This window comes from Caryophanon latum (assembly GCF_001700325.1).
In the GTDB taxonomy this organism is placed as follows: Bacteria; Bacillota; Bacilli; order Bacillales_A; family Planococcaceae; genus Caryophanon; species Caryophanon latum.
In genome coordinates, this window is sequence record NZ_MATO01000037.1 from 1 (window position 1) to 115,343 (window position 115,343).

Genomic DNA, 115,343 nt, shown 5'->3' on the forward strand with positions numbered 1-115,343 from the left:
ATTTTCAAGTCCCCGAAAAGTTTTCTAACAGGAATGCTCCTTTCGCCACTATATAGCGCTCGCAAACAAATAAGTGGACATGAGCGACTATTTTTTTAATGTTTAGCGTTTATTTTGTATACTAAAGAAAAGGGGGAATATAAATGGGCAGTTCGTTTTCATTATTAATTGTTAGCTGGATTATTATTATGGTGGTGCTCATGGCGATTGGTGGCTTTTTCATGTTCCGTAAATTTTTAAAGCAGCTGCCAAAGCAAGACGGTTTATCCGAACTCGATTGGCAAAATTATTACTTAGAACAAACGATTCATTTATGGAGCGACGAGCAAAAAGAGCTGCTAAATGAATTAACTGCACCGGTTCCGGAATTGTTTCGCAGCGTTGCGAAGGAAAAAATCGGCGGTACCATTGGCAAGCTAGCACTTGAGCAGCGTGCAACTGCGCTTGATGAAGAGTTAATTATTCGCGGCTACATTATCGCCTCACCAAAGCGCGATCATAAGTTTTTACGTAAAAAGCTGCAGGAGCTACATATCGATATTTCACCGTACGAACATTTAATGTTAGACGAAAAAATAAAGCATGCGCCCGAATGAGCACATGCTTTATTTTTTCGACCATTTACTGAATCGTTGCCTTTATTTTTTTAAATTTTATAAACATCGCAATGCGCCAGCACGCAATCATCGAGAAGGCCAACAAGAAAAACATGCCCGCTAGCTCCCCGAAGTCAATTGAGTTTTGCATGACGAGCTTCGCAATAACGCGAACGACGAGCAGCCCAACTAAAATGAATAAAAATGCCTTTGATTTTTTTAAATAAATGCCGTCTTCTCGCACTTCAAATTGCGTTTTCCAAATAAGTAGTAGCGACGCACATGCACCGAGCACAAACACTTCTAAAATTTGCATCGGTGCGACCCGAAATGGCTCATATATAAACATAAGTGCCCCTGTCGACATCGCAACAGGTGGAATAATAATGCGCTTTTCATTAATCGGTCGTCGATGTGCACGCATGCGCATCATCATGACGCTAACTCCCATAAAAATAGCGACGATCGTTGAAACAATCGCTATATAATGTGAAGGGATTTCCTCAAGCATTCATTCCCCTCCTTCTTAACCTATAATGTTAATACGTTATCAATTACTTCTTTTAAATGTACTGGATCAAACGGCTTTGTCACGAAATCTTTCGCACCGTATGCAAGTGCTTGCTTAATAAGCTTTTGCTGCCCCAGTGCGGTAATCATGACAATTTTTGCATCTGGATTGCGCTCCATAATCGTTTTTACGGCATCAATGCCATTCATAATTGGCATCGTGACGTCCATCGTTACGACGTCTGGCTCGCACTCCTCAAATTTCGCAATCGCCTCTTGACCGTTTGCTGCCTGCGCAACGACACGATAGCCCCATTGCTCCATCATATTACTAATTGTTACACGCATAAACATCGCATCATCTACTACTAAAACTGTTGCCATGTCCACCATCCTCTCTTCTCAAAAACTAAAAGCCCGTAAAGCCACCAAAAATTGGGGAAATAAAACGAATGAATAACGTCATCCCATCAAAAAATAATAAAACACCGAGTGCAATCATGCAATACCCACCGATTTTAACGATGCGTGCGCTATAGTTGCGAATAAACTGAATGCGCGAAATGAAAAATGATAGCGTGAAAAATGGTAGCGCAAACCCTAAAAAATAAAGCAGCATGTACAGCATCGCCGAATCTGGCTGCGTCGCACTAAGCGCAATAATACTCATTAAAATCGGCCCAGTACACGGCGTCCAACCAGCCGCAAATGCTAAACCAATAAGCAAGCTGCCTGCATAGCCAGCTGGTCGATTTTTAAACTGAAATGTACGATCTTTTTGCAAAAAGTCGATGTTTAACCAACCGACAACGATGAAGCCAAACAGCACAATTAAAATCGCTCCAACTTGACGCAGCAACGTTTGATACGTGACAAAAAACTCATACACAAACGATGTACCAAAACCAATCGCAATAAAAATAATTGAAAAACCTAGTAAAAAGAATAATGTATGTAAAATGGCTCGACGCTGCAGCATACCACGTTCATTTTTTAGCTCATCGATGCTCATACCTGTAATATACGATAAAAATGCTGGATATAACGGCAGCGTACACGGTGAAATAAAGCTTAAAAAACCTGCGCCGAACGCTAAAAAAACATTCATTTACTCTCCCCCTTTACGTTACTTCACATGTTACCAAAAGCGTCGTCGTTTTGCGCGTTACTCGCTCACTGTACGTCGCTTTTTTTGATGTCGATACGTCGTTACACTAAACAGTAAAAGCGCTACCCAAATAAACGCAAAGCTCATAAACTGCGCATTGCTAAACGTTTCTTCATATAAAAAGATACCGAGCAGCAACGTCATCGTCGGCGTAATGTATTGCAAAAAGCCAATGACATATAGCGGCAAATGCTTCGTCGCCACCGCAAAGCATACGAGCGGAATTACCGTTAACACACCTGAAATGATGAGCAAAAAGTCGGTCGTTACGCTCATATGCCCAAATGCCGACAAACCGCGTTGCTGAAGCACTAGTAAATACGTAACCGCAATCGGTAGTACAAACAGCGTCTCAATCGCCACAGAATGAAGTGCCTCTAGCTGAATTTGCTTCTTTAACACGCCGTATAACGCAAACGACAACGCGAGCGATAACGCAATGTACGGTACTTCCCCGACGTTAATAATCATTAATAGCACACCAAACGCCGCAATGCATAATGCCATTTGCTGACCGCGCAGCAGCTTTTCCTTATAAATAAGTACACCGAACAAAATCGACAGAAGCGGATTAATGTAATACCCTAAGCTCGTATCAATAATATGCTCATTTGCAACCGCCCAAATGTACATAAACCAATTAAACGAAATGCAAAGCGATGCTGCAAATAAAACGAGCACTTTTTTCGGCGTGCGCAACAGCTGCCCAAGTACGCCGTAAAATGCCGACCATTTTTTGAGCGCGATGATCGCACCGATACTGAAGACGCACGACCAGACGATGCGGTTTGCGAGTGTATCAAAGCTGTTAACATCACTAAGCAACGTCCAAAAAAGTGGAAACAGTCCCCACATAACATACATCGTAATACCGTTAATAAAACCTACTTTTTCGTTCACACTTTCACTCCTTTACCGTCCTCATTATATGCCTTCTATAAACAAACGACAATGCGCAATTACTTGTACAAATAGGGATAAATATATTTACTTTTCTGAATTTTTATTTTAAAGTAGTATTACATCAATAAAGGAGGGAAACGGATGGAGCATTTACGACAACAGCTCGCGATTCGCAGCTCACTACTTATACCGTTATTAATTGCGCTTATCGTCTGTATCGTTGTAACGCCGATTCCGACGACCGCTTTATTTTTACCAATCATTGCGTATTTTTGTATGCGACTTTATAAGCAGCTACAGCATGAACAGCTCGATGCTTTTTCGATTACATTTGAGCTCGGCTGCATTCTCTTTATGATGACGCTGTTTATCGCTGCACATCGCGTCATGTATTAACACATTGTATATTACAAAGGAGTACTGAACATGGCAAAAACAAAACAACTTACAATCGAACAACAATTAAATGAACTCGTCGCTTCTTGGTCAGTTCTTTACACAAAGCTACATAACTATCACTGGTACGTAAGCGGCCCATCATTTTTCACATTACATACGAAATTTGAGGAGCTGTACAATGAGGCGGCTCTTCATTTAGACGACTTAGCAGAGCGTATTTTATCACGTGGTGAAAAACCGGTCGCTACATTAAAAGAGCAGCTCGCGATTTCACTCGTAAAAGAAGCTACAGGCAAAGAAGATGCGTCTAAAATGGTTGCTACGATCGTAAAAGATTTCACAAAAATCCAAACAGCTGCGAAAAGCACGATGGATGCTGCAAGTGAAGCTGGCGACGATCGCACCGAGGATTTACTAAATGGCATGATTCAATCACTTGAAAAGCACGTATGGATGCTAAACGCCTTTTTAGGTGAACGAGCAAAATAACATAAACAAAAAGGAAGCGCTGCTCACTCGGCGCTTCCTTTTTCATTGAGCTGACGTACTGCTTCATAAAATCGCTCACCGTTTACAACTTTATATGTCATACCATTTACCGCCATGACACGCGCCGAGCCGATGCTGACGTACACGATTGTCCCCTTTATTGAATGGAGTGCCATTTCATATTGTGCGTTCACAACACATGTCTTTTTCTGTAACGTCATACGATCTGCATATTGCAGTAACTGCTGTAGCGCCTCGCCTTCAACTACGACCTCATCGACGACCGCATACTCCAGCACATCTTCATGCATAAAATAGCCGGTATACACTTCCTGAAAGGGCTGTTGTGCATCGAGCTTTCGTATCCCTGTCCAAACGCCCGCTCCCAATAGACCAAGCAAAGACGTCGTCACCCCAACAATAAATCTCTTTTTCACGAAACTCCCTCCCTACTATTGTCTCTATTATAACAAACGTTCCTCCATTCACCTCTTTTTACGCACAAAAAAGCAGCTGCACAACGAGAGGCTGCTGAAAAACTAAAAAAACGCGAAAATTCGTTGTACTTAACTTTGAATTTCGCGTTTTTGTATAGAATAAAAGTTGATTTATACTAGAAAATGTAGGGTGAATCGACTTTTTCAGTGGCCTCACACAACGACAGCTACTTTTCTCATCATTTTTTCTTCAACTTATACGAAATGGCGACGATGATGAACCAAATCGGCGTACATAATAATGCTATGCGCGTATCCTCTGCCACTGCCATTACGACAAGTAAAAACGCAAAGAACGCTAAAATGACATAGTTTACGCCCGGTGTTAGCGGCGCCTTAAACGTTGACGCTGCGTGCTGCTCTGGATGGCGACGCTTATAAATAATATGTGAAATTAAAATCATGCTCCACACCCAAATAAAGCAAATCGCTGAAATCGTTGTTACTAAATCAAACGCTGTATTTGGTAAAAGCTTCGAAAGCAGTGCGCCAAACGCTGCAACAACTGTTGACGTTATAAGCGCATTTTGTGGAACAGCGCGACGATTTAACTTTGCAAACGTTTTCGGTGCGTTGTTATTTTTTCCTAAGTTGTACAGCATGCGGCTCGTTGAAAATAACCCTGAGTTACCCGCTGACGCTGCTGACGTTAACACGACGAAGTTAATTAAACCAGCCGCTACCGGAATACCAACGAGCGTAAACACTTGTACGAACGGGCTTGATGCACCCGAAATGTTCGTCCACGGTGTAATCGATAAAATAACGATTAATGCTCCGACGTAAAACAATAAAATACGCATCGGAATTTTGTTAATTGCTGATGGAATATTTTTTTTCGGGTCCGCCGTTTCAGATGCTGTTACCCCGACGAGCTCTACCCCAACGAACGCAAACACAACCATTTGGAACGCTAATAAAAACCCTGATAAGCCGTTTGCGAAAAATCCGCCGTGCTCCCATAAATTGCTGACGCTCGCTTTGCCATATTCCGTTTCAAAGCCGCTTACAATCATCACAATTCCTACAATAATTAAGCCGACAATCGTAATAATTTTAATTAAGGCGAACCAAAACTCAAGCTCACCGAACAGCTTTACCGTTAATAAATTCAGTCCTAGTAATACGACAACTGCAATTAATGACGGAATCCACTGTGGAATATCAAACCAATAGTTAACATACAAACCGACTGCAATAATGTCTGCCATGGCCACCATGATCCAGCAAAACCAATACGTCCACCCAGTTACGTAGCCCGCCCATGAGCCGACATAATGCGTCGTAAAATCGGTAAAGCTTTCAAAGCCTGCATCTGTTAATAACAGTTCGCCGAGCGCGCGCATGACGAAAAATAGCGCTGTGCCGACAATTAAATACGCTAAAATAATCGATGGTCCGGCAAGCTCAATTGCTTTCCCCGCACCTAAAAATAACCCTGTACCAATCGTGCCGCCAATTGCAATAAGCTGCACGTGGCGATTTTTTAAATCTCGCTTTAATTGTTGCTGCTGTGCCAAAACAAATTCCTCCTAAATCATAACTTACATCGCAAATGGCACAAAAAAGAGGCTAGGAACATGTCCCAACCTCAAACTTACGTGAAAGATATCGCAATTTATTATAACAACATAATAAAAAACTAAAGAAGCATATCACAAAAAAATGTGACGTTTCTTTAATACCCTTCTGTCCGCTTTGCCTGAGATGGTGAACCCTTCGGCGGTATACGAATGTATACTCTCTCCAGAAACTGCTCGAGCTATAGTACGACCCATTAGCTGTCAACGCAAATATGAAATTCATCGTGCAATGTAGTATGTGACATACTATAGCAGTTTTTTGACAACTTGCCAACATTAAAATTTTTGTACAATAGAAAAATTGTGCGTATTTAACAAATCAACACTTCATTTGTCGTAAAATTGATACAAAAAAACGGTTTGAGCGATTAATTGCCCAAACCGTTCTTTATTATGCGTGCTGCTCTTTTGCAATCGCCTCTTTTTGTCCAAACGTCACAAGCCCTGGTTTTACGACGAACATACTAATTAAAATCGCCACTGTAAATAACGCTAAAATGGCATACATAACATAATCGTAAGAACCTGTCGCTGCTAAAATTTTCGCGCTGAGCTGATTGCCCGAAAGACCTGCAAACGCCCATGCTGATAACGCTAAGCCGTGCACTGTTGAAATGCTGTTTAAGCCGAAGCGGTCTGCAAGTAACGTCGGTAAGTTCGAGAAGCCACCGCCGTACCCTGCATTAATGACGCAAAGTAATACGACAACAAGTACGACCGAGCCTGCGTTAATGCCGTCAAATACGATCATCGCACCGATTGACACGAGCGCTGAGCCGAAAATAATTTTATAAATCGTATTGCGATCGCGTAAACGGTCTGCCCACGCTGAGAAGAATAAACGTCCACCTGCATTAAACACCGCCGTTACCGCACTCATTAAGCCGATTGCTGTAAAGCCAACTGCCGCAAGCATTGATTTCTCCTGCGAAATTAACGCTAAACCACACGTAATGTTAATGTAGAACATAATCCAAATGCCAATAAACACTTTGTTTGACAACACTTTACGATAGCTGAACGCTTTTGCTGCTGCCGCTGATTCAACATGACCTTTTGGCTTACGAATAAGCAGGAAGCCGATAATCATACATACAGCATAAATCGCCGCTAAAATGTAAAACATGTTATAAACGTTCGCCGGATTTTGTAGCGTACCGTCCGCATTCGTTGGTCCCATTAACATTTCCATTAACGGTGACGCAATAACTTTCGCTAAGCCGAAGCCTGCTACTGCAATACCTGTTGCTAACCCTTTACGATCTGCAAACCAAAGCATTAAGTTTTTCACCGGCGTTAAGTAGCCGATACCGAGCCCAATCCCCATAATGACACCGTAACAAATGAAAATGCCAATTAATGATTTTTGATAAATGAAAAAACCTGTGCCGACCATGCCGACTGTAAAGAACAATGTTGATAATAATGCCGAGCGCTTAACATTTTTCTCAACGAAGCGCCCACCAAACGCTGCGGACATCCCAAGCACGAAAATCGCTAAGCTAAATGCCCACTCGACTTCACTTAATGGTCGATCGATGTAATACGCAATGTCTGCTTTAAATAATGACCAGCAATATACAGTCCCGATACTACAGTGGATGAGTAGTGCTGGCAATACTGCACGCATCCATTTGTTTTCAATGTTACCCACGAAAAATACTCCTTACGCTTTCCAGATTCGCTGCAAAAGCTATTATTTTGTGCCGTTCAAGCTTTCTGTATTAAAACACAATATCGTCATTATAGCGTATGAAACTAGGAGCGTAAATGTTTTTTACGGTCGTTTTTGTCATTTTCTTGTTAAACGAAGCGTTAAATATCATTTTTCACGAACATTTAAAAGGAATTATATAATAAAAGTACGTTTTTAAAGTGTTTTTTTCACCACTTCAAAAGTCTGATCACTGTCCTATAACAAACATACAGTATGTTGCGTTCCTATTCATTCAAAAAAGCTATGCTCAAGCAGAGGATGCTTGAGCATAGCCATTATTTATACGCGTTGTTGCCACTTTATTTTGCCGTACGAACCTGCAAAAATCGCTGCAAACGCAAACAGTGCTGTTGTAATAAATTGGCGTACAATCACAACACCAAATTGTAATGCTTCTTTATCACCATCATCCGTAAGTTGTACTTCAATGTTAACGAAATACAATAATACAATTTGAATCGCTGCAAAAATCGCTGCAACGATTGCTGCTTCCTTTATCGAAATCGTTGCCCATTTTGTTAATAAAGCACCAATACTTGCTAGTAATACGAATGTAATGACAACGAACATTACTGGTGGAATAAACGTCGTCATTTCAATGAGTTCTTCTAATTCTGCTGCATATATACCTTCTTTAAAAAACCACGTATATTCAATAAATTCACTATCACCTTGCATATTAATTTTCCCAAAGAACGTTAAATACCAGTTCATCACACCAGTATACATAGATACGATGTAATAGACACCACTTGGAATTTGCTCCATAATGAGTGCCTCCAAAAACGAATCCCCTGCACTTGATGCACTACTTTTTAATGCAATAAAGGCGTTAATGAAATGCACGAACAAGCCAATTGCCGTTACAGCAAGTGCGTATAGCGTATATTTCATGTAGACGTATTCTTCATTTATCTTCGCTAGTAGCCCTTTTCCTGCATACGTCACATATGCTACGAGTCCGAAAATAAACCCGCTAAGTAGCACACCGGTTACAACTGTATCAAGCAGTGACGGCACGAGCTTAATCGTTACACTCGCAATGTCATCTGAGGAGTCAACACCGCTTGCCTTTGCTTTGTAGCGTGCAAACAACGACGTAATAGTTAAAAATAACGTATACAGCACGCTTGAGTACGCAATGCCGCGCCAAAAATGCCACTGATATTTTTTCGCCATGATGCCGTACACGATTGCACCGATGCATAGCGCAATAACCGGAATGAGCATAAGCCCTAAAAAGATGTTGGACTGCTTCATTTGCTTCACGTAATCGTCTCCATTTTTAATGAGTTCCATTGAAAGTGATAGATCGATATTGTGTAGCATCGCAATAAACATCGTAAAAATCGGCAATGCTGGAATGTCGACATCAATGCCAAGCTCACTTGATAACGCCGCGCTTAACATTTCTGGGTCAAACACATTCATTTCATCTAAATCTAATAAGTCACCAACCATGCTAAGGTCATCTTTAAATTGATGCACGATAACTGCTGAAAAAATTAACATAATAACAATTGAAATAGCGACTGGCAACAAAATAAGCGGCGTACGTTTAATGTAAGCTGAATGCTGTTTCGTTGCATTTTTAACGGTCATCTTTCCTTTTTCAAAATCCATATTACGCGTTAAATCTGGAATTGCCGTTAAGCTTTGGTCAAGAAGATGCCCTACTTTATTTTTTGGTGTTACTGCGGATGTTTGCGTGCCACATTGACTGCAATGCAAGCTTTTTTTATCGTTTGCTTGACCACATGACATACAAAAATCGAGCAGTTCATATGTATATTTTCGAACATTCGTATCATCAATAAGTTTCCCTGTCATGGGACAATACGTATCGTATGACGCATGCTGCTGTTGACAATGAATACAGCTCATTTAAATGCCTCCTTGTCCTGTACCACAGCACGGACAAAAACGAAGCTGTTCATCGATTTGCTGCTCACATACACGACACGGCTTTTTACGTGTAAGCTCGTCTGCAAATGGTGTTTGCAGCTGACCACAATGCCCACAAAATTTCGTGTTTGGCGGCACTGCATTTTGACATTCGGAACATTTTCCTAGCGTTTGTACTTGCTCCATCGTCGCTTTACCTAATTGATAAATCTCCTTATCAATCGCTAAAATTTCCGTAGCATCCGCCGCATATTCACCGTAATGTAAGTCGCTTGAAAGTGCTTTTTTATATACCTTTTCCCCTAATTGCATCATTTTTAAAATGCGCGCTTCTTTTCTTTGTGCAAGTAGCTGACGCTGTTCTTTTACATTGACTGACATACATTTCCCCCTTCATTCATCTTATAAAATTTTATCCTCTAATTACTTTATTTACAATAGCAATAGAAAATATTGTATAATTAATGCAACATAAAGGAGGGAATTGTTATTTTGAATCCAAACATTTGTCCTAATGAAGCGTGTCGTCAACAAAATGATGCGCACGTAAAGTTTTGCATCCATTGTGGGCATACGCTCGCTGCACGGCAAAACAAACTTGTTTGTCAGCACGATTATGAAGGCGATGCAGCGTTTTGTCGCCGATGTGGTGAACGCCGCCCATTCCCACGTTCATTTAATAAGCCGACAACAGTTGCTGCTGCCCGTCCAGAAGCTACGACACCAAAAATAGAAAAAAAGCGCTCACGTAAAGCATTGTTACCACTCGTATTAATCGCTATTTTCGCGATGCTTTCAGGCGGTACATGGGTAGCAGCGTCAAGCTATTTTGCAAATGAAAAGCAGTTAGTTGAGCAACTTCAACAAGCCGCAGACACACAAAATACAGAGCTCTTTTTAGATGCACTCACAATTGACGCATCGGATGAGCAAAAGGAAGCGTACGAGACGTATATTCATGAAAGCGACGTGTTATCAAACCGCGTGCAGTCAATTTTAAGTGCGCTCGACGTGTTGAAAAATGATGAACGAACGAGCATCACAACAGCCATTTCATCTGCGACAGTCAATGAATATGTCATTACGAAAGAAAAGAAACTTGGTCTTTTTCCATATTATTCAATTTCACCATTACCATTTGAAGTAGTCGCGACGACAAATATTCAAGATGCGTACGTTCAACTCGACAGTGAGGAACAAAAAATTGATGAAGCGACCATACTTGGACATTATTTACCTGGGCAATATATGTATACCGCGGTATGGAAAAGCCCGTTCGGTAGCACCGAGGAGCCGTACGCACTACACGTTACCCCGACTGAACAAAATGAGCTAGACGCGAATTTCGGGCTGTATGAAGTAGCAGTACCAGATGCGGTGTATGATGACTTTACCTATTACGTTAATGGTGTGGCACTCGATAAAGCGACATATGCACCAGACAACGTATTATACATTCCAGAAGGTGTGACGATTACATTAACCGCTTCATTTACTGAAGATGGCATTGCGTATGAATCAGACCCGCTCGAAATTAATAGCGATATGTATATGACCGTCATGTTCCCGGAGCATGATGCGAAAATAACGGCACAGGAGCAAGCACAAGCGGCACAACAACAAGCGGCTGAGGAAGTACAAATAGCGCAGCAAGTAGCGGTCGAGCAAGCGCAAACGGAGCAGCAAGCCGAAGCTGAAATTAATAACTTGCTACAACAATATTTATCGATGTATTCAGCAGGAAACGTAAACAGTTTACACGAAGTTATTCATACGAGCTCTTCGTTTTATGGCGAGCAAACTGCTTATTTACAAAGCTTATTAAATCGCAACATCCAATCGAGTGCGACAAGCTATTCTATTTCATCGATTAATCTGCATACAAACGACCACTTCACTGTCAACGTAAGCGAGAATTATTCGATTACGAAGCCAAATGAAGGGACGAACAACATTGTGCAAAAGTCGACGTACACAGTAAAACGAATTGACGGGCAATTATATATTACTGCACTACAGTTGTAATTAGGAACAAGGAATGCCAGAGCAGTTGAACTCGACAAGGCATTCCTTGTTTCTATGAACGCAAAAAAAGAGCTATCCGAACGTCGCGTCGGATAGCTCTGCTGTATATAGGCGAGAAATCGTTACATGCCGCCTTTTTTCAGCTTTTCATATTCTAATTGTAATTGCTCAATTCGCTTGCGACCAGCATCGCGGTTTTGTGCCGTTTCTTGCTGAATGCGCTGCGTTTCTTGAATGCCGCTCATAATCGTTTGCCACGTATTTTCAATCGTTTCAATTTTGATTGACGAGCTGCCTGCCATTTCGGCGATACGCACGGAGTTTTGACTAATGTTTTCGGCATTACGCACAAGCATTTCGTTCGTGCGACGATCTAGCTCGCTCATCGATTCTGCAATGAGCTTTTGACGCTTCATTTGTACTGCTTGAATGAGCCCTTGCTTGAAAATCGGAATCGTCACGACGAATGCCGAATTAATTTTACTAATTAAATGGTTGTTCCCTTGTTGAAGAAGACGAATTTGTGGTGCTGATTGGAACGCCACTTGCTGCGCCATTTCTAAATCGTAGCGACGTTGCTCTAATAGCTCACGCGCGCGACGAACCGTTTCATATTCCATAATGGCTAGTTGATTGCCGTCATGTGTACGCGACTCTAACACTGGTAGCTGACGATCAATTTCATCAAGCTTCACATCAATTGCTGCGATGTATTTTGACAGTTCCTGGAAGTACGCTAAGTTTTGGTTGTACATTTCTTCAAGCTCTAATGTACCTTTTTTCATCTCGACTTCGTATTTTTTTACTTCCTGGTATACGACATCAATTTCTTTGTTCATCGTATCGTATTTCGAAAGCACCGTTTCTAACTTTTCTTTCCCTTTATTAAAAATGCGCTTAATGAGCCCTTTTTTCTTTTCTTCCTCTTTGAAGTCTTGTGGGTCAAAACGGTCCATAATGATGTTTAAATTGTTTAATAACGCCGATGATTGCTCAAGCTTTGATGTGCGCATCGTTGCAAGCATGCGGTCTGAAAACTGCGAAATGCCAGCAGCTGTTTCTTTACCGAATTCAAGCACCGCAATTTGGTTTTTCACGTCGATTTTCGTTGCAAGCTGCTGAACTTCTGGCTGTGTGCGTAACATTTCACGTTGCTTTAATAGCTGTGATTTTTCCTCGATCGTCGGCGTTAAAATCGTCGCCTTTGCTGGTACATGCGCAGGCTCCGGTGTCGGTGCTGGCTTTGCGAATACGTCTTCACTTAAAAATGGATTTTCATTTGACATAATAGATTCCCCCTAATTTAAAAATCGTTTAAAAATTGTTCGAATTTTTGAACCGTCCACTTGCTTGCGATACGCTTTTATGCTCGCAAGCGTTTCCGTAAACGTCATTTCCTCTAACCAATGTGTATCGTAATACGTCGGTTCAATATAAGCCTCTAAATCGCGCTGACCAGTCGGATTGAATAATAAAATATCAAATCCAAGCATGTTTAACAGCTTTAGTAAAATTGCATCCTCTCGCGTCAGCACACCACCTGCCTCCTCGTAAAAGGCGACGATCGTCGGGCTACGATATGCATAATCAAAACGCTGAAATAGCTGAATCGCCTGCATTGGAATGGCTAGCGCCTGCCCGAACACATAATGCTCATATTGCTGCTGCGTCTCATTTAGTAGTCGCTCAACAGGTGCTTCCTCAATGAGACGAACGATGGCGTGCGCTAACCCTTTTTGCAACGGAATCGCCAGCTTTTTATACGGCCATACCGATAGCTGAATCATTTTCTCAACGTCTAAGCGACCGTTTGTGCTCGCATCTCGGTAATGAAACTGCATATTCGCGCGCTGCTTTTGCACAATTGGGAATGCGTTTACCGTATACGTCCATTCATCTTCCATAAGCCGTTGCAGCCGCGTCGCATATTCTTCTTTATTGCGCGATATGCCGACTATTTTCGCAAATAGCGTTGGAATGTAGACGTGCTGTGCGTCCGCTTCGAAACCTTGGCGCATATGCGTATACTCTTGTACTAATAAAAACAGCTCGTCGTACGTCGTTTGCAAAATGCGGTTTTGCGGTTCATATTCGCGGTACTTCCACGGATAATGTAACGAATGTCCGCCGTAAATGGTTTCTTGCAATTCCTCTGACGCTTTTTGTGCGACGGTGCGAATGCGCTGTGGCTTCTCAAGTGGAAAATCAAAATACGGCACGTGCTCGTCTAAATGGTGCTGCGGAAGCGACAACGTATACGGTTTAAAAATATCGTCGCCGCTCGGATGAAGTACGACGATATCACAGCCATATAAGTAGAGGAAATACAGCCAATACACTTCCGTTTCACGCGCCTCACCGTGCCATAAAATGCGCGGCACTTGATCGTCAAACAACCCTTCTGCAATCCATTTTGGGAAGTAATGCGCCGACCACTTCACCAAATCCATAAAGAAGCGATGTAAGTTCGGTGCTTGTAGCTTCGGGTAGCGTTCCTCTAGCATTGCAAGCCATTGCTTAAACGCTTCACGGTACTGCTCGTCATACGGTGTATTTTTTAGCGGGAATAAATTCGCACCGTGGAAAAATGCCATCATGCGATTTGCCGACAGCGGTGTTTCGCGGTGAATTTGTAATATTTTTTGTACTTCTGTACGTGTTTGTGGCGCAATTTCCTTTGGCATGCCAGTAAAAAGCATTTGCCATTTGTACATAGGCTCTTGACCGATTGTATATAATTCGTCGCGGTATTCATCGTGATCTCGGTAGCTACCGAGCACTTGTACAGCTACACGCTCATATGTAAGCGGCTCATCAACGTAACCTGTACGCTCTGATAATCGCTTTAAAATCGTCGAGTCCCAATAATGAACGTCTTGTGAATTATGAGGGTGAAATTTCACAGTTGTATGTCCCTCCTTTAAGCATTCTGTCCTTTATTTTACGTAATGAACGATAAAAAAGTTTCCTTTCCTCTATTATCCTATTGTTTCGCAAATAATCAAAATAATTTCCCCTCTAAAAAACCGCATCGTAAGCGTGATGCTTGCACGATGCGGTTTACGTTATTTTTGCTTTACGATTAGTTCACCGTCTACATATGTTACTTCATATGTTACGCCGCCTTTATACGTTAGCGTTTGCTTTTTTTGATCAAATGATACCGGCTCTGTCGCTACACCTTCAATTGATTCTAGCGGTGCAAGCTTGCCGCCCATTAAGTCATACACTTGTAAAACTTGCTTCGCATTGTCACCTACACCTTGTGTATATCCGCCAACCCATAAGCTTGCGTACTCCTCTTGCGCAAACGTACCGTAGTTATTGTACGTATAGTTCGGTTCATCTGAATACATTTCAGTCGATAAATTCCAGCGCACTTCTTCCTCTGTTTCAGCACGGCTGAATACAGAAACGTACGTATATGCCTGTCCTTCTATTTCTGTATTATAGCCTGTCACGAGCTCTGGAATTTCATCCTTCGTAAAGTCGACTGGCTGAATGAAATGCACTGTATTTTCCCCGATGTACGTTTCATAGCCCTCGGACTGCTTAAACTCCGCAATATATTCATCAGCAGGTAAAATTTCAATTTCCTCTTGCTCTACTTCTTCTTCGCTGCACGCACTTAACATTACAGCTGCAAGTGCTGCTACACTTAACCAACGCTTACGCATAAAAAATGCCCTCCTAATTACAACACGTTCTTACTATACGCACTTAAGTATAGCATATGGCCGAAAACGTCAAAAGGCTTTTCCATTTGAAATATTACACATAAGCCGGTGAACTGACACCTTTGCAACTCGTCGCACATCAATTTTTTGTGAACGCGCTGTTTATGATACACAGTAATAGCTCGTGTAGCGACGTTAATTGCCTTCTTCAAGCTTCCTCGTCGCATTAATTTACGTTTTGCCGCTGAAAACAAGCGATGTAACTGTATAAAAGTGGCGTATTAACAAATGTGTATGCATCGCCGTGCTAATTTATTAATTGAGAATATTCTCATTGAAAATAAAATAAATTTATCATTATCGACTCGGAATAACAGCAAATTTTCATCATTTTTATCTATTTTTTCTAAGTAAAGTCATATATATAAGTTATACGACCTAACAAATAAACAAAAAAATATTATTTTACAATCATTATTTCTTTATACTGAATTAAAGGAAAATTCACGTAATTATTTTTTTATGTTACATTCATATGTAGTTTGTAAGAATTTATAAATCGAGGTGTTCTATTTTGAAAAAGCGTCAACGAAATTTGTCTATTTCATTAAAGCTCATGTTCGCTACTGGTGGGCTCATTATTACATTCGCTATTTTTTGTTTACTATCTATTTCGCAAATAAATCGAGTTGATGATTCGTACAATGACTTACTCGATCGACGAGATGCCGTCATCGGAAACGTACAGCATTTACAATATGTCGTCTCAAATATGGAGATTGCTGTGCAGCAGGCGATTTTAACGCAATCATTCGATTCGACATCTTATGAAACACATAAGCAACAATTTACTGAAACGTTAGCGGCCTTTTCAGCGACGTCACCAAACGCGAAGTCACAGGAGCAAATTGATTTACTCGTTACGCATTACGAAACGTACATCGATGTGCTGGAAAAAGCGTTATCACAAAAAGTAACAAATGAGCAAGTGGTGCAATTTTTAGCTGCTGAGCAGTTCCAACAAAAGCATGATGCCTTTCACGAGCAAGCAGAAGCAATTTTAGGCATTGCGAAAAATGTAATGAAACAAGACCGTGAAGCCGCACAAAAAGCTACAGCTTCGATCATCGCAACGTGCTTAGTAGCAGTCATTATATTTATCGCAATCGGCGTCCTCGTCAGCTATCGTCTCGGTCGCACAATTGCTAAACCGATTAACACGATTGCTGCGCGCATGAATGAATTAGCACACGGCAATTTCGCACTAGCACCACTTACATCTACATCGAAAGACGAAATCGGACAGCTCGTTCACTCAACAAATACGATGGTCACAAACGTCAAATCATTATTTGAGGACGTTCAGCAATCGACGCAACATATCGCAAATGCAAGCAATATGATGACAGACTCGACAGTACAATCACGTAAAAGCTCCAGCAACGTCGCTGAAATTGCGCAAACAAACGCGGAATATGCTGATACACAGCTCCATTACTTCGAACAGGCACACAAACAAATGATGCTCGTAACAGAAGAAATTGCAACAATTGAGCAACAAAGTAATACGATGCAAGAAACGAATGGGCATACGTTGTCACTTTCCAAACAAGGTGAGCATGTTATTAACAACGTGCTGCGCAGTATGGAAGAAATCGAGCAATCTTCACATAACGTCACACAAATTGCAAAAGATTTACAAACGTACTCACAAAATGCCGATAGTATGCTGTCACTCATTACAGCCATTTCGGATCAAACAAACTTACTTGCATTAAATGCGTCAATCGAAGCGGCCCGTGCAGGCGAAGCAGGAAAAGGCTTTGCGGTCGTTGCCGATGAAGTGCGCACACTTGCAGAGCAGTCGCACGAATCAGTTGACCGCGTCCGTGAAGTTGTGAGCCTCATTCATAACGGTACAGCCGCACTTGCGCAAACGGTGTCACATAGTCATCGGAACGTGCTAACAGGACTTGACACATCAACGAATGCACAGCAAATTTTCCACGAACTGCACCATTCAATTGAAGACTTAACCGCAAGCACATCACAAGTTGTACAAGCAATCGGTCATATGCGCTCGCTACAAGGCAATTTACAATCATCTATTGAGCAGTCAAAGGATATTTCACTGCACGTTCAAAATACGTCGCAGCAAACGACCGCTGTTGCACAAGAACAGCTTGCTATCTCAGAGCAGCTTGCAACGTCTGTACAACAGTTTGAGGACATTTCAAAGACGCTGTTAACGAACGTACAGCGTTTTACAATATGAAAAAGCTAGAGTGTGGTATGTTGCCTCACTCTAGCTTTTTCATGTATAACGTAATACGACGTGCCTTATTCGATCATGTACGCGCATCGCAACTCGCTTGTCACACGCTATTACTCATCACGCACGATCATCATTTTCTTTCAATGTTGAACGCTAGCGTAATTAATTTGCGCGCACAAAAAAACCGACATGCTCACCTCTGAAGCATGTCGGTTATGTAATAGCGTGCGTTCTCCCTCTGTTTACTAGCATGCTAAGTTTCAATTGTGTCTCACAGGACATCATTAATTGAAGAATTATTCATCGCTCGGCGCAACGTTTAGCTTTCCTTTTATGAAAGTAACGCTTTCGCTGTTTGTAGCTGAATTTTCACTTGCTCAAAGCCTGTACCACCTAATGAATTACGACGACGAACGGCTGCCTCTGGTGCTAACACATCATAAATGTCTGCTTCAATAAGCTCGCTTTCCTTCTTCATTTCCTCAAGTGGTAAGTCAAGTAAGTAAATGCCTTTTTGAATGCATGTGAATACAAGCTTACCTGTTACTTCATGTGCTTCACGGAACGGCATCCCTTTAGTTGCTAAGTAGTCCGCTAGCTCTGTTGCGTTTGAGAAGTCCGATTGTACAGCTTGCTCTAAGCGTGCCGTGTTAATCGTCATCGTGCGTACCATGCCTTCAAAGATTTTCAGTGAACCAAGAACTGTTTGCACTGTGTCAAACATGCCTTCTTTGTCCTCTTGCATATCTTTGTTATACGTAAGTGGCGTGCCTTTTAATACGGTTAATAAGCCCATTAAGTTGCCGTATACGCGACCTGATTTCCCTCGAATAAGCTCAGCCATATCTGGGTTTTTCTTTTGTGGCATAATGGATGATCCCGTTGAGAACGCATCGTCAAGCTCGATGAATTTAAACTCATCTGTTGACCATAAAATAATTTCTTCTGCAAAGCGTGATAAATGAGCCATCATTAATGAAGAATTCGATAAAAATTCAACGATGAAATCACGGTCACTTACTGCGTCCATTGAGTTTTGGTACACTTGCGAGAAGCCGAGTAGCTCCGCAGATTTTAAACGATCGATTGGGAAAGTCGTCCCCGCCATCGCCCCTGCACCAAGTGGTAAAATGTCAATGCGCTTTACCGACTCGCTGAAACGCTGCTTATCGCGCTCTAGCATCCAGAAATACGCCATTAAATGATGTGCAAACGAAATCGGTTGCGCACGTTGTAAATGCGTATAGCCTGGTGCAATTGTTTCAACATTTTGCTCTGCTTTTTCTAAAATTGTCGCTTGGAAGTTTTCAATTAAGTCGATTACTTCTGCGACGCGTTTTTTTAAGAAAAGGTGCATGTCTGTTGCCACTTGGTCGTTACGGCTACGTCCTGTATGCAGCTTGCCGCCTACTGGTCCGATTAAATCGATGAGCATTTTTTCAAGGTTTAAGTGAATGTCCTCGTTTGCTACTGTAAACTCAAGCTCTCCAGCCTCTGCCTTCGTATTAAGCTCGCGTAAGCCACTAAGAATTTTTTCTACATCTTCAGTAGGTAAAATGCCTTGTGCGCCTAACATCGTTACGTGTGCGATTGAACCTTCGATATCTTCCATTACTAACTGCTGGTCAAAGCCGATTGATGCGCCAAACTCGTCTACCCAGCTTTCCGCTGACTTTTGGAAACGGCCACCCCATAATTTTGCCATTGTGTACACTCCTATTTAAAAGGAAGAGCGACTCGCATGCGAATCGCTCACTCCAAATCATTATTTGTTGTTTTTTGCTACTTCTGCTGCTACAACTGTTGGCATACCGAATAATTCGATGAATCCTACTGCTGAAGCGTGGTTGAATTGGTCATGTTTAGAGTATGTTGCAAGCTCTTCAGAATATAAAGAGTTTGGTGATTTACGTCCTTCAACGATTACGTGCCCTTTATAAAGTTTCACACGTACTGTACCGTTAACGTATTGTTGCGTTTCTTTTAAGAACGCTTGTAATGCTGTACGGATTGGGTTGAACCATAAACCGTTATAGATGATTTCAGATAATTTGTGCTCGATCATTGGCTTGAAGTGTGCAAGCTCTTTTACAAGCGTAATATCTTCTAATTCTTTATGTGCTGTTAATAATACTTTCGCGCCTGGAATTTCGTATACTTCACGAGATTTAATACCAACTAAACGGTTTTCTACGTGGTCGATACGTCCAATACCGTGTGCGCCTGCTACTGTGTTTAATTCTTGGATTAAATCAGCTAGCTTCATTTCTTTACCGTTTAAAGAAACTGGCTTACCTGCTACGAATTCGATTTCTACGATTTCAGCTTCGTCTGGTGCGTTTTCAATAGATACTGTTAAACCGTAAGCTTCTTCTGGTGGTGCTACCCATGGATCTTCCATTACGCCCGCTTCGTTCGCACGGCCCCATAAGTTTTGGTCGATTGAGAATGGTGAGTCAAGTGTTGCAGGAATCGGAACACCGTGCTTAGCAGCGTATTCGATTTCTTCGTCGCGGCTCCAGCCCCACTCACGTACTGGTGCTAACACTTCTAAATCTGGGTTTAATGCTTTAATTGCGATTTCAAAGCGAACTTGGTCGTTCCCTTTACCTGTGCAACCGTGTGCTACAGCGTCAGCGTTCGTTTCGTTTGCAATTTCAACTAATTTTTTAGAAATTAACGGACGAGATAATGCTGATACTAATGGATACTTTTGCTCATACCAAGTGTGACCTTGTAATGAAACTAATACGAAATCTTCTGCGAACTCGTCTTTTGCATCGATCATGTGAGACTCGATTGCGCCAACTTGAAGTGCTTTGTTTTTGATGAACTCTAAATCTTTTCCTTCACCAACGTCTAAGCATACTGCGATAACGTCCCATCCTTGTTCTTTTAACCACGGAATTGCTACTGAAGTATCAAGACCGCCTGAATATGCAAGTACTACTTTTTTGTTTGCCATAATAATATTGCCTCCAACTTTATATGTGATTTCATGTATGTTTATACGTTTTCTTAAAACTTTATACACGAATAATAGCATGTAATAAAAATAAGTTCAAGTGTATTTTTATAAAAAAACAAATTTTTTCTTCATAAAAATGACACGTAAAAACAGCGATACAGCTCCTACTCGTTTGCGCTTTATTTTTCTACAATATGCATGCTTCATATAAAGATGCACTTGTCGCCTTTTATGCATTTAAACGAAAAAGCTGTGCTTATTGTCGATGTTGACGTTTCACACAGCTCCTTTGCTCAATCATTTAATTTTCCTGCTGTCGCGCGCGATCTTTATTTGGAAATCCATATCGTAATCTACGTGCAAAGCGCTTCGTCATAAAGAGCGTAACGATAAATAATAGCTCTACTACATTTAGCCACACATCGCTTATTGCTGGCAGCGGCACGATGTTTATAATCGTTATGCCGACAACGCCCGCGAAAAACGAAAGCCACTTGTATTTCAACCACATGCTAATGCTACAAATAAGTAACGCGACCGTGACGAATAATAGCATGACCGGAATTTGAATGCTCGGATCTTCATAACGCAGCACACCGTAATCATTTACGACGTATAGCTCTAGCTCGCGAACAGATAAAATCATCTCAATGCTCATCAGCACGAGCGTATACAATACTGCTAATAAAAATACATAATTTCGCTGCGCCCACTCTACGTTCGCCTCGCGCAAAATTGCAACCGCGAAAATGACGAGCAGTGGTGTCACAAGTGCTTGCAGTACAAAGCGCATGTAATTCATATAATATAACGTTTCGCCTTCACCAATCCAATTGCCAATAAACATAACGGCACTTTCATAAGCGAGTGCAATTAATATGACGTATAGCACGTTACTCCAAACGAAGCGTGGTTCCGCTCGCTGTAGCAACCAAATGATTAACCCAATATATATGACGGCGATTATACCGTACAAAATGGCATCCATATCGTCACTCCTTCATCAATACGTCCCTCTTCCATTTTCCACGACAAAAACGAAAAAACAACAAAAATTTATTTTTTTTCAAAAAAAGGCTTCGCTACTTTTTCAAATAGCGCCGGCGCAATCGCATACAGCTTGCTCGACAACCCCATGACGCGCGGCAAGTTCACTTCACGCTTTTTCGTACGCATCAGCTTCACCACTTCATCGGCAACGACTTCCGGTGACAATAGGAAACGTCCGAGCGATTGCTTATAGCGTCCGCTTTTGTCGGCGTGGTCGATAAATGGCGTATCAATTGGTCCGGGATGAATCGCACTTACAATGATCCCTTCCTTTTGTAGCTCCATGCGCAAACCGTTCACGTAACCGACGATTGCAAATTTCGTCGCCGCATACACGCTCGCTTTTGGCGTTGGCACTTTTCCTGCTTGTGAGCCGACGAAAATGAGCTGGCTGCCGTGTGACATATTAGGAACGAGTGCGCGAACGAAATGCATCGGCGCACGCACGTTCACGTCTAGCATCGCATCTATGTCGTCATGTGACATCGTTGCAGCCGTTTGAAATGTGCCGACACCTGCTGAAAAAATAACGACGTCTAGTCGCGGCAATGATTGTGCAACATGAGCAATCGCAGTCGGCTCACGCAAATCTGCCTCCATCGCAATCGCGCCAAGCTTTTTCAATGTCGCTAATGTGCTAGCATTTCGTCCTGTTGCGTACACTGTATGCCCATTTGCAATACATTGTTTTGCAACGAGTAAGCCAACGCCACTCGTTGCACCTGTAATAAAAATTGTTTTTTTCATAACTCACCCTATTAATGTGTAATAAATTTGTTGTTCGTTGTGCTGCTTAATATGTTGCTGATGCACTAAATAATCAAGCTGTCCAATCGTTTCAGATAACGTCAATGCCGGCTGCTTTTCAAACACCGGACCAAACAGCAGTTTCGCAAGCTGTGGTGCGCTATACGTTTCATGTGCTTTAAAAAAATGCAGCAGCTTCATTGCGCGTTCATGCTGTTGCTTGCGAATACCTTTTATGCGCGCAGCTACATCTTGTATCGGCTGCCCATGCCCAGTATAAAGCGTGTCAATGTGTAACGTATTCACATGCGCGAGCGATTCATGGTAGCGCAACAGCGATGAATCTCGGCGAAACGACAAGTCAAGCGGTGGCTCAATAAACGGGTTTGGCGTAATCGTATCTAAAATTAAATCCCCGCCGAAGCTGACACCGCTTTCTTCATTTACATAAACGAAATGGCTTTGACTATGTCCAGGCGTATAATGCGCAACAAAGCCTAGCATGCCCGGCACGTCCTGTAAGTGCTGTAGCGGCGTCGTCACCGGCTTCGCACCAAAATGCGGCATGTCTGACGCCAAAAAATCACGCAGCATTTGCTCTGCTCCAAAAATGCCGTGCTGCTGTAGTAGCTGAATATGATACGCCTCATAATAGGAAATAAACGCTTCAGTCGGCTGCAAAAAATGATTGCAATACGCATGACCGATGACGTCTGCTCGTTCAAACAAATCGACGAGCCCACAATGATCCGGATGATGATGCGTCAAAAGCACTTGCTCAACGTCTGCTAACGTATACCCCCATTCGCGCAGTGCCGCTTCCATTTGCGCTTTCCCTTCCTCACTTTTAAAGCCCGCATCAACGACCGTTAACGTATCCCCTTTTGTTATAAATACGTTGACGACGTTTCGGTAAATGGTCGGTATCGCTACTTGTTTGATTTCCATCGTCCTACACCCCTTCGCACTGAATGTTGATTCATTACGATAAGTGTACACGTTTTTTTTGCGTACGTCATTGACGAGCGTTTCGTTGTATTGTTAGTATGACGATAACGAGGAGGAGTTTTTCATGAATATATTATTTATTGGCGCTGGCTCAATGGCCGAGGCGCTGCTGCGTGGTTGGGTACAACAAGACGTTGTATTACCACAAAACATTTACGTAACGAACCGCTCAAATAAAGAACGTTTAAGCGAGCTACAAGCGAAATACGGTGTGAATATTTTTAGCGACAACGCACAGTTCGCTCAAATGGATTTAATCGTACTTGCGATGAAGCCAAAAGATGCTGAAACAAGCTTACAAGCAATTCAACAACACGTTGCCCCACATACAATCGTCGTATCGGTGCTTGCAGGCATTCCGGTAGCGACAATTGAACGCTTTATCGGCAAGCGCTCGATTGCACGCGTCATGCCAAATACATCCGCATCTCTTGGCATGAGCGCAAGCGGCATTGCCTTTAACGACGCGATGACGGACGAACAAAAAAGTTATTGCTTAACGCTTGTAGCAGCAGTCGGCAAAGTTGTGGAAGTAACAGAGGAGCAGCTACACGCTGTAACTGCTTTATCTGGCAGTGGCCCTGCATACATTTATTATATGATGGAAGCGTTCTTTCATGCCGGAGAACAGCTTGGCCTCGATAAAGAAACGGTGCGCACGTTAATGACTCAAACCGTAGCAGGCTCAGCAGCGATGCTTGAAACGCTTGGCGAAGAACCAGCTGTATTACGCAAGCAAGTAACATCACCAGGTGGCACGACGGAAGCAGGTATTGGCGTTCTTGAGGCACATCACGTCAAAGCGGCCATTGAAGCGTGCGTTTATCGCGCAGCTGCTCGATCAGAGGAACTCGCAAAAACTACAAAAGCATAAACAACACAAAACGCTACAAAGGGAAACCTTTTAGCGTTTTTTTACGAATCGTTAATAAATTTGAGACCTTCCTTTCACATGACACGTATATAGTAAAAAGCAGTATATTTGCTGCAATCGACTACAAAGGGGAGTTTTGATGCTAAAGCTTGAAAACGTCGTCAAACGCTACAAAGATTTCATAGCCGTCGATCATTTATCGTTCGACATGGCACGCGGTGAAATTTTCGGCTTAATCGGACAAAACGGCGCGGGCAAAACGACAACATTTCGTATGATTTTAGATTTACAAAATACGACGGAAGGAACGATTACGTGGGATGGTAAGCCAATTAAGTCCATCAATCGTGACTGGCTCGGCTATTTACCAGAGGAGCGCGGCATTTTCCCGACGATGAAAGTCGAGGAGCAGCTGCTTTATTTAGGAGAGCTGCGCGGCATGACAAAACGTGACGCAAAGGAGCAAGTAAACTTTTGGATTGAGCGCTTTGAGCTAGAGGAAAAACGAAAAGATAAAGCGGAGACGCTATCAAAAGGGAATCAGCAAAAAGTACAGCTCATCGCAAGCTTTCTTCACCGCCCGAAGTTTTTAATTTTAGATGAGCCGTTTAGTGGACTCGATCCAGTAAACAAAGATTTATTAAAGCATGCGATTTTACTATTAAAGGAGCGCGGCACGACGATTTTATTTTCAAGCCACCAAATGGAAAACGTCGAGGAGCTATGCGATCATTTATGTATTTTAAAGCGCGGCAAGTCGTTGTTTGCTGGCAGCTTGCTCGATTTAAAAAAGCAATACGGCAAAGTGAAGCTGCGCGTACGCACAAATACGACTGCCTCAGAACTTGCATTACTCCCTGGTGTGCACCACGTCGAGCAAGTGCGTGATGAGTTTATACTATCGCTACAAGATGAGCAGCATGCAAAGGCGATTTTTGATGTGCTAAGCGGCGGGCAATTTATTGAAAAGTTTAGCTTAGATTATTTATCGCTCGATGACATTTTCAAATTGAAAGTAGGTGCACACGATGTCTAAGTTTCTCATTTTAATGAAAACGTCATATAAGCAAAAGGTGACGTCGAAATCATTTTTATTCGGTACACTTCTTTATTTACTCGTCTTAACAGGTGCAGCATTTTGGCCACAAATTAGCGCGGCATTGTTTAACGACGAGGCACAAATTGTTACGGTCGTAAATGAAACAGGCAGCGATTTGCAAGAACTACTCATCTCGAGCGACGATTTTATATATACATTCGTCGATACGAACATTGATGACGTCACAAAGAATATTGGAAAAGATGACATCACCCTTCACATTACCGATGAAAACGGCGTGCTCTCAGCAAATTTATATAGCTTCGACCCGCTGCCGTTAAACGACGAAACAGCCATTTTAAGCACGCTTGACTATGCAAATAAAATTTACGCGGTGCAGCAGCTTAATTTAACGGCTGAGGACGCAAACAATATTTTAAACGCCGTGCCAATGACAAAGACAACCGTTTTAAATGAAGATGTTAATAATAATAAATCAGAGGGTGCAAAATCTGCTGGTGTGTGGATTTCATACGTTGTCGGCGTCATCATTTTCGCCTTCATTATGACGTACTTAACGATGATCATTACAGAGGTAGCATCAGAAAAAGGTTCACGCGCACTCGAAATGCTGCTCGTGTCGATCAAACCGACGACCCATTTTAACGCAAAAATCGCCGCTATTTTCGCCCTTGCTTTAACACAAGGTGCGGTTATCGGGCTTTACGGCTTCACCGTTTTCAACTTCACTGGAGACGGGCAAGCGATGGACGTCATGCAAACCATTTTCGCGGACGTAAGCAGCACGTACATGTTCTTCACGCTCGCTTTTTTAATCGGCACTGTACTGCTATACGTTATTATCGGCGCATTATTTGGCTCCCTCGTGGCAAAAGTAGAGGAAGCAAACCAAGTGATGTCACCAATTATGATGGTGACGCTCGCTGGCTTTTACATTATGCTGTCAGGTACGTTCAACCCAGATACGCTACTTATTACAATTTCAAGCTTCATTCCACTCATATCCGGTATGGTGCTACCCCTTCGTTTAGCCGGCACCGATATGTCCATAATCGAAGCGTGGATTTCGCTCGGCATTTTAATGACATCGATTATCGTGTTATATGCGATGAGCTTATCATTTTACAAGCGCGCCGTCTTAACATATTCAACAGGTGGCTTACTGCAAAAAATAAAAACGATTTTAAAAGTGACAAGTTAATTGTGACGTAAAATAAGCGCCATCTCACGCATTTACGCGTTTATGCCGCTTTCTCCAAAACTTCAATTGTATATTAATTGACTTCAATGAATCGCCACACATTTTCATCGAATTTTCAAAAAATTTTATGCTATACTGAATGTAACGAAAAAGAGATGCCCATACTTTTGGAGCATCTCTCGTTTCATTTTATCGACTTGTTTATGTAAGGAAACGCTCAGGTGTGCGCACAACGAGTACGTCACAGCCGGATGAGCGAATGATATTGTCTGATACCGAGCCGATTAAAAAGCGCTCAATACGATTTAAACCCGTCGCACCGCAAATGACTAAATCCGTTTCCGATAACGTCGCAAATTTTTTCACAAGTGCCTGCTTTGGCGAACCTTGCTCAACAATTACTTGTACGTTTTCCACACCGTAACTTGCTGCACGTTCCTTATACGTCGCAAGCATATCCTCTGCATATTCTACTGCGCGCTCCATGTTCGCTCCGTCCCCATAATCCATTGAAATCGTTGCCCGCTGATCAACAATATGAATTAAACATAAATGTGAACCTGCGTTACGCTTTGTAATACCTACTGCCTTCTCAAACGCAAATTCCGCCTCTTTTGATCCATCAACTGCTACATAAATATTTTCATATGTAAATACCGTCATGTCCCAACACCCCTTTAATTAAATTATGATTCGCAAGCACGCCATCGTTACGACACCGACAACGACCGTAAGCGACAAGCTTTTCGTCCAAATTGCTACGACAAATGTCGGCACGAGCGCGACTGCATGCAGCCAGTTAATCGTTACAAATCGTTCTTCTACTTGAAAAATCGTTTCAAATACGAGTGCACTCAATATACATACAGGTATGTACTGCAACCAGCGTAATACGATTGGTGGTAATGTCACCGTCCGCACAACTAAAAACGGTAGCATGCGCGGTAACCATGTTACAACCATACACCCAACAATTAATAGAAGCATCGTCATCGTCGTCATGTGTCACGCATCACTCCAATCGTCGCACCAATAAGTGTACTCGCAAGAACTGCTAAATGACTTGGCAGTATGTATAACAAGCCGTACAGTAAAAGAGCAACGATGCCACAAAGCGTGACGTAATGCATCAGCTTTTCTTTCTTCGTTGCTTGTAAGTTCAGTACGAGTAACGCTGCAAACATCGCGACAAGCGCAAAATCTAAGCCGAATTGCTCCGCGCTAGGGATGTATGCACCAACGACTGCCCCTGCTGTACACGATGCAACCCATACAACGTACGCCGTTACATTCAATCCGTCCATCCAGTTGCCACCAAGCCTTTTTTCCTTCGCAAGCTTCGTCACTGCTACGCCAAACGTTTCATCCGTCAATAGCGTACCAAAACCTACGCTACGTAACGGCGAATAGTGTGTTAAATATGGCGCAACGGTTAGCGACATAAGCAAGTGGCGTAAATTGACGACAAATACTGTAATGATGATGACCGACATTGGTGCACCAGCTACGTACAGCCCACAAAAAATAAATTGTGCCGATCCTGCATAAACAAGCGCTGAAAGTAAAAATACTTCAAAGACCGTCAAATGCGATGCCATACCGACAACACCAAAGGCAAGGCCAATGCTAATATATCCAAGTAGCGTCGGAATACAATCGCGCACACCTTGCATAAACGTATCACTCGTTTGTACCGTCTGCTCCATCATCTCACATCCTTTGTCGCTATTGTAACGAACTTTCCTTATTTTCTCAATATTCTTTCAAAAAAACAGCTCTTCCCCATAACTTGGGGTTGCTTTTCACGTCGAGGCAGGCTTTCCGCGGGCGCTGCTCAAGCAACTTTTATACGTCACCCCCAGCTTACGGTGATGAACCAAAAAAACAAAAAAAGTAGCCAATCGCATAATGCGTGGCTACTTTCAATTAACGTTTAATAATTACGACACCTTTTGAAAATGTAGCATGTTGAAAGCGCTGCTGTAATAAAAAGACGACGTGCCAATCTTGTACGTGTACAGCTAATTCATATTTCGTATATTGCTGTATGAAGCGATCAATGTAATGAAACAACGGCGTCACATCATTACCTCGCTCAACATCAACGAAAAATGGATAAAATACTTCACGTGCGGCATAAACGCCTCGCTTAAATATCCAACGAGTAGCTTGCTCGTAATGAAGTGGCAGCGGTCGCGTACTAGCAATGATGAACATTACTGAAGCTTCTCTAAATGCTGCTTCGCAATTGTCGCTGTCCACTCTTCTGGATATTCAGTAACGATCTGTTCAGCAAGCTTCTTTGCATACTCAACATCAACTGTACGGAATGCATTGATTAACTGTAACAAACTATCATCACGATATGACGATTTTCGGAATGCGTCAGCTTCATTGTTCACAATAAATTCATACAGCTCCGTCGCTCGCGTTTGATCATCTAGTTCTTCATACGTTTTTGCTAAAAAGAATGCCATGTCATCTGCCATATATGAGTTTTGGTCTACCGTCGTTCCATGCTCAAATACGTCGCGTGCCTCGTTATATTTTCCATCCTCATAAGCAGCTAAGCCTTGCTCATAAATAATGCGGATTTGATCTTCCGTTAATGATAAAACAGGCTCATTTTCTACGACTACATCTGCGTCTTCAATCGGCTGCTCCTCATTTTCAAGCGGTTGCTCTACAGCAGGTTGCTCCACTGGTGGCGCAGTTTCCTCTACTACGTCATCCGGCGTTAATTGCGACCAAATAATGAGTAATAAAGCTGTTACACTTACCGCAACAATTGCGGCATACATACGCCAGTTTTTCTCTTCTGGTATTTCGTCTTGCACCGTCATATACTCGTGCTGCTCTTTCACCGCTTCTTTTAGCTCCAGTGATGCTTGAATGCGTGGATGCTTTTGAATGCGGCGCGGCCATTTATTGACGAACGCTAGTACTTTGTCATCGTAACCATCATATTGCATCGCTAAAATAAATGCTTCATATACAAATGGTGGAAGTGGCAAGCTTTGCGTACATACTTGATGCAACAGTAGCTGCGCTTGCTGAAATTGCTTTTCCTTTAATGCATAAATGGCTTCATTATATTGCGCAAATAATATGTTGTACTCAGGCAGTTTACGATACGTTTCCTCGATTAAATCGATCATCGCATCATCCATATGAACCATTTGCACCCACTTTTGAAGCGCTTCGTACGGCTGCCCATTCGCTGCATATACGAGCCCAAGCTCTCGTAAAACAGTATCGTTATGTAATACTTCTTTTAGCAGCACTTCATATACGATAATTGCTTCATCATACGCCTCACGCTTTACGAGAAGTCGTGCGCGTGTATATAATTTTTCATCTGTCATTGTATTCACACCACAATTCTTCGTTATTATTGTTCGGCGTCATCATCAGCTAACGGTTCGTCTTGCTGCTCGACACGGTTAGCAGGTGCTACGACGATTTCAATTGCCGCTTTACGTAAAATCGCTCCTGTCTCCATATCGACAAACCCTCGCTCTAATACACGATGTACTTGTCCGATTTCAAAGCCTTCTTCTACTTTATCGACTGAAATCTCTTCTCTTGCAATCATATACGTCGATTCATACGGATCTCCAGGCAATGCAATTTCATTAATTTGTACACGATCTAATTCATCTAAATACTCATTAATTTCCGTCGTCACTTGCGCATATACAATTGATTGTGGGTCCGCATTTTCGCGTAAACGATCTAAGCTATCGATGCCTCGTAAAATCACCTCATCATGCGTCGCGTCACGCATCACTGGCTCACGCTCACCACGTATCGCTCGAACTGCTCTAATAGCTGAGTAAGTCGCTGCTCATCTACTGCTGGGTTGCGTACAAGTGTCTCTTTCACCTCATCAGCTAACGTGTGCAGCTTGTACACTAAGTCGTGCTGCGCTGCTTCTAACTCTCGTTTTAATAGCGATACGTCAACTGATTGCAATGTACTAATTTGCTTAATTAACTGATTACGATACATTAAATGTTCATCCATAATATAAATCCCTCCGAATGGCAGTAATTTGCCCTTTCCCGTTTGTATCATTTTACCGATATTTATAGTGTCGTTGCAATAGTTCGCCCTGTTTTTCACCATTTTCATTGAAATAGGCTAAAAAATAACATTTACTTCGCTTTTTGCTATACCTTTTCTTCACTTTTTCGGTACACTAGTGGAAATAAGCTTTTTCATCTACTAGTGTATCATATGTATGCAGCTTACTTGCTTATAAAGAAAAAGTAAAACAGGAGGACATTATGTATATTACAACAACAACAGATGCTTCGCGCATCGCTTCTATGCACAAATTATTTCATGATGCGCATGTCGAACTCCATCCAACTATTTTCAAGCCATTTGAACTACACGCAATGGAGCAGCATTTCCAAGCGCTTGTTAAACAGCCTACACATAGCTTTTTCCTATTATACCATGATGAGCATACACCAATTGGCTATGCATGGGTAGAATGGATGGAGCGTGCAGAAACCCCTTTTATGTTCGCACAAAAAACGATGTTTATCCATCAAATTAGCATTGAGGACGACTACCGCGGCAATGGTAATGGCAATATGCTGCTTAATCACATTACAGAAGAAGCAAAAAAGCGCAATTTCCTACGCATTGAGCTAAGCTACTGGCTGACAAACTTTGGCGCGAAATATTTTTACCGCAAGCACGACTTTATTCCGTTTGCCGAGCGTGTCTACAAGCAATTATAACAACATATGACGACAAACTGGAAACGAAATTTTATCATTTGTTATTTTCGCAAGGAGGACGCGTACCTTCTTGCTTTTTTTCTACAAAAAAAGACTATCGCGCAACTTACGCTAAATAGTCTACTTGAAAGCTTTCGTCTAAAAGCTCCATTTGTTCGAAATCGATGTCATCTAGCTCCTCGTATGACACGTATTGCTCGACAACGATTCCTCGTAATTCGTTTGCAGCCGCTATTGCTTCGTCGTATGATGTGTAAGCAAATGCCTCTTCCACATCATGCGTCAACTGAGAGGATGCATAGCGATTTGCAACGTATTGTTGTTCGATTTGCACAACAAAATAACGCATGCACCTTACCCTCCTTTAATTCATATAAAGAGTTCACAGAAGTGTTTCTGTGAACCCGAATTGATAGCACAAGGTCTCTATTGTACCATATATGAATTAAGGATGTATAGTATTATTGTGGCGTAAATGCGACAGAAATCGCCTCTGTCGTTACATCACCGTTTGCTGATTTAAAGCCTGCCGGAATGATTAAATAGTATGTTGCCCCTTTTTCATAATCCTCCAACGGTTCAACAATAACCGCGTCGTTATTTAACGACACATTCGCTGTTACCGATTTTCCGAAAATGTCCGTTACAGTAATCGGCTTCATATCAGAAAATGCGATTGGCTCACTAAACTGAATTGTCCACGATTTTCTGACGTCTTTCACTGGTGGAATTTCATTTGCCCACACTTTCGTCTCCGCTACTTTTTTCTTCACCTCATTGTAGCCTTCTACCTTTTTCTTAAACTTCGCTAGCTCTGGGTTGTCTGACTCAGCACCGACAAAGCTTGCAAGTTGCTTTAATAACTCCTCAAACGCCTCTTGAGATTTCGCTGACTCAATCGCTTTAACAGTCGGTGAATCCGCGGTAAATGCTTCAGCAATTTGCTCTGCAGTAACCGGACCTGTAATTGGTGGTAATTCAGGCTCTTTTTTCTTTTCTCGATATACGATCGTATTTGGACTTGAATAATCGTACGCTAGTAGTTCATCATTTACCACTTTAATAGCACCAACTTGTGGTAAATTATTTTTTCCGTTATTGTATAAATCTTTCATTAAATCATACGTGCCATCTGCGTTTAGCGTCCATAAGCGAGCGCCGTCATTATAATTAGAGAAGAAAATTTGATTGTTGAAAATCGTCGCATGCTCGGCGATGACGTTACGAACTTCTTTTCCTTCACCAAACGTTAACTTTTTGCTCGTTAGTTCACCTGTCTTTTCATTCACCGTCCCTTGTTTAAATGCATAAACGCCGTATTGTTGATTATCTTTAATGTATGTGCCTTCTAACACGGTGTAATAAATCGATCCGTTAAATACTAAAGGCTCCGACACTTCCTGCCATGTGCTAAAACGCTCTGAAACTGGCTTCACATACGGTCTTTTTTCTGTAATGATATGACCGTGCTGTAAAATTTTTTGCTCTGATAATAAAAACGTTTGGTATGAAATGAAGTCTTCTGATAAATGGCTGCCGATCGGGTCACCATGTGTTGCATCGATATGATACGTTTTGTCGTCAATTGTAACAACGTTCCATGCATGCCCTTCTTTGACGATTTTTCCATCCGCTGTTTTACCTGCAACGCGTTCACCGATGATGTATTTCGATTCAATCCCGGCTTCATCCATTAAACGTTGGAATAATAACGCATACGCTTGGCATACACCAACGCCCTCTTTTACGATTGAGTACGGTGAATGCCCTTTACCGAATCCTTGCGTGTTCGTCTTGCCATATTTCGTATTCAAAATAATATAATCATACGCTGCTTTTACTTTTTCAAATTCGGTCATATCTTTTTTAAAAAGTTCAGCCGATACGTTTTTAACGTAGTCGGTAATTTCTTGCTCACGTTGTTGTACGATTGCTACAGCTGCTGCATGCTTTGCGATGTCCGCATCTTTTTGAAAATTAAATGATTTAAACTCTGAATTCAGTAAATGATAGTTATAATATAAATGCACAGTTACTTGTGTTTCGTTACCCGTTGTCATCGTGCTACCTAAATAACCATAACCCGCACCAACACCGTATACATATTCATTTACAGCTTTCGCTTGGTCAATATAGCTTTGAATTTTTTCACCGCTATTTTCCCCTGTTTTTAGCACAACTGTAAATGTTGTTGACGGCTTGTTTGCTGCTAAGTCTGCCGCAATTTTTGCAATCGCTTCTTTTTCCGTAATAATAGTACTGTTTAATACAGCACGATCGCCTTCTATCATTTCTGCAAACAACGCTTCTGACTGATACGCGACGTCACTAGCAGCCTCTGCGTTAATAGCAGGTAAAGCTAGCAACGAGAATGCTAGAACAGGAGCTGCAATCCATAATCGATGTCGTTTCATATATGTTCCTCGTTTCTTTTTTTAAGTAGGGAATTGCTAATACGGTTTTATCGACATAAATTATGTTTTTTTTAGTATAAAAAAAATAAAAAAAAGCCAAAAGTCTCTGTTTTTTATTAACAAAAGAGACTTTCGACCCATTTTTATAGTTGATATAAATCTGATGATAAATAGCGTTCGCCCGTATCTGGCGCTAAGCTTAATACTTTTGCATCTTTTGGTAATTTTTTAGCAACTTCAATTCCCCAATAAACAGACGCTGCACCCGAAGTTCCGAGTAAAATCCCTTCTTTTGATGCTAAGTCACGCGCCATTTGCTGTGCAGGGTCATCTTCTACTAACAAAATCTCATCGTATACATTTTGGTTTAAAATAGTTGGAATAAATCCTGGACCTGTACCGACAATTTTATGCGGTCCTGGTTCACCACCTGATAGTACCGGCGAGCCTTTTGGTTCTACAACGTATACTTTTAAGTTAGGAATACGCTTTTTTAATTCCTCACCAACACCTGTTACTGTGCCACCTGTGCCTGCCGTTAACACTAGTGCATCGAGCTTACCATCAAACGCATCGTAAATTTCGACCGCTGTCGTGTTACGGTGCGCATCTGGGTTTGCACTATTTTCAAATTGCATCGGAATGAAGCCATGTTCAAACTGCTCTAACAGTTCCTTTGCCTTATTAATTGAGCCAGTCATACGCTCTTCAGCTGGCGTTAAATATACAGTGGCACCGTAAGCTTCCATTAACATAATGCGCTCTTTTGTCGCGTTGTCCGGCATCGTGATAATACATTGATAGCCTTTCGTCGCACAAACCATCGCTAAGCCAATACCTGTATTACCTGACGTTGGCTCGATGACAACACTTTTGCCTGGGATAAGCTTGCCTTCTTGTTCAGCGCGCGCGATCATATTAAATGCAGCGCGATCCTTTACGCTACCACCTGGGTTAAATGATTCAAGCTTCACGTAAACGTTCGCACCGTTTTCATCCGCTAAACGATTAATGCGTACGATCGGCGTGTTGCCAATAAGATCCGTAATAGATTGATAAATCATGATGTGTCCTCCAATAACAGTAAGTATACTTTTTTAACTTAGTTCTATTATAGCGCAATTTTTATAAATTTCACGTTTTTCAACCGAAAAATAAACGTGGAGTTCGTTCAAAATTGTTATATTGTAAATAGGTTCTTGATCGTTCTTTCATGACGGCGGACGCTTTTCGCGATAGTCAACATGATGTTGATTACGAAAGCGTTGTCGGATGGGCGCGACGAAAGTAGCCTTTGTTCCTTGGATTTTCGGCGCGCGCTTTTCCCACTGGAGTCCGCCTCTTGTTTCGAGCCTCGTTCGCATTGTAAATTTCAATCACCTTGTATATACATAGAAAAAGCTATGCTAAATGTCGATTTTGACGTTTAGCATAGCCTAACTTTTTACTTATGAACGAACGATTAATACGTCACATGTCGCACGGCGTACAATCGTTTCTGAAATCGAACCGATAAATAAACGCTCTGTCGCATTTAAACCAGTTGCACCACAAACAATTACATCTGCTTCTTCAAAGCTCGTTAAAATGATTTTCGGTGAGCCTACTTCAACGATAATACGCACATCTTGTACACCTTGTGCTTCCGCTTGTGCTTTCGACTCTTCTAGCTCCTTCGTTATTTCTTCCTTTAATTGCTCAGCGTACTTAAAATCATATGTAGCAACTGATGTTGTCGAGCGATTATCGATAACGCTGACGATTGTTAATGCAGCACCCGTTGCAGTAGCAAGCTTAATAGCACGAGCAAGCGCGACTTTTGATGGCTCAGAAAAATCGACTGCCACAATAATTTGTTTATACATAAAATCATCCTCTCTTTTCTTTAGTATACCAAAAATAAGCAATGAACATGATGAATTCGTAAACAACATTTTCTAATTTTTGTACATATAATGGATGTGTGAAGGAAGTCGTTATGTAATTGCTCGTCACTATAACTTGGGGTTGCTTTTCGTATCGTCAACCCCAGTTTACAGTGAGGAACAAATGTGCTAGCTTTTTTCTTCGTCCTCTAACGCTGCTTTTTGCTCCGCGACGTGAATGATCACCTCACCCATTAAAAGCACGCCAATGCTAATGACAATAAAAATCCACGCAAGCTGCTCAGTATATAATGTAATTAAAATCCCCAATGCACTAACAACGACTGCTCCCATTAAAAACAACCATAGCTCTTCATTTCGTTGCTTTTCCATTGTCTTCTCCCCTTCACACATCTTCATTACTCCCATTATTCCCTATAAAACAAAAAATAAGCGCATAGTAGAAAATTACCTACTTCTGCGCTTATTTATTACATTTTTATGGTTTTAATATTAGCTCATGTGATTGCTCATACGTGCCATCAATGCGCGTTTCAGTATAATCACCGTCTGCCCACGCACTCACTTGATCGGCATACCATTGTGATTTAAAGTGACCGCTTTGACCTGGGCCGTTAATATGGTATGCGCTTGATAAATCATTTAAATCTGCAACGAATCGCCATGCTGCACCGTGGTCAACTAAGCCGTTTGCTGGGTTGCCCGCTGCCATGACCGTCGTACGTGAACCACCAACTGGTACGGACGCCGGATTTAAAAAGCGTGCAAGTAGCTCATTGCTCGCTAACGGATGATCGAATGTGAGTTGATGATAATCGCCCCATTTCCAATCTTCAAACTCTGTCTCTGGATACATCGTTTGTAGACGGTTTAACGCGTCGATAAAGCTGTTATACACAACGACATCGACACCACCAACACTCGTTAACCATGCGCCTTCTTTACCTTCGTAACCTTCACGAATAATGTTATCCATCGCCTGGTACTTCCCTTGCATCATTTTGTACACATCGTCTGGAATGGATTTACGGAATAAATTATCCTTTAAATGTTCAATCATTAAGTTAAATACAAGTGGCTCTGGTGCATCGATCGTTTCGTTGTAATCCCACTCTTTTAATGCTGCTACAATGTCGCTATATTGCTTTTCTTCATCTAACTTTTCAATCGATGTAATGAACTTCGGTAAAAACTCTTTTGCATATAAGTTTACCGTGTCCATTTGCATCGCCTGCATATCTTCCACCGTTAAATCGTCGCGCCCTTCGAGTAATTCAACAATGCGCTCATAGCGATACGGCTGTGCCCACATATCTGTAATATGGTACGGATAGTCGTCTGATACAATTTTATTGTTCGCTGTAGCAATAAAGCCTTCTTCTGGATTTACAACAGTCGGTAGCTCGTCATACGGAATGTAGCCACTCCAGCCATATTCAGATGAATCGCCTGGTACTGGTAACGTGCCATCTCCTTTTAAACGCACTGGAATGTTGCCGTTTGCTTTATACGCAATCGTGCCATCTGTTGAAGCGAACACAAAGTTTTGTGCCGGTGCGTTAAAGTCTTCAAGCGCCGTTTCAAACTCATCCCAAGATTTTGCTTTGTTAAACGCTAAAATTGCTTGTAGCTCTTTTGTTGCTTCAAGTGCTGTCCACTGCATTGAATACACTTCACTTGCTGGACGTTCCTCAAAAATTAAATCTGAAATAATTGGACCGTGCTTCGTCGTCACAACTTCAAACTCCTCGACGTCGCCACCTTTTACGTTAATATTTTCCTCACGTACGTCGGCTTTGTAATACTCGCCGTCATATAAAAACTCATGGATGTTTTCAGGGTTTGTGCGCTCGATATATAAATCTTGCACGCTCGGCCCAACGTTTGTTACACCCCACGCAATGTTGTCATTGTGCCCTAAAATAATGCCTGGAATACCGGCAAAAATAACACCGCTTACGTTTTGCTCTGGTGATTGTAAATGCATTTGATACCAAATGGAAGGTGTACCTAGCCCTAAGTGTGGATCGTCCGCAAGTAGCGGCTTACCTGATGCTGTTTTGTCGCCTGATACGACCCAGTTGTTACTGCCGTTAAACTCGTTCGGTAATACTGCCGCATCAAACCATGAAGCGACTTTCGGTGCGTTCTCGCCTGCTATAACCGTTTTTGCATCTTCTGGGTACGTAATATCAAGCTCGCTATATAGCTCCTCTGATAAGTTGTTTACTGCCCAATGACGGAATGCAAGTAAGTTCCAATGACCACCTAAATCATACGCCATATATTTACCGATCGTTAATGAATCGATTGGTGTCCATTCTTCGGGTTCATAGCCTAATACAGAAAATTCATAGCTCAATTTCCCCTCTGCAATAAAGGCGTTTACCCCTTCAGCGAACCATTGTAGCACTTGCTTTGATTCATCATCATAGCCGTCATACGATGCTTCTGCTGCATGGCGTAAACTGAATGTGCGGAAAAACTTATCCGTATCCACTGCCGCTTCTCCAACAACTTCCGCTAATCGCCCACTTGCTTGACGACGCGATAAATCCATTTGGAATAAACGGTCTTGTGCTTGTATGTAGCCTTGTGCGCGGTATAAATCCGCTTCTGTTTGCGCCGTAATGTGCGGCACACCTGCTTCATCGCGTACGACGCTTACTTCTTGCTCTAGCACATCGACTTGCAATTCGCCTTCTATTTTAGGCTTTGATGCGTTAATGTACCAGTTGAAGCCACCGATTGTCAGTGCGACGATTGCGACAAGTGCCACAACGACCGACAACGCGATTTTCCAACCTTTTTTCATGTATGAATCCTCCTTCAATAACTACTGCATGCCAAAAATACGACTTTCCTCTTATTTATAAGGAAACAAGCCATATTACTTTTTCCAATGTGGCTTATTATACTCACTCGCCTTAAAATTGTAAACCGGCTGAATGTGCTCGATGATGTCGACCGTTTCGTGAATATGTGTCATCGGCTTATATGCCATTGGTGCTTCATCTAACGTCTCTTCTGTCACTGAAGTCGTCCACACATCATGCATCGACTCTGTAATGTAATGATACATATCACCCCATTTTCAAATAATTACTTTTATTATAACAAATGAAACGATATACTACTTCCTAAAATAGAAAAGTAGGTGCATACATATGTATGACGTTTTAATCATCGGCGCTGGCTCAATGGGAAGTGCTGCCAGTTATTTTTTAGCGAAAGAGGGAAAGAACGTATTATGTATCGACGCGTTTGACCCGCCGCATACAGAAGGAAGTCATCACGGCGAAACGCGCATTATTCGCTACGCATATGGCGAAGGAACAGATTATGTGCAGCTAGCGTTGCGTGCTGGTGAGCTTTGGCGCGAGTTAGAGCAGCAAGTTGGCAAGCAGCTATTCATTCAAACCGGCATGCTAAACATCGCAAATGACGGCGCGACGTTTTTACAAAATATCGAAAGAAGCGCAGCGATGCACAATATTGCAATCGAAGCATTATTACCAACAGATGTACATAACCGCTTCGCTGGCATTACGCTACCAAACGACATGACCGCTTTATACGAGGCGGCTTCTGGGGTGCTGCGCGTAGAAGATTGCGTCAGCAGCTATCGTCAAGTTGCCGAGGCAGCTGGTGCAACATTTCGTGTCAATGAACCGGTCGTATCGATTGAAACAGGCACGACGCAGCGAGTAACGACAATTCACGGTACGTATGAAGCAGCCGTCCTGATCGTTTGTGCAGGTGCGCATTCAAAGCAGCTACTCCAAACCGCAAACATTCATGTACCGCTTACACCGACACGTAAAACGTTCGCCTGGTTTGAAGCATCTGATCTATACGATGCATCGCAATTTCCCGCATTTTTACTTGAACGCGACAACTACTGTTACTACGGCTTTCCAAGCATTGACGGAAGCGGCTATAAAGTAGGACGTCACGACGGCGGCCAACCAATCGACGTTACGCAGCCGATGCAGCCATTTAACGACGATGATTTAGTCGAGCTTGAATATTTTATTACGACGTACATGCCACAAGTCGGCGCATTGAAATTTGGAAAAGAATGCAAATATAATATGACCGACGATGAGCATTTCATTATTGATACGCTACCGGACAACGACAACGTCATATTAGCGACTGGCTTTTCTGGTCACGGCTTTAAATTTAGTAGCGCAATCGGCGAGCTGCTTTGTCACTTAGCAACGAAGCAGCCGACTGCATACGATTTATCACGCTTTTCACTTGCGCGTTTTTCACACGAATAAGGAGGGGTTTTATGCGACGTGTCAAAGTATTTTTGCCGATGACGCTCGATCATTATGTCGCAACAGAGCAAGGCAATTTAAATTGGTTAAACAATATCGAAGGTTTTCGTGAAGAGGGCTTTGGCAAAATGTATGACTCGATCGATACGTTAGTTGTGAGCCGCCCGATGCTTGAGTGGCTCGATGCATTGCCGAACATGACATTTCCGTACAAAGCGAAAACGTGCTACGTGTTCTCACGCAGCGAGCAAACAGCACATGACGGCATTACATGGATAAACGAGGACGTCACGACATTTTTACGAACGCTAAAACAGCAAGATGGTCGCGACATTTGGTTGCTCGGTGGGGGGCAATTTTTGCGCACCGTACTTGATGCATGCTTAGTCGATGAAATCATCTTCACGATTGCACCAATTATACTAGGCAGTGGCATTCCCTTTTTCCCCGGTGTGTTAAATACGCAACACTTATCGCTTCAGCACGTCGAGGCGTTTGGGCAGTTTGTCGAAATTCGTTACGCTGTTGTACCGACATAAAAAAAGGTATGCGCTACATGTTGACGTAGCACACACCTTTACTGTTTATACCGTTACTGCTACTGGCTCAATGACGCGCACTAAGTTTGCCATTTCAATTGCTGAAATTGCACAATCGTAGCCTTTGTTGCCTGCTTTCGTACCAGCACGCTCAATTGCTTGCTCGATCGATTCCGTCGTGACGATACCGAAAATAACTGGTACACCTGTTTGTAACGATACTTGTTGAATGCCTTTTGCCGCTTCGTTACATACGTAGTCGTAATGCGTCGTTGCACCGCGGATCACTGTACCAAGACCGATGACCGCATCGTACTTGCCGCTTTCCACTAATTTTTTTGCGATGAATGGCACTTCGTAAGCACCTGGTACCCACGCCACTTCAATGGCATCGTCTTCTACCCCGTGACGACGTAAGCCATCTACTGCACCGTCTAATAATTTAGCGTTAATGAAGTCGTTGAAACGTCCTACGACAATACCGACACGTAATCCTGTACCGATTAAATTTGCTTCAATTGTTTTTACCATTTTGATTTCCCCCTTAGTTATGTACAAGCTGCATATGTGCAACGAGCTGTTCGATTGTTAAAATGATCATGCCGTGCTGTGCCGCAACAATTTCTAGCTGCGGACGACGCGCCATCGTACCGTCTAAATTTAAAATTTCACAAATAACGGCTGCTGGTGCTGAGCCACAAAGCTTTGCTAGCTCAACGCCCGCTTCTGTATGCCCGCGACGTTCTAACACGCCACCACGCTTTGCAAGCAGCGGAAACATATGCCCTGGACGCTTAAATTGCTGCGGCGTCGTTGTCGGGTCGCATAGGCGCTGAATCGTCTCTGCACGCTCAAACGCACTAATGCCCGTCGTCGTCGTTTCAAAGTCTACACTTTCTGTAAACGCTGTGCCGTGCGGGTCTGTATTATGACGAACCATTGGCGCAAGCTGTAGTCGCTCCGCAATTGCCTCATCGATTGGTGCACAAATGAGCCCGCGCCCATGCACTGCCATAAAGTTAATATTTTCAGGTGTTGCATGCTCAGCTAAACAAACGAAATCCCCTTCGTTTTCGCGGTCCTCATCATCTACAACGATAATGATGCGCCCTGCCTTTAAATGCTGTAATGCTACTTCTACCATGTTTGTTCCTCCTCGCGTTTAAAAGCCATGCTGCGTTAAAAAGTCGCGTGAAATGTTCGACGATGCTTGACGCTGTGCTAGAAAGTGCTGCACATATTTGCCAAATAAATCACATTCGATGTTGACGATATCGCCCACTTGCTTTTTACTTAAAATTGTTTCTGCATATGTGTGCGGAATGAGCGATACAGTAACGCTCGTATCCGTTACGTTAAAAATCGTTAAACTAATGCCATCAATGCAAATCGAACCTTTATGAATGCATTGTGCGGCGAGCTCTTTCGGTAGCTGAATATCAACATATACCGCGTTCCCTTTTGGCGTTTTTCGCAGCAATGTGCCGACACCATCGACATGTCCTGATACAATATGTCCACCGAAGCGACCGTTTGCAGCCATTGCGCGCTCTAAATTGACGACGCTACCACGCGAAAGTGATCGCAAGCTCGTTGCGTCAATCGTTTCTGGCATGACGTCTGCTGTGAAGCTTTTTGATGTAAATGTCGTCACCGTTAAACAAACACCGTTTACAGCGATGCTATCCCCGAGCTGCACATCTTCAAGCACTTTGCTCGCTTGAATTGTAAGTGCAATCGCATCAGCTGTCGCTTGAATGCTCATAATTTGACCGATTTCCTCAATAATTCCTGTAAACATAAAATCCTCCTAACCTCATTCAACTACTAGGGTTAAGTGATGGACTTGTGCAATGCGCGTCTATCCGTCCATAAAAAAATCCACTAACGAGTCGTTAGCGGAAGAATGAACGGTACACGAAATAAGCCTTTTTTATCGCTATTTTTCGCCACGACGAAAAATACGAAAAAGCTCGCTTTTGTACGCCTTCTCCCATCCAGACTATACTGTCGGCTTTGGAATTGCACCAAATCATGCGATTGCTCGCTCGTAGGCTTATGAAGTTTCCTTCAATCACTACCGGCTGGGATTTTCACCCTACCCCGAAGACCAACTATTTAATTGCAATAAAAAAGCATCCTGAGCATATCGGGATGCGAAAATTGCGTATACGAAATACAGCTAGTTGCTAGCAATTTTAGGCATGCTAAAAAAGCGCGTACTAACGACTGCGATCCGCCTTCTCTCATCCAGACTGTACTGTCGGCTTTGGAATTGCACCAAATCATGCGATTGCTCGCTCGTAGGCTTATGAAGTTTCCTTCAATCACTACCGGCTGGGACTTTCACCCGACCCCGAAGACACTTGTTTAATTGCTTTAAGCGTAGCAGAACTAAAATTACTCTGTCAACTAAAATTTTCTGATAATACAAAAAATAAAACATAACAGCGGCTTTAACCGTTGCTATGCCTTACTTTACGTACGATCTTTATGCAACCTCTTTTGCAAACGGATCGCCTTTAATTAAACCGATAATAAACACGAACAACGGAATGCCGATGACAAGCCCCCACGCACCGAACAATAACTCACCGACCATGAGCACGATAAACGTATAAAAAATCGGCAGCTTCATCGTAATCGAATACAGCTTCGGATTTAAAAAATACGACTCAATTGCATGGATGACCATAATCATCATGATCATATATACGACGTAAATCGGTCCGCCAATTTGGAACGCAATAATCGATAACGGCACGAGCGAAATGACAACCCCAATGACCGGCATCAGTCCGAGGAAGAAAATCATAATCGCTAAGCCAAGAATGTTCGGAAATCCAAGCAGCAAGAGCCCAACGATTGACAACAACGTATTGATCGACGAAATCATAATTTGAACTTTAATCGCAATGCCAAACGTATTTAAAAAGCTTTGTCCAAAAGCCGCTACTTGATCGTAAATTTTTGCTGTTTCAATCGTGCGCAGTGATGCAGAAAACGACTTAATTTTATCAAGCTCAAACAAAAAGAAAAAGCTTAGCAAAATCGCTACAAATGCTTCTAACAATAACGTACTAATACCCGTCGTTGCAGCGAGCGCCTTCGCACCGATACTTTCTAGCATGCCACCCATATCTAAATTGTTGAGCAAATCATAAATTTGTACCGGCAGCACATTTTCATACGCTTGTAAATTAAACGATGACCCTTGAATGACGATCGTCGAAAATTGCTGCACGGCAACTGGCAAATAGCGGTATCCAACAAACGCGATGACGAAAAGCACAACGCTGTACATGATAATGATAATCGATTTTTTCATATGCCATTTTGACGGCATAATGTGCAACACTTTCGTAAAAATCGTATACGCCAAATATGTAAAAATAAACGTCAATAATAAAAAGTTTAACGCGTTTTTCAAAAAAAATAATAACGCGATTAATAAAATTACCGTTAGCCATTTTAACGATAGTTTATTTTGAATAAATTGCACGCAAAAGCCCCTTTCACTTTCTTCTTAATCATACCATAGTATGTAGTTCTTACGACTGATGAACTTTCGTTTTTTGCACAGCGCATCCACGCTTCATAAACAAAGAGAAAAAGATCATTCAAAACAATGCTGTTTCGGATGATCTAATTCTACAAGCAGCATATTTCATACGTGCTGCTCGTCTATTATTTTACAATAACTGTCCAGCTATATACATCTTCAAGCTTACCGTATTGAATACCTGTTAACGTATCATATAATAGCTGTGCTACTTCACCAATTTCACCATTGTTTATAACATATTCTGTTCCTTCAAACTTCAACTGACCGATCGGCGAAATGACTGCCGCTGTTCCTGTGCCGAACGATTCCTCTAGCGTGCCTTGCTTATGCGCTTCAATAATTTCAGTAATCGAAATGCGACGCTCTTGTACTGGAATGTTATGTTTACGAAGCACTTGTAGCATCGAGTCGCGCGTAATGCCTGGTAAAATACTGCCGTTTAATGCCGGCGTTACGACTGTGCCGTTTATTTTAAAGAAAATGTTCATGCTGCCGACTTCTTCTACGTACTCGTTTTCACGACCGTCTAACCAAAGCGTTTGTGCATAGCCTTCCTTTGCTGCTACTTCTTGTGCCTTTAAGCTGCTTGCATAGTTGCCACCTGTTTTCGCTTCACCTGTGCCACCTGCTACTGCACGTACGTATTGTTTTTCTACTAAAATTTTAACTGGATTAATGCCTTCAGCGTAATATGAACCAACCGGTGACATAATAATAATAAATTGATATTTTTTCGATGGTGATACACCTAAGTAAGGCTCTGTCGCGATAATAAACGGTCGAATATATAACGACGTATTTTCTGCCGTTGGAATCCAATCGCGGTCAAGCTTCACAAGCTGCTTTAATGCTTCAAGCGCTAGCTCCTCATCGATTGTTGGAATACATAATCGGGCATTAGATGCATTTAAACGTGCAAAGTTACGCTCTGGACGAAACAGTGAGACTTCACCATTTACTGTAATATATGCTTTCATTCCTTCAAATACTGTTTGTCCGTAGTGAAACACCATTGCAGATGGATCGAGCAAAATTGGCTGATACGGAACGATGCGTCCATCATGCCACCCTTGTCCTTCTGTATAATCTAAAATAAACATGTGGTCAGTAAAAATTTTCCCGAAGCCTAGCTGATCTGTTGCTGGTTTTTGTTTCGGAATGCGCGTATGCTCGATTTTAAATGTATATGTCATATCATTCGCTCCTATTCAGTATGTAAATTGTACTTTCTCATCATACCACGGAATCAACATTTACAATATTACGAATTTTCGATGTTCCTTCTATATATGTGCGCAAAGCTATGAAATACATTGGCGTGTAACCGATACCATATGTTATTGCTATATATTAATAAGGATATAGCTTCTCGCCTAATATATTGCTTTTTTTAATGCATTGAAAAGAAAAAATAATAATTTTCCACTCCTAGCAACGATCATTACTTTTCGTTCGATATGTCGCTCGTTACGGTTTTGACACGTATTTTACAGCGTGCTATTGTAAAGGTATAAGAACACCACTCGCTTACAACAAGCTGAGTGGTTCTCTATTTTTATACGGATGAAATCTATACATCCCTTCTGCTCACATATGTGAATAGAAGGTTTTTTTATGTTTCCCCTTTCCCGTTAATAGCAAGCTTCAGTTTCTATATAGTGTAGCATTATATAACATTCCTTTTACGTAATCACGCTCGCAAATCGACTTCACGAAACTTCATTTTTCTCATTTCAGCACAGTTATTTCGGCATGTTCGTCCGAAAAAATATGACGTTTCTCGCTTCAATATGTTATCAAAATTATACTAAATTACAAAAAATGAAAAACCACTTTATTTATCTGAAAATTTTATATTGATAAAATAATTAGAATACTTATAATAAAAATTAATTCAATTGTGCGACAAATGAAAGGAATGAAAAACAGATGAAAGATTTTTTCAGTAAACTATTAACCGGCATGAGCCTCGGGATTGTTGTTTGTTTAATCCCAAACGCGCTTGTAGGTGAAATTTTAAAACTCATTATTCCACACGCACCGTGGCTACAGCCCGTGCTCACGACATCGATTATCGTCATGAGCTTACTGCCTGTCATTATGGGGGTCATGATCGGCATTCAATTTAAGCTAACGCCGATTCAAACGACGTCGGTTGGACTTGCTGCATTCATCGGCAGCGGTGTTACGACAGTCGCAGCAGATGGCACGATGACGATTGCCGGCATTGGCGTCGTCATTAACATCGGGGTAACAGCTGCACTCGCTGTATTATTTGTACAATTTTTAGGAAACAAGCTAAAGGAATGGACGCTGCTTGCAATGCCTGCATTAACAATTTTCATTCCGGGTATTATCGGGACAATGACGTTACCGTACGTACAAAATGCATCAGTATGGATCGGTGAAGTCGTTATGTACTTCACGAGCTTACAGCCAATTTTAATGGGCGCGCTTATTGCGATGCTATTTTCTTTACTTATTATTTCACCAATTTCAACAATTGGTATTGCAACGGCCATTGTACTATCAGGTGTCGGTGCAGGCGTAGCGAACCTTGGCGTTTGTGCATCGGGTGTCGGTATGGCTATTGCAAGCTACCGCGCAAACAATTTAGGAACAGCACTTGCACATATCGCTTCAGCAAAAATTCAAATGCGTAACTTCTTTATGAAGCCGGTCATTGCACTACCAATGATTTGTACAGCAGCGATTTTAGGAGCGCTCGGTGGCTACTTCCAAATTGAAGGTACACCGTATTCGGCTGGATTTGGTTTAGCAGGATTTGTCGGCCCGCTAAAATATTTAGATATTGTTGGCTGGCAGTTTGATAGCATTATGCTTGCGGCAACATTATTTATCGCATTACCAGTTATTTTAAACTTACTATTTATCAAACTATTTGAGACGAAATTCCGTTTCTCAAAACCAGAAGATTATAAAGTAACGTACGAATAGAAAAACGAGCGCTCGCGTCTATACGTTGGCGCTCGTTTTCTGTTATTTTTGTGCTTGCTTCTTTTTATAGCGGCGCACGACGAGGAAGCGACTTGTGCCATATACGAGCAGCCACGTCGCAGCGATGCCCCCTAAAATAAAAAATATAGCGACAACACGCGACTCATCCCACGCTGCAAATATTTGATAAATTGCTACTGCCAATAACAACAGCGGCGCAATAATCCATTCAAATAATCGACCTTTCATTTTGCTCACCTCTCCTTCATAATTATACGCGCAATCTTGTTTAAAACGGCGGCATTTTTGGATAATTAACATAATTATTATTTTTCATTGCATATAAGGTTGTTTTTTTGAACTCAGTGTAATAAAATTACTTTCATAACAAATCTTATTGAAATTGTAGGGATTAAGGAGTGAACGGGATGACGCAATCGATTATTGACGTACAAGCATTACATAAAACATATCCATCATCAAATAAAGCAGTTCTTGAAAATGTGTCGTTAACGATTAAGCGCGGTGAAATTGTCGCATTTTTAGGAAAAAGCGGCTGCGGTAAAACGACATTATTAAATATGATTGGCGGATTTGAGCCTGCTTCTAGTGGGGATATTTTACTCGACGGTGAACGCGTGACAAAACCATCGCAAAAAAGCATTATGCTCATGCAAAGCTACGGGCTACTTCCTTGGCGCACTGTATACCACAACGTATTGTTCGCACTAGAAAATAGCACACTTTCAAAGGCCGAAAAGCATACACGCGTATTAAAGGGGCTTGCGCTTGTCGGGTTAAGTGACCGCTTAAATGCGATGCCGTCTGAGCTGTCTGGTGGAATGCAACAGCGTGTTGCGATTGCGCGTGCGCTTGCGATTGAGCCAGAAATCATTTTAATGGATGAGCCGTTCGCTGCGCTTGATACGTTTACACGTTACTTTTTACAAGATGAAATTACAAAAATTAATAAAGAGCAGCATATGACGATTTTGCTCGTAACACACGATATTGATGAAGCGATTTATTTAGCTGACCGCGTCATTATTTTAGCACCGAATCCTGGACGTATTTACAAGGAAGTGACGATTCAGCTACCTCGTGAGCGCGACCGTGCAAGCCGCGACTTCCAGCATTACCGCGAGCTCATTTTTAACGAGTTCCACTTATCACACGAACCACCTGCAATTGAGTACAACATTTAAGGAGCGAATACGATGAAAAAATGGTTATTTCTTTTAATAACAGTGCTGCTGCTTACTGCTTGTACGCATGAGGAAGCGGTAACAGAAGATGGTAAGCCAATCGTCAAAATTGGATACTTACCGACGACGCACGCGGCTCCACTATATTTTATGGAATCGGAAACAGATTATGATATTGAGCTTGTGCGCTTTAGCTCGTGGATCGACTTAATGGACGCATTGAACGCTGGTCGTATTGACGGTGCATCTGTATTAATTGAGCTTGCAATGAAGGCGAAGGAAAAAGGGATTGACATTCAAGCGGTTGCACTCGGCCATGAAGACGGCAATGTCGTAACGGTCGCACCGCATATCGAATCTGTCGATGATTTAATTGGTGAGTCGATCGCCATTCCAAACCGCTATTCGACACATCACGTATACGTACATCAAATGCTTGAGCAAGCTGGCTACTCGATTGATGATGTAAACTTAGTTGAAATGGCGCCTGCTGAAATGCCTTCTTCTTTATCAGAAAATCGCGTAGCAGCGTACGTCGTGGCAGAACCATTTGGCTCAATTGGTGTCTCGCTCGGTGTTGGGAAAGTGTTATTCCAATCACAAGACATTTGGCCAAACTCAATTGACTGCGCACTCGTAATGCGTACCGACTTTTTACAGCGCGACGAGGAAGTAAGCAAGCATTTCGTGTCAAACTATGCAAAGGCTGGCTTATTGGCAGAGCATAAAGATGAACACGCATTAACACAAATTAATTCGTTTTTAAAAATTAAAGATGACGTGTTAGCACAATCGCTACAGTGGATTTCGTACGAGGATTTAACAATTCGTGAAGAGGCTTTTGACATTTTACGTGAAGCGATGGTTGATTTACAGTTGTCGACGAACCCACCGACGTATGAAGATTTTGTTAATAACTCGTATATAAATGAGGTGCAGTAATGAAAAACAAATGGATTTCCGCCTTTATTGGCTTTGCAGCAGTAATCATCATTTGGCAGCTTGTCATCATCATCGGTGACTATCCTGAGGCATTGCTTCCTGGACCGGCAGCTGTATTTGCCAAATGGTGGTCACTCGTTGTCAATGGCACATTATTTGAGCATATCAGCATTAGCTTATACCGCTTCACGCTCGGTTATGTAAGCGCAGCACTACTTGCAATTATATTAGGTTTATTTTTAGGTCGTTTGCCGAAAGTTTGGGCCATTATTGACCCTGTCGTGCAAGTGATTCGACCAGTATCACCAATCGCATGGTCGCCATTTATCGTATTATGGTTTGGCATTGGTAATATGCCTGCGATCGTCATTATTTTCATCGCGGCATTTTTCCCAGTACTTCTTGCGACGGTCGCTGCTGTAAACCGCATTGAGCCGACGTATTTAAAAGTTGCAGCAAACTTTGAGCTATCGCAAAAAGATTTAATGTGGAAAATTATTTTACCAGCTGCATTTCCTGCAATCGGCTCGGGGCTACATATGGCAATCGGCTCAGCGTGGATTTTCTTAGTTGCTGGTGAAATGATCGGGGCGCAATCTGGTCTTGGTTATTTAATCGTTGATGCACGTAATGCACTTGATTTAGATACAGTGCTTGCAGCGATTGTGACAATCGGTGTCATTGGCTTAGCGCTTGACCATTTACTGCGCTTTGTCGAAGCTGGTGTGAAACGTATGTGGACAGGTAAAATGATGTAAAAAAAGGAGCGTCGATGTGTCATACATCACGCTCCTTTTTTTATTGCTCGATGCGCGCTGGGCGAATAATAAGCTCCTCGGTAATCGCCTTCGTGTCCTTCGTGCGGTACACGACCTCGACCGCTTCCTCCGTATGTGCATCGACGACTTCTTTATAGCACGGGTTTAAATGTGCACTTCCCCAAATCGCTAATGCGTTAAATACGTGTTCTAGCTCTTTACCAGCGTTTGTTAATGCGTACGAGTAGCGTGGTGGGTGTGCAGAATAAAGTGTAGACGTCACGAGCCCCGCTTCCTCCATCGCCTTTAAACGCGCTGACAACACGTTGCTAGAAAGCCCTAATAAATTGTGTTTAATTTCATTGAAGTTTTCAGTGCCCACTAGTAGCTCGTGTAAAATGAGCATCGTCCAACGATCACCGATAACATTTAACGTTTGTGCGATGTTGCATTGTAAATCATAACGCGTCATACAAGCGCCCCCTCGACTATTTTGTCACTTACATTGTACAAAGTTTTAATTTTTCGCACAACTTAGTTGATTTTCTTAACTAAGTATAATAAAATAACTCATGTAGTCAATAAAAAGAAATCAGAGGTGTTTACTATGTCATTATTTTTAATCGAATCATCAATCCAAAACGTAGAAACAAAAGAGCAATTCAACGCATTAATCGAGCGCGTAGCAGAAAATGCACAAGTAATCGAAGTTCAAGTAGCAAAAGGATTTGCTCGTGCTTACTTCATCGTTGAAGCAGCAGACGAAGCAGCTGCAAAATCAGCTTTCGAAGCACAAGAAATTACTGTAGATTTAGCTAAAGAAGTTCGCTTAATCGGTAAAGAGTTAGACGAAGTAAAAGCTGGCGCTGGCGAAAAAGTTAACTACTTAGTAGAGTGGGAAATTCCTGCTGAAATTACAATGGACAAATATTTAGAGCGTAAAAAGAAAAACTCTGTAAAATATGAAGAAGTGCCAGATGTAAAATTCTCTCGTACGTACGTATGTGAAGATATGACAAAATGCTTATGCTTCTATGATGCTCCAGACGAAGCTGCCGTAAAACGCGCTCGTGAAGCAGTAGAAACACCAATTTCATCTTTATCTGAGTTAGAATAGTTCATTCGCTTGCAATCGGCTGTGCTTGTTTGCGGCTCGCTTTCCTCGGGCGTAGCTTGATCCTCTATCGGGTCTCGTGTTTCCCCAAGGAGTCTCGCCGCACATGGCACAGCCCTTTTTTCGATTTATCATGTTATAATGCTTACGGAAGCAACTGATTACATATATTGTTTTATATTTTTAGGAGGTTTTTCAAATGGTTCATGCGCAACTTGCAGTAGAGGACATTATTCAACAACATTTAGCACCGCTTGTGAAAAAAATCGATGAGGATGCACTATATGCTGAGAGCTATTTACTTGAGCTTGGCAAAAATGGCTACTTCCGCTCAAGCGGCAAAGATCGTGCAACACTTTTACAAGACGAGGCAAACCTTGTCGAACAAACAGCAGCTGTATGTATGACAACTGCATTTTGCTTATGGTGCCATTTAGCCGCCTTAACATACATTCGCAATACGGACAATGAAGCATTGCGCAACACGTACTTACCAGCGCTAGAAAACGGCGAGCTACTCGGTGCTACTGGTTTATCAAATCCGATGAAGTTTTATAGCGGCTTAGAGAAGCTGCATTTAAATGCAGAGCGCGTTGAAGGTGGCTACATCGTAAATGGCGTACTCGGCGCTGTCTCAAACATTGCTGAGGATCATGTGTTCGGAGGTATCGCACAGCTACCGAACGACACGGAAGTTATGTTTTTAGTCGATTTACGCAAGCATAGCGTACCACTAAAGGAAAAGGCAAACTTCATCGGCATTAACGGTAGTGCGACGTATAGCTGCCGCTTCGATGACGTCTTCATTGCAGATGAGTTCGTCATTGCACATGAAGCGAAACACTTCGTCGGCACAATTCGCCCAGCATTCGTCATTTATCAAATTCCACTTGGTCTAGGTGTCATTGATGCAGCGATTACGACGATTGATAAAGTGAAGGCAAAGCAAAACGGCTGTAATGAATATTTACAAACGCAAAGCTGTGACCTCCAACAAAAGCGTAATGCGTTAAAAGCACGCGTCACTGAGCTAACACACGGTGCACCGCTTGTTGATATTTGCCAAGCGCGACTAGATGCGGTACATGCGACCCTCGAGGCAACACAAGCGAGCATGCTGCATACAGGCGCTGCTGGCTACGTCGCAGGAAGTAAGCCGTCTCGTTTATTGCGTGAGTCGTACTTCTTCGCAAGCTTAACGCCAACTGTTCGTCATTTAGAGAAGCTTATTCAAACACAATAAATAAAAGAGGTGTCTGCGACAATCGCGACACCTCTTTTTTTGCATGTTTTTGCATATTGGAAGCCACCTATGTATTTATACGTGATAAATTAAAATTTTTCCCGAGCCGTTAATTAAACGATGCGTCTTGTCCGTTACACCTTTTTCTTCGATGCGTGCTTTGCCTTGCTCTTTTGCCTCTTCATCACTTGTAAACTCCCACACTTCGTTAAACAATGTTTCTCCCGTATTTTCAAAGGCAGTAAAACGGTATTTTGTTTTTTCCATATGAATCCCCCTTAATTCAGTCGTTACTTTTAATTGTACGCATTTTTTCACAAAAGCGCTAAACATAACTATATGTAAATGAGAAAAATTCAGAAAAAAAGACATTGTCGTGAACAATTCTTCAAAATTTTCGTCTTTATACGTTTACACAAAAAAATCGCAAACATGCATGTCTTACTATGCGTGCTTGCGATTTTCTTTATTTCTTCTCGTCTTTTTGTTGTTCTAATAAAAACGTATAGCCTTGTGCATGTAATGCTTCAATTAAATGCTTCGACATCTTAATGTTGGCAGTTTGCAAATAGCCGACTTTATGACCAATCATCGTTGAATATAACGTTGGATCATACTTTAAGCCGAGCGTTTTATAAATGCCAATTGTGTTTAATAAGTCTTCTAGCGTTAAACTTTCGTAATCGAGCCCGCTAAACGTGTAATCGCCGTTAATTTGATACCAAAAGTCGCTATTATCTTTACGAATCCATTTCTCTGCTGTATCCTCAATCGCTTGCTTGATCGCAATCGCTGTATTCATATATTGCTGATTCGGCTGGCGATTGTACGCTTGCAGCAAGAAGTTCATCTCACCGAGCGCGTGATTTAACGAAACGTGCGTCTTTTTCGTTAACGTCTTACCGTAATAGTCTAAAATAAAATAGCCATTTTTCGTCACTAAAACGTTGCCAATTTTCGCTTGATTTGCTAAATAATCCGCATACTCAAAGTACATATTTTGAAGCGCTGGGTCGTGCAAATAATCGCCGACCTCCGTTAAAAATAACGATACGTTCTCGTTATGACGCGTGTCCGTATACGGTGCTTGAATGCCATATTCACGCTTGAGCCACATACTCGTATATTCCGTTTGCCATAGCTCGCCTTCTACTTTACGATCTAACAAGTAATTTACAGAGTTAATGACCATTGCGTAATGGAAACGAGAATCTTCATTTTGCAGCGCCTCTAGCGACATTTTGCTACGTTGGTGTAATAGGTTGCGCCCGTAGCCATGCTCTGTGCCTGGTTGAATTGACCAAGGAAGCTTCGTATATGCTCCGCTTGCATTTAACCAAAAGTGCGAGCGAATGTTGAACTTCTCCATATGATCGCGGTATGTCGTCATCGCTTCATCATCGTGAAATAACGACGTCGCGCTAACGATGAACCAGTTTTCAGATAGCTCGCCGTATTTACCGTTGAGTGGCATCGATAAATACGCTTCACCGTCTTTATTTTTCACTTTGACGTTGCGCACTTCCTCGACTAGCTCGCGCACTTTACTTTCATCGCCGTTGTCATATTTGCGAACGAGCTCATGCGACACGTAATTTTGCGAGGCAATTAGCTCATACGGCTGCCCTGTGAAGCGGAACATGCCTGCTAAGCTCGTTAATTTGTTAATGCCAAAAATCGGGTCATGCTCGCGTTTTACCTTTTGTTCATCAAAGCGTACAGCTTCGATGCCTTCACTTTTTGTCACAATTTCAAGTGGAATTGTAACGATTGATTTCGTCGCACCTTTGAACGTTGTAAAGACGATTTGCTCGCCACGGTCTACGTGACGCACCGTTGCCATTAATGTGCCGACATACACGTCCTTATTTTGCACACGGTACGTTAAAATCGTATCTTGTACGCGGTATTTTTTCACCTTTTCTTGCTGCTGCAACGTATATGTATAATTGCCTCCAACGCGCACGTGCAACCGCTCTCCTAGTGAAAATAATACGTTGCCTTGTTTGTTTGGCTGAACGGTTAATGCCGTTTTCAATGACTCCTCATACGCTTGTTCTTCCTGTAGCATTTCTGCATACGTACGATCGGCATGGTTTTTCGTCATAAAAGCGAGCGAAATTAAAACGATCATTACCGCAATAAAGCCGAGTAACTGTTTCCTTTCCATGTAACTTCTCCTTTATGCAAAAGCGCTTCTCTACGCTTAACACTACGTATATATGTAGTAAAAGCCATTTTCTATTGTAACATATCTTTGCTACATCGTTCGTTTTTTGTCATTTTCGACGAATCGAATTGCAAAATTTGTAGCTGTTTGCACATAACGTACTTGCTCTGTGTCATTTACGAGCAGTTCATCGATGACGATGCGCCCGTCTAATTTTGCCGGCACTTCAATCGCATACGGTGCTTGCGCGTTTAATTGCTCCGTTACGTCATCGTTACCGACAAACTCTACAGCGACGTTTACGAGCTCATCACTGTAGTTTTGCACCGGTAGCTCACAATAAAGCTGTAACTGCTGTTCATTCAACGCGGTTAGCTGACATGCCGCTTCCTCCTGCTCGTAGCTTAGCGCATACATACCTTTTGCAAAATACGCCTGATACATCGGAATGGCGACGCTCGGCAACACTAAGTACACGACGATTGGTATGATGACCGCAGCCGATTTTAGCTGCGTCACGCATTTCGTAAAGCATACGATACTCGCTATTAAACATAATATGCTAAAAATGCCTTCCATATATAAACCATCTGTCGTTTTTAACGGTACAGTTAACGCCGTGACGCTTGCATACGTATTCATGTTGTTTGGATATGGCAGTGACAGCATAAATGAGGCGACATACAGCGCAATACCGGCATATAAAAATCCTCGCTTCAGCATGTTTCCTCCTCCTTTTCATACGGTCTTTATTTCGTTAAGATTGTAACGTTTCCGTCGTGTAAACGATACGCCGCAAAATCATGCGCAATATATGTTTGTGCAAACACGCTCGCGGCTTGCTGCTGCAGCTTCGTCACCTGCTCACCGACGAAGCGGGCGCTAATATGCGTTAAGATTAAATGCTTAGCACCTGCTTCTTGTGCTACGCGTGCCGCTTCGATATTCGTTGCATGCCCGTACTGTGCGGCTAAATGGGTCGTCTCTGCATCAAACGTCGCCTCATGCACGACAAGATCTGCGTGCTGTGCAAGCAAAATGGCCGCCTTACAATATTTCGTATCGCCTAAAATTGTCAACGTCGCACCGTCTTTTGGCGGCAATACGACGTCTGCTGAGCGCACGACTTGTCCGTTCGGTAACGTCACATCCTCACCGCGCTTTAGCTGACCGAGCAGTGGGCCTTTCGGTATGCCGAGTGCACGAGCCTTCTCAACTTGTAGCGCACCTGCAATCGGCTTTTGCTCAATGCGGTAGCCTAAGCACGGAATAACGTGAGAAAGCCACGCTGCACGCACTGTAAATTGCTCATCGTCAAACACGATTCCTTCGTCTACTTCCTCAATGTGCAATGGATACGTTAAATGTGTGCCTGACAGTCGAATCGTCGTCTCCACCCATTCGCGAATACCGGCTGGGCCATAAATTGTGAGCGGCTCTGTACCACCTAAAAAGCTGCGCGAGCCGAGCAAGCCTGGCAAGCCGAAAATATGGTCGCCGTGTAAATGCGTAATAAAAATTTTATCGATTTTACGCGGCTTAATTGGCGTATGCAAAATGCGGTGCTGCGTCGCCTCGCCGCAATCAAACAACCACATCGTTCCGCGCTCCTCTAGCATATTTAACACAATCGCTGTCGTGTTGCGCTCCTTCGACGGCATGCCTGCACCTGTTCCTAAAAATTGTAGCTCCATCATCGTATCTCCTTCAACATCGCTATTGTGCGTCCGCATCCTCATATACGTAAAACAGCGTGCCATCATATGCATCAATGCGCTCCATCGCCCCACCAGTTGGCGAGTTCGGATACGTAATGAAGTACGCTAACTCGTATACATTGTCTTCAATGCTCGTACGCATAAATGATAATTTGATTGCCGTCGCCGTCGCCGCAAGCTCGTTTGCTCGCTCTAGTGAAATCGCCGGCTGTAGTAGCGAAGTTAGCTTGTCGTACGGAATGTCGTATTTCACTACTTCGACGGCAAGCCCTGTACTGCAATGCATTGAAATTTCGATCGGCTTGTCGTGTATATATACGTCACCTACCTTATATAAAAAGCGGTACATTTTTTCCGACGGTCGCTCCATTTGCGCATAAAATGGTGACGCTGCGAGCATTTCCTCTAGCCCGTGCGTTTCCTCTAGCTCATAATGCGCTGCTTCGTTGCCAACGAGCGCGTGGACAATTTGCTCTGCGCGCGCACGTAACACGTCATCAGGTAAATGAATGCCATCATCTTGTAGCTCAACTAATTCATATTGTGATGCTACCTCTAGCTCATGCGTGTCGTCCGTTACATTGTCAAAAGTCGATAAATCAAGCTTGTATTCTGCGTCCTCATTGCGTTGTGCAACGTAATAATGCTGCACCCCTTCAATCGATTTGTCCTGCTGAACGAAAATGTTTTGACCGATGCTGTTTAACATCGACTGCTCAAGCGTCTCACTAGTCGGACCCGTCGTCATCGGCGTATACGCAATCGTTAAACCTCCGTCATCTTGTATGCGGTATACATCACCATTTACGTGTAGCCCTAAAATGTCGTGATCACGCACATACATATAGCACCACTGCTCCGTATCAATCGCTAGCTGCATGAGCGGCAATACGTGTAGCTTGTCGTTTGCTTGTTGCTGTGAAATGATATTTTCGGCATATTGTACTGTGTATGACTCGCGGAAAAATGACGCCTCTAGCAGTTGTCCGTCACCTGTTAACGAAATATGCGCACCGGTGTTTGGTAATGTTAGCTTATAACGATCGTCCGTTTCCTCAAAAATGACTAAATAGTGCGCATCGTACGAAATGAGTGCATCGAGCTGTAGCGATCGTTTGTCAAACGCACTCACAATTTGCTGCGCTCGGCTCATCGCCTCCTCAGCCGCTATCATGTCATATGCTCGTTCATCTATAAAAAACTGCACACGTCGCAGCGTTCCCGTCTCATCTACTTCATATTCTCCGATCACGTGCTGCGCCTCGTCGTACAATTCAAAATATCGCTCCGATACTTCGTGCTGCATATGAATCGTTTGCTGAATAAATCGCTGTAGTTGTGTAATCATATAGGTTCTCCTTTTGATCGTGCTTTTTGTATCAGTGTAGCAGTTTTTGACGCAAATGAAAAATCACCCCTATGTGAAAATAAGAGTGATGGCGTATGTAAAGCGCTCTATGCACGAAGCATACAACGCCGTTATGTTATTCGTCTTTTGCTGTCACGTTTTTTTCCGTTAACTCTTTATACCAATGAAAGTCACCCGATTTCACAGCTACTGCCATTAATTCCTGCACATCATCTGAATATAAATGAACGTCTTCGTTTGACTGAATATATTTAGCTGGTACCCAATACGCATCTTTTGAAACACGCGGTAAACGCACTAAATAGCGATTGCCTACCTCGTCCGCTTTTTCCACATATCCTGGCACGTTGCGATATAGAATCCATTGACCTACTTGAAACATAATTTCCATCCCTTTCATTTGATCGTTAAGCAAATTATATTATCAAAAAGTCATTTATCCAAACATACTGCTTAGAAATAGTAATTTTCTATTGCTTTATTTACGAAAATATGCTAAAAACCACAACAAAATTGCTCGCACCGGTTTTACAATTGCTCATTTTTGTATGTTGCAATAGCACTTGTAACTAAAAAACCAAGCGTGTTGATGAGACCGCGATGCTTCTGCAATTACTCGAGGTAGAAAAACATTTGCTCCTGTAGTTACTCGTCGCACATCAATTCCTTAAGCTCGCGATGCACGTCTTGCGATTATAATCGAGCAGTTTCTTCGGATTTTATACTTAAAACATCGATGCAGCAGTATAAAAACGGTGAATTACTATGCGTACAAAAAACCATTTCAATAGACGTCGTGTCTACCGAAATGGTTGCTTCTTTTATTTTGCGACAGTGCGCACAACTTCTACGAGTAAGTCCGCAAGCTTCTCTAGCTCCTCGATTGGCATGCGCTCGTTCGTCGTATGGATTTCCTCATAGCCGACCGATAAGTTTACTGTCGGAATGCCAAAGCCTGCGATGACGTTCGCATCACTGCCGCCGCCTGAGCTTCCGAGTAACGGCTCGCGTCCTACCGCTTTTACCGCTTCGATTGCCACTTGCACGACTTGATCATCCTCCGTTACGCAAAAGCCTGGGTACATAAGCTGTACATCGACTTCTGCTGCTGCGCCAAGTGATGCAGCAACATCTTCAAACGTCGCTTTCATATGTGCAGTTTGTGCATCGAGCTTGTCGCGGTAAATCGAACGTGCCTCTGCTAAAATATGCACTTCATCACATACGATGTTTGTCGCCTGTCCACCTTCAAAACGTCCGATGTTTGCTGTCGTGTCCGCATCGATACGTCCGAGCTTCATTTTCGCAATCGCCTTTGCTGCGACTGTAATGGCTGAAATACCTTTTTCTGGTGCAACACCTGCATGTGCTGTTTTACCGCGCACGATGACATTAAGCTTTGCCTGAAAAGGTGCTGCTGTGACGATACCTCCTACTTTGCCGTCACTATCGATCGCAAAGCCGTACTTCGCATGAATCATTGATCGGTCGAGTTCCTTCGCTCCGACAAGCCCGCTTTCCTCACCTGCTGTAATAATGAACTGAATGTCGCCGTGCGGAATGTTTTGTTCCTTTAAGCGGCGAACCATTTCGATACTCGCGGCAATACCGGCTTTGTCGTCCGCACCTAAAATCGTCGTACCGTCTGAGTAAATATAGCCGTCTTCACGAATTTGCGGCTGAATGTTTTTGCCTGGTACAACGGTATCCATATGCGTCGTAAAATAAATCGGATCGACACCTTCTTTGTTACCCTTTAATGTCGCAATAATGTTGCCTGCGCCGTGCCCGTTACGTGTATGGGCATCATCTTGCACGACGTCAAAGCCAAGCTCCGTTAATAAATTGACTAAAATAGGTGCGATTACTTCTTCATGCTTCGTTTCTGAATCGATGCGCACAAGTGATAAAAATTGTTCAACTACGCGACTGTTCATCTGTTTCTCTCCTTAACATTCTGCCAATTGCAGAGTACTTACGCATTAGTGTATCACATTTTTACAGCTTGCAAACGCTACCATTTTATTTGGAAACATTTAGTGAAGATATTGAAATTTTCTTACATTTCTAAGAATGCGTTTTCAACGAGAAGTTTTTATACTAGTTCATTTTCTTGTCATATTTAAATGATTTCTGTTTATTTTTCGTACATTTCCTTTGAAGTTAGACATCTACCGTTGTAATATGAAGACAACAAATAAACGAGAAACCTCAAAGGGAGTTTTATAGATGAACACAACAATCACTTATTACGTAGAACAAATTGAAGCAACGTTATTAAACGACTTAGCAACACAAAACGAATCAAACTTATACGACATCGCAAACGACATGCTTGCAACTGAAGCGCGTGAAAACTTCGCATCAATTTGCCAAGCGTACGAAGTTGTAAAGCATAATTTAGTAGGCTAATTTCGCCCATTACCAACCTTACTTTATATAGATGAAAACCCCGAGCGTTCATTTCACGCTCGGGGTTTTATTATGCTTCTAAATTGCGAATCGTCTTCTCGATTGTGCGCAGCTGTTCCTTTTGCTCACGATACAGCTCAAGCGTGCCATTTGCTAGCTCTAAATATTCTTGCGTCGCTGTCGTGTCTGCCTCGCTTAATACCGTATATAGCTCATGCTCGATCAAAATGCGACTAATGCTTTCTGTTAGTTCTTTTTGCTGTGACATTAACTCACGCTTTAACGCCTCTTTAATAATGACTTTGCTTTCTGGGTGTAATATGTAATCACCATAGCTTGACATGAGCTGTGCATTTGGCTGCTCAGTCGTTGCTAATTTTTTCACCGTCTCAATTACGTTCATCCAATTCCTCCTATATTAGCTTGTAATAGCTAATTTCATCATAGTAACGCCCGTCTACATATAACGCATCGACGCGCTTGCCTTCCTCTAAAAAACCACTCGTTTGTAAAAATTGGCGCGCTGCCTCGTTTCGTTCAAATACCGCACATTGCAGTCTGTGAATGCCAACTTCTTTTGCCCACGCTTCCGCTGTTTCCATCAACCGCTTCGCTACGTGCTGCTGCCTCACTTTTTCCGACACGCCAATAACAATTTCCCCAATATGCTTCGTGCGTGCATACGGCTCTGCTTGACACATGCAATAGCCCATTAGCTCACCTTGCTGCTCATAAACGAAAATGGCACGGCGCGATTGTTGAATCGTTTCTTCGATAAGTGCAAATTGCATATCAATCGTCATTTTTCGTTCACCAGGACTATAACGCATCACATTCGATTGGTCCACTTCTTTTAGCAGCACGAGTAACGGCTCTGCATCCTTCATCTCAACAGGACGAATCATTTACTACACCTCTACTTTCCACAACAGACGTCTGTTGTTTACATTCCATACTTATGGAAAAAAACCTTCTTTTTCGTTTGAATTTTTCAAAAACATGCTACACTAAAACAGAAAAGTAAAAATGAGGTGACGATTATGTATAACTATATTGCAGTAGCGATTGACGGCTCTGACAATGCATTGCGTGCAACGGCTGAAGCAATTCGACTAGCGAGCACGACTGCAACGATTGAGCTCATTTATGTCATCGATGTGGATCACGTACGACAAGAAGTGCTACATGCGACGTCTCCCGATGCACTTATGCTTGCGAGGCGCCAAAAAATAGCACCATACGAAGCGCTCGTACAGCAGGCGCATCGTAACGTCAAAATTACGATATTAAAAGGATTGCCAGGGCCAAGCATTGTCGATTACGTCAATACGCGTCCCGTTGATATTATCGTCATCGGTAGCCGTGGTTTGAATGCATTCCAGCAAATGGTACTTGGCAGCGTCAGTCATAAAGTGATGAAACGTGCGACGTGCCCTGTACTCGTCGTCAAATAAAAAACGCATTCGAGGCAACGTTCGCTTCGAATGCGTTTTTACATGATCGTTACGATTGCTGCTTGAAGTAAACGACAAGCTCTTGCTTAAATACGCCATCTTCCTCGTAATGATCTAAACTATGAAACTCATATTGATATGTACCAAACGGAAACGTTACGTTTTCCCCTTGACATGCAGCAAGTAATCCCGCTACATCTTGTGACACCGTCGTCAGCAGTTCCGCTCCTGATTGTACATCGACAAATACTACATACATGCTCGTCCTCACCTTTCTACTATGTCAATAAACAGCGCCGTTAAGCAGACGACAAACAATAGCAACGTGATTAAGCTATACATCGGATTGGTCACCATCACAAGCACCATTGACAATACAAACAGTACAATTGCTCCGATTAGCATCATTAACCTTGTCAACATCATCCCTCATTTCTTTCCACTTGCGATTTTACACGAAAAGCACATCGTTATGCAATCGAATGTGTATCATTCCTTACCCGAAACGAAAAAAACTAGATAAAGCCGACATGCGACTTTATCTAGCATTATGCAACGACTAATCCGACAAGTGAATATAAAATAATGCCACCGAACAGCACCATTAAATACACTAGTGAATATGCAAACATCACTTTCGCCCATTTCGCGTCGTCTTGCTGCTTTGCGTATTTTAAGCTAATGTATAGCCAAATGACACTTAGCACGAGCGTTAACACCATAATCGCTTCGCTAAACGCGGCCATCGTAAAGCTTACCACAATGAGCAGCACTAAATATACGTTAGATTGCGTGTACGTGCGTTTAAAGCCTTTGACTACTGGTAACATCGGCACGCTCGCCTTTGCGTAGTCATCGTGCTTACGAATCGCAATCGCATAAAAGTGGGGCATTTGCCAAATAACCATGACAAAAAACAATCCCCAAATGGCTGGGTTCGTTAAGTCTGATGATACCGCGCCCCAACCAATGAGCGGTGGAAATGCGCCTGAAATACTGCCAACTTCTGTATTGTACACTGTCGTACGCTTCGTCCACATCGTATACGGCCCAACATAGAAAAACAAACCTAAGAAGCCAAATAGTGCCGCATACATGCTTGCACTCCAAAGTATTCCTAAGCCAGCAATTGCCATTATAATACCGAGCCAAATCGCCGCTGATTTTGAAATATCCCCAACGACAGTCGGACGCGATTTTGTACGATCCATTAACGCATCAATGTCCATATCGTACACGTTATTAAATGTACCAGCTGCACCGATTACTAAAAATGAACCGATAAATGCAGCGACAATATCCCATACGTGTGCAAATGGATTTAAACCATTTACGTACAGCGCCATTGAAAGCCCAGCAAACATCGCAAATACATTTGATTTAATAATACCTGTCTTAATCGTTGCCGCAATAATTTGCGACATGCTTCGTTGTTCAATCAATGTGTCAATCCCTGTTTTTTTGTACTCATTTTTATATAAATTATTCATATGCAAGTCCCATTTCTTATGAAGAATTGTCTTATATATACTTAATAGACTATACATTTAGCGTCATAGCATTGTCAACCGCATTTCAAAAATGCCACACAACTTCTACTTTTCATGAAAAACAATAAGCATCGCGCTTGCATATTAATATAAAAACAAACGTGTTGATTCGCCATTGCATTGGCAGCTCGCGCATGGCGGCTTCGCTTTCCTGAGGCTCAGGGGCGAACACGATGTTTGTTCTGAAGGTGGTGCGACACGGATGTGCAAAGCAACCCCACGTTATGGTGAAGAGCCTAAAAGTGGCGAATCATCAGACCTGATAAAAATGTTCAAACGTAAGCTCACGTATCATTTAGCTCGCATTGTTTGCGCAAAAAGCTACAGTATAATACACTATGGACAAAATCGTTTGTATTGGTTCAGAAAGAGAGAGTATATGATGACGAAATTTGATTTGAAACATTTACTAGCGGTCGTCGAGCACGGCAGCTTTTCAAAAGCGGCTAAAGCATTAAACGTATCACAGCCTTATTTAAGCAATCGTGTTAAAACGATCGAGACGTCTATTCGTACCGAATTACTTAACCGAAAAACACATCCACTAACATTAACAGCTGCTGGTGAACTATACGTTCATTCCGTGCAAAAGCTTGAACAAGATTATAAAATTTTACTACGTGCCATTGAGCAGCTGACTGAATCTGCTGCAGCACGACTTGTCGTTGGCATTCACCCGACGCTCGCTCGCCCATTACAGCGCATTTTGCCACAATTTGTAGCACAACGCCCTCAAACAGAACTCCAAGTAACAGAGGAATTGCAATTCGATTTAAGCGAGCAAATTTTGCTTAATAAAATGGACCTTTGCTTTAGCGTACAGCCCGTTGTCGACCGTGCTATTGTGAGTGATCTCGTGCTACAAGGGGTGCCTTATTTGCTTATACCAAAAGGGCATGCGTGCTACGACCCGACGCTGCAAACGATTATGCAGCTACCATTTCCAATAGAACAGCTTGCACAGGAACGTTTCGTTTTACTGAAAGAATCGTACGTGCTACGTCGTGAAATTAACCATTATTTCGACGCGATCGATTTGCATCCAAACGTTTTAATGGAAACAAATAGTATGGATACGGTGCTGCAATTCGTTTCAGCGAATTTAGGCTTATCGATTGTGCCATCGTACGCCATTGATCCTACCACGATACAAGACGTAAATATTTATACGCTACCACAGGCGACGTTTTCTTGTGACGTCTATATTAACTATGCGAAAATGAAGCAATCGGATGCATTAACAACGCTCATTACATTGACGAAGCAGCAGCTCGCGACATAACTATACGTATCACTCGAAGCGCTCGCCGTTCGAGTGATTTTTTTATACTCATATGAGGCGTATGGATACGTCATTCCATCGGCTACGCGCGAAAAGCCAACTAGCAAAATGATAACATTTACATACATCGATGGCTCTTCACCATAACGTGGGGTTGCTTTTCACGTCAACCCCAGCTTACGGTAATGAACCACATCGATTTCCTTTTGACTGCTGAAAATAACCGAGTCAACAGAGCTGTTATCATCTATTTTTTCACTTGCTCAATCTATCGATGTACTATGTCGACTTTACATGTTCATATTTCACTCAGGTCTGTTGATTAGCCATTTTTGTAAAGCTGAATCTGTTGTTTTCAGTAGCAAAACTGACATGAATGCAGCATTGTAGTGGCATGGGAGCGTGCGGCGAGACTCCTTGGGGAAAAGCTCGTGCCTCAAGACCCCGTAAGCCTCGACGTAGGAGCGGTGCGGAGGCTTGAGCCGAGCCCCAGGAAAGCGAGCCGCAATACGCGAACTGCCAGTTGAATGGCTAATCAACACGCTTGTATTTCACTATTATTTTTATACATTGCATCATATCGGAAAAGCCTTACGCTATTGCTTTTTGACTAAATTTCACTATCATTTAGCCGATACATACTATAGTCAAATTTTACACGTATAAACGGATTTTCTTTAAAATAGAAAGGAAGAAACTTATGAATATGAAGCAACGTATCGCCTTTTCAGCACTACTCGTAGCACCTGTTGTCGCCGTGTCCATGCCAACAGTAGATGCTGCTAGCACATTTACCCCTGCTACATCGTCTGTTTATCAAACAATTTATGTTGATTTAACGAAGCTAACCGGCACGATCGAAAAATATAGCTGGGCTATTATTGATGGAGGACAAAAAACACCGATTGTTGCCTTAAATGCAAATTCCTTTCCTGTAAAGCCTGTGCATTCTGGTAAAACGATCGAAGCGACAGCACATTTAAAAGACGGCACAACGGTAACGAGTGAAACGTACATCGAACCGTTTATCCCGACGTATAACGGCACGCCACAGCTCGTGACGCAAAACGGTGCGACGGTGAAAGAAGCATATGAAGGATTAACGCTACAGTTAAAAGTACCGAGCGTTATTGAGCTTAATCGCGAACCTGTCGTACAAGTACCTGAACAAGAAGTAACATATACGTATGAATGGTATAAAGTAACGACGACAGCACGAGAGCGCATAAAAAACTCCGTTGCTAGCTATACAATTCCGAATGATTTTCGCGCTACATTACAAGGTGTAACGATCGGTCTAGAAGTAGACATTTCAGCTACGGTTAAAAACTTACCAGGAGCAGCACCAATTACGATTACCGCATCCATGCCTTTAGGTGAAAATCCGGTTGAACGACTGCTTTTATCGATCGATGAGCTTGAAACGTCACCTGCGACAAATTTTTATACGTATAATATGGCTGGTAAAACGTTCGAGCAATTTAAAGAACATGTCACGGCATTACAGTTAGAAGTAAATAGCTTACCTGGTGCATTAAAGACGAAAATTACGAACTTCAATCAACTACAACTAGCCGCATCAAACATCGGTGCAGCGGAAGCATTTTTAACGAATTATCAAAAAGCGGTAGAAACAAATGACGCAAAAGATATTGAACGTGCGCAAAAATCCGCAAGCAACTTAAATCAACGTCAGCTCTCACTCGTAAAAGATGAATATACAGACGTTTTCATCTTAAAAGCGAGCGATGAAGGTTTAGATGAAGATGCTGTGTTAGAAATTAATGAGGAGTTGCTTGCACTATATAGCATTACGGACATCGAGGAGCTCAACGAACAAATTGTGACGCTGCAAGAAAAAATTGATGCACTGCCAAGACAGCTGCACGGTTTAATTCAAAAGGAGCATTTAACGCGCGCACAGCAAAATAGTAACGCTGTACGTAACTTTACGGACAAAGTAGCGATGATCGGTGAAGACGCGGATACAGAAGCGAATGCGAAAGATATTAAAGCTGCACAAGCCGCCTTTTCAACGTATTTAAAACTATCGTATGAGCAAGCAAAACTCATTTCAGAGGAAGATTTAACATTCATCCAAGAAGTGTTAGAGCAAGAGCAAGTAGCCGCACTCGAGTTAAACGAAGAAATTGAAGAGCTCATTGCGAACATTCTCGATACGCCGTTAACGTCTACAGAGGAGTTCGTACTTGTTCAACAAGATTACGATATTTTAAACGATCGCTATAAGCAGCTATCTACGAAGGCGCGTAAATTTGTCACGAACTACGAGCGTTTAAAAGAGCTGCGCACAGCGTTAAAAGATGCTGCACGTACAGAAGCGCTCATTCGCCAGCTTGCTGCGTACGACCCAGCAACGAACTTAAAATCGTCGCGCTCAAAATTACAAGCTGCACAAAAATCAGCATTAAAGCTATCAACGCTTGAGCATGCTTTACTCATCAATAAGGAAGATTTAGTCGCCTTTACAGATGCAGTAAACGACGCTGTTAGTGATTCGATTACGTCTCAATCTGAGCTAGCGCAAAGCTTTTTAACGAACATTACGCGCTGGGGTGTGTTTGACGACTACATGTCATACGGCACGTACAACTCATTTAGTGAATTCGAAGCAGAAGTAAGCGAGTACAACAAGCAATTTAAAGCGATCATCGCGCGCGAACGAAATTCGTTACCGACGAAGATTTTCTTAAAGACGGCTACTTCTGACATTAAAGCGGTAAAAAATGCGATGAAAAAAATTACTGCAGCCGTAACAGAGCCGAAGCCATCGAAGCAATATACGCGCATTTTATCAGCAGAGCGTGCGTATGCGAAGCTATCTAGCACGCAACAAAATTTACTAACCCTTCCGTACCAAGGTGGGCAAACGTTAACGCCGTATGAGCAATTACAACAAAAAAAGGCGGAAATTTTAGACTTAGAGGAATTAAATGAAACGTTAAGCACGTTTAAAACGACAGGTTACGATCGCCCAATTGAGGAACTTCAAGCAATCGTCAACTACTATAACGATTTAAATAGCGGCGTGAAGCAACTTATTATCGATAGCGACGTCATTAAAAACATTTCAAAAGATATTAAAACGGTGCGCAACTTCCACACAAAATTACGTCCAATTATCGACAATATTGACAACGAATCAACGACAGAAAATCATAAAAAGGCACTTATTTCTGCATATGAGAAGCTAACATTTACACAGCATAGTTTATTACAGTATATTGAAGGGCTAGAGGAACTTCCTGCGATTATTGAAGAAATTCGCGGTGAATCATCACTTAGCAGCGTATCGGATTTATTCGCAGAAATTGCAGCACTTGTTGAAAATGGTGAATATACAGAAGCTGCTACTGCAGAAAATGTCCTTGCGTTAAAAGAGGCATACCGTCAATTAAAGCCTGACGAGCGCCGCGTTATTTCAAACTACGATATTTTAACGAATGCGGAAAAGCATATTAAAAAAGTAGATGCGCTCGTCGCAACGAAGCCAGAAGACTTAACGACAGTCGCTGGCAAGCAATGGCTCGAAAAAGCAACGAACTTAAAGCCACTAGAGGCAAGCTTACTGCTATTAGCGCCACCAGTTCCAGAAAAAGAATAAAAAAAGAGGGCTATGTTTACGTCAATATTAATACGACGTGTAACATAGCCCTTTCGTTCGTTATTGTACTTTAAAGTTTTTTGCAATAAAGTGCGCCACTGTGCTTAAAAGCTGTGGATATTTTTGTTTATATTTCAGTGCAAAATACAATGTTTTCATGAAATGTAACGTCATCGTGCGCGCTGTGAAATAATCTCTCGTATAGCCGCGCTGCATTAAATAAAGCTGCAATTGGTCAAACACTTGTTCAACCCACTCGACCATTACTTCCTCTGGGAAATCGACTTCAATAAGCGCGGAAGCAATTTCAACTAAGCGCTCTTCCTCATCATCGACAAGCACTTGCCCTTTCCAAAATACCGACTGAACGCCTTGTAAAATTGGCACGCCATATTTTACCTCAAAGTAATCATGACGAATCATGAGCGCGAGTAAATCCGCTATGTGCGAGATTGCATTCGCCCACCCTTTACCATCAACATAACCGCGTACATCTTTCTCACGCTGTAAAAACTGCGTTGCTTTATTGTATAGCTGCTCCTTCGCTTCTTCACTTAAGTACGACTGCATCATATCAATGCGCAGTAGACCCGCAAGCCAAAGTGCCGCATATGAACGTGTAAATACCGAATCGTCCATATGTGTGCCGATACCGTAAAATAAATAATCGTCTGTTGCGAGCTTACATACAAGCTGCTCCATCGTGTCCTTTAATAATTGATTGCTCACAAGCAGCTCCATAAATAAGCTATAAATTGCTTGATCGCGCAGCATCTCATCTGGCGAGCCGATATTCATTAACATATCCTCAAGTAACACATCGCCGTGCTGCGTCATATACGTTGCGCGCTCTTCTGTTGATAAATTGAGCACGTCTTGAATTACTGCTTTTAATTCATTCATACGTTCGTTTCCTCCACGCTCCAAATTAGTATCATTATCGCACACGAAACGAACAAGTGGTTAAAGAAAACAACGAATAGTGCGAAAATAAGCGCGAAAAAGAAATGTTTGAGCTCATTGCACTATAGCTGCTGTAGTTTCGTCTGCATGTCATAATAAAAACGTCGCTGCTCCATAAGCAATTCATGATTGCCACGCTCCGTAATTTCACCTTGCTGCAGCACGAGAATTTGGTCTGCCTGTTCAATCGTCTTTAAGCGGTGCGCAATGACGAAGCTTGTACGTCCTTTCATTAAGTTAAGCAACCCTTGTTGAATGTGTACTTCCGTGCGCGTATCTACATTCGACGTTGCTTCATCTAAAATCAAAATAGCAGGATCTTCTAAAATGGCACGTGCAATCGCCAGTAACTGACGCTGCCCTTGACTTAAGTTTGTGCCACCTGACGTAATCATCGTATCGTATTGATCTGGCAAGTGACGAATAAACTGATGCGCATACGCTACTTTTGCTGCTTCTTCTACTTCCTCATCGGTCGCATCAAGTTTCGCAAACCGAATATTATCACGAATCGTTCCTTTAAATAAATACGTATCTTGTAACACAATGCCTACATGCTCACGGAGCGAATGCATCGTGTAATCATGAATATTTCGCCCATCGATTGAAATATCACCTTCACCGACGTCGTAAAAGCGCGTAAGTAAGTTCATGACCGTCGTTTTCCCTGAACCAGTTGGACCGACGAGCGCGATCATATCACCAGGCTTCGCTTCAAACGATACGTGCTTTAAAATCGCCTTGTTTGGCTCGTATGCAAACGACACATCATTAAAAACGACGTGCCCGTTAAACGTTTTCGCCTCGACTGCACCTGCTTTGTCGCTCGGCTCATCATCTTCATCGAGCACATCAAATACGCGCTCTGCCCCAGCGATTGCAGCTTGAAAGACGTTTAGTAAGTTCGATAGCTGATTAATCGGGCGGAAAAACTGGCGCGTATACGTCACGAACGCCGCAAGTACTCCGACTGTCGTATATCCTTTTAAAATGAAATACGCCCCTGCCCCGATGACGAGCGTTAAACCGATGCCGTTCATCGCGTTGTTAAATGGACCCATCATGCCTGAGATCGTTTCAGCATGTAGCGCTGAGCGACGCAGTTTTTCATTTTTTGCGTAAAACTCCTCGCTGACGTGCTGCTCTTGCCCGAACAACGTAATAATGTCCGTACCTGAAATCGTTTCTTCAATGTAGCCGTTTAGCTGCCCTAAATCACGTTGACGCGCACGGTAATTCACACTTGAGCGCTTAATAATTTGCTTCGTCACATACACGATAAGCGGAATAATGATGAGTGCGACAAGCGCTAAACGCCACTCCATTAAAAACATTGCGACTGCTACACCGACGACCATAAGTATAGATGATAAAATTTGCGTAATACTTTGCGTTAATGCCATGTTTAAGCTGTCGATATCATTTGTCACACGGCTCATAATATCGCCTTGCTGATTGCGGTCAAAAAACGGAATCGGCAGGCGCTGCAGCTTTTCAAATAATTGCTGGCGCAGGCGACGAATTGTTTTTTGTGCGACAAAAATCATCGTCAGCGTTTGAATGTATGTAATGACAAATGCACCGATGTATGTACCGGCTAAAATCCATGTCATATCGATCGCTCCAGCAACATTACGCACTAAAATGTAATCATCAATAATGATCCCGATAAGCCACGGTCCGACGAGCTGAAGAAGCGTAAATAGTAATACGGTAATCATTGCGATCGCTACTGCAAGTCGTTCCTTTTTCATATAGCCCCACAGACGGTTAATCGTTTGCCATTGGTTGCGCGGCTTCTCGATGCTGACACCGATTCCTTGGCGCTCTAATCCTGTTCGTGTATTACTCACCGACAACCCCTCCTTGCGCTTGCTGCGTCGCTAAAATTTCTTGATACACCGCGTTCGTTTTTGCGAGCTGCTCATGTGTGCCGAGCCCGACCATTTTGCCGTGCTCGAGCACTAAAATATGATCCGCATGCTCAATCGACGAAATTTTCGATGCAACGATTATTTTCGTCGTATCACGGAACTTTGTCGCCAAATGGTGCTGAATGTGACGCTCTGAAATCGCATCGACTGCTGACGTGGAATCATCAAGCACTAAAATGCGCGGCTTGCGAATAAATGCGCGTGACATCGCTAAACGCTGTCGTTGCCCGCCTGAGAAGTTTTTTCCACCTTGTGCGATTACATGATGCACACCGTCATCAAAGCGCGTGACGAACTCGCTCGCCGCCGCGACGTCCATCGCTGCATACATGTCCGCTTCGCTCGCATCTAGGTTGCCGTATCGTAAATTTTCTGCAATCGTGCCGCTAAACAACGTCGCTTTTTGCGGTGCAATACCGATTGCTTGGCGCAGCGTCGTTAAATCGATGTTTTGAATTCGCACACCATCAATGTAAATGCACCCTTTTTGCACATCGTATAAACGAGGTAGCAGCTTCGTAAGCGTCGATTTCCCTGAGCCCGTCATGCCGAGAATACCGAGCGTCTCACCAGCGCGCACATGAAGTGAAATGTCATCAAGCACGTATTCGCCGTTGTTATAATAATAAAAGCTGACATTTTCAAAACGAATATCCCCTTGAATGTCCGGTGTTACCGCATCATTCGCATTTGTCACGCTATTTTCCATATGCATCACCGTTTGAATACGCTTTGCACTCGGAATAGCACGCGCAATTTGAATGAGCACGTTGCTCGACGACATAATGCCGTTCATAATGATCGTTAAATAGTTAATGAACGCTAAAATGACACCGACTTCAAGCGCACCTGCCTCAACTTTAATCGCACCTGACCAAAGCGCTGCCACGATGCCGATATTAATGACAAACATGCTAATCGGTGTTAACACGCCAACAACATGTTCTGCCTTGAAGTTACGCTTCATCAGCTCATAGTTAATGCCGCGGAAGGCGCTCACTTGCATCGCGCTACGGTTAAACGCTTTAATGACGCGCACACCGGCTAAATTTTCCTGCATGTACGTATTGACGCTGTCGATGCTCTGTTGTACTTTCGCAAACACTTTCCCTGCCATCGTCGTAATGCATACAATTAACACAACTAAAATCGGCACAATAATAAGCAACAAACTAAATAGCTCACGCGCCGTAAAATAGACGACGATAATGGCTCCGATAAATAATAACGGCCCACGCACGAAAATTTTCAGCATCATGAGCACTGCTTTTTGTAGCGTTTCGACGTCGCTCGTTAAGTTCGTAATGAGCTTGCCGATGCCGACATCCTCCTTATTTTTTACCGATAACACGGTAATAACATCGTATAAATCTTTTCGTAAGTCGGTCGAAAAATTAACGGCCGCTTTCGCACTGTAAATGGAACAGCCGACACCACCAATTAAACCGATGACAACAACGACAAGCAACAATCCAAACATGCGGTATACGTAAGCATCATCGTTGTTTGCAATGCCATCATCGATAATGTGCTGCATAATCGTCGGCTGCAGTAAATCCATTGCTACTTCAAGCACCATAAATAACGGCGCAATAATTGCAAATACTTTATATGGCGCTAAATAACGCAATAAGTTCGCCATGTCCTACTTCCTTTCTATCATTATATTCTTTAACCACTATACGCTTTGTTGTTACGTTTCGTAAGACTTTATGTAAAAAATTTATGATGCGCGGCATAAACAAAAACCGCATGATCGCGCAAAAAGACAATTGGCGATCATACGGTTTATTATTGATAAATGATTTCATTTACCAAACAATCGGCAAACGATGTAATATGCGCGTAAAAAATGTCGCATCGTCGTTATCACTTCGAAGCGTAGCGGCCACGTCAGGATGATTCGTAATGAGCCCGTCAACGTTTTGCTCTAAATAGCGCTGCAGCTTCCGATCACTATTGACCGTCCAAACAAATAACGGCTTGCCGATTCGTTTCGCCTCATCGATTAACGACGAATCAACAGAAGAATCTTCAATCGCATAAAAGTCGGTCGTAGTGCTCGGTAGCTTCCCTGTATGAAACGCATAGACGCTGCCTGTTTTCACGCGCGGTTCTAAATGCTCGAGCTCTTCCATTAAGTCGTTGTTGAGCGATTGCACGTACACCGTATGCAATACACGGTGCTCCTCTAGCTGATTGACGAGGCGCTGTAAAAAATCGTCCGTCTCATAGCCATGTGTTTTCACTTCAACGAGCAGCTTAACGCCTAGCTCCTCTGCGCGCTCAAGCATATCGTCAAGCGACGGAATCGTATCGCTTAGCCCGTCTGCTGATACGGTAATACTCGTTAACTGTTCAAGCGTTAAGTGATACACCGCGTCGCTACGATTGGCGAGGCGATTAAGCGTTGCATCATGGAACACGACGAAGCGCCCGTCCTTCGTTTGCTGAATATCAATTTCAACGACGTCTGCCCCTGCTTCTGCTGACGCAACGAGCGAACTGATCGTATTTTCCACGCCTTTTTCGATAAAGCCACGATGTGCAATAACGAGCGTACTCGGTGCATAAATACTTGCTGCGAGCGACACACCATTCACGATGCTCACAACGAGTAATACGATCGGTAATACGCGGCGTATAAGTTTTCGATACGTCGTGCGAATATGATCCTCCTTTTGCTCAACGCTAAAATAATGCGCATGCCCGTACAACACCGACACAATCACATGGCTAAACAGCGCCTGTAGCAGCGTAAACATCATGATGAGAAGTACTTCTAGCGCTGTTAACGTCAACGCTGCAACGACAAGCGCTGCGGCAGGTACGATACGCTCAATGAGTATAAGCGGTAAAAATAGCATGATGACACTTACAAATGCAACGACGATATAAACAAGTAATACTGCCGCTAACAATAACACGGTTTCGGCAAGTCGTTTGCGCGAAAAATGCCAGCTTTGCACAATCGATGCCCAAATCGTCAAATGTGGATGAATGATGAAAAATGGCAACGTAAACAACAATCGAATGCTCACAAAGCCAAGTACAATAATGGCAATGGTATACATCGCCTTGCCGCTTCCTGAATGCATGAGCTCATCGACGATAAATGCAGGCAACTGTAGCTGCTGCGTCAATGATACAGGCAATAAAAACGCTGCGAGTGGAATAAGCACGATTAAATAAAGGACGAGTAATAACGACTGCGCACTAAAGAAATAGAGCGCCTTTCGATTTAGTCGCTCTACAATGATCGCAAACGTGTATGGCATCCCTTTTTGCTGGTAATACGCCTGCAAAAAATAAAAGCCGAGCTCATAATATATACAAAGCAGCACGAGCAATAGCCAAATGGCAAGCAGTATAATCGCATACGGGTGCAATAAAAACTTTACGATGTTATGCTCAGTAATCGCATGAAAGCCCGTCCACGTATACATGCAATAAAATAGCAGCGACGTCATCGGCACGAAAACGATTGCTTGTAATAAGCGAACCCATATAAAAGTTCGCACGTATTCCACTCGATATGTGTAAATATTTTGAAACGCATAGCGCAGTACCGTTATTCCTCGTTTCATAAAATCCCTCCTTCATCATAAAAAGGCAAAGCCACGATCGACTTTGCCTTCGTACATCGTTAACTAAACACATTAACGAATGAAATGAGTGCGACACACGCTAATAAAAAGTAGCTAAACGGTCGATTCGTTTTCCAGTTCAGTACAGCAAGCGTCACTGCACCAATTAGCATCATCGCCGTACCACCTAAGTTTACAACATAGCTTCCGAGCAGTCCTGCAACGCTTGATAAAAAGAAGCCAACGAGTAAAAAGCCAATCGAGAAAATAAATTTCGGCTGCTTCATTGTCGCAATCGTTGCCGTGCGTTCAAAGTTTCGCATCGACTGCCACTTCGTATACGCAAAATAGCCGATTAATCCCCATAATAATAAAAACCATAATAAACCCATGTTAATCCCCCTTTATATTAAATTCCTAACTCAAACACGTCCTCTGCTTCTGCTAAGTCGCTCACTTCTAGCACTTTATCTGAAAAGCATTCAACTGCCTTTGCGTCCGCCTTCGTATATTTCGTTGACAGCACGACGCTTAAACATTGAAATTGCTTTCGTTTTTTCGTTTCTTGAAAATGCTTTAAAAATGTTTCACTTAACGTACTCGCTCCGTCCGTTACAAACACGATATCTGCCTCTTGGAACCTCGATTCATTTAAAATCGTTAGCGCGGCATCAAGCGGTCGTTCAAAGTTCGTGCCACCATTTAAAAATTGGTCGCAAAAATGAATGAGCTGGTCGGTTGTAGACATCCCTCGCTTAAATAATGTAACATCACCAACTGTTGTTGCAAACGGTACGACTGCTAAATCGCGCTTTTGTTTTTTCGCAATCATCATGAGCGCTAAACAAAACGCCTTACTTTTTGCGCGCATCATCGACATCGAGCTCGATTCGTCCATACAAATAATAATTGGACCTTTGCCGCGCTTATCTTTTCCTTTCGTGCTAAAAATGAACGTTTGCTGCTCTGAGAAGCGGCGCAGGAAGTCAAGCTTTGAACTTGGCATCGACCAGTTTGCGAGCTCCATCGGCAATAAGCGTTCCACTTCACGCCCGAGCGTAATGTTGCGCCGTTCCATCGTGCGCTTAAACTTTTGCTTTTGCTTCTTTTTCGCAATGCGACGAAAGCGTCCGGCTAAGTCGGCAATTTCTTGTAAGTTCGGGTGATAGCGCACTTTTTCAGCGAGAGCGAGCTGTTCACGAAGCGGTACTTTCATGAGCGCAGCACGTCCTTCATCACCGGCAAGCTGCCCGACATTTTTCGCCGTTTGCTGGGCATTTTCATGCGCCTGTTCGAACATGTTTTGCAATTGCTCACTCGGCAAATCATCTAACGTTTTCGATTGCTCATTGCGTAGTCTCTCCTCACGCTTTTTCAAATCGGCCAGGCGCCGTTCCGCAAACTGCTTACGTGTGCGAGCGCGCTCCTTTTCCTGCTCAGTCGCTTTTGGATCATACATTTGCCGACGTGCTTCTTTTACTTGGTTTTCAGCATATTCGGCGTTTCGTTTATTTTCATCGCGCTGATGCTCAACGTTATTTTGCTCAAGCCATTTTTTTAATGCTTCACTCATCGCCATTGCACAAAGCACCGATAATAAATCATCGCCCATTGTAATTTCATGGCGCGCGACGTACAGTTCACTCTCTAAAAGCGATGCGACAATTTGCTTTGCCGTCTCAAGCTGCGGTAGGATGTCGTCTTGAAACACGACGTCTTGCTTGTAAAATGCCCCCCATAAATCACCGATAATGTTCGTAAACTGCGGATGTAGCTTTGTACCCTCACGACATACTTGCTGAAACACCTTTGCCATTTGTAGCAGCTGATTAAAGCGATCTATTTCCCGCTGCTCTATGTGTAATACCGACTGCTCATACATGTTCTTCACACCCTTTAAAAGCCAATGACCATTGATGTCATATGCAGTAGTCGCTGATGCATATGCTCCTTTAAGTTGCGTAGCTCGGCGCGGTCAGGCTGCTGTCTTGTCATCGCCTGTACTTCTAAAAATAATGTTTTACCTTGTACAAGTAGATCGCTTAGCTCTTTACGTGCATCTGGCGTCTTTTGTACCATCGCATTTTGCGACTTCAATAAAATTTCCTCAAATTCCGGTCCGACGCGCTCGATAAACGATTCAATCGAGTCATGTGCAATTTGAATAATAATTTCAGCCGTTTTATCCTTTTGCTCAACCTGTTCCCATAGCGCATGCTTCAAAATCGCTAAATCCGCTTTAGCAACTTCAGTGCGCCCATCTAAATACGCCTGTGCACGTAAAATCGGCAGCGCCTGTTTAAATCGACGGTCAGACGGTCGAATACCTTCGTCCATGAGCTGCTGACGAATTTTACCGAGCGTTTCATAAATGCTATCCGAAATTTCAACGCGCTCGCACACTTGCTGATGGAACGTTAATTCGTCCATCGTTAGCTTTGGCACAGGCACGCTTGTCGTTTGCTTCAACATCGCTAAAAAAGTATTAGTCTCTTTAATATACTCTACTTCATAGCGCAGTAAAAAACGGTCAAACAACGCTTCAAGTCCTTCTCCTTCTTCGATATATTCATTGGAAGAACCGACGATTGTCATAAGCGGGGAGCGAATTGGCACGCCATTGTTGTAGTAAATTCGTTCGTTAATTAACGTCAGCAACGAGTTTAAAATAGCTGAGTTCGCCTTAAATATTTCATCAATGAACGCAAAGTGCGCCTCTGGTAACATGCCTGAAATATTTCGCTTGTACACGCCCTGCTCTAAATCCTTCAGCGATAACACACCGAACAATTCCTCTGGCGTACTAAATGGTGTCAATAAATGCTGAAAGTAACGACTGCCCTCGACGATTTCACCGAGCATCGAGCTGAGCGCACTTTTCCCTGTTCCTGCTGGGCCGATAAATAATATATGTTGTCTTGCTAGTAATGCCGTGAGTAGCGCATCGATTTCTTCTTTGCGATCAAAAAACTTCGCATTTAATGCTTGCTTAATTTGTTGTAGCTTTTGATGCGTCATTTTGCTTCCTCCTTACTCATCCGTTATGTATACCGTTACACATTTCAGACAGCTTCAAACCTTTTTCCTACATTGTCCCATAAAATGTGACGACTTTGTTATAAAAAGTCTCCATTATTACGAAGCACGACCATGTTGACATTCCTTCTCCAATGTGGCTTTTCATCATAACTCGAGGTCGCTTTTCACGTCGAGGCATGCTTTCCGAAGACGTCCACCTCTTGTTTCAAGCAACATTCATGTTCAAGCGTCAACGCCAGCTTACGGTGATGAACCTCAAATGTGTTGATTAGCTAGTAAATTGGCTTTTCGTGCTTTCCTAAAGATCGGCGGTGAGATGTTTGTCATGAAGGTAAGCGCTTAAGTAGTAGCGCTTGTCATTTCTTTGAGCCTCCGTTTGTTCAAAGTTCATCCGTATGCAATTACTCGTCGTAAAAGAAACATTCGCTTTTCCTGCTATAGTCCGACTGTCGTTTCAAGCCTGTTTTCATTATCAATGTTGATCACCGTCCACTTAACATCATAATTATATTCGCTAAGCTCGTCTAAATGTCCTACTATGACACGCTCCATTTGAAGGCGAAACGATTAATTTTAGAATTTTATGCAATATAAGGGTTAACAGTTGGCATTTTGTGAAATAGATAAGTATGTATAGATTTAGTTCGAAAAATGGGAGGGAAATGAGTATGGCAATTATTAAAGTCGCTTCTTCTATCTTTTCGACTGTTCGCACAATCACAAAGGCGTTAAAAGTAGCAAAAACAGGTGACACAATTCACCTTTCAGAAGGCACATATAACGAACACATTGAGATTGAAGGTACAGTTACAATTGAAGGAGCAGGCACACAGCATACGTGTATTGAAGGTTCTGTCATCGTCAAAAAAGGCGCAAGTATTGTGTTTGAAAATATTACGTTTCACCCATCAACGACAATTCAAATTGATGGGAATGTTTTTTTTAACCATTGTGACATTTCCACATCACATGTACGAACATTATTATGCGTAAGCGGTACGTTAGATATTAAACATAGCATCGTTTCTGGCGCAAAAGAAATCGGCATTGAGCTGCGTCCGAATGCACAGCTAACAATTGACCAGTGCGCCATTTATAGCAACGGCAAAGCAAATATTTTAGCTGACTATGCAACGGTCGACCTTTATAATAGTACGCTGCATTCAGCCAATCACGCAATTTGGCTACGCAACAGCAGCTCGCTTAACTCAACAAAAAATAAATTTAGTCACCATAGTGGCACGCAGCTCATCGCTCACCAACAATCCGTTATTGTCGACAAAGGTAGCTATATTACACACGGTAAAGGTAACGGCATTTACGCATCGAATCAAGCAGACGTTACATTGTCTGGCACCCGTCTTGAGGAGCATGTATTGCCGCAAATTTGGATTCAAAATGCACATATGCAAGCGCGTAACATTCGCATTTGTAACGGACGAGAATCAGGTGTTATGCTGCGCGACCATGCAACAGCCGACATATGCGATGCAGAATTCATGCATCATAAGCTCGCACATGTGCAAGTAACGTTACATTCTCACGCACATATTATGACATCACAGCTCACATATAGCGAAGGCAACGCACTACAAGTAAAGGAACAATCAACAGCAAATGTTGTTGAAAGCAAAGTTGCTTACAGTCAGCTTGCACAATGCCACATTTCAGAAAAATCGGTATTCAACAGCAACGATAGCTTTTTCACAAACGGCGAGCAAGTCGGTATTTACGCTGAGCGCGCTTCAGTTGCACAACTTATGCGTAGCACCGTATCAAACCATGCAAGCAGCGCACTATCTGCAGTTGAATCGTCACTGCGACTAGACGATTGCGACGTATTCGAAAATGTAGGCAATGCAGTACTTTTACTTAATAGTAGCGATGTCGTAGCCGAGGATTGCCGCTTCTATCAAAATGACATGCCACATTTTGCTGGCAAAACAAATGCGTTTATCACGGTACGCCGCAGTACGCTCGCAAAGGGCAAAAGCTTATATGCACTGGATGAATCAAACGTGCTGCTTGAGCAATGCCACATTCATGATAGCGAGGGCATTCAGCTTGAAGTACAGCAGCGAACGAAAATGTACATCCATCAGTGTACGATCGCTGCCGGGCAGTCCAATGGCATAAAAGCAAGCGGACAATCTTATGTGGAGCTGACGGATAGCCAAGTGTCTGATCACCGCTTCCCACAGCTCGTATTTGATGATAGTCAGCTCATTGTGCGCAATTGCGAGCTGCATAGCGGACAAGAAAACGGCATTATTTTAGAAAACGATGCAGAAGGCTTTATTGAAGATACGTTTATTTCAAATCATGGGCTACCACAGCTTTGGGTAGATCATAATTCAAACGTCGAGCTGCGCAGCGTTCATTTCACGGATGCAGTTGCGTCTGACATTTTCGCTCGCAACCATTCAACGATTGATATATACAAATGCTTCGTGAACAACACGAAAATGGAGCATAACATTCAAGCGCTGAACCATTCGACGATCGATTTACACGATTCAATTATTCGTAACACGATTGGTGATGTGTTTTATATCGAAAATCACAGCTCAATTACAAAAGACGTCGAGGAACATTAAAAAAACGCTAGCGAGAAGTTATCTTGCTAGCGTTTTTTGTCACTTCTTGTGCTGCTTCATTTCCGACTTCAAGCCTTTATAGCGCACGATTGCTCCTGTTACAACGAAAAAGAGCCCGATGCCGATGAACACAATTTTGGTCGCGTCATTTAACCACGGCAGCACTTCGAAAATAACCATCAGTACGACAAAAATACCTGAAAACATTACAAGCATACCTGCTAAAGAAATACTCATATTCGCTCACCTCTTAGCGCATTGTAACGCACGTGCCCACGAAATACAACTGTCGAAACAACGCATAAAAAAGCGATGCGAAAAAATATTTCCGCATCGCTTTTTATGTTTACACAGGAACTGCTGTGAAAAATTCCTCGTATAACGCTTTTAAAATGATGTCCTCGTAGTTTTGAAGCACACCGAACACTAAGCTTACTTCCGAAGAACCTTGGTTGATCATGTCAATGTTAACACCCAGCTTTGAAATCGCAAGTGCTGCGCGACCTGCTAAGCCTGTGCTATTACGCATACCTTCTCCTACTAATACGACCATTGAGAAGCCGTGGCGGAAGTATACGTGATCAACGTGTAATTCGTTTTCAATACGTTGAACGATGCGCTCCTCTTTTTCAGCTGTTAATTGGTTTGAACGCATAATTACGGAAATGTCATCTAAACCAGATGGCGTATGCTCGTATGAAATGCCTTCTTCTTCCACGATTTGTAATAACTTACGACCGAAGCCGATTTCGCGGTTCATTAAATATTTTGATACGTATAACGTTGAGAAACCGCTATCTACTGAAATACCTGTTACTGGGCGACCTGTTAACTCACGAGTTGGCACGACACGCGTACCTGGTGCTGACGGGTTGTTCGTATTTTTAATGTTTACTGGAATGCCTTTTTTGAATACTGGCATTAACGCTTCGTCATGGAATACAGAGAAGCCAGCATATGATAATTCGCGCATTTCGCGGTATGTGATTTCTTTAATTTCTGCTGGGTTGTTGACGATTTTTGGGTTTGCTGAGAATACGCAGTCCACATCTGTGAAGTTTTCGTATAGCTCTGCATCGACTGCTGATGCTAAAATCGAACCTGTAATGTCTGAACCACCGCGGTCAAACGTACGTAATATACCGTCTTTCGTATAGCCAAAGAAGCCTGGGAACACGATAATTTCCTCTGTAGTTGCAAGTGACGCTAAACGCTCATACGCTTCGGGCACTGCAAATGTACGCTCTGGTAAGTCGTTTACAATTAATAAATCTTTCGGGCTTACGTAGCGTGCTGGCATACCGATAGAGCTGAAGTACGCTGCAATTACTTTTGCGTTGTTATCTTCACCGCTTGCTTTTAAGCTGTCGATAAATAATTCTGTATTTGAACGGTCACCTGCTACACGCTCGCGTAAATCAGCCGCGATTACGTCACAAATGTCTTGTCCTAAGCCAAGCTCTGCTGTAATGTCTTTATAGCGGTTTACAACTGTTTCAATTTTTGATTCAACGTCTGCGTTTGCAAGTGCTGCATCGGCTAAATCAATTAATAAGTCCGTTACTTTAATATCATCACTTGAGCGTTTACCAGGTGCAGAAACGACTACGATGCGTCGTTTTTCATCGCTCTTTACGATGTTTGCTACCTTTGTAATTTGCGCTGCGCTCGCTACCGATGTACCACCAAATTTACATACGATCATTTCACCATCATATCCTTACTTTTAGTATATTTTGTTATGTTGTATATCCGAAAAAAACAATTGAATGTTTACAGTGTACAAATAGTATATCGCTACGTCAAGAATTAAATCTGAAAATTTCATCTGTTTACAAAATAGCCACAATTCAATTTTCTCATAATCGCATATGTTCTTTGAATTGTATCGAATTTATACAAAATTACAAGCTAAACGGCTTCTTTTGGAAAAAACTATTATTTTTCAAAAGTTATTATCGTTTAAAGTACAAATTCTCTCCATTTTCGTTTATTGTGGAAATGTACTGAAACAAATTAACAAACAAACACGTATAGTACATGACAATATTTAATCAAATTAAAAATATGCAGACTGATCTGCTTACTATAGGAGGTCCTATATATGACAACGCGAACGATTTATGTTGTGCTGACCGCAACACGAACGTGGTTATCACGCACAATTCAACTTGTTACACGTGATCGCTACAATCACGTATCGATCGCTCTTGACCCGTTATTACATGAAATGTACAGCTTCGGAAGACGTCATGAAAACAATCCATTCATCGGTGGCTTCACACAAGAGAGCCGCACAAGTTCTATTTTTCAACAAGCGTATTGCGCGATTTATAGCTGCGTATTATCGCAGGAGCGCTACATACAGCTACGTAAGCGACTGCGCGATATGAAAGCGCATTCCACACAATATCAATATCATTTTTTAGGCTTATTTGCACTTTGGTGCGGCTACAAATGGGAGCGTGAAAATACATATTTTTGCTCGCATTTTATTGCGACGCTGTTTCAAGAAATGCAGTTAGAGCTTCCTTGCAACGAGCCATTTTTTATGCGCCCAAATGATTTCGCCTGCTTACCGTATGCAACGTGCGTATATGAAGGGCCATTTGAGCATTATGTAAAATCAAACCTCCCTGTACATACGTAAAAAAACACAGATTAAGCAACATGCTTAACCTGTGTTTTTTATCGTCGTGCTAACACTTCACGCACAACATCCTCAATTGTCGACACGATGACCCCATTTTCCTTAATGAGCCCAACGACAAATAAATTACGATAAATGAATTGATTTTCAAGCGCATTTTCTTTTAGCGCCTCGATTTTTTGCTTGTTGCCTGTTCCTTGCTGGCGCACATCGCTGCATAATGCCACGATCGGACGCCCAAGCATGCTAAACGCACCAATTTCTGCAGCAACACCAGAATCGATTTCGACGCCGTCAATCACTGCAACGAGCATATCACTATTGCGCAGCTCCGCTAAGTCTGCCTTTGCAATTTCCGCGCTGCTTGCGTACGCTTCCTTGTCATTAATTGCATCATTTTCTTGCGGCACGTATAAATGGAACGTGTCATCTGCTGCGCGTAACGCCTTCGCAATTTCTGCGTTCACATAGCGATCTCCAATTGAAAACAACCCATTTGCTACATATATATTCATATTGTCACTACCCCTTTATTTCTCTTTGTCTGGAAACTGTGGAAAAATAAATTCCAGCTTGGCACCGTTTAACTTTAACTTCGCTTTACTTTTTTTACCTGACTTCCACGTAAACATAATATCATTCGTTTCATCGCCGCGCAGTAGCTTCTTCACATTTGTCGGTGAAATTTTCCCTTTCAGCATCGTTTTCGCCACGAAAAATTCGCACGTCTTATCTTCGCAATGGTAGCTTTTAAACCCTTCAATAACGCGCTTTTGACATGTCGGGCATTTCCCTAGCACGACGACTTCCTGCTGCGCAACGGCAATATCAAGCTGCTTTAACTTATTTGTTGTGTCATGAATAAATGCAAGCATATCCGCATAAAAATCGCGCGACGACAGCTGTCCGTCAACAATATCCTTTAACTTTTTACTCCAAATAGCCGTCAGCTCTGGCGACACGACGTCATGTCCTTGTAGCTGAGCGATGACTGCGCGCCCAAATGCGGTTGCACGAAATGACTTTTTGTCACGCTCGATCATGCCGATTGCAAGCAGCTTTTCAATTATTTCAGCGCGCGTTGCCGATGTGCCAATCCCCTCTGCATCCTTTAATATAGCTCGTAGCTTCGCGTCCTCAACGAATCGCCCTGCATGAAACATCGCATCGAGCAATGAGCTGTCCGTATACCGCGGCGGTGGCTCGGTCATTTTCGATAAAATAAGCTTTTGCTGAATTGAAAGTACGTCTCCTTGCTGCATGAACGGCAATGGTAGCTCCTCTTTCTTTTTATGCGTTTCGTACAGCGCAGTGAAGCCTTTTTCAATGACCATTTTACCGCGCGCTTTAAACGTTTCACCGCCACTCGTTAATACGACGGTCGTTTCGTCAAACGTATACGGCGGTAAAAAAATCGACAGCAGCCGCTTCGCAACGAGCTCATACACGCGTTGCTCTGCCATGCTAAGCGATGCAAATTTCGGCGTTACGTCCGTTAATGTAATCGCATGATGGTCGGTTAGCTTTTTATCATCGACGTAGCGCTTTGACTGCATAATGCGTGACGTATTTTGCCCTGCGATGTACTGCACCGCTTGCTGTAGCTGTGGCACACTTTGTGCAGCTTGTACATTTCGCTCAATGTGCTGTGCGAAATTTGTCGGCAAGTGTTTCGACTCAGTCCTCGGATACGTAATAAGCTTTTTTTCATACAAGCTTTGCGCAATTTTTAACGTATCGCTCGACGTCATGCCATAAAACTTATTCGCTTCCTTTTGCAGTTCGAGCAATGAATGCAGCATCGGCGCGGGAATCGTTTTGCGCTCTGTTTCAAGCGATGCGACGACAGCGTGCCCCGTAATGCGTGCAAGCACCGCCTCCGCTTCCTCTTTTTTATCGAAGCGATTAATTTTGTCCTTAAACCAAAGCGCTTTAAACGAGCCGAAATGAAGCTCAATTTGGAAATACGGCTTTGGCTCGAACGACTGAATTTCCTCCTCGCGCTCGGCAACAATCGCAAGCGTCGGCGTCATAACGCGTCCTACTTTAATCGTACGCCCACCTTTTATTGTTGCAATACGCGTGCAATTCAAGCCGATGAGCCAGTCAAACACCATACGATACATCGCTGCATTGCGCAAGTTGCGAATGAGTGGGTCGTTTTCATCAAGCAGTGATGTCAATGCCGTACGAATCGCTGGCTCGGTCGTTTGAGATGTCCAAAAGCGCTTTACCGGTAATGTACAGCCTACCTTTTTATAAAACGAGTAAAAAATGTTCTCACCTTCCATCCCAGCATCACACGCATTAATGATGAAGTCGTAGCGATTTGTCTTTAACAGCTGCTCGATTTCACGATACACTTTTGCTGCTGTTTTTTTGACGCGAAACTCAAAGCGCGAAGGAATCATCGGCAAGACGTTTAAATCCCACTTTTTCCACTCGGCGTTATATTCGTGTGGCTCCTTTAGTTCGACGACATGCCCGACGAACGATGTAAAATCAATCGATAGCTCCATGTTCATTTGTTTATACACTTTTTGAATATCCCGCATTAGTGACGGTTTTTCTGCAATTAATAATGCACGCACAGTTTCTCACCTCGCCTTTATTATATCGTTTTTACGAAGATGAACGCAAAAAAGGAAGCGTTCTAGCATACGCTAAAACACTTCCCTCTCTCACGTTAAAAATTGCTTTACTGCCTCAACAAATGCAGACTCGTCCTCAAGCATACCTAAATGCCCAGTGCGCGTAATAACCTTTTGAATATTGCGATTATTTGTTTCGATCGGCTTTACTGCACCGTCCTCGCTTCCTTGTATGACAAGTGTTGGCACATCGAGCGTTTGTAAAAAATCACGCTGATCTGGGCGCGTTTTCATCGCCTGCAATGCCTTAATAAGCCCGTCTTCTGTTGCGCGCTTTCCGATGTTTCGCGCTACGTCAATCGCCTGTTGTGTAGCATCTTTAGCAAAAAAGTTTTCAATGACGCTATCGACAAATGCATCGACACCGTTCGCTTTAATGTATTGTGCCTGCTGATCACGCTTTTGTTTTGCCTCTACATCGTCTGGTGAAGCAGAGGAATACGCTAAAATCGCACGCTTAATCGGAAATCGTTTCGTCTCAAGCACGGCAAGCGTAATGTAGCCACCTAACGAATGTCCAAGCCAGTTCACTTCTTGAATGCCTTCATGCTTTAATACATCAATGACCTCATCTGCGTAGTCATACACGCTATATGCGTCCTTCTCCATCTCGCTATTACCATGCCCTGGCAGCTCAACTGAAATGACGTCGTATTGCTGCTCCAAGCGCTCCGTAACACCCTCAAAAATATCTTTACTACCTAAAAACCCATGCACAAGTACAAGTGGCTCGCCGCTTCCTCGTCTTACATAGTTTAACATCGGTCCATCCCCTTCCCATCTGTTACATGTTTAACCGAAAAGCAACGTTTACAAACATGATGATGTGAACACTTTGCGGTACGTCAGCGTCTTTAACGTATGCCCAAAAAATGGCTCTTCAAATGAATCCGTTATTTCAAATCCTTTCGCCTCATAAAACTGGCGACCGACTAAGTTTTCCTTTTCGACATTTAAATAAATGGCACGCGGTGATAGCTCGTTAATGCCATGTGTAAGCAGCTGTGAGCCAATCCCTTTTCCTTGCTCACTTGGCAGCACATAAATAGCCGCAAGTTCCACCTCATCGTTGTCATGCAGCGCTGAAAAATTTGCATAGCCGACAACTTCATCGTCTTTTACTGCAACGTAAAAGTTCGTATTCACTAAACGCTCTTTCAAACGCTCTACTGAATATGCTTGCTGTAAAAACGGCTTTTGAATATCTCTTGGAATAATCCCCTCGTACGTTGCATGCCAGCTAATAGCCGCAATATGTTGAATCGCTTCAATATCTGTTTCCTTCATCGTTCGAATCATTACTACTCATCCCCCAGTTGATTACGGCATACGCTCGTAATTCGTAAATACGACAATATACGCAATGACAATGCACAAAATACCTGCAACGTCTCGTAAAAATAGCAGCATATTGCCCTTTTCTTTTGGCTTTGGTGCTTTTCGTATCGTAATGGCAACTAAAATCGTCAGCCCGATGAATACGAGCGGATACAAATAGCCGCCAAATAATAATGCGACAATCGCTACACTATATAGCGCTAATAATGCAAAAAACATATGTATGAAACAAGCCTCCTTTTATGTAAATACGCACGACTAGACGTCTTCTACTTCTTCCTGCTGCTGCATACCTACAAAGACGACATCTGCATAACGGTGCGGTAAATACGTCTGAATATAGTATACCTCCTTTGGCAAATAGTCTTGCCAATATGCTTTCATCTCTTCTCCGTCTTTTTCCACAAGTCGCTTATAACGTTCCAAAATCGGCGTTTCCACCCAAATTTTTAAATCATAGTACGGCGCAAGCGCTAAGCATGTGCTAAATGAGCCTTCAATAACGATGATGCCTTGTGGTGCAATATGTAACCATTGCTGCATTGTTGGCTCAGTCGGATCGTAGCGCCAATATTTCGCTGCCTTCTTTTTTGCAAGTGGTAAAATGACCTGTTCTTTCAGACGACGCCAATCGAGTGCCGCATCAACTGTATCCTCCTGCTGAGCAAGCGGCACGATAAAGTCCTCCGTCGAAATAATCGTTACGTTCGGTAGTTGTTGCTCAATGTATGTCGCAAGCGTCGTTTTGCCTGCACCGCTGCATCCATCAATGGCTATGATCAATGGACGTGAACTGTCTTCTAATTGCTTTAGTTGCTGTAAAATATCCATTTTGTATAAACCGCTACTAAAAACAGCTTCCACATCAATTGTGAGATGATGCTACGTATTCATCACGTAACATGCAGCACGAACAGCATCCGCTGCGACTGCCTGTTTTTATAGCAGAGGTCACCTGCCTTTCTATTTTCATTTCATGCACCGCCGCATTATATTCGATGCTTTTTTTCAAGTCTGTTGATTAGTCATTTATATCCAGTGAAATCGGCTGTTTCAGCAACAATTTGGAAATAAATGCTGCATGTTAATAGCAGTAAGCGCCACTACACGCGTCATCACCTTCATGACAAACATCGTGTTCGCCGCCGATCCCCAGGAATTGATCTGCCTCGAGTAAGCGCAGAGGCAAAGCGAGCCGCCATACGCGAACTGCCAGTTGAATGGCGAATCAACACGCTTGTTAAATTATATCGCGAATGATGCCATTTAGGGGTATTTTTCGCCACTGTTGCCAATTTACTGCTTCATGCTTATTATACATTGATTAAGCAAATCATTGGTGTAATGTGCTTATTTTAGTCAAATGCATCGACCAAACAAGCTCCGACAAGTATTTTTAAACATTTTACAGAAAAATGTTATAATTAAATAGAAAAAATACGCATTTCTTGCTACACTACATAAGTAAGGGGGTGCATATATGAAACGTACGATTTATTGGATTATTCCACTTGGCATTTTAGTTGCATTAGGTATTTATTATTGGCCGCAGGAAGAAATTACAGATAACGAATTTATTGAATATGTCCAAACAACTACATACAACGAAACAACATATGCAACATTAATGGACAATAATTGTAGCGAAACGAATTGGGTATACTTCGCGACAAATAAAAGACAAGATGTTGTCGAGTTTAAAGGCACATGCGCCGTCGACGGTAAAGACCAAAAGTTAAACGTGCAATTTTTAGTTGATCCAGACATGACGACAGTCGACGTTGGGGCGATGCTAATCGCAAATGAAAAAGTAGAAGATAAAAAGCGTGATGCTACACTTGCACAATTTAATTCATAACATAAAAAGCAACGTCCAATAATTTCGCGGACGTTGCTTTTTGTCATTCATATAACTTGCCTCGCGATTTCTTGCTCCAAATTACATAGCTCTCGTTCTAAGCGCTTTAACTCCATCGCCATTAATGTATGTTCTCGTTCATTTTTTGCACGAAAGGCATTGCGCTTTTCCAAAAGCCGCTCCACCCTGCCAACCATCAGCAAGTAACGATGCTCCGGTAAAAAAATAGGATTCATGCTTACTGCCACCTCTTTCAATTACAGTTTCTTTAGTATCAAATACGCTTACATGTCATTTACCCCACCATGTGCAAAAGAAACATTTTTGATAAAAATGATACTTTTTTGACACAAAAAGAGCATATATCATATAAAAAGAACTATATAGACGGTGAATGTATTTTAGCGTTTTGTTCGTCGGCTCGTCTCTCGCTCACGCTTTTCCCGCAGGAGTCCGCCTCTTGTTTCGAGCCTCATTCACATTCTAAATTTCAATCACCTTGTATATAGCAAAAGTAAAAAGTAACAAAAAGATAGTTCATCACCGTAAGCTGGGGTTGGCGGATTGCTTGAAACGAGAGGCGAACTTCAGCGTGAAAAGCGAAAGTTTCTTTTGCGACGAGTAATCGTAGGAGCACGAGCCTCGATACCCCGCAGTCGTGAGAAGCGAACGACGAGGATGCTTAAGGAAGATGATAAACGCCACTACACAAGCTATAACGTTCATGACAAACATCATGTTCTCCTCCGCGCCCACGGAAGATGTGAAAAGCAACCCCGAGTTATGGTGGAGAGCAAAAAAGCTACAATCTGATAGCGCAACAAAATGGCGACATAGTCATTTCGTTATAATGTTATACTAGCACACTTTCATTGAGCAGCAGTAGCATATCAATAGCTGGCTGGTATTGCTGATCGGCCGCAGCCATATAATACGTATATGCGCGGTCAATGTCGCGCAGTACACCGAAGCCATTTTCATATAAAAAACCTAAATAATATTGCGCTTCTGGCTCATGTAGCTCCACCGCACGCACGAGTAAATCAAACGCTTTTTTATAATCTTGCTTGACGAAATGCCCATGCAAATACATTTCTGCAAGCTTCGTCCAACCTTCAGCGGCAAGTGGGCTATTCGTTTTCTTTAGCCAATAATATGCTGCTCGGTAATCTTGACGCTCAAAATAATACAATCCAAGTTGCTCGGCTGCCTCGTCCTCACCTTCACCTGCTGCAAGCTTTAAATAATCAATACCCTTTTGTTCATCACGTTCAACATGTTCACCGTCTAAATACATAATGCCGATAATTGTATTCGCATAGTTGTTGCCGTCCTCGCTCGACTTATGCAGCCAAAATAACGCCTTTTCGACATCGTAATGCTCAAGTGGGCCGTTTAAATGCATGAGCGCAATTTCAAACGAAGCTTTTGCATCGCCGCGATTTGCTTCAACGTCGTAATACACACCGATTAAGTCTTCGCTAATTTGCTCGAGCGCCACCGCATGCACTTCTTCGTTTATATAATGCTCGACATAATACGTCAGCACCGGTAATAAATGTTCAAGCGCCCGTCCAGCCTCGTCGACATCAATAAGCTTTTCGACAGTGCTTTGGGTGAATGCATGAAACGCACGTAGCATTTGCTCAAACGAATCGTCAAACTGTGACATGAATACATCGTCTGCCAGCATTTTCGGTGTCGGCTGCAATTCGTTGCTCGGGTAAAACGTATTTAAGCATGTATGGAACACTTCAATTGATTTTTGAAGTGAATAAGTCGGTCGATACACAACATACTGACTTGCAGAAATTAATCGGTGTACCTGCTCATGCTCACCGTGTTGTAACAGCTTTTCTGCAATGCCTAATAATTGATTTAGCATGTAATTTTTACATCTCCTCTTACGAAATAACGACAAATAATAAGAGCCCATCGACAAGACGGACTCTTTTGTAACGTGTTTTATTATAGTCAAAATCGTTGCGTTTGTCTTGCTTTTCGGTTTATTACGCTGTGCGTGGGTTGAATGTTTTGAGCTTTTGTAAATAAAAATCATACGACTCCTCGCGCCTGCCTTGTTTAAATTCGGCAAACGTAATTTGCTTCGCGCCGACAACGCCTTTATCTTTTACACCTGGCATTGTTTTGGCGTGATCGCATACGTCCATAATCGAAAAATGAGCCGGGAACGCTAAGTATCGTGCAACGCTAATTTCATTAAATTGTCCTACATGTCCGTAACGTAAAATAACTTTCCAAAATTTTTGTTGCTTCATACAATCGCATCCTCTCTCCATTTAACTAATTTAATTTTCTGATAATTATAGTGTAGCGCATGAAGCAGCGAAATCGCAACTAAATGATTTATTTTACACAAAAATAAAAACAGTTGCGCTTTGGCATTTGCCTCACGCAACTGTTCCCTTATGCAAATAATTTCAAACCGACAACGCTACAAATAATGACAGCAATAAAGAAAATTCGCTTCCAGTCGCGCGATTCTCCGTAGACGAACATGCCGACAAGCGTGCCGCCGACTGTGCCAATCCCCGTCCAAATCGCGTACGACATGCCGAGTGGTAACGTCTCCATCGCAAGCGCAAGCAATGAAAAGCTCGCCGCAAAGCCGAGTAACAGCACGATGTAACCCGATTTTTTTTGCCCTTGTGCGACACGATTCATACCGAGTACCCCAACAACTTCAAACAACCCTGCTGCAATTAAATAAAACCAACTCATGCGTGCTCCTCACTTTCTGGCGTTACAAGCTTCAAGCCTAAAATACCGGCAATTAACGTGCATAGTAAAACAATTTTCATCGCGCTCGTCTGTGCATTAAAAACAAAAATATCAACGAGCACCGTGCCGACTGCGCCAAGTCCTGTAAAAATAGCATACGCTGTTGCGACTGGAATTTTTTTCGTTGCTTGAATAATAAAATAGAACGAAAAGAAAATACAAACAGCAGTGCCGATCCATTGCCACGTATTAGCAGAATATTTTAAGCCAGTCGCCCAAATAATTTCGAGCAGCCCTGCGATTAAAATAAATACCCAATATTTTGTCATCGCGCCACACCTCGCTTAAATATTTGCCAGCTCGCTTCGATGCGCTGCTTCACACGAACTGGACCTCCATAAAGCATTTCGATATGACACGCATCCATAATACTTAAATAAGCTTGTGCAATATGCGTACTTGAAATGTCCGTCGTAAGCGTCTCTCGCTGGCGAATGAGCAGCTCCTTCACTGCCTGTTCAATTGAATCTAAATAATAATACACATACACCATGACGCGCTTTTCTAAATGCTGCGGTGGATAAATGGACATGCGCAGCCAAAAGCGTGTCTCAATGCGTGCCTCATAGCGCTCTGCTGTATGATGTAAATACGCATATAGCGCATCAATCGTCTCCATTTTTTCAACTTGAGCAAGCGTGTACGCAAGCTCCTCGTTCATCGCCTGTTCACATGCCGCTAAAAATAATTCGTCTTTGTTGCGAAAATGTGTATAAATCGATTGTTTTTTTATGCCGACAGCCTCTGCAACAAGCTGCATCGACGCCGCTTCATAGCCGTGTGTTGCAAATAAATTCATCGCCGCTATTTTTAAATGTTCCTTTGACATAAATGCGCACTCCTTTACGAACGTTCGTCAGTTAATATGCTGTAACGATAGCACACATCATCCTCGATAGCAAACGTTACAGCTCCACTGCAAAAAACGAGCAGCGCGATCGTCTGCTCGTTTTCTATAATTATACGTTCGCTTCGTCCAACCATTTATGAACAGTTGCCCATGCACGCTGTAGCTCGCCTTGTGCGACGTATTGCTCCAGCTCCTCATCAACTAAGCGTCCTAGCAGTGCACGACTTTTATCGCGCGGCACATTCGCTAATATGTGTTGACGTGCTTGCGCTAAAAAGCTGACGTACGCATCGTAGCTTGCTGGAAACTGCTCCTCTAATCGCTGCTTCAGCTTGCGCGTTAAGCTCGGGCTCGCACCGTCCGTACAAACGGCGATTGACAGCGCACCGCGACGCACAACTGCTTGATTGAGCATATTGCCTTGTGACACGTCATCTGCGCGCAAAATAAGCTGCTGAGCATTTACTGCTGCGCTTACCGCTTCGTTCACTTCTTTATTGTTCGTTGCGACAAAAACAATGAATGCGTCGTTTACGTCGTCTTTCTCAAAATTTCGCTCATGCCATACGCCGTCTAATGCTTGTAGAAGCGTCTTTGCCTCGTCAGTAATCGTCGGTGAAATGAGCGTCACGTACGCACCGTAGCCTTGCAATGTGCGCAGCTTTTGCGTGGCGATCATACCACCGCCAACGATGACGATTTTTTTACGTTCGATATTTAATGCTATTGGGTAATACATCGTTATTCCTCCAAACGTTTTTTCGTGCGTTTCGTATTTTCATCGTCGACGCGTAGCACAGCTTTGGCGACCATCGCAAGCAGCGCGAGCATAATGCCTGTGCCGACGACTAAATACATCATCGTAAACACTTTACCAAACGTCGTGACCGGCGCATAGCCTAAATCAATCGACGTCGGAATTAAGCTTACCCATGAAAAATAAAACGCATCGAAATACGACCACTGTTCAATACTTGAATAAAATAGCGTGCCCGATAAATTAATGAGCAATAGCGTCGTCACAAGCGATAAAAACACTTTCTCCTTCCATAGCACGACGATTGCACCGAGTAAACGTTTCGCTGTTAAAAAAAATGAAATCATACGCTTCCCCCTTTGTTATATGAAAAAAGCTTGAAGCCATTTAAGGCATTCAAGCAAATAATTTATGATTGTAATGCAAGCTTAATATGTGCTAAATGATGCTCACTATGCCATGCATATAACGCGATGACATCTGCAACGCGTAACGCACCGTGCTCTGGGTGAATAAATGTACGTTGTAAATCGTCTAGCGTAATCGAACGCATTAGCTCTACCCAGCGCATATGTAACGCACCGAGCAACGTCAATGATACATGTACCGGTAAATGGTAATCGTTTAGCTCCGACCAGCGCTGTTCATCATAAAGTGTGACAGTCGGCGCATCTTCTGTTAATGCAAGTTTCATGCGCATATACGCAACGACATGGCTATCTGCTAAATGATGCACAACGTCACGCACACTCCAGCCACCTTGTCGATAGGTGACGTTTAATGCGTCGTCTTGCCGATGCTGCAAATGCTCATTTAATTCTCTCGGTAACTTCGCAATCGTATTAATCCACTGCTCTAGCTGCTCTGCTGTATACGATTCTACACGTTGAAATGGTCCAATCGGATAACGTACATCCATATCGTTTCCCCCTTAATGTGCGATGCTTTTTGCATGTTTGCCATGCACGACGTAATACGCGCCAACAAGGCAAAATACAACTACTGCAAGCATACCATACATCGCGCTATAGCTCATCTTTTGAATGACGTAGCCAAGCGCGAACGGTCCGATGCCGACACCGAAATCAAGCCCGATAAAATACGTCGCAATCGATAACCCCATTTTGTTTGGCGGTGACACTTTTGCAACGATTGCTTGTGCTGCTGACATATACGTACCGAAGCCAAACGCCATAATCGCAGCCGCCGTAAGCAGCATCCAGCTCGTCGTCGTCATGCTAAGTAGTAGTAGCGCAACCGCAAACAATACAATCGAAGGATACATAATGAAATTGTCCCCTTTTGCATCGAGCAGCTTACCACCGATCGGACGCGATACGAATAAAAAGATCGCATATACTAAGAAGAAATAGCCTGCTGCCGTTACTAAGTCGAGCTCGGTTGCGTACAAGTTAATGAACGATACGATGCTTGAATACGCTACTCCCATAACCATCGTTACGAGCGCAATCGGAAATGCCTCTTTTTGCACTAAATTAGACGGCTTTAAACCAATTTGAATAGCCGCGCGTTCCTCCTTCGTAAGCGATGCCTCTTGAATGCGAATGCCAAACAATAAAATGAGCGATAATACGGAGCAAACGGTCGTCGCAATTAATACCCATTCAAAGCTGTAGTTTGTCATTAAAAAGATTCCTAAAAACGGGCCGATTGCTGTTGATGCTGTCGTGCTAAGCGAAAAATACCCTGTGCCTTCACCGCGACGTGCTGGTGGAATGGCCGACATGACCGCGGTCATCATCGCCGTATTAAAGAAGCCAAATGCTAGCCCATGAATAAAGCGTACAATAAATAAAAGTGCGATTGTATCGACAAAAAAGTATGCGACTGTGCCAAGTAAAAATATCGCGGCACTCACATACATCATCTTTTTGCGCCCAATTTTCTCAAGCGATTGTCCTGCAATTAAACGAGCAAGTAACGCACCGATGACGAAAATACTCGATGCTAAACCTGCTGTACTTTCAGATGCTAAAAACGCCTCGATTGCGTATACAGCCATCGTCGTCAGCAACGTATAAAACGTTAGCGCGTTGAACAAACTCGCAAAAAAATACAGTATAAAATCCTTCGTCCATAACTTCGGTTGATCCATTCATTCATCTTCTTTCATGTAGTTTCAATACCAAACTATTTGTTCGTAAAAAGAAAGAGGGAGCTACGTAAGCACCCTCATCCTAATTTAACACCTTCTAGCCAAATTTTAAACAACATATTTGTCCAGTCATCATTTGACACACCCATCGTATTCGGTACGTCCACAAATGTGAAAAATACCGTTAAAATTGCCATCACCGGTATGTCTTGACGTAGCTTTTGCTCTTGCTGCGCACGCGTCATAATGCGAAATAGCTGCTGGCGTAAAAGGTCGTGCCCTTCCTTTACATACGCAATATCCGCCTGCGTATTTGTCGATTGCTCGCCCTTTACTTTTGAAATGACCGATAAAATTTGATGCAGCTTCGACTCGTCGATGTATGCACGAAGCGTCGCATGTAGCGCATCCATTACATCCGTTTCGTCAATCACTTCAATTTTTTTTAAAATCCGCTGCATCGCTCGTCGCACACATGCCGCAATAAGCTCTTCTTTGTTCGCATAATATTGATAAATGGTGCTGCGTGCGCCGTTTACGTGCTCAGACAATAGCTTTAAATGAAATCCTTCGTAGCCATGTGTAATGAGCAGCTTTTCAGTCGCATCGAGCAACTCTGTTTCTGTATATACGGCTTTACGCCCCATGTTTTTTTCACACCGTCACTTTTCTTATAAATTATTTCGAACGCGCCTCGGTCATTTGCTTCCAAACCGAGCCTTGCGCTTCCTCACCTTGCTCAATGCGCGCAATTGCCATGTTCACTTGTAGCTTCACTTCAAACTCCGCGTCGTCTGCTGCGTCACGCAACGCCGGTAACGCCGCTTCTGTACCTGATTCAAATAAATACATCGCCGCACGCCAACGCACAAGCTTATTTTTGTCGCGCAGTGCGTCAATCATCGCCGGCTCAAAGCTACTAAAACCTAAGTCGCTCATGCAGTCGCCTGCTGTACGACGCACCGCCGCGCTTTTGTCTTGCAAGCCTTGCACTAAATACGGAATGACGGCCTCGTCCTCAATCATGCCTAAATAGACGACTGCTAAACGACGAATCGACGTTTGCTCATCTTGTAATGCAGCCGCAAGCACGGGTAAATCCTCGATCGTTGCTTCCACCATTTGGTCAAGCAGTTGGAAGCGCTCCTGCCACGAATCGACTTGGAATGCTTCAAGCGTTACTTTTTGACGCGTATGCTCGATCGTTTCTTTCTCGGTCGTTGCTTCTGCTACGAGCGTATCTAATCGCGTTTGTGGGTACGTCGCAATAATTTCGTCGGCAATTTGCGCGGCAACGTCCTCTTTGTCACCGTAACGCACGCCGTAATCAACCCATTTACGTAAAAAGATGTAGTTATCGTCTTCCTCTTTTTCAACCGCTGCGTTAAAGCTTGCAATAAACATCGCCGGCAATGCAATGCGGTGCTCACTTGCAGAATCAAACACCTTCACTTGTAGCGGAATGCCTTTAAACATTTGCACGTGAACGTACACTTCACCGTATGAATCAGTCGGTGCATTCGCCGCCGCTTCTACTGCTGCTACGTCCTCACCTAACGCGATACGCACCCCTGCTAGAATGCCTTCCCAATCGAACTTTGCGATGCGCTCGACCGCTAAAAAATCCGCTACGTGGTACACACCTTTTACGCCGTCAATTTGCAAAATGCGCTGAACCTCTATCGGTGCGCCGTCTGCATTTTTCGTCGTATAGTTATGCGCTGTGCCAAACGCAAGCTCCTTGTCAATGACAACTTTCATCGTATTTGGACTTGGTGTTGGCTCAATTGTTACAATGTTCATATTTATTCCTCCTAGCTGTTGACAATTTCGTCTAAATAGCTCCAACGTTCAATGTAATGCTCATACTGGGCGTTTAACTCATCTAGCTTCGTCGTCAGCTCCTGTAAACGCGTAAAGTCCGAGCCGCACGTTGCAATGCCTGCTTCCGTCTCTTCAATTTGTTGCTCTGTGCGCTCGATGTCGCTACTAATCGTTTCCCATTCCTTTTGCTCTTTAAAACTTAAACGCTTTTTATCAGACTTTGGCTTTTCGCGCTTCATCGGCTCTGGCTTTACTTCTTTCGGTGCTTGCTCGGTCTTTTTCTTCTCTAAATAATCCGAGTACACGTCAAGCGTTTCGTCCACGCCGCCTTGTCCATCTAAAATCCATAGCTTTTTCGCAATGCGATCTAAGAAGAAGCGGTCATGTGAAATCGTTAAAATCACACCTGGGAAGCTTTCGATAAAGTCCTCTAACACACCGAGCGTTTCAATGTCTAAGTCGTTCGTCGGCTCATCTAACAATAAAACGTTTGGTTGCTCCATTAATAAGCGCAGTAAATGAAGACGCTTGCGCTCGCCGCCTGACAGCTTGCTAATTGGCGTGCCGTGTGCGTGCAGTGGGAATAAAAAGCGCTCAAGCATTTGTGCTGCACTGAAGCGTTCGCCTGTTGCGTCGGTAATGTCATTTGATGCTTCGCGAATGTATTCAATCATGCGCGCATTTTCATTCATCGGTGGCAGCTGCTGCTTAAAGTGGGCAAGCTTCACCGTCGTTCCTACAATGACCTCACCTGCGTCTGGTGTTAATTCACCTGCAAGCATGTTGAGCAATGTCGATTTACCGTAGCCGTTTGCGCCGATAATGCCGATACGGTCACCTTGCTGAAGTAAAAAGCTAAAGTTTTCAACAATTGTACGGTCGCCAAAGCGCTTTGAAATGCCATCTGACTCAATAACTTTTCGCCCTAACCGCGTCGTCGCTAAGTTCATCTCTAGCGACTCCTCCTTCGTACCGCGCTCCACTTGGCTATCGAGCTCATCAAAGCGTTGAATACGAGCCTTTTGCTTCGTCGTACGAGCCTTCGCACCGCGGCGAATCCACTTTAACTCTGCGCGGTAACGATTGCGCATTTTCGCCTGTGTTGCAGCGTTCATTTCCTCACGAATGGCGCGCGCCTCTAAATAGTCACCGTAGTTCCCAACATGACGGTATAACGTTTGATCGGCAAGCTCGTAAATGTGCGTCGCAAGCTCATCTAAAAAATAACGATCATGCGTAATGAAAATGACCGCACCTTTTAAACGCAACACCATTTCTTGTAGCCACTGCGTCGATTCCACATCTAAATGGTTCGTCGGTTCGTCTAGTAAATAAAGGTCAGCTGGCTCAATTAACGTTTTTGCGAGTGCGACACGCTTTTGCTGACCGCCCGACATCGTTGTGACAACTTTGTCATAGTCGGTAACACCAAGCTTTGATAATGCCGTTTTCGCTAGCGCGTTAATGTCCCACGCTTCTTGCTCATCCATTTGCTGCTGCACGCGGAAAAGCGCTTGTTGTGTCGCTTCGTTTTCTGGGTCATCCATCATGTTTTGCAGCGCCATCTCGTAGTCGCGGTTTAATTTCAGCAGCGGCGAATTGCCCGAGAACACTGCTTGAAGCACCGTCTCACCTTCTGGGAAAACGGGATCTTGCGGCAAGTACGCGACGCTATATTTGTTCGGGCGCTCATAGTCGTACACGTCCGCTTCTAATTGATCGGCTAAAATCGAAAGCAACGTCGATTTCCCTGTGCCGTTAATGCCGATTAATCCAGCGCGCTCTCCTTCATAAATTGTAAATTGTAAATGCTGAAATAACGTTTTATCTCCAACAGTTTTCGTTACGTCATTGACGATTAAATGACTCATATGCATCCTTCTCTTTCTTTCGCAACTATACATTGCGATTAATCTGTTTAATGTGCAACCGTTATGTATTAGCTAACTGCGTATTGCGGCTCACTATATTGTGCGTTGTAATCAAAACATATCGTGGTTCTCGCTTCATTTCCATAGTGTATCATGAATAACACGCTTTTTGCCGCTGTTTGCTTATGTGCGCGCAAAAAAACGCCATGAAACGGACTCACTCCAATTTCATGACGCAATCGTTATTTTAATAGCTTTTGCTGCTTCAGCGCCTCAGCTGCATCCGCATAGCCATTACCACGGTAGCGCGGCTCGCCGTAAAAGCCTGCAATACCGCTTGTCCAGTTCGTGCTATTTTCACCGTTCGTGCGCTCACTCATATACGCTGAAAACTGTTCGTTATACACGTGTAAATGCGGCGCAACGTTACGGTCATACGCATTGTTAAAAATTTGTGCCTCTTGCGGTAATCGTGGCTTTAATGCTGGTGCTTCGTCTGGGTAGCCGATGCATAAGCCGCTTACCGGATAAACGTACGGCGGTAACTCAAGCAGTTCAATGACTTCAGTCGGTGATTTACGAACGCCACCGATTGCGACCGTGCCAAGCCCGAAGCTTTCTGCTGCGACAACGGCTGTGCCAAGCGCGATGCCGACATCCGTTGCCCCAACAAGTAATAAATCGATGTTACCTTCAACCGCAAATTCCGTTCCTTCTAGCTTTGCCGCTTCATATGCGCGGTAAAAATCTAAGCAAAAGACGAAAAACTCCGGTGCTTGTGCAACGTATGGTTGATTGCCTGCAAGCGCCATTAATTTTTCGCGTTTTTCTTTGTCTGTTACGCGAATAATCGTCACTTGCTGTCCGTTAATCCACGACGGTGCTTGCTGAACGGCTGCTATGATCGCCTCTAAAATAGACGGTGCAATCGGCTCGTCTTTGTAACGACGAATCGATGTATGCTGCTGCAATTGTGTAATCGTTGTATTCATATAAAAACCCCTTTCTCTTTTTACTATACCAAAAACGAAAAAGAGTAGAAACTGTTGTCTCTACTCTCCGTCACCGCTATCGACATATGAATCCCCCTCGCTATATATATATAGCCCGTCACCTTTACTTATATCGTCACACGCGTTCGTAAAGTCGTATAAAATATCGTTGCTTACATCACCACCGTAAAGCGTTTCCGTATGATCTAAAACAGTCGCACTAAACAGCTGTAATGCAAGTAAAGTTACGTCTGTTTGTGCTGAAAAGTTTACCGGCAATCGGCGAAGTTGCTGCTCGAGCTGCTCATAATACTCTATCGCCGTCCACGCATCGTATTTCGTCGCGATAATCCACATATAACTTTCGTAAATCGGACGCAGCGCTGTTAATTTTTCTAAGTGCACTTTGAATGTCTCGACGTTCGCCGCTGTTTGTTTAACGTTCGATGACAAAACGTATGCCATGACAGCCGTTATATGCGCATTAATCGGTGAAAACTGTCGCTCAATTAAAAACGTTTGCGTCGCTAATACGTGCTTTTGAATGTCTGTTAACGGCTTCGGAACTTTCGCGAGCGCGGCTGCTTGGTACACGCACGGCTTTGCATTGTACGGTGTAAGCTGTTGTAAAAAATGCAGTATGTCACGCAAACGCTCCTCGTTAACGTACGGCTCTCGCTCGTAGTAAATCGCTGCCTGATATAAAGACGCATTATGCGCAAGCGGAAAATCACGCAGCTGTCGCACTTTCATAAATACGTGATCAATGAGCTGTGTAATCGACGGCTCGACGTGAGCGCGTGCAATTAACGCATGGCTAATCACGTGGTCGTAACGTGCCTTTGATAAAATATGAGTATGTCGTTTAATTTGCTGCTTCGTCTCATCGTAAACTTGTGGCTCAAACATTCGTTTTTGAACGGTTAGGCGCATCGCTAAATCGACAACATGTCCATGCATATGCCATTTCGTATATTCGTTAATCGTCCGCACATTGTCGTAAAATAGTGCAACGGTCGTCATATGAACGCCTCCTTCTATATACGTTATACGTCCATGATATGATAAAGTTTCATTATTTTCAGAAAAATCATTGACAAAACGATGCGGACGACAAATAAAAAAGTCATTTGACACATTTGTGCATCAAATGACTTGTCGTTTATTAAAACAGTCCGACTGCTTTTCCTTCTTCGTTTACGCCCATGCGCAGTGCTGCCGGCTCTTTCGGTAAGCCCGGCATCGTCATAATATCGCCTGTTAAGCAGACTAAGAAGCCTGCACCAAGCTTTGGAATGACTTCACGCACTGTAATCGTAAAGCCTGTTGGACGTCCTAAGCGTGTCGGGTCGTCCGTTAATGAATATTGTGATTTCGCCATACAAATCGGCAATACGTCCCAGCCAAATTGCTCGATTTGCGCAATTTGCTTTTTCGCCTTTTCTGTAAAGTGTACGCCATCGCCACCGTACACTTTTTGCACGATCGTCGTCACCTTTTGCTCGATTGATTGCTCAACGTCGTAAAGCTGCGCGAAGTTGTTACCTGCTTCGATCACTTCAAGCACTTTTTCTGCTAACTCGATGCCGCCTTTACCACCTTGCTCCCATACGTTCGTACGTGCAATGCGCACACCTTCTGATGCACACCAAGCTAAAATTGTCGCAAGTTCCGCTTCTGTGTCGGTAATGAAGCGGTTCAGTGCAACAACTGGCTCTGCACCGAATTGACGTACTGTATCGACATGCTTCGCTAAGTTTTCAATGCCTGCTTGCAGCGCTTCAACGTTTTCTTCTTTTAAGTTGTTTTTCGCAACACCACCGTGCATTTTCAGCGCGCGCACTGTCGCAACGATCACGACTGCGTCTGGCTTGAAGCCACCTTGTCGCGCTTTAATGTTCATGAACTTCTCCGCACCTAAGTCCGAGCCAAAGCCCGCTTCTGTTACGACGATATCTGCTAGCTTGCGCGCTGTTTGTGTTGCGACAATTGAGTTACAGCCGTGCGCAATGTTTGCGAATGGACCGCCGTGAATAATCGCGGGTGTGCCTTCAATCGTTTGCACTAAGTTTGGCTTAAACGCATCCTTTAATAATAACGTGAGCGCCCCTTCAACACCTAAATCTTTGACGAATAACGGCTCGCGTGCAAAGTTATAGCCAAACACGATATTTGCAATGCGGTTTTGTAAATCCTCTAAGCTTGTCGCTAAGCAAAAAATCGCCATAATTTCAGACGCTACGGTAATATCAAAGCCGTCCTCACGTGGCATCCCTTGTGCTGGACCTCCTAAACCGACGATCACATTGCGCAGTGCGCGGTCATTTAAATCCATTACACGCTTCCAAATGATGCGGCGCGGGTCAACATTTAACACGTTTCCTTGATGAATATGATTGTCGATAAACGCAGATAACGCATTGTTCGCTGCTGTAATCGCATGTAAATCACCTGTGAAGTGTAAGTTAATGTCTTCCATCGGCAATACTTGTGCGTAGCCGCCACCTGTTGCGCCACCTTTTACACCCATTACTGGACCAAGTGATGGCTCGCGCAGTGCAACCATTACATTTTTATTTAATTGGTGGAATGCATCTGCTAAACCAACTGTTACCGTCGATTTCCCTTCGCCTGCTGGTGTTGGGCTAATCGCCGTCACAAGCACGACCTTACCGTTTTTTGACGGTGCGTTTAATTTCGCTGGGTCAATTTTTGCTTTATAACGTCCGTATGGCTCGAGTGCATCTTCATCGATTCCAGCAGCTTTTGCAATGTTAACAATCGGCTGCATCGTCGCATTAGCTGCGATTTCTAAATCTGATAATGGCGTTGAATGTGTCGTCATGAATTACCCTACTTTCAAAGTTATTACGTATCATTATAAGAATGTATTCTGAAAAAAGAAAGCCATAAACGTGCACATTTTTCGTTAATTTGTTGACAATCGTTCGTTTTTTGATATATATTATATGTTGTATTATTGTAAGTTTTTTCAGATTCATACAGATTGACTGGAGGGGTACGATATGCGCCGAGGAAAAGTGAAATGGTTTAATAACGAAAAAGGATATGGCTTCATTGAATGCGAAAATGGAGACGATGTGTTCGTTCACTTCACAGGAATTCAAGGTGAAGGATTCCGAACATTAGAGGAAAATCAAGCAGTTGAGTTCGAGGTGTCTGAGGGAAACCGCGGCCCGCAAGCGATCAACGTAGCGATTGTTTCATAAAACTAAACGTAACGCGATACATAAAGCAGCTTTGCTTTTACTATCGCGTTTTCTTTTTGTCTTTTTCGGCTATAGAACATAGTAATACATGTAGAAAGGATGATTTCAATTGATTCAAAAAAGATGGTTACTATTACCAGCAGCTATGTTCGTATTAGCAGCGTGTAACGACGACGAAGTAACGAACGCACCTGATAGCGCACCGACTGAACAAGATGGCAATAACGACGTCGTTACAACGTCTAGCGATGCGCCATTTAACTTTGCAAAATTTTCGCTTGATGTTGACTACGATGGCACAACGAGCGTTGAAATTGATTATTCAAATGAATCAACAGGTGTGGAAGCATCGTACAAAAACGACAAAACGAACGAAACGTTAACAGGCAATACCGCGTATCATTATTTAGAGCCGATTTTTGAAGATTTCTCGTTTAATGCCGCTTCTTCACAAGACGAAGTGATCGATGAAGTCATTCGCGCCTTTAATCTCGATGAAAACTTTAACGAGCTCGATATGGACATTACGTTTGATAACGGCTCGGAAGTAGAATATATGCGTCAAAAATAATCGATGCAAAAAGGGGTGTACGAGCGTCAGTTGACGTTCGTACACCCCTTTTAATCGTTTATTTTGCAATATTCGGCGTTGGTGGTGCGTTGTATACGCGTGACTCTGCTGGTACAGAGTGTGTTAACCATACGTTACCGCCAATCGTTGAGTTCGCACCAATTGTCGTGTTGCCACCTAAAATTGTTGCACCCGCGTAAATAACGACGTGATCCTCGATATTCGGATGACGTTTAATGCCTTTAATCGGATTGCCTTGCTCATCAAGTGGGAAGTTTTTCGCTCCGAGCGTTACCCCTTGATAAATTTTTACGTGTGCGCCAATTGTACACGTTTCACCAATAACGACACCTGTTCCGTGATCGATGAAGAAATAGTCGCCAATCGTCGCACCTGGGTGAATATCGATGCCCGTTAGCGTATGCGAATATTCTGACATAATACGCGGAATGACTGGCACGCCTTCTTTATATAATTCGTGCGCGATACGGTGAATAAGCACAGCTTGAATCGACGGATAGCTTAGTAAAATTTCCTCATGCGATGTCGTAGCAGGGTCTCCATTGTACGCCGCTTGCACGTCCGTTTGAAGCGTCGCACGAATTTGTGGGAATTTATTAATGAGTGCCATCACAACAGCGCTCGCTTTTTCCTCTGCATCTTTTGCGCTCAATTGCTTATCGGCTGATAAATATACTTTAATAATTAAGTCGCGTAAATCAAGTGCAGATGCGCGTAATTTATTGGCGATCATGACGTTTAAGCGCACTTCATCGCCTGAGACCGATTCACATACACACGGAAATAACGCAAAGCGAAAATCGTGTAAAATCGCATAAATTTTTTCCGCCCCTGTAAAACCAAGTGCATTTTCAACTTGAAAGTGCTCGCTATGAATTGATTCTAAGTTGCTTGCGATGCTTGGCACTTCGTTGTTTAACCAGTCATTTAAATTCATTTTCTCTCCATTCCCTCCGTAAATCGCTTTGAAATAACCTCATTTTACGATTATATGCGCACTCGGTCAAGCTACTATGTCGATTGATGAACTTGTAATAGCTGTCGCGTTTCATGTGAGTCGAATGACGTGTTGCTGTGCATCAAGCCATTTCATCAAAACCTCGACGAATTTTTTCGTCGCGGGTGAGCTCGTTTTTTTCGTCACTAAGCCAATTGTACGATAGCTATCATTTTGTAGCGGCAGCATGATTAAATTTTTCGTCATGTTTTTGTTTAGCACGAGCTCCGGCAAAATTGTAATGCCTAAATGATGCGACACCATCGACAAAATGCCCATTTCTTCATACAGCTTAAAGCGAATGTTCGGCTTGACGCCTGCTTCGTTAAAGAGACGCTCAATGTCGTGATTGCCGTTGTAAGAAATCATAATGAACGGATAATTCGCAATGTTGTCGAGCTTCACATAACGTTCCTTTGCTAACTCATGCTGCTCTGGCACGATGCATAGCAAGCGGTCTTTTACGAGCGGCATAAAATCGTATTGCCCATCAATTGCTTCGTTTAAAAAACCGCAATCAATTTGCCCGCTGTAAATCCATTGCGCAATTTCGTAATAATCACCTTCAAACAGCTCAATTGCAATTTGCGGATAATGCTCCTCCATTAGCTGAATGATCGTCGGCATCCAGTTAGACGAAATGCTCGAAATGACGCCGATGCGTACTTTCCCTCGTGCAAAGCCTAAAATATTTGCAGCTTCCTGCGCTAAGCTTTCTTGTGCAGCAAGTACTTTTCGTATTTCAACGAGCATCATCTCCCCTTCTGTCGTTAGCTTCACGCCTCCACGACCGCGATGGATGAGCGCAAAGCCAAACTCTTTTTCCAAGCTGGAAATGGCATGGCTAACAGCTGACTGTGTTAGTCCGAGCTGCTCCGCTGCCTTCGTAAACGATTCTTCCTGCCCGACTTTATCTAAAATTTCATATTTCACTAAACTCAATACGCTCAATTCCTTCCATTTTGCACTCCGTAGAAACACAGTTGTACGTACAACAAAGAATTAATGAATTTTTTTCATGTAGTCTATTATAAACATTCGTTTTACTAATAACAATGCAACACGTATAGTAATACTAGCAATTAAACAGATGTGTACTACAACACAGACTTACATAACAGAAAGACGCGGTGAATGACGTTGGGAAAGCAAGGAAAAGCAAATAGTTTACTTGTCATTGTGACAATGTTTTGGGGATTATCTTATACATTTATGGTGCTCGGGCTCGACTCGATGGGCATTTTTTCGCTCGTTGCACTACGCTGTGCAGTCGGCTTCGTCGTCGCAGCAGCTATCTTTCATAAAAAAATGCACATGACGAATATGCGCTCACTTAGCTACTCAGCAATTCAAGGCTTTTTATTGTTCGTCGTTTTCGCAGCGAGCTTAATCGGACTACAAACGACGTCAGCAGCGAATGCAGGCTTCATTTTAAGCTTGACCGTTGTGCTCGTGCCGTTATTTACAGCAGTGCTTGAGCGTACGTTACCTTCTCGCGCTGTATCAATTGCGATCATTGCGACACTAGTCGGTATTTCGATTTTAACGATTCAGCCAGGCTTAGCATTTCATGAAGGCGACATCATCATTGCGCTTGCGGCGATTGCTTACGCTGTGTATTTAATATTAAATAGTAAGTTTGCACAAAAACAATCGGTTGAATCGATTCCGTATAGCGTGTACCAAATCGGCTTTGCGAGCTTATTTAGCTTCCTATGTGTTCCGTTATTTAACGAAGCTTTTACGCTACCTGAGACGATGAACGCTTGGATTGCAGTGCTCGGGCTTGGGCTTATTTGTACGGCGTTTTGCTTTATCGGGCAAACGGTCGCGCAGCAATACACATCGGCAACACATACCGGGCTTATTTTTTCACTAGAGCCAATTTTTGCAGCACTGTTTGCGGCGATTTTCCTAGCCGATCCAATTACGATGAAGCTTTTACTCGGTGGCAGCTTTATTTTAATCGGCAACCTCGTAGCACAAATGGAACAGTTCCAGCAGCTACGCCTTATGAAAAAATCATCGTTACAAAAGGTGACGTCTTAAGTAAAAAAATGAGTGCGGCGAATGTGCCACACTCGTTTTTTCTTTCCAATCGTTTTAATACGCGCTATTATAAATGATGGGCTCTTCACCATAACTTGGGGTTGCTTTTCACGTCGAGGCAGCGTGCCTCACGACTGCGGGGTCTCGAGGCTCGCGCTTTTCCCGCTGGAGTCCGCCTCTCGTTTCAAGCAACTTTTATACGTCAACCCCAGCTTACGGTGATGAACCAAATGATGGATAATTTCACAACTGACTGATAAAAAGGAAGTGTCAACATGATTGGACGTAATGACCCGTGCCTATGTGGTAGCGGTAAAAAATATAAAAAATGCTGCGCTGGATCGAGCGACGCATCAACGGAGCAGCTGCTTACAAAGGAATTAAAACAAGTAATCGACACGATGTTTGCGACGTACCCGCAACAGCAAGATCACGGTGCGTTAATTGAGCACTTCCAAGGATGGAATATTCCTTCACTGCACGAGTCACTTGAACGAGACTTCATTAACGCGGTGTCGATTGATGATTTCTTCTTTCATCAGCGCGTCGACATTTGGCAAGCGCATCTCGATCAAATGACAAAGCTGATTACGCGCCCAGCAACGCGTGCTGTGCTACAAGCTTGGCGTAACCCTCATATGTTCGTCGGGCGCGTAACGAGCGTCTCAAACGACTTTATCGAAGCGTCTCATTTATTTACAGGCGAACTCGTGTACATTCGTCGTGAAAATAACAAGCCAATTCCAACTGGCATGTTCGTATTCGCCTTTTTAATTGCAGACCGTACGTTACATCCAGCACATTATATGGCAACGTCTACATTAATTTTCATTACAGAGCAGTACGAGAACGTATTTGCGGCGTACGCGCGTGAATTTGCAAGCGACGATGCAGCAGCTATGTTTAAGGAGCATCATTTAACGCTTTGGGCACGCCTCGTTGCAGCAGGCTACCACGGTGAGGAGTTTAGTGAGAAGGAAGAAGCAGTTGTTACAGCGCTACAAAGCTTTTTAGCGACACATCATTTACAAGCCGAGCCGCTCGTTGACATCGTCGAGAACTTTTTAGTCGAAATGCAGCCGAAAGCGCGCAAACTGGAAGCGATTGCTGCTGGTGCAGTACGCTTTGCACAAGAGCATGGCTTTTTCGGTAAACGCGTCTTTACAGTAAAAGAGCTAGCCGAAAGCTTCGATATTTCCTCTTCTTCATTAACGAAGTACGCACAAGAGTTAACAACATATTATAAAGCGCAATAATGAAAAGGCTGTCCGATTTTTCGGGCAGCCTTTCGTACTATTCATTGCGTATTTTATTATATTTCGCCTTCAAATACGCTTCAATAAAATCAATGAAACGCTCGGTCGTCGGCGATAAGTAACGACCTTCCACGAGCGCTAAGCCGATATCGCGCTCACATCGCATATCGCTCACCGAAATTTTCGCTAAGTTGTATTGGTCGAGCCCTTTAATGTTTGGAACTAAGCTGACCCCGTGTCCTGCACCGACAAAGCCTGCAACCGTATGTACTTCCTCCCCTGAGAAAATGACATTTGGCGACACGTTTGCCTTTTGTAAAAAATGATCGATAATTTTACGCAACGAGTTCCCTTTACGAATCGAAATAAATGGTTCACCCGCAATTTCATGTAGCGCAATGCTTTGCCGATGCGCTAAATGATGATGCTTCGGCACGATGACGAACAGCTCCTCGCTCCAGAGCTTGCGCCAATTCACTTGCACCGTCGTCGATTGAATCGGCTGCGTTAAGCATAAATCGACTTCGCCCGCTTCGAGCTGACGAAGCAGTCGTAGCGACGTGCTTTGCGAAAACGTGAAGTTTAAATGCGGAAAGATGCGACGTACTTCCGCCATAAGCTCTGGCACAATTTCCATGCCGAGTGTATGAATGAAGCCGAGCGTCACTTCCCCATGCCCTGGTGATACAATATCTTGAATTTCCTGCTTTGCCTTATCCCACTCTTGCAAAATGTGCTCCGCGTGCTTTAAAAGCATTTGCCCGTAGCGGTTTAGCACAATCGAGCGCCCTTGACGATCAAATAGCGGTGCACCGACCTCCTGCTCAAGATGGGCGATTGATTTACTAAGTGCAGGCTGTGACATATTTAATGTTTCTGCTGCTCGTGTCATGTGCTGCAAATGAGCGACAACGCGGAAATATTCTAGCTGATGTAGTTCCATACACTTTGCTCCATTCCTTCATAACTAAAAGTAATCAATTCGATAGAAACAATGAATTGTACTTATTGATTTACACTTCTATAATAAGCCTTAACATAATGAAAATAAACACGATATGACAACGAATCCATCTTACATTATAGATTACGTCAATTAAGGGAGTCCTGACTATGATTATTAAAGCACCACAGCCATTTACGTTTGAAGCGCCTGATAGTAACCGTGCTGTTTTATTGTTACACGGCTTTACGGGAAATACAAATGATGTTAAACGTTTAGGTCGCTATTTAAATCAACAAGGCTATACAGTACATGCACCACTTTATAAAGGGCACGGTGTAGACCCTGAAACACTTATTCATACAGCACCAGAGGAATGGTGGCAATCGGCAATTGAAGGCTACGAATATTTACGCAGCTTAGGCTATGAAAAAATTGCGGTCGGTGGCGTCTCACTCGGTGGTGTATTTTCACTGCGCTTAGCTGAGGAATTCGAAACGACTGGCGTACTGACGATGTCTGCTCCAGCGCTGGCAAAAAACCGCGACAGCTTAAATAAACGTATCGTCGACTATGCGATTAACTTTAAAAAGCTACAAGGCACGTACAACCCGATCGCAGACGACGAAGCGATTTTAAGCGAGGAATACGACATGCCAGAGCTTACACGTTTACAACATATCATTAACGATACGAGCGAGAAGCTAAGCGTCATCGAATCACCTGTCCACATTTTGCGCGGCATGAAAGACGACGACTACTACTGCCAATCTGCGGACGTTATTTATTCAGGTGTGAAATCGCGCATTAAATCGGTAAAAAGCTTCGTCAACACCGGGCACATTATGACGCTTGGTGCAGAGCGCGATCGTGTATACGAAGAAGTGCATTACTTTTTAGAAGGCTTAAGCTGGAACGACTAACGTAACATGTACATCGCCTCAGAAATAATATGGCGAATTCATGACAGTGACAGTTGAAATGCTACCATTTTTAATAAAACGCAACATATATCATGTGCACACAACACTAGGACGTGTCTGAAAACTTTATAATTCTGCACAAATGAGCGCTATAAACGAAAGAATGGTTTTATTCGTAGCGTTAGTTGATTTATGAATGGCAACTGGATGCGTAGTAGGTATGTTGATTCGCCACTTGTATACAGCGAAGTCGGTTGTTTTAAGGACAAGTTCGAAATCCATATGACATTGTCGTGGCAGAGAGCGGGCGGCAAGACTCCTTGGGGAAAAGCTCGTGCCTCAAGACCCCACAGTCGTGAGGTACGAACGGCGAGGAGGCTTGAGCCGAGCCTCAGGAATTTATCTGCCTCGAGTAACCGCAGAGGCAAAGCGAAGCCGCCATGCGCGAACTGCCAATACAATGGCGAATCAACACGCCTGATAAAATAGTTTTTAGACAGAACCTAATATTAGATAAGATTACGCTGAAGATGATACATAGAAGCGTACGTCTGTTAAAAAGCTATTTAACATGCATCTAATAATACAAAACGAGGAATCCTAATAACTTTAGGATTTCTCGTTTTTTTGAACGTTTGTATTCTCGATACTTACGCTCTCTCCGCTATCACCTTAATAAGAAAATAGATCTATGTATACTATGAATACTATTTATGCACACAACTTTGCTAATATATTTAAGTTTTTATTATACACGAATATTGAACTAAATATTTGAAACAATATCATTATAATAACCAATTTCTCACATTTCTATTGTACAATAAATTTATTACTAACCGAGGAGGTTCAATAATGAGCATTAGTAAAAAATTAAACATCCTATTCACAGCATTAGGATGCATTGTATTATTGATTGTGTTTAGTAACTTAGCAAACATTTCTAACATAAAGAGCAAAATGAACGAAGCACTCGATGTCCGTGTTGTGCAAATGACATTGTTAGAGGATATACGTTACCACGTAATGGGACAAGGCTTGTATTCGCGAGCATCTATTTTAAATGCGACCGGTAATGACCTCGATACATTCGTTGCACACCGTCAAGATTTAGATGCGAATATTGCCGCATTTAGTGAATCAGAGCTAACGCCTGAGCTACAAACACTTCAACAGCAATTAAAAGCTGCAAACGATTCGTTTAACGCAACTGCTGATCAATTCCAGCAATTCGTACAGCAACGTCAATCTGCCGATGCAGAAAACATCGTCAACAACGAATTAAGAGAAACAAATGTTACATTACTAAAATTATCTGAAGAAGCATTAATTGTGCAGGAAAAAGAAATCGAACTCATAAAAGAACAATCTGCAACTGCGATTCGCATTTCATTTATTTCATCAATCGTCTTATTCATCGTGAGTATTGCATTAAGTATCGGTGCCACGATTTATGTCAACCGCACTGTTACAAAGCCGTTACGCCATGTCGTTTCTCAAACTGAGCTCATCGCAGCAGGTGATTTAACAATTCCTGCAATTGAAGTTGCCTCTCAAGATGAAATTGGTCAACTTGCGAGTGCATTTAACAATATGAAAGAGCATTTATACGACTTAATTACGCGCACGCAAAATGCAACGGAAGAGCTAAACGCCTCTGCCCAGGAGCTTTCTGCTAATACAGAAGAAATGACCGCTTCTGCAGAGGAGTCAAAATTAAAAATTGATGCAACTGCTGAAAATGCACAAACTGCCGCATTCGTCGCTTCCGAAAGTGCCATCGCAATGGAAGAAACAGCAATCGCCGTGCAACGTATCGCTGAGGCGACATACTCATTGCTTCATACGTCAACCAATACATCGCATGCGGCGCAAAGTGGTATCGTTTCCATAGAGCAAGCGAAGCAACAAATTTCGATGATTAACGACTCAACGATCGCATTAAACAAGCTCGTTCAAAAGCTAACAGAGCAATCTACAGAAATCGGACAAATGACAAAAGTAATTACAGACATTACCGATCAAACGAATTTACTTGCACTGAATGCCTCAATTGAAGCGGCACGTGCTGGCGAATACGGCAAAGGCTTTGCTGTTGTAGCAGATGAAGTACGTAAACTAGCCGAGCAATCGAAAAATTCAGCGCAATCGATTACGCTATTAACGCACGACATTCAACTGCACACTGCATCGGTTGAACAAGCGTTAAATACGTCCATTCACCACGTAAAAGATGGCGTTGATATTATGAACGCAGCTGAGCAATCGTTCTTGCACATTACAGGATCTGTCCAAGAAATGAGCAAGCAAATTGAAGACATTTCTTCATCGTCTGAGGAAGTATCTGCAGGCGCTGAGCAAGTGAACGCATCGGTAAAAGAAATTGCATCGCTCGCACAGGAAGCGTCAGGTCATACGAACGTGCTCGCTTCAAGCGTGAAAGAACAGACGATTGCGACTGCACAAGTGAACGATATCGCTTGTCAGTTAGCGGAAAATGCGCAATCGCTTGAGCAAGAAATTAAAGAGTTTAAAGTATAATAAAAAATGGAGCTGCCTCTTATCGGGCAACTCCATTTTTTTATTGGTAAATCTTCATTAGCTCCTGCCCTAAAAACTGCAGCTGCTTGCCGACCGAGCAATGCTCAATGCAAAAAAGATGCGCGCCTTGCTTGCCACGCTCTTGTCGCAGTTGTTGGCGTACGAGACACCCTTCACAATACGTATCTGTTAGCTCATCAATATCTTTCATTACGGTTACTTTATCGATAGAAAACACCTCCATTTTTCCACCGTCGATCATCAAACAATGCTATCGTTTGTAGACGAATTGCATTTTTCTATCGTACACGTATAATGTGTCTATTGGCAAATTTAAAAGAGAAGGTGACTGTATGTTAGAAGTGTACATCGATGCAGCAACAGCTGGCAATCACGGGAAAAGTGGCATCGGTATTTTTATAAAAGGTGAGGGGCATTTATTAAAGTTTAGCGAGCCAATTGAGCCAATGACAAACAACGAAGCGGAGTTTGTTGCACTTGTTCGCGGCTTACAAGAGGCGGTAAAGCTCAACCCGTCACTCGTGTCACTGCGATCGGATTCAAAAGTTGTCGTGTCGTCTGTTGATAAGCGCTACGTAAAAAATGAAGCATTTAAGCCGCATTTAGAGACCGCACTCGCATTAATCGATTCGCTGCCGTTATGCTTTATTAAATGGATTCCTGACGTCGAAAATCGAGCGGCGGATGCGTTAGCACGCGAGGCCATTCATCGATAAAAAAGCCCGCGATGTGTAGTCGCGGGCTTTATGCATGACTGCTAGACGCTTGCAACTGCCTGCTCATGCTCTTCAATCATATTTAGTAGCGCACCGACTGCTCCTGCATAGCCATGGTCATCTAAAAAAATCGGCGTATGCTTTTTCAGCTCTGTATAATGCGCCATCACATATTTTAAATGGTCGTTATCACTTAATGTCGAACCGATATATACAACGTTTGGCGTATTATTTTGCTCTGCATATTGAATGCTAAGCGTGCTAATGACCTCTCCAACAAGCCCTTGCACCGTCGCTAAAATATCTTCCTTTTTAAAATCCGTCTGCTCTACAATGCCGACTTTCCCGAAATTACTCGCCGTTAAATCTCCAGAAATCGGCGTATCCATCCCTTGATAAATATCTTTTACGAGTAAATCGATTTCATGGCGCTTACCACGGTTTGCAAGCGTATTAATTTCTTCATAATTCGCAATGCCAGTCGTTAATGCCGCTAAACCGATCAGCGTACCACCACCAACACCTGTACCACCGACACGAATGTGCTGCTCATCCGACATGTAATGAATTGACGTCCCTGTTCCAACATTCGTAATAATTGCATTTTCAATGTCTCTTTGCTCTTTTTGTAATAAATAACGCACACCTTTTAACGTTGCTTCAAACTCCACGATGTAATGAATCGAGCGAATATCTTCCAATACACTACGCAGCTGCTCCGTACGTCCTCCAGTCGCACCGATCGCTTCAATCGCATTCACTTTCGTATTTTCGCAAATCCACTCTTTCACTGATGCTAAATCATTTGATGGAAAAGCAAGCAGCTGTAGTTCATCGTCCGCTGATAAATACGCAATTTTCGTCAATGTTCCCCCGGTATCGATTCCAATATATTTTGGCATATTAAAACTCCTTTTTGTAACGTCCATATTTCAACTTTACATTCCGTGTAATCGGAATGCAATTCTTTTATTCGTGCGCTGTGTGGAAATAGCTGTAAATATAAAAAAACGAGCCGCCTCATTTATGCGACTCGTCTCATTTCATTCACGTCATTTCGATGCCATAAAACAGTTCTAAATGACGAGGCAATACAGTAAATGTTGCCGGTAGCTCGCTTAACATATCGCCGTCAATGTTTAAGCTAAGTGGCGTATTCGCTTCAATCTGCACCCGTTTTGCACGGAAATATTCAATCGACGCATCGTCTTGGAAATCACCCGTAAATAACGTCGTCAATATGCGCGCTGTGTCGAGTAATGACCCTGCCTTCACGACGTAGCAATGCATGTAGCCATCATTCACAAGCGCCTCTTCAGAAATTGTACGGAAGCTCGCGACCGAATCGGTTAGCGCAATTAAAAACAGCATTGTCTCCCCTTCAAATTCACCCGTATCGTACGTGACACGTAAATGAAACGTATCGTTCGCTACTGCCGCCTTTACCCCTTCAAAAAAGTACGCAAATGCTCCAATTGCTGTTTTTTGCTCAATCGATACGTCTCCAATCGCTTGCGGCACTTCACCAACTGCAACTAAATTCATAAAATAACGGTCGTTTACTTTGCCGACATCGACCATTTTCGTGCGCTCGCCGATTATGTCAATCGCTTGTTCGGCATCGAGTGGAATGTTTAGTGCACGGGCAAAGTCGTTTACCGTTCCAAGCGGCACAACAGCTACTTTCGGTCGATGCGCCTGCTCTGCTAACCCTTCAATTCCTTCATGCACTGTACCGTCACCACCGACGAGCACGACGAGATCATAATGTGCTTCACATGCTTCGCGAGCAAAACGCGTCGCATCACCCTCCCCTGCTGTCTCGCGTAAATCAACTGTATATGTTGATGCAAGCTTTTGCTGTAGCATTTGTCCGTATTTCACACCTTGCTCCTTACCAGATGTCGGATTAATAATGACCATCGCCTTTGCCATAACGAACGCCTCCTTTTATGTATATGTTAGTCCGTACCACGTTTTGCCTAACGCTAAACAACGCTAAAAAAGCTGCGCAAAATTGCTGCACAGCTTCTTCGACTATATAGATGGTAATGTTTTATAATTCGGCTCTCCACATCAAAGCACGCTTTTCCCAATGGAATCCGCCTCCTAGCTAGAGCTGTTCTCGTTCTAAATGTTAATCACCATCTATATATTTATAATTTGAAATGATTAATTGTACGCTGTAAATCATCCGATAAGTTCGCCAATGCTTCACTCGCTGCTGTAATTTCTTGAATGGAACTAAGCTGTACTTCCGTTGCCTCGTTGCTGCGCTGTGAAGAATCAACTGTCGACGTCGCCAGCTGTTCGATATTGGCCGTATTCGATACGACGATTCGGTTCACAT

The 115,343-nt window shown here is 42.9% G+C and carries 117 protein-coding genes, 2 pseudogenes and 3 riboswitches (1 of these 122 running past the window's edge); of the genes and pseudogenes, 31 read left to right on the forward strand and 88 right to left on the reverse strand.

The features are described from left to right. Positions 1-143: 143 nt before the first annotated feature. Complete coding sequence (locus tag A6K76_RS09850; protein WP_066464601.1) at positions 144-596, forward strand: DUF2621 family protein; 453 nt, start codon at positions 144-146, stop codon at positions 594-596. 25 nt (positions 597-621) lie between these two features. Here the strand turns inward: A6K76_RS09850 and A6K76_RS09855 are convergent, their stop codons facing one another. From A6K76_RS09855 to rarD, 4 genes are read right to left on the reverse strand one after another with little or no spacing between them, the layout of a single operon-like run. After that, the gene (locus tag A6K76_RS09855; protein ID WP_066464603.1) at positions 622-1,107 is read right to left on the reverse strand and encodes a CcdC family protein; all 486 of its coding nucleotides are present in this window, start codon (positions 1,105-1,107) and stop codon (positions 622-624) included. Between the two features lie 20 nt (positions 1,108-1,127). After that, the gene (locus A6K76_RS09860; protein WP_066464604.1) at positions 1,128-1,490 is read right to left on the reverse strand and encodes a response regulator; all 363 of its coding nucleotides are present in this window, start codon (positions 1,488-1,490) and stop codon (positions 1,128-1,130) included. Positions 1,491-1,515: 25 nt separating this feature from the next. Further along, complete coding sequence (locus tag A6K76_RS09865) at positions 1,516-2,214, reverse strand: cytochrome c biogenesis CcdA family protein (RefSeq protein ID WP_066464605.1); 699 nt, start codon at positions 2,212-2,214, stop codon at positions 1,516-1,518. Positions 2,215-2,271: 57 nt separating this feature from the next. Continuing rightward, entirely contained in the window at positions 2,272-3,174 is a 903-nt protein-coding gene (gene rarD / locus A6K76_RS09870; RefSeq protein WP_083995380.1) for an EamA family transporter RarD, read from the reverse strand. A gap of 144 nt (positions 3,175-3,318) precedes the next feature. On the opposite strand from rarD, the gene A6K76_RS09875 reads away from it, so the two are divergent. Together A6K76_RS09875 and A6K76_RS09880 are read left to right on the forward strand one after the other, a co-directional pair. After that, positions 3,319-3,573, forward strand: a complete 255-nt coding sequence (locus A6K76_RS09875; protein WP_066464606.1) for a hypothetical protein — start codon at positions 3,319-3,321, stop codon at positions 3,571-3,573. 30 nt (positions 3,574-3,603) lie between these two features. Then, entirely contained in the window at positions 3,604-4,065 is a 462-nt protein-coding gene (locus A6K76_RS09880; RefSeq protein ID WP_066464608.1) for a Dps family protein, read from the forward strand. Positions 4,066-4,088: 23 nt separating this feature from the next. Here the strand turns inward: A6K76_RS09880 and A6K76_RS09885 are convergent, their stop codons facing one another. From A6K76_RS09885 to A6K76_RS09905, 5 genes are all read right to left on the reverse strand, one after another. After that, positions 4,089-4,502 (reverse strand): hypothetical protein, encoded by a 414-nt coding sequence (locus tag A6K76_RS09885; protein WP_066464610.1) that lies wholly within the window; start codon positions 4,500-4,502, stop codon positions 4,089-4,091. Between the two features lie 239 nt (positions 4,503-4,741). Beyond that, positions 4,742-6,082, reverse strand: coding sequence for an amino acid permease (locus A6K76_RS09890; RefSeq protein WP_066464611.1), 1,341 nt, complete (start codon positions 6,080-6,082; stop codon positions 4,742-4,744). Between the two features lie 159 nt (positions 6,083-6,241). Beyond that, positions 6,242-6,322, reverse strand: a riboswitch (glycine riboswitch). 214 nt (positions 6,323-6,536) lie between these two features. After that, the gene (locus tag A6K76_RS09895; RefSeq protein ID WP_083995381.1) at positions 6,537-7,799 is read right to left on the reverse strand and encodes an OFA family MFS transporter; all 1,263 of its coding nucleotides are present in this window, start codon (positions 7,797-7,799) and stop codon (positions 6,537-6,539) included. Positions 7,800-8,141: 342 nt separating this feature from the next. Next, positions 8,142-9,746: a zinc ribbon domain-containing protein gene (locus A6K76_RS09900; protein ID WP_066464612.1), complete on the reverse strand. Its 1,605-nt coding sequence runs from the start codon at positions 9,744-9,746 to the stop codon at positions 8,142-8,144. Then, the gene (locus tag A6K76_RS09905; protein ID WP_066464614.1) at positions 9,747-10,148 is read right to left on the reverse strand and encodes a zinc ribbon domain-containing protein; all 402 of its coding nucleotides are present in this window, start codon (positions 10,146-10,148) and stop codon (positions 9,747-9,749) included. Positions 10,149-10,259: 111 nt separating this feature from the next. Between A6K76_RS09905 and A6K76_RS09910 the strand changes: the two genes are divergently transcribed. Further along, the gene (locus A6K76_RS09910) at positions 10,260-11,792 is read left to right on the forward strand and encodes a TcaA NTF2-like domain-containing protein (RefSeq protein WP_066464616.1); all 1,533 of its coding nucleotides are present in this window, start codon (positions 10,260-10,262) and stop codon (positions 11,790-11,792) included. Between the two features lie 122 nt (positions 11,793-11,914). Here A6K76_RS09910 and A6K76_RS09915 read toward each other — a convergent pair whose 3' ends face one another. The 3 genes from A6K76_RS09915 to A6K76_RS09925 all read right to left on the reverse strand — a co-directional run bounded on the left by A6K76_RS09915 (position 11,915) and on the right by A6K76_RS09925 (position 15,469). After that, the gene (locus A6K76_RS09915) at positions 11,915-13,078 is read right to left on the reverse strand and encodes a toxic anion resistance protein (protein WP_066464618.1); all 1,164 of its coding nucleotides are present in this window, start codon (positions 13,076-13,078) and stop codon (positions 11,915-11,917) included. Positions 13,079-13,090: 12 nt separating this feature from the next. Continuing rightward, complete coding sequence (locus A6K76_RS09920) at positions 13,091-14,695, reverse strand: YceG family protein (protein ID WP_066464620.1); 1,605 nt, start codon at positions 14,693-14,695, stop codon at positions 13,091-13,093. Positions 14,696-14,857: 162 nt separating this feature from the next. Continuing rightward, a complete protein-coding gene (locus tag A6K76_RS09925) occupies positions 14,858-15,469 on the reverse strand; it encodes a hypothetical protein (protein ID WP_066464621.1) in 612 nt (203 codons plus the stop codon). 574 nt (positions 15,470-16,043) lie between these two features. On the opposite strand from A6K76_RS09925, the gene A6K76_RS09930 reads away from it, so the two are divergent. Beyond that, positions 16,044-17,744 carry a methyl-accepting chemotaxis protein gene (locus A6K76_RS09930; protein ID WP_066464622.1) on the forward strand — a complete coding sequence of 567 codons (1,701 nt, stop codon included), beginning with the start codon at positions 16,044-16,046 and terminating at the stop codon, positions 17,742-17,744. 331 nt (positions 17,745-18,075) lie between these two features. Here A6K76_RS09930 and argH read toward each other — a convergent pair whose 3' ends face one another. From argH to A6K76_RS09955, 5 genes are all read right to left on the reverse strand, one after another. Continuing rightward, the gene (gene argH, locus A6K76_RS09935) at positions 18,076-19,449 is read right to left on the reverse strand and encodes an argininosuccinate lyase (protein ID WP_066464623.1); all 1,374 of its coding nucleotides are present in this window, start codon (positions 19,447-19,449) and stop codon (positions 18,076-18,078) included. Between the two features lie 60 nt (positions 19,450-19,509). Further along, a complete protein-coding gene (locus A6K76_RS09940) occupies positions 19,510-20,709 on the reverse strand; it encodes an argininosuccinate synthase (protein WP_066464625.1) in 1,200 nt (399 codons plus the stop codon). Positions 20,710-21,013: 304 nt separating this feature from the next. Beyond that, positions 21,014-21,700: a hypothetical protein gene (locus A6K76_RS09945; protein WP_066464630.1), complete on the reverse strand. Its 687-nt coding sequence runs from the start codon at positions 21,698-21,700 to the stop codon at positions 21,014-21,016. Between the two features lie 68 nt (positions 21,701-21,768). After that, positions 21,769-22,509, reverse strand: coding sequence for an SDR family NAD(P)-dependent oxidoreductase (locus tag A6K76_RS09950; protein ID WP_066464634.1), 741 nt, complete (start codon positions 22,507-22,509; stop codon positions 21,769-21,771). A gap of 3 nt (positions 22,510-22,512) precedes the next feature. After that, the gene (locus A6K76_RS09955) at positions 22,513-23,457 is read right to left on the reverse strand and encodes an MBL fold metallo-hydrolase (RefSeq protein WP_066464636.1); all 945 of its coding nucleotides are present in this window, start codon (positions 23,455-23,457) and stop codon (positions 22,513-22,515) included. A 124-nt stretch (positions 23,458-23,581) separates the two neighbouring features. Here A6K76_RS09955 and proC point away from each other — a divergent pair, with 124 nt between their 5' ends. The 3 genes from proC (at position 23,582) to A6K76_RS09970 (ending at position 26,652) form a co-directional block, all read left to right on the forward strand. Further along, complete coding sequence (proC, locus tag A6K76_RS09960; protein ID WP_066464638.1) at positions 23,582-24,391, forward strand: pyrroline-5-carboxylate reductase; 810 nt, start codon at positions 23,582-23,584, stop codon at positions 24,389-24,391. Positions 24,392-24,530: 139 nt separating this feature from the next. Further along, positions 24,531-25,427, forward strand: coding sequence for an ABC transporter ATP-binding protein (locus A6K76_RS09965; RefSeq protein WP_425393879.1), 897 nt, complete (start codon positions 24,531-24,533; stop codon positions 25,425-25,427). Next, the gene (locus A6K76_RS09970; protein ID WP_066464641.1) at positions 25,420-26,652 is read left to right on the forward strand and encodes an ABC transporter permease; all 1,233 of its coding nucleotides are present in this window, start codon (positions 25,420-25,422) and stop codon (positions 26,650-26,652) included. The genes A6K76_RS09965 and A6K76_RS09970 overlap by 8 nt, the downstream gene beginning before the upstream one ends. A 201-nt stretch (positions 26,653-26,853) precedes the next feature. Here the strand turns inward: A6K76_RS09970 and A6K76_RS09975 are convergent, their stop codons facing one another. From A6K76_RS09975 to A6K76_RS10005, 7 genes are all read right to left on the reverse strand, one after another. Further along, the gene (locus A6K76_RS09975) at positions 26,854-27,315 is read right to left on the reverse strand and encodes a universal stress protein (protein ID WP_066464642.1); all 462 of its coding nucleotides are present in this window, start codon (positions 27,313-27,315) and stop codon (positions 26,854-26,856) included. Between the two features lie 18 nt (positions 27,316-27,333). After that, on the reverse strand, positions 27,334-27,654 hold the full coding sequence (locus tag A6K76_RS09980) for an AzlD domain-containing protein (protein WP_066464644.1): 321 nt from the start codon (positions 27,652-27,654) through the stop codon (positions 27,334-27,336). Continuing rightward, a complete protein-coding gene (locus tag A6K76_RS09985; protein WP_066464646.1) occupies positions 27,651-28,358 on the reverse strand; it encodes an AzlC family ABC transporter permease in 708 nt (235 codons plus the stop codon). The genes A6K76_RS09980 and A6K76_RS09985 overlap by 4 nt, the downstream gene beginning before the upstream one ends. 220 nt (positions 28,359-28,578) lie before the next feature. Then, a complete protein-coding gene (locus tag A6K76_RS09990; protein ID WP_066464648.1) occupies positions 28,579-28,869 on the reverse strand; it encodes a hypothetical protein in 291 nt (96 codons plus the stop codon). Beyond that, positions 28,869-30,017 carry a tetratricopeptide repeat protein gene (locus A6K76_RS09995; protein ID WP_066464652.1) on the reverse strand — a complete coding sequence of 383 codons (1,149 nt, stop codon included), beginning with the start codon at positions 30,015-30,017 and terminating at the stop codon, positions 28,869-28,871. The genes A6K76_RS09990 and A6K76_RS09995 overlap by 1 nt, the downstream gene beginning before the upstream one ends. Positions 30,018-30,043: 26 nt before the next feature. Beyond that, positions 30,044-30,442: a hypothetical protein gene (locus tag A6K76_RS10000; protein WP_139108684.1), complete on the reverse strand. Its 399-nt coding sequence runs from the start codon at positions 30,440-30,442 to the stop codon at positions 30,044-30,046. Next, complete coding sequence (locus tag A6K76_RS10005; RefSeq protein ID WP_066464654.1) at positions 30,439-30,678, reverse strand: hypothetical protein; 240 nt, start codon at positions 30,676-30,678, stop codon at positions 30,439-30,441. Before A6K76_RS10005 ends, A6K76_RS10000 begins: the two co-directional genes overlap by 4 nt. Before the next feature lie 263 nt (positions 30,679-30,941). Here A6K76_RS10005 and A6K76_RS10010 point away from each other — a divergent pair, with 263 nt between their 5' ends. Further along, positions 30,942-31,406: a GNAT family N-acetyltransferase gene (locus A6K76_RS10010; RefSeq protein WP_066464655.1), complete on the forward strand. Its 465-nt coding sequence runs from the start codon at positions 30,942-30,944 to the stop codon at positions 31,404-31,406. 106 nt (positions 31,407-31,512) lie between these two features. On the opposite strand, the gene A6K76_RS10015 is transcribed toward A6K76_RS10010, so the two are convergent. The 7 genes and pseudogenes from A6K76_RS10015 to A6K76_RS10045 form a co-directional block, all read right to left on the reverse strand. Continuing rightward, positions 31,513-31,755: a hypothetical protein gene (locus tag A6K76_RS10015; RefSeq protein WP_066464656.1), complete on the reverse strand. Its 243-nt coding sequence runs from the start codon at positions 31,753-31,755 to the stop codon at positions 31,513-31,515. Positions 31,756-31,867: 112 nt separating this feature from the next. Then, a complete protein-coding gene (locus tag A6K76_RS10020; protein WP_066464658.1) occupies positions 31,868-33,820 on the reverse strand; it encodes a transglutaminase domain-containing protein in 1,953 nt (650 codons plus the stop codon). 143 nt (positions 33,821-33,963) lie between these two features. Continuing rightward, a complete protein-coding gene (gene cysK, locus A6K76_RS10025) occupies positions 33,964-34,887 on the reverse strand; it encodes a cysteine synthase A (protein WP_066464659.1) in 924 nt (307 codons plus the stop codon). Positions 34,888-35,268: 381 nt separating this feature from the next. Further along, positions 35,269-35,685 (reverse strand): universal stress protein, encoded by a 417-nt coding sequence (locus A6K76_RS10030; RefSeq protein ID WP_066464660.1) that lies wholly within the window; start codon positions 35,683-35,685, stop codon positions 35,269-35,271. A 189-nt stretch (positions 35,686-35,874) separates the two neighbouring features. Next, positions 35,875-36,078, reverse strand: a complete 204-nt coding sequence (locus A6K76_RS10035; protein WP_066464662.1) for a hypothetical protein — start codon at positions 36,076-36,078, stop codon at positions 35,875-35,877. Positions 36,079-36,184: 106 nt separating this feature from the next. Continuing rightward, on the reverse strand, positions 36,185-38,521 hold the full coding sequence (locus tag A6K76_RS10040) for a penicillin acylase family protein (protein WP_066464664.1): 2,337 nt from the start codon (positions 38,519-38,521) through the stop codon (positions 36,185-36,187). A 75-nt stretch (positions 38,522-38,596) separates the two neighbouring features. Continuing rightward, positions 38,597-38,767: pseudogene (locus tag A6K76_RS10045) on the reverse strand (RNA-splicing ligase RtcB); the annotation flags it as partial. Positions 38,768-38,873: 106 nt separating this feature from the next. On the opposite strand from A6K76_RS10045, the gene solA reads away from it, so the two are divergent. Both solA and A6K76_RS10055 read left to right on the forward strand, forming a co-directional pair. Beyond that, the gene (gene solA / locus A6K76_RS10050) at positions 38,874-39,992 is read left to right on the forward strand and encodes an N-methyl-L-tryptophan oxidase (RefSeq protein WP_066464669.1); all 1,119 of its coding nucleotides are present in this window, start codon (positions 38,874-38,876) and stop codon (positions 39,990-39,992) included. An 11-nt stretch (positions 39,993-40,003) separates the two neighbouring features. Further along, the gene (locus A6K76_RS10055; RefSeq protein ID WP_066464671.1) at positions 40,004-40,531 is read left to right on the forward strand and encodes a dihydrofolate reductase family protein; all 528 of its coding nucleotides are present in this window, start codon (positions 40,004-40,006) and stop codon (positions 40,529-40,531) included. A gap of 45 nt (positions 40,532-40,576) precedes the next feature. Here A6K76_RS10055 and ribH read toward each other — a convergent pair whose 3' ends face one another. The 5 genes and pseudogenes from ribH to A6K76_RS10080 all read right to left on the reverse strand — a co-directional run bounded on the left by ribH (position 40,577) and on the right by A6K76_RS10080 (position 45,289). Further along, positions 40,577-41,062: a 6,7-dimethyl-8-ribityllumazine synthase gene (gene ribH, locus A6K76_RS10060; protein ID WP_066464672.1), complete on the reverse strand. Its 486-nt coding sequence runs from the start codon at positions 41,060-41,062 to the stop codon at positions 40,577-40,579. A 34-nt stretch (positions 41,063-41,096) separates the two neighbouring features. Then, positions 41,097-41,675: pseudogene (ribB, locus tag A6K76_RS10065) on the reverse strand (3,4-dihydroxy-2-butanone-4-phosphate synthase); the annotation flags it as partial. Between the two features lie 18 nt (positions 41,676-41,693). Then, on the reverse strand, positions 41,694-42,332 hold the full coding sequence (gene ribE / locus A6K76_RS10070; protein WP_066464676.1) for a riboflavin synthase: 639 nt from the start codon (positions 42,330-42,332) through the stop codon (positions 41,694-41,696). A 180-nt stretch (positions 42,333-42,512) separates the two neighbouring features. After that, a riboswitch (FMN riboswitch) is annotated at positions 42,513-42,646 on the reverse strand. Between the two features lie 119 nt (positions 42,647-42,765). Further along, positions 42,766-42,899, reverse strand: a riboswitch (FMN riboswitch). Positions 42,900-43,022: 123 nt separating this feature from the next. After that, positions 43,023-44,033, reverse strand: a complete 1,011-nt coding sequence (locus A6K76_RS10075) for an AI-2E family transporter (RefSeq protein WP_066464678.1) — start codon at positions 44,031-44,033, stop codon at positions 43,023-43,025. Positions 44,034-44,218: 185 nt separating this feature from the next. Then, a complete protein-coding gene (locus tag A6K76_RS10080; RefSeq protein ID WP_066464684.1) occupies positions 44,219-45,289 on the reverse strand; it encodes a branched-chain amino acid aminotransferase in 1,071 nt (356 codons plus the stop codon). 736 nt (positions 45,290-46,025) lie between these two features. On the opposite strand from A6K76_RS10080, the gene A6K76_RS10085 reads away from it, so the two are divergent. Next, complete coding sequence (locus tag A6K76_RS10085) at positions 46,026-47,054, forward strand: PTS sugar transporter subunit IIC (protein WP_066464685.1); 1,029 nt, start codon at positions 46,026-46,028, stop codon at positions 47,052-47,054. Between the two features lie 42 nt (positions 47,055-47,096). On the opposite strand, the gene A6K76_RS10090 is transcribed toward A6K76_RS10085, so the two are convergent. Then, positions 47,097-47,303 (reverse strand): hypothetical protein, encoded by a 207-nt coding sequence (locus tag A6K76_RS10090; RefSeq protein WP_066464690.1) that lies wholly within the window; start codon positions 47,301-47,303, stop codon positions 47,097-47,099. A 179-nt stretch (positions 47,304-47,482) separates the two neighbouring features. Between A6K76_RS10090 and A6K76_RS10095 the strand changes: the two genes are divergently transcribed. The 3 genes from A6K76_RS10095 to A6K76_RS10105 are packed head-to-tail and all read left to right on the forward strand — an operon-like array spanning position 47,483 to position 49,959. Beyond that, complete coding sequence (locus tag A6K76_RS10095; protein ID WP_066464692.1) at positions 47,483-48,259, forward strand: ABC transporter ATP-binding protein; 777 nt, start codon at positions 47,483-47,485, stop codon at positions 48,257-48,259. Between the two features lie 12 nt (positions 48,260-48,271). Then, positions 48,272-49,201 carry an ABC transporter substrate-binding protein gene (locus A6K76_RS10100; protein ID WP_066464694.1) on the forward strand — a complete coding sequence of 310 codons (930 nt, stop codon included), beginning with the start codon at positions 48,272-48,274 and terminating at the stop codon, positions 49,199-49,201. Beyond that, complete coding sequence (locus A6K76_RS10105) at positions 49,201-49,959, forward strand: ABC transporter permease (RefSeq protein ID WP_066464695.1); 759 nt, start codon at positions 49,201-49,203, stop codon at positions 49,957-49,959. The genes A6K76_RS10100 and A6K76_RS10105 overlap by 1 nt, the downstream gene beginning before the upstream one ends. Before the next feature lie 40 nt (positions 49,960-49,999). Here the strand turns inward: A6K76_RS10105 and A6K76_RS10110 are convergent, their stop codons facing one another. Beyond that, complete coding sequence (locus tag A6K76_RS10110) at positions 50,000-50,431, reverse strand: winged helix-turn-helix transcriptional regulator (RefSeq protein WP_066464696.1); 432 nt, start codon at positions 50,429-50,431, stop codon at positions 50,000-50,002. A 135-nt stretch (positions 50,432-50,566) separates the two neighbouring features. Here A6K76_RS10110 and A6K76_RS10115 point away from each other — a divergent pair, with 135 nt between their 5' ends. Together A6K76_RS10115 and A6K76_RS10120 are read left to right on the forward strand one after the other, a co-directional pair. After that, positions 50,567-51,076, forward strand: coding sequence for a DUF4242 domain-containing protein (locus A6K76_RS10115; RefSeq protein ID WP_066464697.1), 510 nt, complete (start codon positions 50,567-50,569; stop codon positions 51,074-51,076). Between the two features lie 196 nt (positions 51,077-51,272). Continuing rightward, positions 51,273-52,316: an acyl-CoA dehydrogenase family protein gene (locus A6K76_RS10120; RefSeq protein WP_066464698.1), complete on the forward strand. Its 1,044-nt coding sequence runs from the start codon at positions 51,273-51,275 to the stop codon at positions 52,314-52,316. A gap of 75 nt (positions 52,317-52,391) precedes the next feature. Here the strand turns inward: A6K76_RS10120 and A6K76_RS10125 are convergent, their stop codons facing one another. The 7 genes from A6K76_RS10125 to A6K76_RS10155 form a co-directional block, all read right to left on the reverse strand. Continuing rightward, positions 52,392-52,583 (reverse strand): YhzD family protein, encoded by a 192-nt coding sequence (locus A6K76_RS10125; protein WP_066464700.1) that lies wholly within the window; start codon positions 52,581-52,583, stop codon positions 52,392-52,394. Between the two features lie 199 nt (positions 52,584-52,782). Beyond that, positions 52,783-54,486, reverse strand: a complete 1,704-nt coding sequence (locus A6K76_RS10130; protein WP_066464701.1) for a hypothetical protein — start codon at positions 54,484-54,486, stop codon at positions 52,783-52,785. A gap of 90 nt (positions 54,487-54,576) precedes the next feature. Next, the gene (locus tag A6K76_RS10135) at positions 54,577-55,209 is read right to left on the reverse strand and encodes a hypothetical protein (protein WP_066464702.1); all 633 of its coding nucleotides are present in this window, start codon (positions 55,207-55,209) and stop codon (positions 54,577-54,579) included. Between the two features lie 26 nt (positions 55,210-55,235). After that, positions 55,236-56,180, reverse strand: a complete 945-nt coding sequence (gene rnz, locus A6K76_RS10140) for a ribonuclease Z (RefSeq protein WP_066464703.1) — start codon at positions 56,178-56,180, stop codon at positions 55,236-55,238. Positions 56,181-56,202: 22 nt separating this feature from the next. Further along, on the reverse strand, positions 56,203-57,552 hold the full coding sequence (locus A6K76_RS10145; protein ID WP_066464704.1) for a hypothetical protein: 1,350 nt from the start codon (positions 57,550-57,552) through the stop codon (positions 56,203-56,205). A gap of 136 nt (positions 57,553-57,688) precedes the next feature. Beyond that, the gene (locus A6K76_RS10150; protein ID WP_066464705.1) at positions 57,689-57,955 is read right to left on the reverse strand and encodes a hypothetical protein; all 267 of its coding nucleotides are present in this window, start codon (positions 57,953-57,955) and stop codon (positions 57,689-57,691) included. Between the two features lie 439 nt (positions 57,956-58,394). Beyond that, a complete protein-coding gene (locus tag A6K76_RS10155) occupies positions 58,395-59,510 on the reverse strand; it encodes a M20/M25/M40 family metallo-hydrolase (RefSeq protein WP_066464706.1) in 1,116 nt (371 codons plus the stop codon). Between the two features lie 292 nt (positions 59,511-59,802). On the opposite strand from A6K76_RS10155, the gene A6K76_RS10160 reads away from it, so the two are divergent. After that, complete coding sequence (locus A6K76_RS10160) at positions 59,803-59,985, forward strand: hypothetical protein (RefSeq protein ID WP_066464707.1); 183 nt, start codon at positions 59,803-59,805, stop codon at positions 59,983-59,985. A 70-nt stretch (positions 59,986-60,055) separates the two neighbouring features. On the opposite strand, the gene A6K76_RS10165 is transcribed toward A6K76_RS10160, so the two are convergent. Together A6K76_RS10165 and A6K76_RS10170 are read right to left on the reverse strand one after the other, a co-directional pair. Beyond that, positions 60,056-60,388, reverse strand: a complete 333-nt coding sequence (locus tag A6K76_RS10165) for a hypothetical protein (protein WP_066464709.1) — start codon at positions 60,386-60,388, stop codon at positions 60,056-60,058. Between the two features lie 10 nt (positions 60,389-60,398). Beyond that, positions 60,399-60,890, reverse strand: coding sequence for a GNAT family N-acetyltransferase (locus A6K76_RS10170; RefSeq protein WP_066464711.1), 492 nt, complete (start codon positions 60,888-60,890; stop codon positions 60,399-60,401). Between the two features lie 135 nt (positions 60,891-61,025). Here A6K76_RS10170 and A6K76_RS10175 point away from each other — a divergent pair, with 135 nt between their 5' ends. Then, entirely contained in the window at positions 61,026-61,439 is a 414-nt protein-coding gene (locus A6K76_RS10175) for a universal stress protein (protein ID WP_066464712.1), read from the forward strand. Between the two features lie 49 nt (positions 61,440-61,488). Here A6K76_RS10175 and A6K76_RS10180 read toward each other — a convergent pair whose 3' ends face one another. From A6K76_RS10180 to cyoE, 3 genes are all read right to left on the reverse strand, one after another. Beyond that, entirely contained in the window at positions 61,489-61,698 is a 210-nt protein-coding gene (locus tag A6K76_RS10180; protein WP_066464713.1) for a thymidylate synthase, read from the reverse strand. An 8-nt stretch (positions 61,699-61,706) separates the two neighbouring features. Then, positions 61,707-61,859, reverse strand: a complete 153-nt coding sequence (locus A6K76_RS16790; RefSeq protein WP_169818008.1) for a hypothetical protein — start codon at positions 61,857-61,859, stop codon at positions 61,707-61,709. A gap of 128 nt (positions 61,860-61,987) precedes the next feature. Next, complete coding sequence (gene cyoE / locus A6K76_RS10185) at positions 61,988-62,929, reverse strand: heme o synthase (RefSeq protein ID WP_066464714.1); 942 nt, start codon at positions 62,927-62,929, stop codon at positions 61,988-61,990. A 439-nt stretch (positions 62,930-63,368) separates the two neighbouring features. Here cyoE and A6K76_RS10190 point away from each other — a divergent pair, with 439 nt between their 5' ends. Further along, the gene (locus A6K76_RS10190; RefSeq protein WP_066464715.1) at positions 63,369-64,271 is read left to right on the forward strand and encodes a LysR family transcriptional regulator; all 903 of its coding nucleotides are present in this window, start codon (positions 63,369-63,371) and stop codon (positions 64,269-64,271) included. Positions 64,272-64,971: 700 nt separating this feature from the next. Continuing rightward, entirely contained in the window at positions 64,972-67,896 is a 2,925-nt protein-coding gene (locus A6K76_RS10195; RefSeq protein ID WP_066464719.1) for a hypothetical protein, read from the forward strand. 60 nt (positions 67,897-67,956) lie between these two features. On the opposite strand, the gene A6K76_RS10200 is transcribed toward A6K76_RS10195, so the two are convergent. The 7 genes from A6K76_RS10200 to A6K76_RS10230 all read right to left on the reverse strand — a co-directional run bounded on the left by A6K76_RS10200 (position 67,957) and on the right by A6K76_RS10230 (position 77,398). Further along, the gene (locus A6K76_RS10200) at positions 67,957-68,799 is read right to left on the reverse strand and encodes a DUF2785 domain-containing protein (RefSeq protein ID WP_066464721.1); all 843 of its coding nucleotides are present in this window, start codon (positions 68,797-68,799) and stop codon (positions 67,957-67,959) included. A gap of 122 nt (positions 68,800-68,921) precedes the next feature. Continuing rightward, positions 68,922-70,712 carry an ABC transporter ATP-binding protein gene (locus A6K76_RS10205; RefSeq protein ID WP_245671977.1) on the reverse strand — a complete coding sequence of 597 codons (1,791 nt, stop codon included), beginning with the start codon at positions 70,710-70,712 and terminating at the stop codon, positions 68,922-68,924. Then, entirely contained in the window at positions 70,705-72,435 is a 1,731-nt protein-coding gene (locus A6K76_RS10210; protein ID WP_066464725.1) for an ABC transporter ATP-binding protein, read from the reverse strand. The genes A6K76_RS10205 and A6K76_RS10210 overlap by 8 nt, the downstream gene beginning before the upstream one ends. A 169-nt stretch (positions 72,436-72,604) precedes the next feature. Next, positions 72,605-74,380: a glycerophosphoryl diester phosphodiesterase membrane domain-containing protein gene (locus A6K76_RS10215; protein WP_066464727.1), complete on the reverse strand. Its 1,776-nt coding sequence runs from the start codon at positions 74,378-74,380 to the stop codon at positions 72,605-72,607. Between the two features lie 59 nt (positions 74,381-74,439). Next, positions 74,440-74,772, reverse strand: a complete 333-nt coding sequence (locus tag A6K76_RS10220) for a hypothetical protein (RefSeq protein WP_066464728.1) — start codon at positions 74,770-74,772, stop codon at positions 74,440-74,442. A gap of 17 nt (positions 74,773-74,789) precedes the next feature. Next, positions 74,790-76,262: a VWA domain-containing protein gene (locus A6K76_RS10225; RefSeq protein ID WP_066464731.1), complete on the reverse strand. Its 1,473-nt coding sequence runs from the start codon at positions 76,260-76,262 to the stop codon at positions 74,790-74,792. 14 nt (positions 76,263-76,276) lie between these two features. After that, entirely contained in the window at positions 76,277-77,398 is a 1,122-nt protein-coding gene (locus tag A6K76_RS10230) for an AAA family ATPase (RefSeq protein WP_066464732.1), read from the reverse strand. 689 nt (positions 77,399-78,087) lie between these two features. Here A6K76_RS10230 and A6K76_RS10235 point away from each other — a divergent pair. Then, on the forward strand, positions 78,088-80,016 hold the full coding sequence (locus A6K76_RS10235; RefSeq protein WP_066464734.1) for a right-handed parallel beta-helix repeat-containing protein: 1,929 nt from the start codon (positions 78,088-78,090) through the stop codon (positions 80,014-80,016). Positions 80,017-80,055: 39 nt separating this feature from the next. Here A6K76_RS10235 and A6K76_RS10240 read toward each other — a convergent pair whose 3' ends face one another. After that, complete coding sequence (locus A6K76_RS10240; RefSeq protein ID WP_066464736.1) at positions 80,056-80,253, reverse strand: hypothetical protein; 198 nt, start codon at positions 80,251-80,253, stop codon at positions 80,056-80,058. Positions 80,254-80,362: 109 nt separating this feature from the next. Continuing rightward, positions 80,363-81,721: an aspartate kinase gene (locus tag A6K76_RS10245; protein ID WP_066464737.1), complete on the reverse strand. Its 1,359-nt coding sequence runs from the start codon at positions 81,719-81,721 to the stop codon at positions 80,363-80,365. Positions 81,722-82,120: 399 nt separating this feature from the next. Here A6K76_RS10245 and A6K76_RS10250 point away from each other — a divergent pair, with 399 nt between their 5' ends. Next, positions 82,121-82,666, forward strand: coding sequence for a hypothetical protein (locus A6K76_RS10250; protein WP_066464739.1), 546 nt, complete (start codon positions 82,121-82,123; stop codon positions 82,664-82,666). Between the two features lie 38 nt (positions 82,667-82,704). Here the strand turns inward: A6K76_RS10250 and A6K76_RS10255 are convergent, their stop codons facing one another. From A6K76_RS10255 to A6K76_RS10280, 6 genes are all read right to left on the reverse strand, one after another. Next, positions 82,705-83,181 carry a nucleoside 2-deoxyribosyltransferase gene (locus A6K76_RS10255; protein ID WP_066464741.1) on the reverse strand — a complete coding sequence of 159 codons (477 nt, stop codon included), beginning with the start codon at positions 83,179-83,181 and terminating at the stop codon, positions 82,705-82,707. Between the two features lie 15 nt (positions 83,182-83,196). After that, entirely contained in the window at positions 83,197-85,257 is a 2,061-nt protein-coding gene (locus A6K76_RS10260) for a type IA DNA topoisomerase (protein ID WP_066464742.1), read from the reverse strand. Positions 85,258-85,347: 90 nt separating this feature from the next. Continuing rightward, positions 85,348-86,079 carry an alpha/beta fold hydrolase gene (locus tag A6K76_RS10265; protein WP_066464745.1) on the reverse strand — a complete coding sequence of 244 codons (732 nt, stop codon included), beginning with the start codon at positions 86,077-86,079 and terminating at the stop codon, positions 85,348-85,350. Positions 86,080-86,127: 48 nt separating this feature from the next. Then, positions 86,128-86,604: a GNAT family N-acetyltransferase gene (locus A6K76_RS10270; protein WP_066464830.1), complete on the reverse strand. Its 477-nt coding sequence runs from the start codon at positions 86,602-86,604 to the stop codon at positions 86,128-86,130. Between the two features lie 33 nt (positions 86,605-86,637). Then, positions 86,638-86,874, reverse strand: coding sequence for a hypothetical protein (locus A6K76_RS10275; RefSeq protein WP_066464747.1), 237 nt, complete (start codon positions 86,872-86,874; stop codon positions 86,638-86,640). Between the two features lie 39 nt (positions 86,875-86,913). Further along, positions 86,914-87,486 carry a uridine kinase family protein gene (locus A6K76_RS10280; protein ID WP_066464752.1) on the reverse strand — a complete coding sequence of 191 codons (573 nt, stop codon included), beginning with the start codon at positions 87,484-87,486 and terminating at the stop codon, positions 86,914-86,916. Between the two features lie 649 nt (positions 87,487-88,135). On the opposite strand from A6K76_RS10280, the gene A6K76_RS10285 reads away from it, so the two are divergent. After that, positions 88,136-88,513, forward strand: coding sequence for a hypothetical protein (locus tag A6K76_RS10285; RefSeq protein ID WP_066464754.1), 378 nt, complete (start codon positions 88,136-88,138; stop codon positions 88,511-88,513). 47 nt (positions 88,514-88,560) lie between these two features. Here the strand turns inward: A6K76_RS10285 and A6K76_RS10290 are convergent, their stop codons facing one another. The 16 genes from A6K76_RS10290 to A6K76_RS10365 all read right to left on the reverse strand — a co-directional run bounded on the left by A6K76_RS10290 (position 88,561) and on the right by A6K76_RS10365 (position 102,570). After that, positions 88,561-88,749: a hypothetical protein gene (locus A6K76_RS10290; RefSeq protein ID WP_066464756.1), complete on the reverse strand. Its 189-nt coding sequence runs from the start codon at positions 88,747-88,749 to the stop codon at positions 88,561-88,563. 617 nt (positions 88,750-89,366) lie between these two features. Continuing rightward, positions 89,367-90,398 carry a tetratricopeptide repeat protein gene (locus A6K76_RS10295; RefSeq protein ID WP_066464758.1) on the reverse strand — a complete coding sequence of 344 codons (1,032 nt, stop codon included), beginning with the start codon at positions 90,396-90,398 and terminating at the stop codon, positions 89,367-89,369. Between the two features lie 124 nt (positions 90,399-90,522). Then, positions 90,523-90,792 (reverse strand): hypothetical protein, encoded by a 270-nt coding sequence (locus A6K76_RS10300; RefSeq protein ID WP_066464759.1) that lies wholly within the window; start codon positions 90,790-90,792, stop codon positions 90,523-90,525. Between the two features lie 148 nt (positions 90,793-90,940). Beyond that, a complete protein-coding gene (locus A6K76_RS10305) occupies positions 90,941-91,255 on the reverse strand; it encodes a DMT family transporter (protein ID WP_066464760.1) in 315 nt (104 codons plus the stop codon). Next, positions 91,252-91,584: a DMT family transporter gene (locus A6K76_RS10310; protein ID WP_066464761.1), complete on the reverse strand. Its 333-nt coding sequence runs from the start codon at positions 91,582-91,584 to the stop codon at positions 91,252-91,254. The genes A6K76_RS10305 and A6K76_RS10310 overlap by 4 nt, the downstream gene beginning before the upstream one ends. Then, positions 91,581-92,144, reverse strand: a complete 564-nt coding sequence (locus A6K76_RS10315) for a TetR/AcrR family transcriptional regulator (RefSeq protein ID WP_066464763.1) — start codon at positions 92,142-92,144, stop codon at positions 91,581-91,583. Before A6K76_RS10315 ends, A6K76_RS10310 begins: the two co-directional genes overlap by 4 nt. Before the next feature lie 130 nt (positions 92,145-92,274). Beyond that, on the reverse strand, positions 92,275-92,904 hold the full coding sequence (locus A6K76_RS10320; protein WP_066464764.1) for a precorrin-2 dehydrogenase/sirohydrochlorin ferrochelatase family protein: 630 nt from the start codon (positions 92,902-92,904) through the stop codon (positions 92,275-92,277). A 2-nt stretch (positions 92,905-92,906) separates the two neighbouring features. Next, complete coding sequence (locus tag A6K76_RS10325; RefSeq protein WP_066464765.1) at positions 92,907-93,269, reverse strand: potassium channel family protein; 363 nt, start codon at positions 93,267-93,269, stop codon at positions 92,907-92,909. Positions 93,270-93,331: 62 nt separating this feature from the next. Continuing rightward, positions 93,332-93,841, reverse strand: coding sequence for a YfiT family bacillithiol transferase (locus tag A6K76_RS10330; protein WP_066464766.1), 510 nt, complete (start codon positions 93,839-93,841; stop codon positions 93,332-93,334). A 12-nt stretch (positions 93,842-93,853) separates the two neighbouring features. Continuing rightward, complete coding sequence (locus A6K76_RS10335; protein ID WP_066464767.1) at positions 93,854-95,038, reverse strand: MFS transporter; 1,185 nt, start codon at positions 95,036-95,038, stop codon at positions 93,854-93,856. A gap of 77 nt (positions 95,039-95,115) precedes the next feature. Beyond that, positions 95,116-95,685, reverse strand: a complete 570-nt coding sequence (locus A6K76_RS10340; RefSeq protein WP_066464769.1) for a TetR/AcrR family transcriptional regulator — start codon at positions 95,683-95,685, stop codon at positions 95,116-95,118. Between the two features lie 31 nt (positions 95,686-95,716). Then, entirely contained in the window at positions 95,717-96,841 is a 1,125-nt protein-coding gene (locus tag A6K76_RS10345; RefSeq protein WP_066464770.1) for a conserved virulence factor C family protein, read from the reverse strand. A gap of 11 nt (positions 96,842-96,852) precedes the next feature. Continuing rightward, on the reverse strand, positions 96,853-98,733 hold the full coding sequence (locus A6K76_RS10350; RefSeq protein WP_066464771.1) for an ABC-F family ATP-binding cassette domain-containing protein: 1,881 nt from the start codon (positions 98,731-98,733) through the stop codon (positions 96,853-96,855). A gap of 242 nt (positions 98,734-98,975) precedes the next feature. Continuing rightward, positions 98,976-99,725, reverse strand: coding sequence for an NADPH-dependent oxidoreductase (locus A6K76_RS10355; protein WP_066464772.1), 750 nt, complete (start codon positions 99,723-99,725; stop codon positions 98,976-98,978). Between the two features lie 60 nt (positions 99,726-99,785). Next, positions 99,786-100,748, reverse strand: a complete 963-nt coding sequence (locus A6K76_RS10360) for a hypothetical protein (RefSeq protein ID WP_066464773.1) — start codon at positions 100,746-100,748, stop codon at positions 99,786-99,788. Between the two features lie 142 nt (positions 100,749-100,890). After that, complete coding sequence (locus tag A6K76_RS10365) at positions 100,891-102,570, reverse strand: formate--tetrahydrofolate ligase (RefSeq protein ID WP_066464774.1); 1,680 nt, start codon at positions 102,568-102,570, stop codon at positions 100,891-100,893. A gap of 181 nt (positions 102,571-102,751) precedes the next feature. Between A6K76_RS10365 and A6K76_RS10370 the strand changes: the two genes are divergently transcribed. Further along, positions 102,752-102,955: a cold-shock protein gene (locus tag A6K76_RS10370; RefSeq protein WP_066464776.1), complete on the forward strand. Its 204-nt coding sequence runs from the start codon at positions 102,752-102,754 to the stop codon at positions 102,953-102,955. Between the two features lie 109 nt (positions 102,956-103,064). After that, the gene (locus A6K76_RS10375) at positions 103,065-103,526 is read left to right on the forward strand and encodes a YusW family protein (RefSeq protein ID WP_083995385.1); all 462 of its coding nucleotides are present in this window, start codon (positions 103,065-103,067) and stop codon (positions 103,524-103,526) included. Between the two features lie 58 nt (positions 103,527-103,584). On the opposite strand, the gene epsC is transcribed toward A6K76_RS10375, so the two are convergent. Together epsC and A6K76_RS10385 are read right to left on the reverse strand one after the other, a co-directional pair. After that, entirely contained in the window at positions 103,585-104,484 is a 900-nt protein-coding gene (epsC, locus tag A6K76_RS10380) for a serine O-acetyltransferase EpsC (RefSeq protein ID WP_066464778.1), read from the reverse strand. A 111-nt stretch (positions 104,485-104,595) separates the two neighbouring features. Further along, positions 104,596-105,477 carry a LysR family transcriptional regulator gene (locus A6K76_RS10385; protein ID WP_245671978.1) on the reverse strand — a complete coding sequence of 294 codons (882 nt, stop codon included), beginning with the start codon at positions 105,475-105,477 and terminating at the stop codon, positions 104,596-104,598. 201 nt (positions 105,478-105,678) lie between these two features. On the opposite strand from A6K76_RS10385, the gene A6K76_RS10390 reads away from it, so the two are divergent. Beyond that, positions 105,679-106,593, forward strand: a complete 915-nt coding sequence (locus A6K76_RS10390) for a DMT family transporter (protein ID WP_066464782.1) — start codon at positions 105,679-105,681, stop codon at positions 106,591-106,593. Between the two features lie 275 nt (positions 106,594-106,868). Beyond that, a complete protein-coding gene (locus tag A6K76_RS10395) occupies positions 106,869-107,849 on the forward strand; it encodes an SEC-C metal-binding domain-containing protein (RefSeq protein WP_066464784.1) in 981 nt (326 codons plus the stop codon). Between the two features lie 37 nt (positions 107,850-107,886). On the opposite strand, the gene A6K76_RS10400 is transcribed toward A6K76_RS10395, so the two are convergent. After that, the gene (locus A6K76_RS10400; RefSeq protein ID WP_066464786.1) at positions 107,887-108,792 is read right to left on the reverse strand and encodes a LysR family transcriptional regulator; all 906 of its coding nucleotides are present in this window, start codon (positions 108,790-108,792) and stop codon (positions 107,887-107,889) included. Positions 108,793-108,962: 170 nt separating this feature from the next. Between A6K76_RS10400 and A6K76_RS10405 the strand changes: the two genes are divergently transcribed. Together A6K76_RS10405 and A6K76_RS10410 are read left to right on the forward strand one after the other, a co-directional pair. Next, positions 108,963-109,715 carry an alpha/beta hydrolase gene (locus A6K76_RS10405; RefSeq protein WP_066464788.1) on the forward strand — a complete coding sequence of 251 codons (753 nt, stop codon included), beginning with the start codon at positions 108,963-108,965 and terminating at the stop codon, positions 109,713-109,715. Between the two features lie 855 nt (positions 109,716-110,570). Then, positions 110,571-112,256: a methyl-accepting chemotaxis protein gene (locus A6K76_RS10410; RefSeq protein ID WP_066464790.1), complete on the forward strand. Its 1,686-nt coding sequence runs from the start codon at positions 110,571-110,573 to the stop codon at positions 112,254-112,256. Positions 112,257-112,296: 40 nt separating this feature from the next. Here A6K76_RS10410 and A6K76_RS10415 read toward each other — a convergent pair whose 3' ends face one another. Further along, on the reverse strand, positions 112,297-112,485 hold the full coding sequence (locus A6K76_RS10415; RefSeq protein WP_066464833.1) for a zinc-finger domain-containing protein: 189 nt from the start codon (positions 112,483-112,485) through the stop codon (positions 112,297-112,299). A gap of 124 nt (positions 112,486-112,609) precedes the next feature. On the opposite strand from A6K76_RS10415, the gene A6K76_RS10420 reads away from it, so the two are divergent. Beyond that, positions 112,610-112,993 (forward strand): reverse transcriptase-like protein, encoded by a 384-nt coding sequence (locus tag A6K76_RS10420; RefSeq protein WP_066464792.1) that lies wholly within the window; start codon positions 112,610-112,612, stop codon positions 112,991-112,993. Positions 112,994-113,034: 41 nt separating this feature from the next. Here the strand turns inward: A6K76_RS10420 and coaW are convergent, their stop codons facing one another. The 3 genes from coaW to A6K76_RS10435 all read right to left on the reverse strand — a co-directional run. After that, positions 113,035-113,895: a type II pantothenate kinase gene (coaW, locus tag A6K76_RS10425; protein WP_066464794.1), complete on the reverse strand. Its 861-nt coding sequence runs from the start codon at positions 113,893-113,895 to the stop codon at positions 113,035-113,037. Between the two features lie 145 nt (positions 113,896-114,040). Further along, positions 114,041-114,928, reverse strand: a complete 888-nt coding sequence (locus A6K76_RS10430; RefSeq protein WP_066464797.1) for a diacylglycerol/lipid kinase family protein — start codon at positions 114,926-114,928, stop codon at positions 114,041-114,043. Between the two features lie 221 nt (positions 114,929-115,149). Continuing rightward, positions 115,150-115,343, reverse strand: partial view of a methyl-accepting chemotaxis protein gene (locus A6K76_RS10435; protein WP_066464799.1) — the 3' portion only. The gene runs 1,489 nt beyond the window's last position; 194 of the gene's 1,683 nt are visible here — the last part of the coding sequence; its start codon lies off the right edge, out of view — the gene reads right to left on this strand; it ends in the stop codon at positions 115,150-115,152.

Excerpts from the sequence above, each read along its gene's own strand:
- A6K76_RS10110 (WP_066464696.1), bottom strand. The coding sequence starts at position 50,431 with ATGACGCGTTATGATTTACAATGCAACATCGCACAAACGTTAAATGTT.
- A6K76_RS09855 (WP_066464603.1), bottom strand. The coding sequence starts at position 1,107 with ATGCTTGAGGAAATCCCTTCACATTATATAGCGATTGTTTCAACGATC.
- A6K76_RS10290 (WP_066464756.1), bottom strand. The coding sequence starts at position 88,749 with ATGAATCCTATTTTTTTACCGGAGCATCGTTACTTGCTGATGGTTGGC.
- A6K76_RS10170 (WP_066464711.1), bottom strand. The coding sequence starts at position 60,890 with ATGATTCGTCCTGTTGAGATGAAGGATGCAGAGCCGTTACTCGTGCTG.
- A6K76_RS10365 (WP_066464774.1), bottom strand. The coding sequence starts at position 102,570 with ATGACGACACATTCAACGCCATTATCAGATTTAGAAATCGCAGCTAAT.
- A6K76_RS10255 (WP_066464741.1), bottom strand. The coding sequence starts at position 83,181 with ATGAATATATATGTAGCAAATGGGTTGTTTTCAATTGGAGATCGCTAT.
- A6K76_RS09980 (WP_066464644.1), bottom strand. The coding sequence starts at position 27,654 with ATGACGACGATGACGATGCTTCTATTAATTGTTGGGTGTATGGTTGTA.
- A6K76_RS10200 (WP_066464721.1), bottom strand. The coding sequence starts at position 68,799 with ATGAATGAATTAAAAGCAGTAATTCAAGACGTGCTCAATTTATCAACA.
- A6K76_RS10245 (WP_066464737.1), bottom strand. The coding sequence starts at position 81,721 with ATGATCGTATGTAAATTTGGTGGTACATCGGTAGCGAGCGCAGCGCAA.
- A6K76_RS09975 (WP_066464642.1), bottom strand. The coding sequence starts at position 27,315 with ATGACGGTATTTACATATGAAAATATTTATGTAGCAGTTGATGGATCA.
- A6K76_RS10400 (WP_066464786.1), bottom strand. The coding sequence starts at position 108,792 with ATGGAACTACATCAGCTAGAATATTTCCGCGTTGTCGCTCATTTGCAG.
- A6K76_RS10395 (WP_066464784.1), top strand. The coding sequence starts at position 106,869 with ATGATTGGACGTAATGACCCGTGCCTATGTGGTAGCGGTAAAAAATAT.
- A6K76_RS10270 (WP_066464830.1), bottom strand. The coding sequence starts at position 86,604 with ATGAAGGAAACAGATATTGAAGCGATTCAACATATTGCGGCTATTAGC.
- A6K76_RS10155 (WP_066464706.1), bottom strand. The coding sequence starts at position 59,510 with ATGAACAGTCGCGTAGTTGAACAATTTTTATCACTTGTGCGCATCGAT.
- A6K76_RS10135 (WP_066464702.1), bottom strand. The coding sequence starts at position 55,209 with ATGCTGAAGCGAGGATTTTTATATGCCGGTATTGCGCTGTATGTCGCC.
- A6K76_RS10250 (WP_066464739.1), top strand. The coding sequence starts at position 82,121 with ATGACAACGCGAACGATTTATGTTGTGCTGACCGCAACACGAACGTGG.
- A6K76_RS10370 (WP_066464776.1), top strand. The coding sequence starts at position 102,752 with ATGCGCCGAGGAAAAGTGAAATGGTTTAATAACGAAAAAGGATATGGC.
- A6K76_RS10090 (WP_066464690.1), bottom strand. The coding sequence starts at position 47,303 with ATGAAAGGTCGATTATTTGAATGGATTATTGCGCCGCTGTTGTTATTG.
- A6K76_RS10115 (WP_066464697.1), top strand. The coding sequence starts at position 50,567 with ATGTCATTATTTTTAATCGAATCATCAATCCAAAACGTAGAAACAAAA.
- A6K76_RS10030 (WP_066464660.1), bottom strand. The coding sequence starts at position 35,685 with ATGTATAAACAAATTATTGTGGCAGTCGATTTTTCTGAGCCATCAAAA.
- A6K76_RS10430 (WP_066464797.1), bottom strand. The coding sequence starts at position 114,928 with ATGGCAAAGGCGATGGTCATTATTAATCCGACATCTGGTAAGGAGCAA.
- A6K76_RS10280 (WP_066464752.1), bottom strand. The coding sequence starts at position 87,486 with ATGGATATTTTACAGCAACTAAAGCAATTAGAAGACAGTTCACGTCCA.
- A6K76_RS09850 (WP_066464601.1), top strand. The coding sequence starts at position 144 with ATGGGCAGTTCGTTTTCATTATTAATTGTTAGCTGGATTATTATTATG.
- argH (WP_066464623.1), bottom strand. The coding sequence starts at position 19,449 with ATGGCAAAATTATGGGGTGGCCGTTTCCAAAAGTCAGCGGAAAGCTGG.
- A6K76_RS09860 (WP_066464604.1), bottom strand. The coding sequence starts at position 1,490 with ATGGCAACAGTTTTAGTAGTAGATGATGCGATGTTTATGCGTGTAACA.
- A6K76_RS10190 (WP_066464715.1), top strand. The coding sequence starts at position 63,369 with ATGATGACGAAATTTGATTTGAAACATTTACTAGCGGTCGTCGAGCAC.
- A6K76_RS10225 (WP_066464731.1), bottom strand. The coding sequence starts at position 76,262 with ATGTATGAGCAGTCGGTATTACACATAGAGCAGCGGGAAATAGATCGC.
- A6K76_RS09875 (WP_066464606.1), top strand. The coding sequence starts at position 3,319 with ATGGAGCATTTACGACAACAGCTCGCGATTCGCAGCTCACTACTTATA.
- A6K76_RS10125 (WP_066464700.1), bottom strand. The coding sequence starts at position 52,583 with ATGGAAAAAACAAAATACCGTTTTACTGCCTTTGAAAATACGGGAGAA.
- A6K76_RS10305 (WP_066464760.1), bottom strand. The coding sequence starts at position 91,255 with ATGAGTTGGTTTTATTTAATTGCAGCAGGGTTGTTTGAAGTTGTTGGG.
- A6K76_RS10235 (WP_066464734.1), top strand. The coding sequence starts at position 78,088 with ATGGCAATTATTAAAGTCGCTTCTTCTATCTTTTCGACTGTTCGCACA.
- A6K76_RS10390 (WP_066464782.1), top strand. The coding sequence starts at position 105,679 with ATGACGTTGGGAAAGCAAGGAAAAGCAAATAGTTTACTTGTCATTGTG.
- A6K76_RS10100 (WP_066464694.1), top strand. The coding sequence starts at position 48,272 with ATGAAAAAATGGTTATTTCTTTTAATAACAGTGCTGCTGCTTACTGCT.
- A6K76_RS10055 (WP_066464671.1), top strand. The coding sequence starts at position 40,004 with ATGCGACGTGTCAAAGTATTTTTGCCGATGACGCTCGATCATTATGTC.
- A6K76_RS10275 (WP_066464747.1), bottom strand. The coding sequence starts at position 86,874 with ATGTTTTTTGCATTATTAGCGCTATATAGTGTAGCGATTGTCGCATTA.
- cyoE (WP_066464714.1), bottom strand. The coding sequence starts at position 62,929 with ATGAATAATTTATATAAAAATGAGTACAAAAAAACAGGGATTGACACA.
- rnz (WP_066464703.1), bottom strand. The coding sequence starts at position 56,180 with ATGGAGCTACAATTTTTAGGAACAGGTGCAGGCATGCCGTCGAAGGAG.
- A6K76_RS09925 (WP_066464621.1), bottom strand. The coding sequence starts at position 15,469 with ATGCGTAAGCGTTGGTTAAGTGTAGCAGCACTTGCAGCTGTAATGTTA.
- A6K76_RS10360 (WP_066464773.1), bottom strand. The coding sequence starts at position 100,748 with ATGACGACCGTTGCACTATTTTACGACAATGTGCGGACGATTAACGAA.
- A6K76_RS10105 (WP_066464695.1), top strand. The coding sequence starts at position 49,201 with ATGAAAAACAAATGGATTTCCGCCTTTATTGGCTTTGCAGCAGTAATC.
- A6K76_RS09915 (WP_066464618.1), bottom strand. The coding sequence starts at position 13,078 with ATGTCAAATGAAAATCCATTTTTAAGTGAAGACGTATTCGCAAAGCCA.
- A6K76_RS10160 (WP_066464707.1), top strand. The coding sequence starts at position 59,803 with ATGAACACAACAATCACTTATTACGTAGAACAAATTGAAGCAACGTTA.
- A6K76_RS09905 (WP_066464614.1), bottom strand. The coding sequence starts at position 10,148 with ATGTCAGTCAATGTAAAAGAACAGCGTCAGCTACTTGCACAAAGAAAA.
- A6K76_RS10220 (WP_066464728.1), bottom strand. The coding sequence starts at position 74,772 with ATGGGTTTATTATGGTTTTTATTATTATGGGGATTAATCGGCTATTTT.
- A6K76_RS10310 (WP_066464761.1), bottom strand. The coding sequence starts at position 91,584 with ATGACAAAATATTGGGTATTTATTTTAATCGCAGGGCTGCTCGAAATT.
- A6K76_RS10095 (WP_066464692.1), top strand. The coding sequence starts at position 47,483 with ATGACGCAATCGATTATTGACGTACAAGCATTACATAAAACATATCCA.
- A6K76_RS10215 (WP_066464727.1), bottom strand. The coding sequence starts at position 74,380 with ATGAAACGAGGAATAACGGTACTGCGCTATGCGTTTCAAAATATTTAC.
- A6K76_RS10080 (WP_066464684.1), bottom strand. The coding sequence starts at position 45,289 with ATGACATATACATTTAAAATCGAGCATACGCGCATTCCGAAACAAAAA.
- A6K76_RS10120 (WP_066464698.1), top strand. The coding sequence starts at position 51,273 with ATGGTTCATGCGCAACTTGCAGTAGAGGACATTATTCAACAACATTTA.
- A6K76_RS09880 (WP_066464608.1), top strand. The coding sequence starts at position 3,604 with ATGGCAAAAACAAAACAACTTACAATCGAACAACAATTAAATGAACTC.
- coaW (WP_066464794.1), bottom strand. The coding sequence starts at position 113,895 with ATGCCAAAATATATTGGAATCGATACCGGGGGAACATTGACGAAAATT.
- A6K76_RS10015 (WP_066464656.1), bottom strand. The coding sequence starts at position 31,755 with ATGCGTTATTTTGTTGTGCAAATCGAACAACAATACGTTGCAAATCGC.
- A6K76_RS10165 (WP_066464709.1), bottom strand. The coding sequence starts at position 60,388 with ATGAACGTAATTGAGACGGTGAAAAAATTAGCAACGACTGAGCAGCCA.
- A6K76_RS10035 (WP_066464662.1), bottom strand. The coding sequence starts at position 36,078 with ATGGAAAAGCAACGAAATGAAGAGCTATGGTTGTTTTTAATGGGAGCA.
- A6K76_RS09995 (WP_066464652.1), bottom strand. The coding sequence starts at position 30,017 with ATGACAGATGAAAAATTATATACACGCGCACGACTTCTCGTAAAGCGT.
- A6K76_RS10320 (WP_066464764.1), bottom strand. The coding sequence starts at position 92,904 with ATGTATTACCCAATAGCATTAAATATCGAACGTAAAAAAATCGTCATC.
- A6K76_RS10005 (WP_066464654.1), bottom strand. The coding sequence starts at position 30,678 with ATGGATGAACATTTAATGTATCGTAATCAGTTAATTAAGCAAATTAGT.
- A6K76_RS10010 (WP_066464655.1), top strand. The coding sequence starts at position 30,942 with ATGTATATTACAACAACAACAGATGCTTCGCGCATCGCTTCTATGCAC.
- A6K76_RS10285 (WP_066464754.1), top strand. The coding sequence starts at position 88,136 with ATGAAACGTACGATTTATTGGATTATTCCACTTGGCATTTTAGTTGCA.
- A6K76_RS09950 (WP_066464634.1), bottom strand. The coding sequence starts at position 22,509 with ATGAAAAAAACAATTTTTATTACAGGTGCAACGAGTGGCGTTGGCTTA.
- A6K76_RS10410 (WP_066464790.1), top strand. The coding sequence starts at position 110,571 with ATGAGCATTAGTAAAAAATTAAACATCCTATTCACAGCATTAGGATGC.
- A6K76_RS10350 (WP_066464771.1), bottom strand. The coding sequence starts at position 98,733 with ATGAGTCATTTAATCGTCAATGACGTAACGAAAACTGTTGGAGATAAA.
- solA (WP_066464669.1), top strand. The coding sequence starts at position 38,874 with ATGTATGACGTTTTAATCATCGGCGCTGGCTCAATGGGAAGTGCTGCC.
- A6K76_RS09985 (WP_066464646.1), bottom strand. The coding sequence starts at position 28,358 with ATGGAGCAGACGGTACAAACGAGTGATACGTTTATGCAAGGTGTGCGC.
- A6K76_RS09965 (WP_425393879.1), top strand. The coding sequence starts at position 24,531 with ATGCTAAAGCTTGAAAACGTCGTCAAACGCTACAAAGATTTCATAGCC.
- A6K76_RS10240 (WP_066464736.1), bottom strand. The coding sequence starts at position 80,253 with ATGAGTATTTCTTTAGCAGGTATGCTTGTAATGTTTTCAGGTATTTTT.
- A6K76_RS09945 (WP_066464630.1), bottom strand. The coding sequence starts at position 21,700 with ATGGATGCCATTTTGTACGGTATAATCGCCGTCATATATATTGGGTTA.
- A6K76_RS09970 (WP_066464641.1), top strand. The coding sequence starts at position 25,420 with ATGTCTAAGTTTCTCATTTTAATGAAAACGTCATATAAGCAAAAGGTG.
- A6K76_RS10340 (WP_066464769.1), bottom strand. The coding sequence starts at position 95,685 with ATGGGGCGTAAAGCCGTATATACAGAAACAGAGTTGCTCGATGCGACT.
- A6K76_RS10295 (WP_066464758.1), bottom strand. The coding sequence starts at position 90,398 with ATGCTAAATCAATTATTAGGCATTGCAGAAAAGCTGTTACAACACGGT.
- A6K76_RS09955 (WP_066464636.1), bottom strand. The coding sequence starts at position 23,457 with ATGGAAATCAAACAAGTAGCGATACCGACCATTTACCGAAACGTCGTC.
- A6K76_RS09900 (WP_066464612.1), bottom strand. The coding sequence starts at position 9,746 with ATGAGCTGTATTCATTGTCAACAGCAGCATGCGTCATACGATACGTAT.
- A6K76_RS10175 (WP_066464712.1), top strand. The coding sequence starts at position 61,026 with ATGTATAACTATATTGCAGTAGCGATTGACGGCTCTGACAATGCATTG.
- A6K76_RS10145 (WP_066464704.1), bottom strand. The coding sequence starts at position 57,552 with ATGATTACACAACTACAGCGATTTATTCAGCAAACGATTCATATGCAG.
- proC (WP_066464638.1), top strand. The coding sequence starts at position 23,582 with ATGAATATATTATTTATTGGCGCTGGCTCAATGGCCGAGGCGCTGCTG.
- A6K76_RS10130 (WP_066464701.1), bottom strand. The coding sequence starts at position 54,486 with ATGGAAAGGAAACAGTTACTCGGCTTTATTGCGGTAATGATCGTTTTA.
- A6K76_RS10230 (WP_066464732.1), bottom strand. The coding sequence starts at position 77,398 with ATGACGCATCAAAAGCTACAACAAATTAAGCAAGCATTAAATGCGAAG.
- A6K76_RS10180 (WP_066464713.1), bottom strand. The coding sequence starts at position 61,698 with ATGTATGTAGTATTTGTCGATGTACAATCAGGAGCGGAACTGCTGACG.
- A6K76_RS10300 (WP_066464759.1), bottom strand. The coding sequence starts at position 90,792 with ATGAAGCAACAAAAATTTTGGAAAGTTATTTTACGTTACGGACATGTA.
- A6K76_RS10315 (WP_066464763.1), bottom strand. The coding sequence starts at position 92,144 with ATGTCAAAGGAACATTTAAAAATAGCGGCGATGAATTTATTTGCAACA.
- A6K76_RS09940 (WP_066464625.1), bottom strand. The coding sequence starts at position 20,709 with ATGGCAAACAAAAAAGTAGTACTTGCATATTCAGGCGGTCTTGATACT.
- ribE (WP_066464676.1), bottom strand. The coding sequence starts at position 42,332 with ATGTTTACAGGAATTATTGAGGAAATCGGTCAAATTATGAGCATTCAA.
- A6K76_RS09990 (WP_066464648.1), bottom strand. The coding sequence starts at position 28,869 with ATGTTCATCATTGCTAGTACGCGACCGCTGCCACTTCATTACGAGCAA.
- A6K76_RS10325 (WP_066464765.1), bottom strand. The coding sequence starts at position 93,269 with ATGATTTCATTTTTTTTAACAGCGAAACGTTTACTCGGTGCAATCGTC.
- epsC (WP_066464778.1), bottom strand. The coding sequence starts at position 104,484 with ATGAATTTAAATGACTGGTTAAACAACGAAGTGCCAAGCATCGCAAGC.
- A6K76_RS10405 (WP_066464788.1), top strand. The coding sequence starts at position 108,963 with ATGATTATTAAAGCACCACAGCCATTTACGTTTGAAGCGCCTGATAGT.
- A6K76_RS10335 (WP_066464767.1), bottom strand. The coding sequence starts at position 95,038 with ATGGATCAACCGAAGTTATGGACGAAGGATTTTATACTGTATTTTTTT.
- A6K76_RS10265 (WP_066464745.1), bottom strand. The coding sequence starts at position 86,079 with ATGTTAAACTATGTAAGACGAGGAAGCGGCGAGCCACTTGTACTTGTG.
- A6K76_RS10020 (WP_066464658.1), bottom strand. The coding sequence starts at position 33,820 with ATGAAACGACATCGATTATGGATTGCAGCTCCTGTTCTAGCATTCTCG.
- A6K76_RS10040 (WP_066464664.1), bottom strand. The coding sequence starts at position 38,521 with ATGAAAAAAGGTTGGAAAATCGCGTTGTCGGTCGTTGTGGCACTTGTC.
- A6K76_RS10150 (WP_066464705.1), bottom strand. The coding sequence starts at position 57,955 with ATGTTTCAAGTAGGTCAATGGATTCTATATCGCAACGTGCCAGGATAT.
- A6K76_RS10330 (WP_066464766.1), bottom strand. The coding sequence starts at position 93,841 with ATGGATGTACGTTATCCGATTGGACCATTTCAACGTGTAGAATCGTAT.
- A6K76_RS09865 (WP_066464605.1), bottom strand. The coding sequence starts at position 2,214 with ATGAATGTTTTTTTAGCGTTCGGCGCAGGTTTTTTAAGCTTTATTTCA.
- ribH (WP_066464672.1), bottom strand. The coding sequence starts at position 41,062 with ATGGTAAAAACAATTGAAGCAAATTTAATCGGTACAGGATTACGTGTC.
- A6K76_RS10355 (WP_066464772.1), bottom strand. The coding sequence starts at position 99,725 with ATGAATACAACGATTACACAATTGCAGCAGCATACATCGATTCGTCGT.
- A6K76_RS10210 (WP_066464725.1), bottom strand. The coding sequence starts at position 72,435 with ATGGCGAACTTATTGCGTTATTTAGCGCCATATAAAGTATTTGCAATT.
- A6K76_RS10345 (WP_066464770.1), bottom strand. The coding sequence starts at position 96,841 with ATGAACATTGTAACAATTGAGCCAACACCAAGTCCAAATACGATGAAA.
- A6K76_RS10420 (WP_066464792.1), top strand. The coding sequence starts at position 112,610 with ATGTTAGAAGTGTACATCGATGCAGCAACAGCTGGCAATCACGGGAAA.
- A6K76_RS10085 (WP_066464685.1), top strand. The coding sequence starts at position 46,026 with ATGAAAGATTTTTTCAGTAAACTATTAACCGGCATGAGCCTCGGGATT.
- A6K76_RS10195 (WP_066464719.1), top strand. The coding sequence starts at position 64,972 with ATGAATATGAAGCAACGTATCGCCTTTTCAGCACTACTCGTAGCACCT.